Origin of the sequence: Saccharopolyspora shandongensis (assembly GCF_900106995.1) — a bacterium.
Lineage (GTDB): Bacteria > Actinomycetota > Actinomycetes > Mycobacteriales > Pseudonocardiaceae > Saccharopolyspora > Saccharopolyspora shandongensis.
Genome location: NZ_FNOK01000006.1, coordinates 164,856 through 273,563, shown reverse-complemented (window position 1 = coordinate 273,563; position 108,708 = coordinate 164,856). Strand labels below are relative to the sequence as shown.

99 protein-coding genes, 1 tRNA gene and 1 pseudogene (1 of these 101 cut by a window edge) are annotated in these 108,708 nt (G+C 71.7%); 50 read left to right on the top strand and 51 right to left on the bottom strand.

Annotated features, from left to right (window positions below; translation table 11 throughout):
- Nucleotides 1-147: 147 nt before the first annotated feature.
- Nucleotides 148-1,062, bottom strand: a complete 915-nt coding sequence (locus BLW84_RS09360; protein WP_177226371.1) for a LysR family transcriptional regulator — start codon at nucleotides 1,060-1,062, stop codon at nucleotides 148-150.
- On the opposite strand from BLW84_RS09360, the gene BLW84_RS09355 reads away from it, so the two are divergent.
- Nucleotides 1,061-1,825: a flavodoxin family protein gene (locus BLW84_RS09355; RefSeq protein ID WP_425441698.1), complete on the top strand. Its 765-nt coding sequence runs from the start codon at nucleotides 1,061-1,063 to the stop codon at nucleotides 1,823-1,825. The genes BLW84_RS09360 and BLW84_RS09355 overlap by 2 nt on opposite strands.
- Nucleotides 1,826-1,900: 75 nt before the next feature.
- On the top strand, nucleotides 1,901-2,320 hold the full coding sequence (locus BLW84_RS09350) for a DUF7144 family membrane protein (RefSeq protein ID WP_093263681.1): 420 nt from the start codon (nucleotides 1,901-1,903) through the stop codon (nucleotides 2,318-2,320).
- 5 nt (nucleotides 2,321-2,325) lie between these two features.
- Here the strand turns inward: BLW84_RS09350 and BLW84_RS09345 are convergent, their stop codons facing one another.
- Entirely contained in the window at nucleotides 2,326-2,667 is a 342-nt protein-coding gene (locus BLW84_RS09345) for a hypothetical protein (protein ID WP_143060900.1), read from the bottom strand.
- Between the two features lie 69 nt (nucleotides 2,668-2,736).
- On the opposite strand from BLW84_RS09345, the gene BLW84_RS09340 reads away from it, so the two are divergent.
- Nucleotides 2,737-3,480, top strand: a complete 744-nt coding sequence (locus BLW84_RS09340; protein ID WP_093263676.1) for an SDR family oxidoreductase — start codon at nucleotides 2,737-2,739, stop codon at nucleotides 3,478-3,480.
- A gap of 2 nt (nucleotides 3,481-3,482) precedes the next feature.
- Here the strand turns inward: BLW84_RS09340 and BLW84_RS09335 are convergent, their stop codons facing one another.
- The 5 genes from BLW84_RS09335 to BLW84_RS09315 all read right to left on the bottom strand — a co-directional run bounded on the left by BLW84_RS09335 (nucleotide 3,483) and on the right by BLW84_RS09315 (nucleotide 8,598).
- On the bottom strand, nucleotides 3,483-4,646 hold the full coding sequence (locus BLW84_RS09335; protein WP_093263674.1) for an MsnO8 family LLM class oxidoreductase: 1,164 nt from the start codon (nucleotides 4,644-4,646) through the stop codon (nucleotides 3,483-3,485).
- Nucleotides 4,643-6,010 carry an NtaA/DmoA family FMN-dependent monooxygenase gene (locus BLW84_RS09330; RefSeq protein WP_093263672.1) on the bottom strand — a complete coding sequence of 456 codons (1,368 nt, stop codon included), beginning with the start codon at nucleotides 6,008-6,010 and terminating at the stop codon, nucleotides 4,643-4,645. Before BLW84_RS09330 ends, BLW84_RS09335 begins: the two co-directional genes overlap by 4 nt.
- A complete protein-coding gene (locus tag BLW84_RS09325; RefSeq protein ID WP_093263670.1) occupies nucleotides 6,007-7,167 on the bottom strand; it encodes an LLM class flavin-dependent oxidoreductase in 1,161 nt (386 codons plus the stop codon). Before BLW84_RS09325 ends, BLW84_RS09330 begins: the two co-directional genes overlap by 4 nt.
- Before the next feature lie 300 nt (nucleotides 7,168-7,467).
- Complete coding sequence (selD, locus tag BLW84_RS09320) at nucleotides 7,468-8,469, bottom strand: selenide, water dikinase SelD (protein ID WP_093263668.1); 1,002 nt, start codon at nucleotides 8,467-8,469, stop codon at nucleotides 7,468-7,470.
- 36 nt (nucleotides 8,470-8,505) lie between these two features.
- A tRNA-Sec gene (locus BLW84_RS09315) sits at nucleotides 8,506-8,598 on the bottom strand.
- Between the two features lie 23 nt (nucleotides 8,599-8,621).
- On the opposite strand from BLW84_RS09315, the gene BLW84_RS09310 reads away from it, so the two are divergent.
- On the top strand, nucleotides 8,622-9,410 hold the full coding sequence (locus BLW84_RS09310) for an alpha/beta fold hydrolase (protein ID WP_093263664.1): 789 nt from the start codon (nucleotides 8,622-8,624) through the stop codon (nucleotides 9,408-9,410).
- 33 nt (nucleotides 9,411-9,443) lie between these two features.
- Here the strand turns inward: BLW84_RS09310 and BLW84_RS09305 are convergent, their stop codons facing one another.
- On the bottom strand, nucleotides 9,444-10,427 hold the full coding sequence (locus BLW84_RS09305) for a sigma-70 family RNA polymerase sigma factor (RefSeq protein ID WP_093263662.1): 984 nt from the start codon (nucleotides 10,425-10,427) through the stop codon (nucleotides 9,444-9,446).
- Nucleotides 10,428-10,509: 82 nt separating this feature from the next.
- A complete protein-coding gene (locus BLW84_RS09300) occupies nucleotides 10,510-11,448 on the bottom strand; it encodes a siderophore-interacting protein (protein ID WP_093263659.1) in 939 nt (312 codons plus the stop codon).
- Between the two features lie 61 nt (nucleotides 11,449-11,509).
- Between BLW84_RS09300 and BLW84_RS09295 the strand changes: the two genes are divergently transcribed.
- Entirely contained in the window at nucleotides 11,510-12,511 is a 1,002-nt protein-coding gene (locus tag BLW84_RS09295) for an ABC transporter substrate-binding protein (protein WP_093263657.1), read from the top strand.
- A 111-nt stretch (nucleotides 12,512-12,622) separates the two neighbouring features.
- On the opposite strand, the gene BLW84_RS09290 is transcribed toward BLW84_RS09295, so the two are convergent.
- The 3 genes from BLW84_RS09290 to BLW84_RS09280 are packed head-to-tail and all read right to left on the bottom strand — an operon-like array spanning nucleotide 12,623 to nucleotide 15,370.
- Nucleotides 12,623-13,258, bottom strand: a complete 636-nt coding sequence (locus BLW84_RS09290; protein WP_093263654.1) for an IclR family transcriptional regulator — start codon at nucleotides 13,256-13,258, stop codon at nucleotides 12,623-12,625.
- A 2-nt stretch (nucleotides 13,259-13,260) separates the two neighbouring features.
- Entirely contained in the window at nucleotides 13,261-14,157 is an 897-nt protein-coding gene (locus BLW84_RS09285) for a hydroxymethylglutaryl-CoA lyase (protein WP_093263652.1), read from the bottom strand.
- A 1-nt stretch (nucleotide 14,158) separates the two neighbouring features.
- A complete protein-coding gene (locus tag BLW84_RS09280; protein WP_093263649.1) occupies nucleotides 14,159-15,370 on the bottom strand; it encodes a CaiB/BaiF CoA transferase family protein in 1,212 nt (403 codons plus the stop codon).
- Between the two features lie 307 nt (nucleotides 15,371-15,677).
- Between BLW84_RS09280 and BLW84_RS09275 the strand changes: the two genes are divergently transcribed.
- Nucleotides 15,678-17,015 (top strand): GntP family permease, encoded by a 1,338-nt coding sequence (locus tag BLW84_RS09275; RefSeq protein WP_093263647.1) that lies wholly within the window; start codon nucleotides 15,678-15,680, stop codon nucleotides 17,013-17,015.
- Nucleotides 17,016-17,044: 29 nt separating this feature from the next.
- Here the strand turns inward: BLW84_RS09275 and BLW84_RS09270 are convergent, their stop codons facing one another.
- Genes BLW84_RS09270 through BLW84_RS09245 form a run of 6 tightly spaced genes read right to left on the bottom strand, consistent with a single transcriptional unit; the run spans nucleotide 17,045 to nucleotide 23,311 of the window.
- The gene (locus BLW84_RS09270) at nucleotides 17,045-17,854 is read right to left on the bottom strand and encodes an alpha/beta fold hydrolase (RefSeq protein ID WP_093263644.1); all 810 of its coding nucleotides are present in this window, start codon (nucleotides 17,852-17,854) and stop codon (nucleotides 17,045-17,047) included.
- The gene (locus BLW84_RS09265) at nucleotides 17,854-18,900 is read right to left on the bottom strand and encodes an ABC transporter ATP-binding protein (protein ID WP_093263641.1); all 1,047 of its coding nucleotides are present in this window, start codon (nucleotides 18,898-18,900) and stop codon (nucleotides 17,854-17,856) included. The genes BLW84_RS09270 and BLW84_RS09265 overlap by 1 nt, the downstream gene beginning before the upstream one ends.
- Nucleotides 18,897-19,880 (bottom strand): ABC transporter ATP-binding protein, encoded by a 984-nt coding sequence (locus BLW84_RS09260; protein WP_093263639.1) that lies wholly within the window; start codon nucleotides 19,878-19,880, stop codon nucleotides 18,897-18,899. The genes BLW84_RS09265 and BLW84_RS09260 overlap by 4 nt, the downstream gene beginning before the upstream one ends.
- Entirely contained in the window at nucleotides 19,877-20,824 is a 948-nt protein-coding gene (locus tag BLW84_RS09255) for an ABC transporter permease (protein ID WP_093263636.1), read from the bottom strand. The genes BLW84_RS09260 and BLW84_RS09255 overlap by 4 nt, the downstream gene beginning before the upstream one ends.
- Nucleotides 20,821-21,765, bottom strand: coding sequence for an ABC transporter permease (locus BLW84_RS09250; protein ID WP_093263634.1), 945 nt, complete (start codon nucleotides 21,763-21,765; stop codon nucleotides 20,821-20,823). The genes BLW84_RS09255 and BLW84_RS09250 overlap by 4 nt, the downstream gene beginning before the upstream one ends.
- Nucleotides 21,766-21,769: 4 nt before the next feature.
- On the bottom strand, nucleotides 21,770-23,311 hold the full coding sequence (locus BLW84_RS09245) for an ABC transporter substrate-binding protein (RefSeq protein ID WP_093263631.1): 1,542 nt from the start codon (nucleotides 23,309-23,311) through the stop codon (nucleotides 21,770-21,772).
- 321 nt (nucleotides 23,312-23,632) lie between these two features.
- Between BLW84_RS09245 and catC the strand changes: the two genes are divergently transcribed.
- Nucleotides 23,633-23,923 carry a muconolactone Delta-isomerase gene (gene catC / locus BLW84_RS09240; RefSeq protein WP_093263629.1) on the top strand — a complete coding sequence of 97 codons (291 nt, stop codon included), beginning with the start codon at nucleotides 23,633-23,635 and terminating at the stop codon, nucleotides 23,921-23,923.
- Between the two features lie 10 nt (nucleotides 23,924-23,933).
- Here catC and BLW84_RS09235 read toward each other — a convergent pair whose 3' ends face one another.
- Together BLW84_RS09235 and BLW84_RS09230 are read right to left on the bottom strand one after the other, a co-directional pair.
- Nucleotides 23,934-24,146 carry a DUF2277 domain-containing protein gene (locus tag BLW84_RS09235; RefSeq protein WP_093263626.1) on the bottom strand — a complete coding sequence of 71 codons (213 nt, stop codon included), beginning with the start codon at nucleotides 24,144-24,146 and terminating at the stop codon, nucleotides 23,934-23,936.
- A 6-nt stretch (nucleotides 24,147-24,152) separates the two neighbouring features.
- Nucleotides 24,153-24,755 carry a TetR/AcrR family transcriptional regulator gene (locus BLW84_RS09230; protein ID WP_093263623.1) on the bottom strand — a complete coding sequence of 201 codons (603 nt, stop codon included), beginning with the start codon at nucleotides 24,753-24,755 and terminating at the stop codon, nucleotides 24,153-24,155.
- A gap of 240 nt (nucleotides 24,756-24,995) precedes the next feature.
- Between BLW84_RS09230 and BLW84_RS09225 the strand changes: the two genes are divergently transcribed.
- The 8 genes from BLW84_RS09225 to BLW84_RS09190 all read left to right on the top strand — a co-directional run bounded on the left by BLW84_RS09225 (nucleotide 24,996) and on the right by BLW84_RS09190 (nucleotide 35,115).
- On the top strand, nucleotides 24,996-25,448 hold the full coding sequence (locus BLW84_RS09225) for a (2Fe-2S)-binding protein (RefSeq protein WP_093263621.1): 453 nt from the start codon (nucleotides 24,996-24,998) through the stop codon (nucleotides 25,446-25,448).
- Nucleotides 25,435-26,397, top strand: a complete 963-nt coding sequence (locus tag BLW84_RS09220) for an FAD binding domain-containing protein (RefSeq protein ID WP_093263618.1) — start codon at nucleotides 25,435-25,437, stop codon at nucleotides 26,395-26,397. The genes BLW84_RS09225 and BLW84_RS09220 overlap by 14 nt, the downstream gene beginning before the upstream one ends.
- A complete protein-coding gene (locus BLW84_RS09215) occupies nucleotides 26,394-28,556 on the top strand; it encodes a xanthine dehydrogenase family protein molybdopterin-binding subunit (protein ID WP_093263615.1) in 2,163 nt (720 codons plus the stop codon). The genes BLW84_RS09220 and BLW84_RS09215 overlap by 4 nt, the downstream gene beginning before the upstream one ends.
- 178 nt (nucleotides 28,557-28,734) lie before the next feature.
- Complete coding sequence (gene hutC, locus BLW84_RS09210; RefSeq protein ID WP_245761038.1) at nucleotides 28,735-29,490, top strand: histidine utilization transcriptional repressor HutC; 756 nt, start codon at nucleotides 28,735-28,737, stop codon at nucleotides 29,488-29,490.
- A gap of 190 nt (nucleotides 29,491-29,680) precedes the next feature.
- The gene (locus BLW84_RS09205; RefSeq protein WP_177226370.1) at nucleotides 29,681-31,099 is read left to right on the top strand and encodes an amino acid permease; all 1,419 of its coding nucleotides are present in this window, start codon (nucleotides 29,681-29,683) and stop codon (nucleotides 31,097-31,099) included.
- Between the two features lie 104 nt (nucleotides 31,100-31,203).
- A complete protein-coding gene (gene hutH / locus BLW84_RS09200; RefSeq protein ID WP_093263610.1) occupies nucleotides 31,204-32,778 on the top strand; it encodes a histidine ammonia-lyase in 1,575 nt (524 codons plus the stop codon).
- Nucleotides 32,779-32,939: 161 nt separating this feature from the next.
- The gene (locus BLW84_RS09195; protein WP_093263608.1) at nucleotides 32,940-34,328 is read left to right on the top strand and encodes a purine-cytosine permease family protein; all 1,389 of its coding nucleotides are present in this window, start codon (nucleotides 32,940-32,942) and stop codon (nucleotides 34,326-34,328) included.
- 1 nt (nucleotide 34,329) lies between these two features.
- Nucleotides 34,330-35,115 (top strand): IclR family transcriptional regulator, encoded by a 786-nt coding sequence (locus BLW84_RS09190; RefSeq protein WP_093263605.1) that lies wholly within the window; start codon nucleotides 34,330-34,332, stop codon nucleotides 35,113-35,115.
- A gap of 148 nt (nucleotides 35,116-35,263) precedes the next feature.
- Here BLW84_RS09190 and BLW84_RS09185 read toward each other — a convergent pair whose 3' ends face one another.
- Nucleotides 35,264-35,515 (bottom strand): zinc-binding dehydrogenase, encoded by a 252-nt coding sequence (locus BLW84_RS09185; RefSeq protein WP_093263602.1) that lies wholly within the window; start codon nucleotides 35,513-35,515, stop codon nucleotides 35,264-35,266.
- A gap of 101 nt (nucleotides 35,516-35,616) precedes the next feature.
- On the opposite strand from BLW84_RS09185, the gene hutU reads away from it, so the two are divergent.
- The 4 genes from hutU to BLW84_RS09170 all read left to right on the top strand — a co-directional run bounded on the left by hutU (nucleotide 35,617) and on the right by BLW84_RS09170 (nucleotide 40,420).
- On the top strand, nucleotides 35,617-37,272 hold the full coding sequence (gene hutU / locus BLW84_RS09180) for a urocanate hydratase (protein WP_093263600.1): 1,656 nt from the start codon (nucleotides 35,617-35,619) through the stop codon (nucleotides 37,270-37,272).
- Between the two features lie 221 nt (nucleotides 37,273-37,493).
- Nucleotides 37,494-38,444: a formimidoylglutamase gene (hutG, locus tag BLW84_RS09175; protein ID WP_245761037.1), complete on the top strand. Its 951-nt coding sequence runs from the start codon at nucleotides 37,494-37,496 to the stop codon at nucleotides 38,442-38,444.
- A 147-nt stretch (nucleotides 38,445-38,591) separates the two neighbouring features.
- The gene (locus tag BLW84_RS47355; protein WP_177226369.1) at nucleotides 38,592-38,765 is read left to right on the top strand and encodes a hypothetical protein; all 174 of its coding nucleotides are present in this window, start codon (nucleotides 38,592-38,594) and stop codon (nucleotides 38,763-38,765) included.
- A 179-nt stretch (nucleotides 38,766-38,944) separates the two neighbouring features.
- The gene (locus BLW84_RS09170; RefSeq protein ID WP_093263597.1) at nucleotides 38,945-40,420 is read left to right on the top strand and encodes an APC family permease; all 1,476 of its coding nucleotides are present in this window, start codon (nucleotides 38,945-38,947) and stop codon (nucleotides 40,418-40,420) included.
- Nucleotides 40,421-40,462: 42 nt separating this feature from the next.
- Here the strand turns inward: BLW84_RS09170 and BLW84_RS09165 are convergent, their stop codons facing one another.
- Together BLW84_RS09165 and BLW84_RS09160 are read right to left on the bottom strand one after the other, a co-directional pair.
- Nucleotides 40,463-42,082 (bottom strand): ATP-binding cassette domain-containing protein, encoded by a 1,620-nt coding sequence (locus tag BLW84_RS09165; RefSeq protein WP_093263595.1) that lies wholly within the window; start codon nucleotides 42,080-42,082, stop codon nucleotides 40,463-40,465.
- A gap of 347 nt (nucleotides 42,083-42,429) precedes the next feature.
- On the bottom strand, nucleotides 42,430-43,689 hold the full coding sequence (locus BLW84_RS09160; protein WP_093263592.1) for an amidohydrolase family protein: 1,260 nt from the start codon (nucleotides 43,687-43,689) through the stop codon (nucleotides 42,430-42,432).
- Nucleotides 43,690-43,931: 242 nt separating this feature from the next.
- On the opposite strand from BLW84_RS09160, the gene BLW84_RS09155 reads away from it, so the two are divergent.
- The gene (locus tag BLW84_RS09155) at nucleotides 43,932-44,849 is read left to right on the top strand and encodes an alpha/beta hydrolase (protein ID WP_093263590.1); all 918 of its coding nucleotides are present in this window, start codon (nucleotides 43,932-43,934) and stop codon (nucleotides 44,847-44,849) included.
- Nucleotides 44,850-45,224: 375 nt separating this feature from the next.
- On the opposite strand, the gene BLW84_RS09150 is transcribed toward BLW84_RS09155, so the two are convergent.
- Entirely contained in the window at nucleotides 45,225-45,929 is a 705-nt protein-coding gene (locus tag BLW84_RS09150; RefSeq protein ID WP_245761036.1) for a TetR/AcrR family transcriptional regulator, read from the bottom strand.
- A gap of 175 nt (nucleotides 45,930-46,104) precedes the next feature.
- On the opposite strand from BLW84_RS09150, the gene BLW84_RS09145 reads away from it, so the two are divergent.
- Together BLW84_RS09145 and BLW84_RS09140 are read left to right on the top strand one after the other, a co-directional pair.
- Nucleotides 46,105-48,807, top strand: a complete 2,703-nt coding sequence (locus tag BLW84_RS09145) for an MMPL family transporter (protein WP_093263587.1) — start codon at nucleotides 46,105-46,107, stop codon at nucleotides 48,805-48,807.
- Nucleotides 48,808-48,825: 18 nt separating this feature from the next.
- Nucleotides 48,826-50,781 carry a YhgE/Pip domain-containing protein gene (locus BLW84_RS09140; RefSeq protein ID WP_093263584.1) on the top strand — a complete coding sequence of 652 codons (1,956 nt, stop codon included), beginning with the start codon at nucleotides 48,826-48,828 and terminating at the stop codon, nucleotides 50,779-50,781.
- 88 nt (nucleotides 50,782-50,869) lie between these two features.
- Here BLW84_RS09140 and BLW84_RS09135 read toward each other — a convergent pair whose 3' ends face one another.
- Complete coding sequence (locus BLW84_RS09135; RefSeq protein WP_093263582.1) at nucleotides 50,870-51,316, bottom strand: universal stress protein; 447 nt, start codon at nucleotides 51,314-51,316, stop codon at nucleotides 50,870-50,872.
- A 60-nt stretch (nucleotides 51,317-51,376) separates the two neighbouring features.
- Complete coding sequence (locus BLW84_RS09130; protein ID WP_093263579.1) at nucleotides 51,377-52,837, bottom strand: bifunctional phosphatase PAP2/diacylglycerol kinase family protein; 1,461 nt, start codon at nucleotides 52,835-52,837, stop codon at nucleotides 51,377-51,379.
- 66 nt (nucleotides 52,838-52,903) lie between these two features.
- Between BLW84_RS09130 and BLW84_RS09125 the strand changes: the two genes are divergently transcribed.
- The gene (locus BLW84_RS09125; RefSeq protein WP_245761035.1) at nucleotides 52,904-56,014 is read left to right on the top strand and encodes an AfsR/SARP family transcriptional regulator; all 3,111 of its coding nucleotides are present in this window, start codon (nucleotides 52,904-52,906) and stop codon (nucleotides 56,012-56,014) included.
- On the opposite strand, the gene BLW84_RS09120 is transcribed toward BLW84_RS09125, so the two are convergent.
- Nucleotides 55,956-57,116, bottom strand: coding sequence for an FAD-dependent monooxygenase (locus BLW84_RS09120; RefSeq protein WP_093263574.1), 1,161 nt, complete (start codon nucleotides 57,114-57,116; stop codon nucleotides 55,956-55,958). The genes BLW84_RS09125 and BLW84_RS09120 overlap by 59 nt on opposite strands.
- 112 nt (nucleotides 57,117-57,228) lie before the next feature.
- Between BLW84_RS09120 and BLW84_RS09115 the strand changes: the two genes are divergently transcribed.
- Nucleotides 57,229-57,666 (top strand): MaoC/PaaZ C-terminal domain-containing protein, encoded by a 438-nt coding sequence (locus BLW84_RS09115; protein WP_218157251.1) that lies wholly within the window; start codon nucleotides 57,229-57,231, stop codon nucleotides 57,664-57,666.
- A 43-nt stretch (nucleotides 57,667-57,709) separates the two neighbouring features.
- Nucleotides 57,710-58,504 carry an MBL fold metallo-hydrolase gene (locus BLW84_RS09110; protein ID WP_093263569.1) on the top strand — a complete coding sequence of 265 codons (795 nt, stop codon included), beginning with the start codon at nucleotides 57,710-57,712 and terminating at the stop codon, nucleotides 58,502-58,504.
- Nucleotides 58,505-58,507: 3 nt separating this feature from the next.
- Here BLW84_RS09110 and BLW84_RS09105 read toward each other — a convergent pair whose 3' ends face one another.
- From BLW84_RS09105 to dctA, 3 genes are all read right to left on the bottom strand, one after another.
- The gene (locus BLW84_RS09105) at nucleotides 58,508-58,918 is read right to left on the bottom strand and encodes an archease (RefSeq protein ID WP_177226368.1); all 411 of its coding nucleotides are present in this window, start codon (nucleotides 58,916-58,918) and stop codon (nucleotides 58,508-58,510) included.
- Nucleotides 58,915-60,327 carry an RtcB family protein gene (locus tag BLW84_RS09100; RefSeq protein WP_093263564.1) on the bottom strand — a complete coding sequence of 471 codons (1,413 nt, stop codon included), beginning with the start codon at nucleotides 60,325-60,327 and terminating at the stop codon, nucleotides 58,915-58,917. The genes BLW84_RS09105 and BLW84_RS09100 overlap by 4 nt, the downstream gene beginning before the upstream one ends.
- A gap of 82 nt (nucleotides 60,328-60,409) precedes the next feature.
- A complete protein-coding gene (gene dctA / locus BLW84_RS09095) occupies nucleotides 60,410-61,747 on the bottom strand; it encodes a C4-dicarboxylate transporter DctA (RefSeq protein ID WP_093263561.1) in 1,338 nt (445 codons plus the stop codon).
- Between the two features lie 324 nt (nucleotides 61,748-62,071).
- Here dctA and BLW84_RS09090 point away from each other — a divergent pair, with 324 nt between their 5' ends.
- Nucleotides 62,072-62,560, top strand: coding sequence for a GtrA family protein (locus BLW84_RS09090; protein ID WP_093263559.1), 489 nt, complete (start codon nucleotides 62,072-62,074; stop codon nucleotides 62,558-62,560).
- Nucleotides 62,561-62,583: 23 nt separating this feature from the next.
- Here the strand turns inward: BLW84_RS09090 and BLW84_RS09085 are convergent, their stop codons facing one another.
- Both BLW84_RS09085 and BLW84_RS09080 read right to left on the bottom strand, forming a co-directional pair.
- Complete coding sequence (locus BLW84_RS09085; protein ID WP_093263556.1) at nucleotides 62,584-63,390, bottom strand: IclR family transcriptional regulator; 807 nt, start codon at nucleotides 63,388-63,390, stop codon at nucleotides 62,584-62,586.
- 247 nt (nucleotides 63,391-63,637) lie between these two features.
- Nucleotides 63,638-64,513, bottom strand: a complete 876-nt coding sequence (locus tag BLW84_RS09080) for a nuclease (protein WP_093263765.1) — start codon at nucleotides 64,511-64,513, stop codon at nucleotides 63,638-63,640.
- A gap of 224 nt (nucleotides 64,514-64,737) precedes the next feature.
- Here BLW84_RS09080 and BLW84_RS09075 point away from each other — a divergent pair, with 224 nt between their 5' ends.
- Together BLW84_RS09075 and BLW84_RS09070 are read left to right on the top strand one after the other, a co-directional pair.
- Nucleotides 64,738-67,914, top strand: a complete 3,177-nt coding sequence (locus BLW84_RS09075; RefSeq protein ID WP_245761034.1) for an arabinosyltransferase domain-containing protein — start codon at nucleotides 64,738-64,740, stop codon at nucleotides 67,912-67,914.
- Between the two features lie 187 nt (nucleotides 67,915-68,101).
- The gene (locus BLW84_RS09070; protein WP_093263554.1) at nucleotides 68,102-69,022 is read left to right on the top strand and encodes an AEC family transporter; all 921 of its coding nucleotides are present in this window, start codon (nucleotides 68,102-68,104) and stop codon (nucleotides 69,020-69,022) included.
- Nucleotides 69,023-69,074: 52 nt separating this feature from the next.
- On the opposite strand, the gene BLW84_RS09065 is transcribed toward BLW84_RS09070, so the two are convergent.
- Nucleotides 69,075-69,590 carry a lytic polysaccharide monooxygenase auxiliary activity family 9 protein gene (locus BLW84_RS09065; protein ID WP_093263551.1) on the bottom strand — a complete coding sequence of 172 codons (516 nt, stop codon included), beginning with the start codon at nucleotides 69,588-69,590 and terminating at the stop codon, nucleotides 69,075-69,077.
- A gap of 333 nt (nucleotides 69,591-69,923) precedes the next feature.
- Between BLW84_RS09065 and BLW84_RS09060 the strand changes: the two genes are divergently transcribed.
- Together BLW84_RS09060 and BLW84_RS09055 are read left to right on the top strand one after the other, a co-directional pair.
- A complete protein-coding gene (locus tag BLW84_RS09060) occupies nucleotides 69,924-70,277 on the top strand; it encodes a hypothetical protein (RefSeq protein WP_093263549.1) in 354 nt (117 codons plus the stop codon).
- Nucleotides 70,278-70,390: 113 nt separating this feature from the next.
- Nucleotides 70,391-70,822, top strand: coding sequence for a protein-tyrosine phosphatase family protein (locus BLW84_RS09055; RefSeq protein WP_093263546.1), 432 nt, complete (start codon nucleotides 70,391-70,393; stop codon nucleotides 70,820-70,822).
- A 9-nt stretch (nucleotides 70,823-70,831) separates the two neighbouring features.
- On the opposite strand, the gene BLW84_RS09050 is transcribed toward BLW84_RS09055, so the two are convergent.
- Nucleotides 70,832-71,494: a GDSL-type esterase/lipase family protein gene (locus BLW84_RS09050; RefSeq protein WP_093263544.1), complete on the bottom strand. Its 663-nt coding sequence runs from the start codon at nucleotides 71,492-71,494 to the stop codon at nucleotides 70,832-70,834.
- Between the two features lie 52 nt (nucleotides 71,495-71,546).
- Nucleotides 71,547-73,067 (bottom strand): FAD-dependent oxidoreductase, encoded by a 1,521-nt coding sequence (locus tag BLW84_RS09045; RefSeq protein WP_093263541.1) that lies wholly within the window; start codon nucleotides 73,065-73,067, stop codon nucleotides 71,547-71,549.
- 144 nt (nucleotides 73,068-73,211) lie between these two features.
- Here BLW84_RS09045 and BLW84_RS09040 point away from each other — a divergent pair, with 144 nt between their 5' ends.
- Entirely contained in the window at nucleotides 73,212-76,649 is a 3,438-nt protein-coding gene (locus BLW84_RS09040; protein WP_093263538.1) for an AfsR/SARP family transcriptional regulator, read from the top strand.
- A 253-nt stretch (nucleotides 76,650-76,902) separates the two neighbouring features.
- Here BLW84_RS09040 and BLW84_RS09030 read toward each other — a convergent pair whose 3' ends face one another.
- Nucleotides 76,903-77,748 carry an HTD2 family dehydratase gene (locus BLW84_RS09030; protein WP_093263534.1) on the bottom strand — a complete coding sequence of 282 codons (846 nt, stop codon included), beginning with the start codon at nucleotides 77,746-77,748 and terminating at the stop codon, nucleotides 76,903-76,905.
- Nucleotides 77,749-78,011: 263 nt separating this feature from the next.
- Here BLW84_RS09030 and BLW84_RS09025 point away from each other — a divergent pair, with 263 nt between their 5' ends.
- The 3 genes from BLW84_RS09025 to BLW84_RS09015 all read left to right on the top strand — a co-directional run bounded on the left by BLW84_RS09025 (nucleotide 78,012) and on the right by BLW84_RS09015 (nucleotide 81,262).
- The gene (locus BLW84_RS09025) at nucleotides 78,012-79,211 is read left to right on the top strand and encodes an MmgE/PrpD family protein (protein WP_093263531.1); all 1,200 of its coding nucleotides are present in this window, start codon (nucleotides 78,012-78,014) and stop codon (nucleotides 79,209-79,211) included.
- A gap of 28 nt (nucleotides 79,212-79,239) precedes the next feature.
- Nucleotides 79,240-80,409, top strand: a complete 1,170-nt coding sequence (locus BLW84_RS09020) for an acyl-CoA dehydrogenase family protein (protein WP_093263529.1) — start codon at nucleotides 79,240-79,242, stop codon at nucleotides 80,407-80,409.
- 103 nt (nucleotides 80,410-80,512) lie between these two features.
- Nucleotides 80,513-81,262 carry a GntR family transcriptional regulator gene (locus tag BLW84_RS09015; protein WP_218157250.1) on the top strand — a complete coding sequence of 250 codons (750 nt, stop codon included), beginning with the start codon at nucleotides 80,513-80,515 and terminating at the stop codon, nucleotides 81,260-81,262.
- 37 nt (nucleotides 81,263-81,299) lie between these two features.
- Here BLW84_RS09015 and BLW84_RS09010 read toward each other — a convergent pair whose 3' ends face one another.
- Nucleotides 81,300-82,988, bottom strand: coding sequence for a right-handed parallel beta-helix repeat-containing protein (locus BLW84_RS09010; protein ID WP_093263524.1), 1,689 nt, complete (start codon nucleotides 82,986-82,988; stop codon nucleotides 81,300-81,302).
- Nucleotides 82,989-83,051: 63 nt separating this feature from the next.
- Here BLW84_RS09010 and BLW84_RS09005 point away from each other — a divergent pair, with 63 nt between their 5' ends.
- A complete protein-coding gene (locus BLW84_RS09005) occupies nucleotides 83,052-83,870 on the top strand; it encodes a TetR/AcrR family transcriptional regulator (protein ID WP_093263521.1) in 819 nt (272 codons plus the stop codon).
- Between the two features lie 128 nt (nucleotides 83,871-83,998).
- Nucleotides 83,999-84,985 carry a zinc-binding dehydrogenase gene (locus tag BLW84_RS09000; RefSeq protein WP_093263519.1) on the top strand — a complete coding sequence of 329 codons (987 nt, stop codon included), beginning with the start codon at nucleotides 83,999-84,001 and terminating at the stop codon, nucleotides 84,983-84,985.
- Nucleotides 84,986-85,042: 57 nt separating this feature from the next.
- On the opposite strand, the gene BLW84_RS08995 is transcribed toward BLW84_RS09000, so the two are convergent.
- Together BLW84_RS08995 and BLW84_RS08990 are read right to left on the bottom strand one after the other, a co-directional pair.
- Nucleotides 85,043-85,837, bottom strand: coding sequence for a CoA-transferase subunit beta (locus BLW84_RS08995; RefSeq protein WP_093263516.1), 795 nt, complete (start codon nucleotides 85,835-85,837; stop codon nucleotides 85,043-85,045).
- Between the two features lie 26 nt (nucleotides 85,838-85,863).
- On the bottom strand, nucleotides 85,864-86,835 hold the full coding sequence (locus tag BLW84_RS08990; RefSeq protein WP_093263514.1) for a CoA transferase subunit A: 972 nt from the start codon (nucleotides 86,833-86,835) through the stop codon (nucleotides 85,864-85,866).
- A gap of 139 nt (nucleotides 86,836-86,974) precedes the next feature.
- On the opposite strand from BLW84_RS08990, the gene BLW84_RS08985 reads away from it, so the two are divergent.
- The 5 genes from BLW84_RS08985 (at nucleotide 86,975) to BLW84_RS08965 (ending at nucleotide 91,244) form a co-directional block, all read left to right on the top strand.
- On the top strand, nucleotides 86,975-87,889 hold the full coding sequence (locus BLW84_RS08985) for a LysR substrate-binding domain-containing protein (RefSeq protein WP_093263511.1): 915 nt from the start codon (nucleotides 86,975-86,977) through the stop codon (nucleotides 87,887-87,889).
- A gap of 177 nt (nucleotides 87,890-88,066) precedes the next feature.
- A complete protein-coding gene (locus BLW84_RS08980; RefSeq protein ID WP_093263509.1) occupies nucleotides 88,067-89,401 on the top strand; it encodes an MFS transporter in 1,335 nt (444 codons plus the stop codon).
- 101 nt (nucleotides 89,402-89,502) lie between these two features.
- Nucleotides 89,503-89,853, top strand: a complete 351-nt coding sequence (locus BLW84_RS08975; protein WP_218157248.1) for a hypothetical protein — start codon at nucleotides 89,503-89,505, stop codon at nucleotides 89,851-89,853.
- A gap of 55 nt (nucleotides 89,854-89,908) precedes the next feature.
- On the top strand, nucleotides 89,909-90,919 hold the full coding sequence (locus BLW84_RS08970) for a TIGR00366 family protein (protein WP_093263506.1): 1,011 nt from the start codon (nucleotides 89,909-89,911) through the stop codon (nucleotides 90,917-90,919).
- Nucleotides 90,920-90,947: 28 nt separating this feature from the next.
- A complete protein-coding gene (locus BLW84_RS08965; protein ID WP_093263504.1) occupies nucleotides 90,948-91,244 on the top strand; it encodes a YciI family protein in 297 nt (98 codons plus the stop codon).
- On the opposite strand, the gene BLW84_RS08960 is transcribed toward BLW84_RS08965, so the two are convergent.
- Together BLW84_RS08960 and BLW84_RS08955 are read right to left on the bottom strand one after the other, a co-directional pair.
- Nucleotides 91,235-92,158, bottom strand: coding sequence for a pseudouridine synthase (locus BLW84_RS08960; RefSeq protein WP_093263760.1), 924 nt, complete (start codon nucleotides 92,156-92,158; stop codon nucleotides 91,235-91,237). The genes BLW84_RS08965 and BLW84_RS08960 overlap by 10 nt on opposite strands.
- A 23-nt stretch (nucleotides 92,159-92,181) precedes the next feature.
- On the bottom strand, nucleotides 92,182-92,667 hold the full coding sequence (locus BLW84_RS08955; protein ID WP_245761033.1) for a GNAT family N-acetyltransferase: 486 nt from the start codon (nucleotides 92,665-92,667) through the stop codon (nucleotides 92,182-92,184).
- Nucleotides 92,668-92,805: 138 nt separating this feature from the next.
- Here BLW84_RS08955 and BLW84_RS08950 point away from each other — a divergent pair, with 138 nt between their 5' ends.
- The gene (locus tag BLW84_RS08950; protein WP_218157246.1) at nucleotides 92,806-94,008 is read left to right on the top strand and encodes an MFS transporter; all 1,203 of its coding nucleotides are present in this window, start codon (nucleotides 92,806-92,808) and stop codon (nucleotides 94,006-94,008) included.
- A gap of 67 nt (nucleotides 94,009-94,075) precedes the next feature.
- On the opposite strand, the gene BLW84_RS08945 is transcribed toward BLW84_RS08950, so the two are convergent.
- Nucleotides 94,076-94,528, bottom strand: coding sequence for an SDR family oxidoreductase (locus BLW84_RS08945; RefSeq protein WP_218157245.1), 453 nt, complete (start codon nucleotides 94,526-94,528; stop codon nucleotides 94,076-94,078).
- A gap of 80 nt (nucleotides 94,529-94,608) precedes the next feature.
- Here BLW84_RS08945 and BLW84_RS08940 point away from each other — a divergent pair, with 80 nt between their 5' ends.
- Genes BLW84_RS08940 through BLW84_RS08930 form a run of 3 tightly spaced genes read left to right on the top strand, consistent with a single transcriptional unit; the run spans nucleotide 94,609 to nucleotide 97,300 of the window.
- Nucleotides 94,609-95,307: a Bug family tripartite tricarboxylate transporter substrate binding protein gene (locus BLW84_RS08940; protein ID WP_093263499.1), complete on the top strand. Its 699-nt coding sequence runs from the start codon at nucleotides 94,609-94,611 to the stop codon at nucleotides 95,305-95,307.
- Complete coding sequence (locus tag BLW84_RS08935) at nucleotides 95,304-95,786, top strand: tripartite tricarboxylate transporter TctB family protein (protein ID WP_218157244.1); 483 nt, start codon at nucleotides 95,304-95,306, stop codon at nucleotides 95,784-95,786. Before BLW84_RS08940 ends, BLW84_RS08935 begins: the two co-directional genes overlap by 4 nt.
- Before the next feature lie 8 nt (nucleotides 95,787-95,794).
- The gene (locus BLW84_RS08930) at nucleotides 95,795-97,300 is read left to right on the top strand and encodes a tripartite tricarboxylate transporter permease (protein WP_093263494.1); all 1,506 of its coding nucleotides are present in this window, start codon (nucleotides 95,795-95,797) and stop codon (nucleotides 97,298-97,300) included.
- Nucleotides 97,301-97,311: 11 nt separating this feature from the next.
- Here the strand turns inward: BLW84_RS08930 and BLW84_RS08925 are convergent, their stop codons facing one another.
- Nucleotides 97,312-97,932 carry a LysR substrate-binding domain-containing protein gene (locus BLW84_RS08925; protein WP_342743132.1) on the bottom strand — a complete coding sequence of 207 codons (621 nt, stop codon included), beginning with the start codon at nucleotides 97,930-97,932 and terminating at the stop codon, nucleotides 97,312-97,314.
- Between the two features lie 124 nt (nucleotides 97,933-98,056).
- A pseudogene (locus tag BLW84_RS50130) lies at nucleotides 98,057-98,149 on the bottom strand (LysR family transcriptional regulator); the annotation flags it as partial.
- A 220-nt stretch (nucleotides 98,150-98,369) separates the two neighbouring features.
- Here BLW84_RS50130 and kdgD point away from each other — a divergent pair.
- Together kdgD and BLW84_RS08915 are read left to right on the top strand one after the other, a co-directional pair.
- Nucleotides 98,370-99,296: a 5-dehydro-4-deoxyglucarate dehydratase gene (gene kdgD / locus BLW84_RS08920; protein ID WP_093263492.1), complete on the top strand. Its 927-nt coding sequence runs from the start codon at nucleotides 98,370-98,372 to the stop codon at nucleotides 99,294-99,296.
- A 160-nt stretch (nucleotides 99,297-99,456) separates the two neighbouring features.
- Nucleotides 99,457-100,800 (top strand): enolase C-terminal domain-like protein, encoded by a 1,344-nt coding sequence (locus BLW84_RS08915; protein WP_093263755.1) that lies wholly within the window; start codon nucleotides 99,457-99,459, stop codon nucleotides 100,798-100,800.
- Nucleotides 100,801-100,873: 73 nt separating this feature from the next.
- Here BLW84_RS08915 and BLW84_RS47350 read toward each other — a convergent pair whose 3' ends face one another.
- Nucleotides 100,874-101,041 (bottom strand): hypothetical protein, encoded by a 168-nt coding sequence (locus BLW84_RS47350; protein WP_165968063.1) that lies wholly within the window; start codon nucleotides 101,039-101,041, stop codon nucleotides 100,874-100,876.
- Nucleotides 101,042-101,188: 147 nt separating this feature from the next.
- On the opposite strand from BLW84_RS47350, the gene BLW84_RS47345 reads away from it, so the two are divergent.
- On the top strand, nucleotides 101,189-101,359 hold the full coding sequence (locus BLW84_RS47345) for a hypothetical protein (RefSeq protein WP_177226367.1): 171 nt from the start codon (nucleotides 101,189-101,191) through the stop codon (nucleotides 101,357-101,359).
- 21 nt (nucleotides 101,360-101,380) lie between these two features.
- Here the strand turns inward: BLW84_RS47345 and BLW84_RS08910 are convergent, their stop codons facing one another.
- From BLW84_RS08910 to BLW84_RS08895, 4 genes are all read right to left on the bottom strand, one after another.
- Complete coding sequence (locus tag BLW84_RS08910; RefSeq protein WP_245761032.1) at nucleotides 101,381-101,803, bottom strand: MarR family winged helix-turn-helix transcriptional regulator; 423 nt, start codon at nucleotides 101,801-101,803, stop codon at nucleotides 101,381-101,383.
- Between the two features lie 85 nt (nucleotides 101,804-101,888).
- A complete protein-coding gene (locus tag BLW84_RS08905; protein ID WP_093263489.1) occupies nucleotides 101,889-103,352 on the bottom strand; it encodes an MFS transporter in 1,464 nt (487 codons plus the stop codon).
- Between the two features lie 39 nt (nucleotides 103,353-103,391).
- Nucleotides 103,392-104,654 carry a cytochrome P450 gene (locus BLW84_RS08900; protein WP_093263485.1) on the bottom strand — a complete coding sequence of 421 codons (1,263 nt, stop codon included), beginning with the start codon at nucleotides 104,652-104,654 and terminating at the stop codon, nucleotides 103,392-103,394.
- Between the two features lie 85 nt (nucleotides 104,655-104,739).
- The gene (locus BLW84_RS08895; RefSeq protein ID WP_093263483.1) at nucleotides 104,740-105,666 is read right to left on the bottom strand and encodes a U32 family peptidase; all 927 of its coding nucleotides are present in this window, start codon (nucleotides 105,664-105,666) and stop codon (nucleotides 104,740-104,742) included.
- Between the two features lie 156 nt (nucleotides 105,667-105,822).
- Between BLW84_RS08895 and BLW84_RS08890 the strand changes: the two genes are divergently transcribed.
- A complete protein-coding gene (locus BLW84_RS08890; RefSeq protein WP_093263480.1) occupies nucleotides 105,823-106,587 on the top strand; it encodes an IclR family transcriptional regulator in 765 nt (254 codons plus the stop codon).
- A gap of 39 nt (nucleotides 106,588-106,626) precedes the next feature.
- Here the strand turns inward: BLW84_RS08890 and BLW84_RS08885 are convergent, their stop codons facing one another.
- Complete coding sequence (locus tag BLW84_RS08885; RefSeq protein ID WP_093263478.1) at nucleotides 106,627-107,061, bottom strand: universal stress protein; 435 nt, start codon at nucleotides 107,059-107,061, stop codon at nucleotides 106,627-106,629.
- A gap of 38 nt (nucleotides 107,062-107,099) precedes the next feature.
- On the bottom strand, nucleotides 107,100-107,933 hold the full coding sequence (locus BLW84_RS08880) for an SDR family NAD(P)-dependent oxidoreductase (RefSeq protein WP_093263475.1): 834 nt from the start codon (nucleotides 107,931-107,933) through the stop codon (nucleotides 107,100-107,102).
- Nucleotides 107,934-108,193: 260 nt separating this feature from the next.
- Here BLW84_RS08880 and BLW84_RS08875 point away from each other — a divergent pair, with 260 nt between their 5' ends.
- On the top strand, nucleotides 108,194-108,708 hold the beginning of the coding sequence (locus tag BLW84_RS08875) for a S8 family serine peptidase (RefSeq protein WP_093263473.1). 652 nt of this gene lie beyond the right edge of the window; the window shows 515 of its 1,167 coding nt (coding positions 1-515); the start codon lies at nucleotides 108,194-108,196; its stop codon lies off the right edge, out of view.

The following is a 108,708-nucleotide window of genomic DNA, read 5'->3' as shown; positions in this document are numbered from 1 at the left end:
CAGACGAACACCAAGACCAGGCGGCAGAGCACTGCCTGCCCGGCACCGCGAGTACCTCCGGGAGCTCATCCCCGCGCCACGGGGCCCGGCGGGCGAATCGTGACGCCCTCTGATCGTTTGGCGTTGGCCTCTTGAATTCGTTCGCCGCTAGCCGGATGCGCGGTGCTGTGCGACGGCCGTCTTCAGGGTTGTGAGGTAGCGGGCCACCGCTGGCCGGGTTTCGGTGCCTCGGCGGATCGTTGCGTGGATTCGCCGTTGTACCGGGCCATCCTCGACGTCGATCGTGGTCAGCGCCGCCGTGGTCGGTAGGCGGGCGTGGCTTGGTACGAGGGCGATGCCGAGTCCAGCCTCGACGAGTGCGGCGATCGCGGCCCAGTCGCTGGCTCGGTGCCGGACGTTCGGGCGGAAGCCTGCTGCTGCGCACGTCGAGTGCAGCAGTTGGTCGCAGGCGTCTCCTGCGGCCGTGCTGATCCAGTCCTCGTCGGCCAGCCGCTTCAGGTCGGCCACCTGGTGGTCGGCGATCGGGTGGGTTGCCGGGACCACTAGGTGGCAGTCGTCGGTGCCGAGCTCGATGCGGGTGCACCTCGGGTCGTCGTCGGGGAGCGCCACGTCCGCCGTCACCGAGACGATCACGTCCAGGTCTCCGCTGCACAGCTGGTCCAGGCAGTCCGGCACCGTGATCTCGTGGATACCGACCCGCAGCCTCGGATGCTGTTCGCGGATGGCCTGCGCCGCCGGGATCAGCACCGTCGGGATCAGCGACGGGACACCGCCTACGCAGAGTTGTCCCAGGTCTCCCCGGGCCGCCGCTTGCACGTCGCCGAATGCGTGTTCCAGGTTGGCGAGCAGCGCGTATGCGTGGTCCACCAGGACTCGGCCGGCTTCGGTGAAGCGCAGGCGGCGGCCGTCGACCTCCGTCAGCGGTGTCCCTGCTTCCTTCGTGAGGGTCGCCAGCTGTTGTGAAGCTGCGGACGGTGACACGTGCAGCGCGGCCGCTGCGGCGTGCAACGTTCCTTGTTCGTGGAGGGCGACCAGGAGGCGCAGCCGGGTCGGGGCGAACATGCACAAAAGCTTATCAGTACCGGCCTTAATGTCCCGCTTGTCTTCATGGTTGTTCCTGGTGAGCATTGGGCTGCACGTACACCGCGATCAAACGGGGGTGTCTTACCCGGTGAAAGTTCTTGCCTTGAGCTCCAGTCCCCGCAAGGACGGAAATTCCCGCATGCTCGCCGAATCAGTGCTCGCCGGCGCCGCGCAGGCCGGCCACGACGTCGAGATCATCGATCTCTCCGACGTGGTCTCAGCACCGCTGCGCGACTGCCGGGTGTGCCGCAACGCCGCCGGGCGTTGCTCCATCGGTGACGACTACGAGGACCTCCTGGTGGGCAAGGTCCTCCCCGCCGATGCGCTCGTGCTCGCCACGCCCCTCTACTGGTACGGCATCTCCGGGCAGCTGAAGATCTTCATCGACCGGATCTTCTGCTACGAGGCCGCCGGCTACCCGGAACACGAGCACGTCAAGCGGCGGCTGGTGAACAAGCGGCTGGCCGCCGTCGTCAGCTCGGAGGAGACCTACCCCGGCTCGCTGGTCGGCGTCACCGCGCACCTGCAGGAGCTCGCGCGCTACCTCCACCACGACTTCGTCGGCGTCGTGCAGGGCTTCGGCAACTCGCGCGGCGAAGTCGCCCGGGATCCGGGCGATCCCCTCGGCAAGGCCTTCGACCTGGGCGCCCGGCTGTTCGCGGCGCGCGCCACGGACTACTGCATCGACACCCCGCGCTCCTCCACCGTTTGGGCCGACGCGTCGGCGGGCACACCGGATTAAAGGCAATTCGGCCCTGGATCGTCTCGGGGTGCCTCGTAACCCTTTGGCGGTGGAGTCCGCGGAGGGAGCCGAACCATGACGTCCCACAACGTGCCGCATCGCGGCCTACCCACTCGGTGGCTGGGGTGGGTGATCTTCGCCGGCATCGTCCTGCTGATCGTCGGCGTCGTTCAGGTGATCTACGGCATCGCGTCCTTCGCGCGTTCCGGGACCAGCCTCGTCACACCGGTCGGCACCCCTGCGGTCGTCCACGTCGGGTGGGCCTACGTCGTGCTCGGCGTCGTCCTCGCCGCCGCCGGCGTCGGGGTGATCTCTGGCTGGGTGTGGGCGCGCGTGGCCGCGATCGCCATCGCCGTGGTGAGCCTGCTCGCCAACATCGCGTTCTTCCTCGGTTCTCCGTTCTGGTCCAGCGTCGTCATCGTGCTGGACCTGATCGTCATCTACGCGCTCGCGCTGCACGGGAAGGAGGTCAAGAGCACCCGCTTACGCCGGTGACCGGCTCACGCGGTGTGCGCCTCCGAGACCACCAGCGGCGTGCCTTGCATGCAGGTCGTGACCATGTTCGGCTCGATCCTGCCGCGGACGACCGCGGTCACGTCCGGCCGCAGCGTGGACGGGGGATGCACCAGCAGGTACTCCCGGTCGGCGGTGCTGAGGACCAGGCACCCCTGCTCGACCCCGCTGCGCACGACGCCGCGCACCGTCACCTCCCCGCTCTGCACTTGCACGGGCACGACGGGGAGGTTCGTCGGTGCTTCGGCGCAGCCCACCGGTGCGGCGAACGCCGCGAGCAACGCCGGGCCGCACAGCGCCGCTCGCGCGCTTCGTGGACGCATGCTCATGGCGCCGGAGTACCCGTGCGCGGCCGTGGGGTATCAATGAGCCCGCTGGCAATGACGACGGGAGGGCTGATGAGCGACATGCGAGTCGCGGTGGTGACCGGGGCCGGATCGGGCGTGGGGCGGGAGATCGCGCGGGCGCTGCTCGGCGCGGGCTACCGGGTGGCCCTGGCCGGACGGCGGCCCGAGCCGCTGCGGGAGACCGCACAGGACTCGGACGCCGCCCTCGTGGTGCCGGCCGACGTCGGCGACCCGGAGTCGGTCGCCGCGTTGTTCGACGGCGTTCGCGACGCCTGGGGCCGGGTGGACCTGCTGGTCAACAACGCGGGCACCTTCGGCGCCGCCGGCTCGGTCGGCGAACTGTCCTATTCGGACTGGCAGGCCGTCGTGCAGGCCAACCTGACCGGCTCGTTCCTGTGCGCGCACCACGCCTTCCGCGTCATGCGGGAGCAGGACCCGCAGGGCGGCCGGATCATCAACAACGGCTCGATCTCCGCGCACAGCCCGCGGCCGCGCAGCGTCGCCTACACCGCCACCAAGCACGCCATCACCGGCCTGACCAAGTCGATCTCGCTGGACGGCCGGCCCTACGACATCGCCTGCGGGCAGATCGACATCGGCAACGCCGCCACCGAGATGACCGCGGGCATCGCCACCGGCGCGGTGCAGGCGGACGGCTCGGTGCGCCCCGAACCGACCTTCGACGCCCGGCACGTGGCCGACGCCGTGCTCTACATGGCGGGCCTGCCGCTGAACGCCAACGTGCAGTTCCTGACCGTCACCGCCACCGCGATGCCGTTCATCGGCCGCGGCTAGGCCTACTGCCAGGCCTTCGCGAGCAGTTCGTAGGAGCGGACCCGGTCGGCGTGGTCGTGCGTGACCGTGGTGATCACGAGTTCGTCGGCGCCGGTGGCGTCGCGCAGTGTCGCCAGTTTGCGCGCCACCGCCTCCGGCGTGCCGACGATCTGCGTGTCCACCCGGTCGGCGACGATCTCCCGCGCCTGGTCGGTCCACCGGAACTCGGCGGCCTCGGCCGGGCTGGGGAACGGGATCGCGCCCTCCCCGGCGCGGATGCTGTGCACCCACGGCCCGTACGGAGCGGCGAGTTCCCGGGCCCGCTCGTCGGTGTCGGCGACCACCACGTCCGCCGACACCACCACGTAGGGCCGGGGCAGCTTCGCGGAGGCGGCGAAACCTTCCCGGTAGGACGCGACCGCCTCCAGCACCGTGGACGGGCTGACGTGGTAGTTCGCCGCGAACGGCAGACCCAGCGACCCCGCCGCGGCCGAACTCTCGCCGGCGCTGGAGCCGAGGACCCAGACGTCGAGATCGGCACCCTCGACGGGCACGGCGTGCACCGCTTCGCCGGTGGACGACCGGAAGTCGCCGCCGGCGAACCGCAGGATGTGCTCGACCTGGGTGCGGTAGTCCAGTGGTGCTTCCGCGGGATCGCCGGTGCTCAGCAGCCGTTGCTGCTCCTCGATCCGGGCCAGGAACCGCTTCGACTTGGCAAGCGCCCGCGGCTTCGGCGGGATCAGCAGGCCGTCGACCACCTTTCCCTCGGGCGCCGGGCCGTCGGCCGGATCGGCGAACCGGCGCACGAAGTCCCGGCCGCGGACCAGGCCCGAGCGGCCCAGGCCGAGGTCGATGCGGCCCGGGTGCAGGTGCGCGACCGTGCCGAACTGCTCGGCGACCACCAGCGGGGCGTGGTGGCCCAGCAGCACCGCCGCCGAACCCACCCGGATGCGGCTGGTCACGCCCGCGATCAGCGCGATCAGCACCGCCGGCGCCGCCGAGGCGACGCCGGGCGTGAGGTGGTGCTCGGCGACCCAGTAGCGCCGGTAACCGAGATGTTCGGTGCGCTTCGCGAGGTCGATGGTGTTGTGCAGGGCGTCCGCCGGTCCCTGCCCGGACACGATGGGGGACAGGTCGAGGACGGAGAGGGCAGTGGACACCGGAGACCTCCGGGACGGCTCGGTCATGATGCGGTTTTCGCGCTCTGCCGGGGGTTTTCCAGCGGCGGCAGCCCGAGGTTCTCGCGCAGCGTCGCACCTGGGTACTCGGTGCGGTACACGCCGCGCTCCTGCAGCAGCGGCACCACGGTGTCGACGAACTCGTCCAGGCCGCCGGGGGTGAGGTGCGGGACGAGGATGAAACCGTCGGACGCCTCTTCCTGCACAGACCGGTTCATCGCCTCGGCCACGCTCGCCGCGGTGCCGATGAACGACTGCCGCGCGGTGACCTCGATGATCAGCTCGCGGATCGACAGCTGCTTGGCCTCCGCCAGCTCGCGCCACTGCCGGGCGATGGCGATCGGGTCGCGGTGCCGACGGGTGCTCGCCCTGCCCTTGGTGATCGCGTCGGTGCCGATCGCCGGATCGAACTCCGGCAGCGGTCCGTCCGGGTCCAGGTCGCTGAGGTCGGTGTTCCAGAGCTGTTCCAGGAAGCTGATGGCGGTCTGCCCGCTGACCTGCTGGCGCCGGATGTGCGCGGCGCGTTCGTGGGCCTCCGCGTCGGTGTCGCCGAGCACGACGGTCGTCGCCGGGAACACCAGGAGCTCCTCGTGGGACCGGCCGTGCCGGGCGAGCCTGCCCTTGACGTCCGCGTAGAACGCCTTGCCCGCCTCCAGGGTTGCGTGGCCGGTGAAGATCGCGTCGGCGGCCGAGGCGGCGAACTCGCGGCCCGCGTCGGAATCGCCGGCCTGGAAGATGACCGGCCGGCCCTGCGGGCTGCGGGGCACGTTGAAGCGGCCCGCGATGTCGAAGTGCGCGTCGCGGAGCGCGAAGGAACCGGCCAGCGGGTCCCCGATGAAGACCCCGGATTCCTTGTCGGCGACGATCTCGTCGCCGTGCCACGAGTCGAAGAGCTCCCACGCGGTGCGCAGGAACCGCTCGGCGCGTTCGTAGCGCTGGTCCTCCGGCAGGAAGCCGCCGCACCGGAAGTTCTGGCCGGTGAACGCATCCCACGACGTGACGACGTTCCAGGCCGCCCGGCCGCCCGAGAGGTGGTCGAGGCTGGCGAACTGCCGGGCCACCTCGTAGGGCTCGTTGAACGTCGAGTTGATCGTGCCCGCCAGCCCGAGGTGTTCGGTGACGGCGGCCAGCCCGGCCAGCACCGTGAAGGTGTCCGGCCGGCCCACCACGTCCAGGTCGTAGATCTTCCCGGCGTGCTCGCGCAGCCGCAGCCCTTCGGCGAGGAACAGGAAGTCGAACCTCCCGCGCTCGGCGGTGCGCGCCAGGTGCGCGAACGAGGAGAACTCGATCTGGCTCAGCGAAGCCGGATCGCTCCACACCGTCGTGTTGTTCACGCCCGGGAAGTGCGCTGCCAGGTGAATCTGCTTGCTCATTGGTGTCCTCCGGCGGTGGCGTAGCGGCTGGCGGGCCGGGGCAGGCCGAACAGGCCGCGCAGCGTGTCGGCCTCGTACGCGGTGCGGAACGCCCCGCGACGTTGCAGTTCCGGAACCAGGTCCCGAGTGATCGCGGTCAGGTCGTGCGGGATTGCGCCGGGCCGCAGCCGGAATCCGGAAAGCCCCGCCTCGCGCCAGGCGAGCAGCCGGTCGGCGAGTTCGGCCGCGGTGCCGGTGAACACCGGAGAGTCCGATGTGGACACCGAACCGTCCCGCTCGTCCAGCCGTGCCTTGCGATCGGCCGCGCCTTCGCCGAGGAACACGACCAGGTCGCCGAAGACGTGCAGGGCGTCGTGCGCCCGCCCGGCGTCGAGCTGTTCGGCGCGGATCCGCTCGACGACGATCCGCGCCTGCTCCGCGTCGTGCGGGGTGGTGAAGGCGATGTCCGCGGCACGGGCGGCGAACCGGTGCGTGGCCGCCTCCGTCGCGAGCGCCGTCACCAGCGGCTGGCCCTGCGGCGGGCGGGGCGTGATCGACGGTCCCTTGACGTTGAACCACTTCCCGGCGAAGTCGATGTAGTGCAGCTTGTCGCGGTCGATGAACCGGCCGGTCGCGACGTCGCGGATCTCCGCGCCGTCCTCCCAGCTGTCCCACAGCCGGCGGACCACCTCCACGTAGTCCGCGGCCTCGTCGAACAGCTCCACCGGGTCGACCTCGCGACGGCCGAAGTGCGCGGCGTCGCTGCGGCGCCCCGAAACCCGCGCCTGCCAGCCCGTGCGGCCGGCGCTGATGTAGTCCAGGCTCGCGACCGCCTTGGAGATGTGGAACGGCTCGGTGTGGGTGACGACCGCGCTGGGCACCAGGCCGATGTGCGTGGTGCGGGGCGCGACGCGGGCGGCGATCAGCCCGGCGTCGAGCCGGCCGCGCACCTGGTCGGTCCGGTCGTCCGGGCCCTCGTCGAGGGTGGTCTGCGGGCCGAGCGAGTCCTCGATCGTGACGAGGTCGAGCAGCCCGCGCTCCGCTTCCCGCACGATGTCGACCCAGTAGTCGGCGGTGAAGAGCTCGGCGGAGCGGGCGGATTCCTCCCGCCACGCGGCGGGATGCCAGCCGGCGCCGTCCAGCGCCACCGCGAGGTGCAGGTTCGGTCGTGGTGCCATCTGCAGGTCCTTGCTGCCGGGCGGAGTTGACTCCACAGTGGATTCAAGTGGGGAGCGCGCCGGAGGCGCGCGGGAACGGCGCCGGGGCTAAGCGGCGTGTGGGACCGGCGAACGATGCCGGGAGAAGCGCGGGACTGCGGGCGCTCAGCGCCGCGGACAGGCGGCGGAGCTCACCCGGAGGAGGTCGACGTGGTCCCTGGTGACCAACTGCACCGACTGAGCCATGCCTAGAACGCTAGAAGCGTCCCCGGGAAGCGTCAATGGATCACCGCGGCTGCCCACGATGTGGGCGGATGCGTTTCAGAGCAGCGAAATCGTCGCGGCGCCGGCAGGGCGGACCCGGCCGATCACCGCCGCGCCGGGCACCTCGCCGACCACGAGCAGCCCGCCGGAGGTCTGCGCGTCGGCGAGCAGCAGCAGGTCTTCTTCCGGCGCCGAACCAGGATCGAGATGCGGCCGCACCCAGTCGAGGTTCCGGCGGGTGCCGCCGCTGACGAACCCGGCCCGCACCGCGTCCCGCGCGCCGTCGAGGTACGGCACGGCGGTCACGTCGATCTCGGCGGAGGTGCCGGAGGCGCGCATCGTCTTGAACAGGTGGCCCAGCAAGCCGAATCCGGTGACGTCGGTCGCGCACACCGCCCCCGCCCGCGCCGCCGCGGCGGCGGCATCGCGGTTCAGCGTCGTCATCGCGTCGATCGCCTGCTCGAAGCGTTCGCCGGTGCTCTTGTGCCGGGTGTTGAGGACGCCGATGCCCAGTGGTTTCGTCAGCGACAGCGGCAGGCCGGGACGCGCGGTGTCGTTGCGCAGCAACCGATCCGGCTCGACCAGGCCGGTGACCGCCAGGCCGTACTTCGGCTCGGGATCGTCGACGCTGTGCCCGCCGCCGACGTGGCAGCCCGCCGCCCCGGCGGCGTCGCAACCGCCGCGCAGCACCTCCGCGGCCAGCTCGAACGGCAGGACGTCTCGCGGCCAGCCGAGCAGGTTGACCGCGACGATCGGCGTCCCGCCCATCGCGTAGACGTCGGAGAGCGCGTTCGTGGCGGCGATGCGGCCCCAGTCGTAGGGATCGTCCACGACGGGCGTGAAGAAGTCCGTGGTGACCACGATCGCCGGCCCGCCGTCGGCGCGCACCACGGCGGCGTCGTCGCCGGTGTCCAGGCCGACGACCAGTTCCGCGTTCGGCCGTTCGACGACGGGCGCCAGGCCGCCGACGACCGACTCCAGTTCGCCGGGCGGGATCTTGCAGGCGCAACCGCCGCCGTGCGCGTACTGGGTCAGGCGAATCGCCGCGGTCTCGGGCATGGCCCCATTGCAGCACGTCGGCGGCGGGTTTACCGGCGGAGACGGACGGGAATCGAACCCGCCGCACCGAGGTTCTCGGTGCCACCGGCTTTGAAGGCCGAGGGGGCCACCAGGCACCCAGACGTCTCCGCCGGCCACTCTAGGATGTTCGCGTGCCGTTCGCGACGACAGCTGACCAAGCGAAGATCTACTACCAGGTCCGGGGCTCCGGCGAACCGCTGGTGCTGCTGAGCGGGCAGGCGAACACCCACCACTGGTGGGACAACGTGCACGCCGACTTCGAGGACGATTACCTGACGATCGTGCTGGACTACCTCGGCACCGGGCAGAGCGACAAGCCCGCCGACGCGGAGTACAGCGTCCGCCGCTTCGCCGGTGACGTGATCGCCGTCCTCGACGACCTGGGCATCGCGCGAGCACACGTCTACGGCACCTCGATGGGAGGCAAGGTGGCGCAGTGGGTGGCGATCGACCACCCGGACCGGATCGGTGCGCTGGTGCTGGGCTGCACCTCGGTCGGCGGCACCCGCGGGCTGCGCGCCGACGCCGAGGTGACCCGGTCCCTGGCGCAGCCGTCGGCGGACGCGGCGCGCGAAGCCCTGATCGACCTGATGTACACGCCGGAATGGGTGCGGACCCATCCCGGCCCGTACGTCACGCTCGGCGGGCGGATGCCCCACCACGCCCGGCGCGGGCACCTCCGGGCCAGCAACGGCCACGACAGCTGGGCGGAGCTGGACCGGGTGACGGCGCCGACGCTGGTGCTGCACGGCGCCGACGACATCTTCAGCCCGGCGGAGAACGCCGCGATCCTCGCCGGGCGCATCGCCGGTGCCGAACTGTACTACCTCGAAGGTGCCCGCCACGCCTACTTCGAGGAGCAGCAGGCCGAATCCTCCGGCGCCGTGCTGCGGTTCCTCGCCGAGCACCCGCTGAGCTAGCCGCCCTGCCCGCCCCGGTTCCGGTGCGCCGGATCACGCCGGGCAGGTGTCGGGCAGGCCGAACTTGGGGAACAGGCCGACGTCGAAGAACGCGACGGTGTGCTTGACCTTCGCGCCGTCGAAGTCCAGCACCTGCAGGTGGAACGGCCGGAACACGCCGTCGGGCTCGAGCCGGTACACGCCGAAGGCGACCTGGCCGTTCGCCCGCGCCGGCAGCAGCCGCAACTCGCCCGGACCGGCCGGGCACTGGAGGTCGACCAGCTGGCCGATGTGCTCCGCGCCGCGCACCCAGGTCGCGATCGGCGGCATCTCCCAGACCGCGTCGTCGGTGAACATCTGCACGATGGCCGGGATGTCCTTGGCCTCGAACGCCGCCACATAACACTCAAGCAGTTGCCGCTGCTCGGCGGTCAGCGGCTGCGGGGCGTCGTCCTCGGACGGCTTGACCTGGTCGAGCTGGGCCCGGGCGCGCTGCAGGACGCTGTTGGCCGCGGCGGTGCTGATGCCGAGCGCGTCGGCGACCTCGGCGGCCTTCCACTTCAGCACGTCGCGCAGGATCAGCACCGCGCGCTGCCGGGCGGGCAGGTGCTGCAGGGCGGCGATGAACGCCAGCCGGGTGCTCTCCCGTGCGCCGACGATCGCCGCGGGATCGGTGTGCTCGTCGGTGATCATGCCGTCGGGGATGGGTTCCAGCCACGCCACCTCGGGCAGCTCGACCAGCTCGCCGCCGGGATCGTCGGTGGGGCCGCCCAAGCCGGTCGGCAGCGGCCGGCGCTTCCGGTTCTCCAGCGCGGTCAGGCAGGTGGTGGTGGCGATCCGGTAGAGCCAGGTGCGCAGCGACGAGCGGCCCTCGAACCGGTCGTAGGCGCGCCAGGCGCGCAGGTACGTCTCCTGCACCAGGTCCTCGGCGTCGTGCAGCGAGCCGAGCATCCGGTAGCAGTGCGCCAGCAGTTCCCGGCGGTACGGGTCGGCCTGCGCGACGAAATCGTCGGTGGCCATCGTGGTCGTGGCGGCCATTGCTGCGCCCCTTCGGCTACCTCTGCACTGGACTTTTGGTGTCGCAGAGCACAGTAACCGAAGGCACCGACAGATCAGGGGGTCAGCAGTGGCCCTCGCGCCAGTAGCCCATGAAGGCGACCGCCTGCTTCGGGATGCCGTAGTCGTTGACCAGCATTCGCCGCAGCCGCTTGATCACGCCCGCCTCGCCGGCCAGCCAGCCGTAGAAGGCGTCGGGCGAGGCCGCGTCGGCGGGGGTGTCGGGCACCTCCCACAGCGTCGTGGTGTCCACGTCGACGTCGTCCGGTTCGGCCGCGTCGCCGCGCGACGACGGGCGCAGCTCGTTCAGCGCCTCGGCGACGCCTTCCTCCAGCAGCGTGCCGTGCGGCGTCGCGGCGCATCGGGGGAACCAGCGCACCTCGACGCCGTCGGGCAGGTTCCAGTCCTGCCGGTCGTGCTCTTCCGGCACTTCGAGGCAGACGATGCCGCGAGCGCACGGCGGGAGCGATTCGACGATGGAGGCGACGGCGGGCACGGCGGTCTCGTCACCGGCGAGCACCAGGTGGCTGGCCGCCGCGGGCGGCGCCCACTCGCAGCCCCACATGCGGCCGGTGCCCGGCCGGTCGGGGCCGAGCAGGCCGATCTCGTCGCCGGGTCGCGCCTGCGCCGCCCAGTTCGAGGCGGGGCCGCCGTGGCCGGGTCCGCCGTGCAGCACGAAGTCGACGTCGAGCTCGGCGGATTCGCCGCGGTAGGCGCGGACCGTGTAGGTGCGCAGGTTCGGGCGGATCTCGTCGGGCATCGCCAGCCACCGCTGGTACCAGTCGGCGCCGCTCGGGAAGTCCGCGAGTGTGCGGCCGGGCTGCGGCAGCACCAGCTTGATCCGCTGGTCGTGCCCGCCGGCGCCGAAGGAGCGCAGGCACTCGGCGGTGAAGGTGATCCGGACGAAGCTCGGACCGAGCCGTTGCACCCTCGCTACCTCGACCGGGAACGTCCGGTAGACGGGCTTGTGCTCGGTCAACTGCGCGGTCCGCGTACCTGGCATCCGTAACCTCCCGAGATCGAATGCTAGGTTAGCCTAGCCTTACGAATTTGGGGAGGTTGGTTTGCGTCACAAGATCCGAGCCGCTACCGCGCTGCTCGTCGCCGTCGGTTCGCTGACGGCATGCGCTTCGCCAGGTCAGGACGACCAGGCGGGCACCGGATGGTCCTACACCGATGATCGCGGGATCACTCTGAACGCGGACAAGCGCCCGGAGCGGATCGTCGCGCAGGTCTCGTCGGCCGGGGCGCTGAAGGACTTCGGGGTGAACGTGGTCGGCACCTTCGGGCCGCTGGTGCGCGACGACGGCTCCACCGAGCCGGAGGCGGGCAGCATTGATCCCCGCCAGGTCACCGACGTCACCGGGCCGGGCTACGGCGAGGTGAACCTGGAGCGGCTGACCTCCCTCAAGCCGGAACTGCTGGTCAGCGGCAAGTACGCGGAATTCCCCGGTCTCTGGCACCTGGTCCAGGACCAGGAGGACGCGGTCAAGCGGATCGTGCCGACGGCCGGCGTCGTGCAGTCCGGGATCGCGCTGCCCGAGGCCATCCGCAAGTACAAGGAACTGGCTCGCGCGCTTGGCGGCGACGTCGACTCGGAGCGGGTGAAGGCCGACGAGGACCGGTTCAACGCGGCCGCCCAGCGCCTGCGCGACATCGGGGCGCGGATGCGCGCCGAGGGCAAGTCGATCCTCGCCGTGGGCGGTACCAAGGAGGAGTACTTCGTGGTGGTCCCGGCCCGCAACCCGGACCTGGACTACTACGTCAAGGAGCTGGGTCTGCCGATCACGACGCCGCAGAACCCGGACGTGGCCGGCGGCGGCTACTTCGAGCGGCTGTCCTGGGAGAAGGCCAACGCCTACCCCGGCGACGTCCTGCTGTGGGACGCCCGGCCCGCCTCGATGAAGCCGGAGCAGATGAAGGAGAACCCGGTGTTCGCCTCGCACCCGGCGGCCGCCGCGAACCGCTTCGTCGAATGGGACGCGGTCGCGCCGATGAGCTACGCCAGCTACGCCGGGATCATGAACAAGCTGGCCGACCAGCTGGAGACCCAGCTGGCCCGCTGAGCTCGCGCGAACCCCCGGCATCCCCGTCCGATGTGGACGGAGGTGCCGGGGTTCTGCGTTACCCGTCGGCCGGATCGCCGTCGAACCCGTTCGCCCAGCAGCGGCCGCGAACTAGCCGCCGAGGGCCGCTCCGATCCGTTCCGCGGCGGCGACGACCTGGGCGCCGAAGCGCTGCCCGGGGCTCGGCAGGAGTCGTTGCGTAGGCGCCGAAAGGCACACCGCCGCGACCGTGTCGCCGTGCAGGCGCACCGGAGCGCTGACCGAACCGACGCCCGGCGCGCGAGCCTGGACGCTCTCGACCCAGTCGTGGCCGTCCGGGTTCCTCTCGCCGAGTAGCACCTGACCGGACGATCCGTGCGGGAACGGGAGCAGGGTGCCCGCGGGCTGGCTGGCCCGCAGTTCCTCCGGCGACTCGACGCTCACGATGCACAGCCGGTGGTCTGCCCGCCGGACCCACAGCTGCACCGATTCTCCCGCCGCTACGCACAGTTCTTCCAGCACCGGCCGCGCGGTCTCGGCCAGCGCCGAGGTCGCGAAGCGCGGGCCGAGGTGGAAGCAGCCCGCCGCGTCGCGCCGCAGCAGGCCGTGGGCGACGAGAGCGGTGGCCAGCCGGTGCGCGGTGGACACCGTCAGGCCGAGCGTCCTGGCCAGTTCGCTGGTGCCCATCGGCTGGCTTTCCACGCAGTCCAGGATGGCCACCGAGCGGTCCAGGACGCCGACGCCGGTGGCGAACGGTTCCGCGGCCACGGCTAGCGCCGGACTTCCGCGGGAGCGGCCGGGATCTTCGCCAGCGCCGACGGCAGCGCGTGCCCGACCAGCCCGGCGAGGTGATCGCGCAGCGCGCCGAGCTTGGACACGTCGATCCCGGTGTCGATGCCTTCCCGGTGGAACAGGTGGATCAGGTCGTCGGCGGCGATGTTGCCGGTCGCGCCCGGCGCGAACGGGCAGCCGCCGAGCCCGCCGAGCGCGGCGTCGAAGCGCCGGATGCCGCAGCGGTAGGCCTCCCAGGCGTTGGCGTCGGCCATGCCGTAGGTGCTGTGCAGGTGAAGACCCGTTCGCTCCACGGGAAAGACGTCGCGCACCGCGGTGACGGCGCGGTTGATGTCGCCCGGCGATGCCGCGCCGATGGTGTCCGCGAGGTGCAGCACGTCGACGCCGATGTCCGCGTAGTGCCGCGCGACCCGGACGACGCGCTCCACCGGGGTGTCGCCGTCGAAGGGGCAGACGAACGCGGTCGCGATGCAGCCTTCGGTGCGGATTCCGGCGTCGTGCACGATCTCGGCGGCCCGCGCGATGCGCTGCATCGCTTCCTCCGTGCCGACACCGGCGTTCGACACGCTGTGGCCCTCGCTGGCCGAAAGCACCAGCCGCACGTTCTTCGCGCCCGCCTCGACGGCGCGCTGCGCGCCCCGCTCGTTGAGCACCAGCGTGTGGAAGGTCGCCGGCTGGTCGGCGAGGCCCGCGACGACCTCGGCGGTGTCGGCCATCGTCGCCACCCGCTTCGGGTTGACGAACGAACCGATCTCCAGGTGCTGGAAACCCGCGTCGACCAGCAGCTCGCCGAAGCGGACCTTGTCGGCGGTGGGCACGATCACCGGCTCGATCTGCAGCCCGTCGCGCAGCGACACCTCGGTGATGAGTACCAATTCAGATCACTCCTTCGGCCCGCAGCTCGGCGGTCTCGGTCGGGGAGAGCCCCAGCTCGGCCAGCACCTCGTCGGTGTGCTGGCCCAGCTCCGGGCCGAGCCAGCGGGTGCCGCCCGGTTCTTCGGTCAGCTTCGGGACGATGCCGGGGAACAGCACCTCGCGGGTCTCGTCGCCCTCGATCCGCACCGGGTGCCGCTCGTGCATCCCGCGGGCCGCGAAGTGCGGATCGGCCACGATGTCCGGCACGTCGTAGATGGGTCCACTGGGGACGGACGCCCCGGCGAGCAGCTCCAGCACCCGCGGGCTGTCCAGCCGCGCCGTCCAGGAGCCGATCGCGTCGTCGATCTCCGCGCCCCGCTCGACCCGGCCGACGTTCGTCTGCAGCGCGGGATCGCCGGCCAGGTCGGGGCGGTCGATCAGGTCCATCAGCCGGGCGTAGATGGCGTTGTTGTTGCCACCGACCACCACGTACTTGCCGTCGGCGCACCGGTAGGTGCTCGACGGAACGACCCCGGGGATCGTCGCCCCGGTGGCCTCCCTGGTGACGCCGAAGGCGTCGAAGTCCGGTACCGAGGACTCCATCAGCGAGTAGATCGCCTCGTACAGCGCGACGTCGACGGTTTCGCCGGGCTCGCCGGAGCGGCGGCGCAGTAGCCCCATCAACGCGCCGATGACCGCGTAGAGCCCGGCCACCGAGTCCGCCAGGCTGACGCCGGTGCGCACCGGCGGCATGCCTGGATAGCCGGTCAGGTGCCGCACGCCGCCGAAGGCCTCGGCGACGCCGCCGAAGCCCGGGCGCTCCCGGTACGGCCCGGTCTGCCCGAACCCGGAGATCCGCACCAGCACGGCTCCCGGGTTGGCCCGGCGGATCTCCGCCGGGCCGAGTCCCCACTTCTCCAGCGTGCCGGGCCGGAAGTTCTCCAGCACGATGTCCGCGCCGGAGATCAGCTTCCGCGCGACGCCCTGGCCCTGCGCGGAGCGCAGGTCGAGGGTCATCGAGCGCTTGTTGCGCGCCATGGTGCGGAACAGCAGCGACACGTCGCCGCCGTGCAGCCGCCAGTTGCGCAGCTCGTCGCCGGTCTTGGGGCGTTCGATCTTGATGACGTCGGCGCCGAACTCGGCGAGGATCCGGCCCGCGGTCGGGGCGGCGATGAAGTTGCCGAGCTCGACCACCCGGATCCCGGTGAGGGGCCCGTGTCCGTTGGGCGCCATCGGTCTTCTCCTGTTTCACGGTGTTGCGGCAAGGGCGATGTGAGCGCCCGGGGCGTGGAGTTGTCCGTCTCCGCAAGCCCCTGCTTTGTCAATATTTGGGAAACCAATGCCTTTATTCGGCAAGACAGGACGGTAATTACCCGGATGAGGATTAACAAGACCTTGATCACGCAACGATCATGTGTATGCTTCGCCGGTCCGTCTTCGTAGCCGCCGGGTGGGCAAAACCCGACCCGGCGGGAAAAGCGCTGCTCGCCGCAGAACTCAGGAGTCGGCTCGTGCCGACCCCGACGAATCGGACCCATAGATGTCGGACATCGTTGTCTTCGCCAACGCCGCGATAACCATCGTCGGCGTCGTCGTGCTCATCCTCCGCGCCAAGATCAGCCCAGCTATCGCGCTCGTCCTCGGCGCGATCTACCTGGGCCTCGTCTCCGGGCTAGGCCCCGAGCAGACCATCAAGTCCATCACCACCGGCTTCGGCGACCTGATGACCGAGGTCGGGCTGCTGATCGCGTTCGGCGTGCTGCTCGGCTCGCTGATGGCCTCGCTCGGCGCGATCGAGAAGCTCGTCGACCTGCTCGTGCGCACCTTCGGGCCGCGCAGCCTGCCCTACACCTTCGGCGCCACCGTCGGCACGGTCCTCCAGTCGATCTTCGCGGACGTGCTGCTGGTGATCACCGCGCCGCTGGCCAGCCGGCTGTCCCGGCAGATCGGGCCGTACGGCGCGGCCCGGATGTGCGCGGCGATGGCGCTGGGCATCGAGGTCGGCCTGGTGTTCGTGGTGCCCGGCGTCGGGGCCGTCGCGCTGGCCGGCGTGCTGGACCTGCCGTTCGGCAAGATGTTCCTCTTCGGCACCGTCACCGCGGTCTTCACCATCGTCGTCACGCTGGCGCTGTTCACCGCGCTGGCCAAGCGCGGCCTGTGGAACCCGAAGCTGGACGAGACCGAGGAGCTGCCGGTCGCCGAGGTCGCCGACGAGGAGCGGTCGCCGCGCGAACTCCCGCCGCTGCCGCTGCTGCTGGCCCCGCTGCTGCTCGCGCTGGCGCTGATCGCCTTCGGCGCCATCGCGGAGATGGCCGAGTTCTCCTCGCCGTGGGTCGACTTCCTCGGTGACCCGGTGATCGCCCTGCTCATCGGCCTGATCGGGGCGGTGCTCATCGCGCGCTGGAAGCTCCCGGCGGAGCAGACCGCGGCGGCGTTCAAGCGCGGCTTCCACGAGAGCGGCCAGATCCTCATCCTCACCGGCGTCGGCGGTTCGCTGGCGCAGACGGTGAAGGACGTCGGCCTGGGCGAGCTGCTGAAGGACTACTTCTCCACCAGCACGGTCGTGCCGCTGCTGCTGGTGTGGCTGGTGGCAGCGGTGCTGCACATCGCGATCGGCTCGGTGACGCTGGCGTCGATCACCGCCGCGGGCGTGCTGGGCCCGGTGATGCCGCTGCTGGGCATCGACCCGATCTTCGTCGCCCTGGCGGCGGGCGCGGGCTCGCTGTTCGTCATCCACGCGACCAGCAACACGTTCTGGCTGCTGCAGACCCTGCTGCCGCAGACGACGCGAGGAGCCCTGAAGTCGGTGACGCTGACGGTCTCGGCGGCGTCGATCATCGCCATGATCCCGATCCAGCTCATGGCCCTCCTGTTCTGATCCGGGCGGGCCGTGGGCCTTTCGGGTTGTTACGACGGCTCGAGAGGCCCGCGGCCCGCGGCCAGGGCGCTTCGCAGCGCGGCCGTGACGGCTTCCGGGTTGTCGACGTTCATCAGGTGGCCCGCGTCGGGGATTTCCTGATACGTGGCCTGGGGGAGTGCTTCGAGGAGGATGTCGGCCGCCTTGCGCGGGCAGAGGACGTCGTGCTCGCCGCCGATCACCGCCACCGGGCACTTGATCGCCGCCAGCTCCGGGGTCAGCGGGTTGCCGCGCAGGCCCGCCATCGCGGTCGCCGCGTTCGCGTAGCCGCGGCCGTCGCCGATGGATTCCGCGCGCCGCGCAACCACCTCATCGACGTCCACTGTGGAGTTCGAGACCATCATCGCGGTGTCCGCGCGCAGCGAGGCGAGCACGGCGTCGCCGGTCTCCGCGGCTCGCTGCAGGTTGATCTCGGCCGCCGCGCGCCCCACCACCGAGGACGTCCCCAGCACGATGACGCCGGTGACCAGATCCGGCCGGTGCGCCGCGGCGGAGAGCACCACCGTGCCGCCGAGGGAGAATCCCACGCACACCGCAGGCCCGGAGACCTCGTCGAGGAACGCGAGCAGATCGTCCCGCAGCTGGGCCAGGGTTCCGTTCGCGTCGCCGAGCGTGCTGGCGCCGTGCCCGCGCACGTCGTAGGCGTAGGTGCGGTGGTCGGCGAACTCCGCCTGCTGGCGCCGCCAACTGCGGTGGTCCTCGGCGAGGCCGTGCACGAACACCACGGCCGGGCCGGAACCGCTGGCGCAGTAGTGCGTCTGGACGTCGTTCAGCGCGGCCGTGGCGGTCTGCAAGCCCATCAACTCCCGGTGTCGGTTGCCGCCCCCGATTCTGCGGCACGCAGTTCCAGGACGGAACCGCCCGCCAGCACGGGCCCGCTGGTGTGCAGGTGGCAGCGCACCGTGCCGCCGCCGTCGACGGGCGTCGGCTCGGGGACGACCGAGCGGCAGACGTCCATCGCGTACGGGCAGCGCGGGTGGAAGGTGCAGCCGCCGGGCGGATCGGTCGGGTCCGGCGGATCGCCGGGGAGCACGATGCGCTCGCGCCGGCGCTGCACCCCCGGGTTGGGCACCGGGACCGCCGACAGCAGCGCCTCGGTGTACGGGTGGGCGGGGTGTGCGTAGAGGCGCTGCGACGGGCCTTCCTCCACGAGCCGCCCGAGGTACATCACCGCCACGCGCTGGGCGAGCTGCCGCACCACCGACAGGTCGTGCGAGATGAACAGGTACGAGGTGCCCAGTTCGGCGCGCAGTTCCTCCAGCAGGTTGATGATCTGGTTCTGCGTCGAAACGTCCAATGCGGACACCGCCTCGTCGCAGATCACGACGTCCGGGTCCACCGCCAGCGCGCGGGCGATGGCCAGCCGCTGCCGCTGCCCGCCGGAGAACTCGTACGGGTAGCGCTCCAGGTGGCGCGGCGACAGGCCGACCCGCACCAGCAGGTCCCGGACCCGCTCGTCCCGCACCTTCCCGCGCAGGCCCTCGTGCACCTCCAGCGGTTCGCCGACGCTCTCGGCGACCACCATCGACGGGTCCAGCGATGAGTAGGGGTCCTGGAACACCATCTGGATGTGCCTGCGGTGCCGCCGCAGCTCGCGGCCGCCGAGCGCGGTCAGCTCGGTGCCCCGCAGCCGGACCGCGCCGCTGTCGGGTTCGACCAGCCGCATCAGGGCCCGGCCGGTGGTCGACTTGCCGGAGCCGGACTCGCCGACCAGCCCGAGGATCTCCCCGGCGGCCACCTCGAACGACACCCCGTCCACCGCGCGCAGCCGCGCCCCGCGCCGGAACAGGCCGCGCTGCAACGGGAAGCTCACCGACAGGTCCTCGACTTCGAGCAGTGCGGTCATGCCGGGCCTCGCAGCAGGAGTTCGTCGGAGCGGACGCACCGCGTGGCGCGGTGCCGGTCGAACAGCCGCAGCTCCGGGGCGCCGGCGGCGCAGCGGTCGGCGGCGTACGGGCAGCGGGGGTGGAAGCGGCAGCCGTCGGGCACGGCGCCCGGCGTCGGGGCCTGGCCGGGGATGGTGGCCAGCCACTCCGCGCCGCCGACCTGCGGCATGGCGGCCAGCAGGCCCTCGGCGTAGGGGTGCGGCGGGTGGCTGAAGAGGTGGTCGACGTCGTCGGCCGCCACCACCTGCCCGGCGTACATCACCACCACCCGGTCGCAGATGTCGGCGACCACGCCCAGGTCGTGGGTGATGAACACCATCCCCATGCCGAGCTCGTCGCGCATCTGCCGCAGCAGGTCGAGCATCTGGGCCTGGATCGTCACGTCCAGCGCGGTCGTCGGCTCGTCGGCGACGAGCACCTTCGGCTCGCAGCAGATCGCCATCGCGATCATCGCCCGCTGCCGCATCCCGCCGGAGAACTCGTGCGGGTAGCTGCGCGCCCGACTCGCCGCGTTCGGGATGCCGACCTGGTCCAGCGCCGCGACGGCGCGTTCCATCGCCGCCTTGCGGGACACCTTCCGGTGCCGTCGCACGGTTTCCGCGATCTGGTCGCCGATGGTGAACGCCGGGTTCAGCGACGACATCGGCTCCTGGAAGATCATCGCGATGTCGTTGCCGCGGATGTCGGCCAGCCGCTTCTGCGGCATGCCGACGAGCTCGGTGCCGTCGAGCCGGATGCTGCCGCGGGGCACCCGGCTGGTCCGCGGCGGCAGCAGGCCCAGCATCGCCAGGCTGGTGACGGTCTTGCCGGAGCCGGATTCGCCGACCAGGCCCAGCGTCGACCCGGCTTCGACGGCGAACGACACACCTTCGACCACCGTCACCCAGCCGCGGTCGGTGGCGAACCGGACGTCGAGGTCGGACACCTGCAGCACGCTCATCGACCGCTCCTGATCTCCCGGCCCAGCGAGTCGCGCAGCCCATCGCCGAGGACGTTGAACGCCAGCACCGTCAGCGCGATGGCGACGCCGGGGAGGACCACCAGGTGCGGCGCCAGCGACACGAACCTCGCGCCCTCCTGCAACATCGAGCCCCAGCTCGCCTGCGGCGGCACCACACCGAGGCCGAGGAAGCTCAGCGTCGCCTCGGCGAGCATCGCGAACGCCGCGACCAGCGACAGCTGGACCAGCAGCGGCGACAGCACGTTGGGCAGCACGTGCCGGCGGATGATGCGGCCCGCCGGGGTGCCGATGCTGCGGGCCGCCTCGATGTAGGTCTCCTCCCGCACCGACAGCACCGAGCTGCGCACCAGGCGCAGCAGGCGCGGCGCGGTGACCAGGCCGACCGCGAACATCGCGTTGGTCAGGCCCGGGCCGCGCGCGGCGACGATCGCTACCGCCAGGATCAGCGGCGGGAAGCTCATGAACGCGTCCGCCAGCCGCACCACCCAGCGGTCGAACCGGCCGCCGAGGTACGCGCCGACGAGCCCGAGTGGCACCCCGAGCACCACCGCGACGCCGACGGCTTCCACCGCGGCGAGTAGCGAAATGCGGCTGGCCACCAGCATCCGGCTGAGCATGTCGCGGCCGAACTGGTCGGTGCCCAGCAGATATCCGTCGGCGCCGGGCGCGGCGAGCACGTTGCGCAGGTTCTGGTCGTCGGGATCGGCCGGGGCCAGCAGCGGCGCGAACGCCGCGATTGCGGTCAGCAGCAGGAGGAACAACAACGCGAGCACCGCCGGGCGCTGCCGCCGGAAGCGGCGCCAGAACCGCTGCCTCGGCGACTGCGGCGGGCCGAGGTCGTCCGCGGTGGTCTCCGCGACGACGTGCCGCGTCCACCGCTGCGTGGTGTCGGTCAACTCCGTTCCTCCCTCGCCGGTGCTCATTGCGCCCGCACCTTCGGGTTGAGGTAGCCGTAGGACAGGTCGACCGCCAGGTTGGCCAGCATCACCATCACGGCGGTGACCACGACGACGCCCTGCACCATCGGCAGATCCCGTTGCAGCACGGCGGTGATCGCCAGCTGGCCGAGGCCGGGGATGCCGAAGATCTGCTCGACGACCACTGTTCCGCCCAGCAGCACCGAGATCCGCATGCCCAGCACCGTGACCACCGGCGTGGCCGCGTTCTTCAGCGCGTGCTTCGCGATGACGCTGGTGGTGCGCAGGCCCTTGGCGCGGGCGGTGCGCAGGTAGTCCTGGTCGAAGACGTCGATCAGCGAGCTGCGCAGCTGGCGGGTGAGCTCGGCGGCGGCCGCCAGGCCCAGCGTGAAGCCGGGCAGCAGCAGGTGCGCCAGCCAGGCGACCGGATCGTCGTCCAGCGGCACGTACCCGGTGGCGGGCAGCAGCCGCAGGTTCAGCGCCAGCGCGGTGGCCAGCAGCAGCCCGAGCCAGAAGTTCGGCATGGCCACGCCCACCGAGGTGCCGACCGTGGCGAACCGGTCGAGCCAGCGGCCCCGGCTGGTGGCCGCGGCGACCGCGGCGGGCACGCTGATCAGCAGCGCCATCACGATGGCGACCGCGGTCAGCGACACGGTGGCCGGGAAGCGCTCCGCGATGGCGCCGGAAACGCTGCGGTTGCTGAACATCGACGTGCCGAGGTCGCCCTGGACGGCGTGGCTCGCCCAGCGCCAGTACTGCTCCAGCAGCGAGTCGTTGAGCCCGAGGCGTTCGCGGGTCGCCTCGATCTGGGCCTGGGTGGCGTTCTCCCCGGCGATGGTGATGGCCGGGTCGCCGGGCACCAGCAGCACCAGCCCGAACACGATCAGCGAGACGAGGAACAGCAGCGGAACCATCGCCGCCAGGCGGCGGACAACGAGCTGTAGCACCCGGTCACCTCCCCGTTCCGGCCGCGCCGACGCCGCGGAACTCGGGCTTGTTGGACAACCAGCTGCGCAGGTCGGTGACGCGCGCGGCGTGCCCGTAGTTGGTGTCGGCGAAGACCACCGGCACGTCCAGCGCCTGGTCCAGGACCATTCGGTCGATCTGGTGGAGAAGTTCGGTGCGCGCCGCCGGGTCGATGGTCCGCCGGGCCTGCCCGATCAGCTGCTCCAGCTCAGGCGCGGTGTGCCCGCCGGGATTGGAGAACCCCTTGCTGGTGTAGAGCAGTCCGAGGGTCTGGATCGGATCGGCGCGTCCGCCCCACGGCGCGACCATCGCGTCGCCCTGCTGCCTGCCGTAGAACAGGTCGGCCGCCTCGCCGGAGGAGACCTCGCGGATCTTCATCCGCACTCCGATGTCGGCCAGTTGTTCCTGCACGGCGACGGCGGTGCCGGGATCGGTGTTGGGCACGATCGCCTCGAACTCGAAACCGCCGGCCAGCCCGGCCTCGGCGAGCAGCTGCCGCGCCTTCGGCGGGTCGTACGAGTAGGGATCGGGAAGGTCCGGGTCGTGCGCGTAGTACCCGGGCGGGAAGGGCTGCGCGGCCGGTTTCCCGTTGCCGAACAGCACGCCGTGGATGATGGCGTCCCGGTCGATCGCGTGGTTGAGCGCGCGCCGCACCCGGATGTCGCCGAACTCGGCGCGGGTGCGGTTGAGCTGCAGGTGGTAGAAGGCGAGGGTCACGTCGCCGACGACGCCGAGGTCGTACTGCCGGGCCTCGGCGACCTGGTTCCCGGCCAGCAGCGCGGCGTCGACCTCGCCGGCGCGCAGCGCGTTCATCCGCGTCGTCGTGTCGGGCTGGATGACGATCGCCATCGTCTCGACCCGCTGGGCGGCGGGGTCCCAGTAGCCGGGGAAGCGGCGCAGCACGACGCGGTCGTTCGGGCTGTAGCTGACGATCTGGTACGGCCCGGCGCCGACCGGGCGCAGGTCCAGCTGCGGGTCGTCGAACGCCGCCGGGCTGACCATCATCCCAGCCCGGTCGGAGAACACGCCGATCAGCGAGCTGTCCGGCGCGGTGAGCGCCAGCGAGACGGTCATCGGGCCGAGCACGTCGACCCGTTCCACCGCTTTCAGCTCGGATGCGACGGTCGAGCCTTGCAGCGTGCGGGCGCGGTCCAGGTTCGCCTTCGCGGCGGCGGCGTCGAACGGGGTGCCGTCGTGGAACCGCACGCCCGGCCGCAGTTCGAACACCAGCCGCTTGCCGCCGTCGGTGTACTGCCAGCCGGTGGCCAGGCCGGGCACCGGCTCGGCGGCGGTGGTCAGGTGCACCAGGCGGTCGTAGACCGGGAACAGGGAGGCGTTGTCGAAGCTGGACGAGGCGCGGTGCGGGTCGTAGCGGCTGGGGCCGACGGAGTAGGCGAACCGGAAGGTGCTGCCGGCACCGCCGGAGGCCGATCCGGTCGCCTCGGTGTTGATGCCCCCGCACGCCGCGGTGAGCGCCAGCAGCGCGGAAATGGCTGCTGCGGCGAGGAAGTTGCGATGTGCGGGCACCCGGACCTCCGGCTCTTCATCGAGTACGGCGTCGGCGGTTGTCCTGCGCGAGCACGCTCGGTGGTGCGGCCCGAGTGGGAGATCTAGTGATCGGTCGCCCTATTCAAGGAGAGCTGGATCACAGAATCAAATAGCCCTCGACGAACGGACGAATAGGGCGAAACGATGGCCGCCGAACGGGTGTTGATCGGTGCAGACCCCGTGCGGCGGCCGGTTCGATGTGCCGGTCGGCAGGCAGCGGCGCTGATCGGCGTCGCGGCGCCGAGTAAGTTGGTCGGCGGTGCCCGTCGCCCGGGCGTGCAACGTCAGGAGGGAAGTGCCGTGCTGTTCGCGGTGAAGATGGACGTCGATCTGCCCGTCGACATGGATCCGGTAGTGAAGGCCGACACGCTCGCGCGGGAGAAGGCGTACTCGCAGAAGTTGCAGCAGGGCGGGGAGTGGGCGCACCTCTGGCGCTGCGTCGGGCAGTACTCGAACCTCAGCGTCTTCGACGTGGCCGACAACGAGCGGCTGCACGAGATCCTCTGGAACCTGCCGCTGTTCCCGTACATGACCATCGAGGTGACCCCGCTGGCCCAGCACCCGTCGGACATCGCCCTGCTCGGTTCCTGACCGGCGCGCGTCACCGGGAGCCGCGGACCTCCAGCGACGCCAGCAGCTTCGCGGTGGCCTGCTCGATCTCGTCCACCGCCTGTTCGAAGGCGGCCTCGTTGTGCGCGGCGGGCTTGCGGAACCCGGAGATCTTGCGGACGTACTGCAACGCGGCCGCCCGGATGTCCACTTCGGTGACGTCTTCGGCGTAGGGCGGGCGGAGCGTCTTGATGCTGCGGCACATGCCACGTCATGCTAGTCGGCCGTCGCCATCGGGGCGGCAATTTCCCGCGCACATGCCCCGCCACAGCAGGTCGACGAGCTTCTCGGTCGGGCCGCGCCAGTCGTCGCTGGGATTCAGGTAGAGCAGGCCGCCGAGCCCGCGCAGGACCGTTTCCGGGTCCAGGTCGGCGCGGACGGTCCCGGCCTCGACGTTGGCCGCCAGCAGCGTGGCGACCGCGCCGACCATGGCCTCGTGGGCCTTCGCGAACAGTTCGCCGTGCGACGACGTGGCCGCGCCGAGGGCTCCGGCCAGGCCTCGTTTGGTCATCATGTAATGCGTCAGGTGGTCGGTCGTCCAGATCCGGAACGCCTGTTTCGGCGGGTGTTGCCGGAGCAGGCTCGGGACGACGTCGACGAGGTGCTGCAGCTCGCGCTGGTACACGGCCAGGACGAGCGCCTCCGGGGTGGGGAAGTGCCGGTACACCGTGCCGACGCCCACGCCGGCCTGCTTCGCGATGGCGTTGAACGCGATTGCTCCCGAGCCGGCCAGCGCCTTCGCCGCCGCGGTGAGGATGCGCTCGTGGTTGCGCCGGGTGTCCGCGCGTCGGGAACCGACCGAGCCCGTCGTCATCGTCCCTCCCGGTTGGCTGCCGCGTCCTTCCCCGGAATGTAATGCACAATCGTCCGTCGACCTGCGGCTACCTTCGCGGGTGGTGTCGTCCTTGCAGAGCGGATAAGTATCCGCTAGCGTCGGTGAGGCGCCGAAGCGGATGAATATCCGGTTTCGGCGATGGTCTCAGCTCTGCTCCCACCACCACAAGCGACACCGCTGCGGTCGCCCTGCGCGGGCGGCCCGCGGGGAAGAGATCAAGTGGACATCTCACTCGAAGTCAACGGCAGGGCCGAACAGCTGAACGTCGATCCCGGCGTGACGCTGCTGGACGCATTGCGGGAGAACCTCGGCGTCACCGGCCCGAAGAAGGGCTGTGACCGCGGCCAGTGCGGTGCCTGCACCGTGCACGTCGACGGCAGGCCCGTGCTCTCGTGCCTCACCCTCGCCGCCACCGTGAAGCGACCGGTGACGACGGTGGAGGGCCTCTCCGACGGCGACGAACTGCACCCGGTCCAGCAGGCGTTCGTCGACCAGGACGCCCTGCAATGCGGGTTCTGCACGTCCGGTCAGGTCATGTCGGCCGTCGCCGCGGTCGAGCAGGGCGTCGAGGACGTCCGGGAGTTCATGTCCGGCAACATCTGCCGCTGCGCGGCCTACCCGAACATCGTCGCGGCGATCGAACAAGCGAGGCAGGCCGATGCGTCCCTTTGAACTCACGGCACCGACGACCGTCGAAGCCGCGCTCGCCTCGCCCGGCACGTTCCTGGCCGGCGGCACCACCCTCGTCGACCTGATGAAGCTCAACGTCCTCGCCCCGCAACAGGTCCAGGACATCAACGAGCTCCCGCTGCGGGGCATCGACACCGGCGACGGGCTGCGCATCGGCGCGCTGGAGCGGATGAGCGACGTCGCCGAGCACCCCGGCGTGTACCCGGCGATCTCCCGGGCCCTGCTGCAGAGCGCCTCCCAGCAGCTGCGCAACATGGCCAGCATCGGCGGGAACCTGATGCAGCGCACCAGGTGCACGTACTTCCGCGACGTCGCCACGCCCTGCAACCGGCGGGAACCGGGCAGCGGATGCCCCGCGATCTCGGGGGCGAACCGGACGCACGCGGTCCTGGGCGCCAGCGACTCGTGCGCAGCGGCGCACGCCAGCGACCTGGCCGTCGCGCTGGTCGCGCTCGATGCGGAGGTCCGGCTGCTCAGCGCCGCCGGGAGCCGCACCGCGAAGCTGGCCGATTTCTACCGCCTGCCGGGCGATTCGCCGGAGGTGGAGCACGATCTACGCCCCGGCGAGCTGATCGGCGAGATCGTGGTGCCGCGGCTGGACTGGGCGTCGCGCTCCACCTACGTCAAGGTGCGCGACCGGCAGTCCTACGAGTTCGCGCTCTGCTCCGCCGCCGTGGCGCTGGACGTCCAGGACTCGCGCATCGCCGACGCCCGGGTTGCGGTCGGCGGCGTGGCCACCGTGCCGTGGCGGCTGCCCGCGGTCGAGGAGGCCCTGCGCGGAGCGCCCGTGACGCCGGAGTCCTTCGAGGCCGCGGCGTCCCTGGCGGCCGACGGCGCTCGGCCGTTGTCCGGCAACGCTTTCAAGGTTTCCCTGCTGAAGCGGACCGTGGTCCGCGCACTGCTCGAACTGACCGAAGGGAGCCGCCTGTGACCAGTCGGCTGGACGGCCCGCTGAAAGTCACCGGGCAGGCGAAGTACGGCGCGGACAACAACTTCCCCGGCATGGCCTACGGGTACGTCGTGCTCAGCACGATCGCGCACGGCGAGGTCGAGGCCATGGACGTCACGGCGGCGAAGAGCGCGCCCGGTGTCGTCGGTGTGTACACGCCGTTCGACCCGTTGGACCTGCGCAAGCCGAGCTCTCCGTTCCTCGGCGAGATGTGGGTTCCGCTGCAGGACCGCGAGGTCACCTACTACGGCCAGCCGATCGGCTTCGTGGTGGCGGAGACCTTCGAGCAGGCGCGGGACGCGGCGATGCTGGTCGAGGTCTCCTACCGGACCCGGCCGGCCCTGACCTCGTTCGAGGACGGCCTCGCCGCGGCCGAGGACGCGCCGTCCAACGAGGACATCACGGTCCTCGCGGACGGCGTGGAGTCCATCGAGGACGCGCTGGGGTCGAGCCCGGTGCGGATCGAGGCGACCTACCGCACCGCCACCCAGAACCACGCCGCGATGGAGCCGCACTCCGCGGTCGCGGTGTGGGACGCCGACGGCCTGACCATCTACAGCGGGAACCAGGGCTCGGACCTGCAGGCCGCCGACATCGCCGGCGCGCTGGGCCTGGACCGCGCATCGGTCCGCGCGCTGAACCCCTTCGTGGGCGGCGCTTTCGGCGGCAAGGCCCGCACCTCCACCCCGGCGTTCCTGGCGGCGGCCGCGGCGAAGGCCCTCGGCCGGCCGGTCAAGGCCGCGCTCACCCGGGAACAGGTCTTCACCGCGACGGCGACCCGCGCGGCGACGCTGCAGAAGATCTCCCTCGGCGCGGACGCCGACGGCACGCTGATCGCGCTGCGCCACGAGTCGTGGTGCACCACGCCGACGGACCGGTCGTTCGTGGAGCCGACCTCGCACGGCACCTCGCGGGAGTGGTATGCGACCCAGAACCTGGCCATCAGCCAGAAGATCGTGCCGCTGAACATCCCGCCGACGACGTTCATGCGGGCGCCGGGGGAGGCGCCCGGGTCCTTCGCGCTGGAGAGCGCGATCGACGAGCTGGCGGTCGAGCTGGGCGTGGACCCGATCGAACTGCGCCTGCGGAACAACTCGATCGCGCCGCCCGGCAAGGACCTGCAATGGTCCAGCAAACACCTCGACGAGTGCTTCCAGGTCGGCGCGCAGCGGTTCGGCTGGGCGGACCGCTCGCCGGGCGGGCGTACCGACGGCGACTGGCTCGTGGGCATGGGCGTGGCCACCGCGATGTTCCCGGCGCTGCGATTCCCGGCCAGCGTCGAGGTCACCTTGCGGGCCGACGGCACGGCCGTGGTGGCGACCAGCGGCTCGGACCCGGGCACCGGCCTGCTGACCGTCCTGTCGTTGGTGGGCGCGGAATCGCTGGCGATCCCGGTCGAGCGGATCACGCCGCGGCTGGGCGACTCGGCGTTGCCGTCGGGCGGCATGTCCGGCGGCTCGACCGGCACGGCGAGCGCGGGTTCGGCCGTCATGATCGCCGCCACCGAGGTGATCGACGCGCTGCTCGCGCTGGCGTCGTCGCCGGGCGCGCCGTTCGAGGGCGCGGAGGTGTCCTACGAGGACGGTCGGGTGCTGGCCGACGACGGCCGCGCGATGGACTTCGGCGAACTGCTGCACTCGGTGGGCCGCTCGTCGGTCTCCGCGATCGGTTCCTCGGCGCCCGGCGAGGAGCTGACGAAGCACTCGTTCAGCTCGTTCGGCGCCCAGTTCTGCGAAGTCCGCGTGCACAAGTGGACTCGGGAGGCCCGCCTGTCGCGGATGCTCGGCGTGTTCGACTGCGGCCGGATCATCAACGAGAAGGCGGCCCGCAGCCAGGCGCTCGGCGGGATGATCTGGGGCGTGTCGGCGGCGCTGCACGAGGGCCTGGAGATCGAGGACAGCGGCCGCCTTGCCAACGGCGACTTCGCGGGCTACCTGGTCCCGGTGAACGCCGACATCCCGGACGCCGACGTCCACTTCGTCAGGTACCCGGATGCGTTGCACAACGCGGTCGGGGCGAAGGGCCTGGGCGAGATCGGCACGGTGGGCATGGCGGCGGCGGTGGCCAACGCGATCTACAACGCGACGGGAACCCGGGTCCGCCACATCCCGATCACGATCGAAGACCTCCTGGACGACTGAGGAGCCGAAGAGCCCGCCGACCGCCGCGAAAGCACCGGTCGGCGGGCTCTTCGGCGCTTCATGACCGGCGGTGTGGCTCGCAAGCCGTAGCGTCGCCGCGCCCGGGGCGTTTCCGGCAAGTCGTGCGGGATAAACTGGGCGCGGGCTGATGATTGATCTCCGAGGTGGGCGGTGACCGGTGGCCGTTGATGCGTTGGACGTGGCCGCGCTGTTCCGCGAGAGCCGCCGCGAGTCCGCGCCCGCCTACCGCCGCCTCAAGGACGTGATCATCGAGCAGATCGGCTCCGGGCGGTGGCCCGAGGGCGAGCTGCTGCCGTCCGAGAGCCAGCTGGTCAACGCGCTGGGCCTGTCGCGGATGACCATCAACCGGGCGCTGCGCGAGCTGAGCTCGGAGGGGCTGATCGTCCGGCTCGCCGGCGTGGGGACCTTCGTCGCCGAGCGCAAGAGCAGCTCCGCGCTGTACGAGGTGCGCAACATCGCCGACGAGGTCCAGCGGCGCGGGCACCGGCACCGGACCGACGTGGTGCTGCTGCGGGAGGAACCCGCCGACCTGCGGATGCACCGCCTGTTCGGGATCACCGAGGGGCGGCCGGTGTTCCACTCGCTCGTGGTGCACTTCGAGGACGACATCGCGATCCAGCTCGAGGACCGCCACGTCAATCCCGGGCTCGCCCCGGACTACCTCGACCAGGACTTTGCCACGCAGACGCCGAACAGCTACCTGTCGCGGATCGCGCCGCTGGGCAAGGGCGAACACGTCGTCGAGGCCGTGCTGGGCACCGCCGAGGACTGCGCGCTCCTGGGCATCGGGGAAGCCGAGCCGTGCCTGCTGATCCACCGGCGGACCTGGTCGGAGGGGCAGCTCGTGAGCACCGCCCGGCTGCTGCACCCCGGTTCGCGGTACCGGCTCGAAGGCACCTTCGACGCGACCTGATCCTCGGATCCTCCCTGTTCACCAGCGTTTGTCCGGTTTATCCGCGCGCTCCGCCCGGATTTCGGGCCGAACTCTTGACGAGCTGTATATACAGCACTATACATATCGCACCGCCTCGGATTGTGTTCGGCAGCACAGCCGGCGGTTCCGGTTGCAACGGAGGGAACAACGCTGTTCCCGCTGGGAGGAAATGGTGAGAAAAGGCGCGGCGGCACTGACCCGGGGCCTCACGGCACGGCACATCCGCTTCATCGCCCTGGGTTCGGCCATCGGTACCGGCCTCTTCTACGGCTCTTCCGAGGCGATCAGCCAGGCCGGCCCTTCGGTGCTGCTGGCCTACCTGATCGGCGGTGCCGTGGTCTTCGTGGTGCTGCGGGCGCTCGGCGAGATGGCCGTGGCCGACCCGGTGCCCGGGTCCTTCGGCGAGTACGCCAGTCGGCACCTGGGGCGCCTGCCGGGCTTCTTGACCGGTTGGACCTACACCTTCGAGATGATCATCGTCTGCATCGCGGACGTCACCGCGCTGGCCGTCTACATGGGATTCTGGTTCCCCGACGTGCCGCGATGGATCTGGGTGCTGGCTACGCTGTTCGTCATCGGCGCGGTGAACCTGCTCAGCGTCAAGGTCTTCGGCGAGCTCGAGTTCTGGTTCTCCGTGGTCAAGATCGTCGCGATCATCGCGATGATCCTCGGCGGCATCGCCGTCCTCGTCTTCGGCTTCAGCGGCGCCCACGCGGAGACCGGCGTGAGCAACCTGTGGTCGCACGGCGGGTTCTTCCCCAACGGCATCGAAGGCTTCCTGATGTCCTTCGCCGTGGTCATGTTCGCCTTCGGCGGCACCGAGATCATCGGCGTCACCGCGGGTGAGGCGGAGGAGCCGCACAAGACCATCCCGCGCGCGATGAACAGCGTTCCGGTGCGCGTGCTGCTGTTCTACGTGCTGACCATCGGCGTGATCATGTCGATCACCCCGTGGCAGTCGATCAGCTCCTCGGGCAGCCCGTTCGTGCAGATCTTCGAGGGCCTCGGCCTGACCTCGGCGGCGACCGTCCTCAACGTCGTGGTCATCACCGCCGCGCTCTCGGCGATCAACAGCGACATCTTCGGCGCGGGCCGCATGCTGTTCGGCATGGCCGAGCGCGGTCAGGCGCCGGCGATCATGGGCCGGGTCTCGCGCAACGGCGTGCCCTGGATGACCGTGGTCATCATGACCGGCGCGCTGCTGATCGGCGTGGTGCTCAACTACGTCGTCCCGGAGAACATCTTCACGATCATCGCCTCCATCGCGACCTTCGCCACGGTCTGGGTGTGGCTGATGATCATGCTGGCGCACTTCCAGGCTCGCCGGAAGATGAGCCCGGCCGAGGCGTCGGCGCTCAAGTTCCCGTCGCCGTTGTGGCCGTACGCGCAGATCGCGGCGATCGCCTTCCTGGTCTTCGTGTTCGTGCTGCTGGCGTTCTCCGCGGACACCCGCGTGGCGCTCGTCGTCGGTGCCGTGTGGCTCGCCGCTCTCACGATCTTCTACAAGTTCGGCGTCGGCCGCGGCAAGGGCACCGGCGGGAGCTCCGACGGCGACCGGCTCGCCGTGTCCGAGGCCGGCACCGGCTGACCACCGAATACGCAGCTGTATAGACAACCCTATGCTTTATCTGGCGCCACCAGCCGGATGAATCGCGCGAGACGCCCAACTCACGAGGAAGTAAGACATTGAGCATGCTCAGCAGCACCGAAGCCAACGCGGCCACCACCGCCCAGCCGGTGGTCGTGGGAATCGGCCCCGTCAGCCCCGCCGACGTCGTCCGCGTCGCCCGCGGCGGCGCGCGGGTCGAGCTCTCCGCTGAGGCCCGCCAGGCCCTCGCGGACACCCGCGGCCGGATCGAGCGCCTCGCCGAAGAACCGAAGCCGGTCTACGGGATCTCCACCGGGTTCGGCGCGCTCGCGACCCGCCACATCCCGGTGGAACTGCGCCGCCAGCTGCAGAAGAGCCTCGTCCGCTCGCACGCCGCCGGAAGCGGCCCGGAGGTCGAGCGGGAGGTCACCCGTGGGCTGATGCTGCTGCGCCTGTCCACCCTGGCCACCGGCCGCACCGGCGTCCGCCCCGAGGTCGCCGAGGCCTACGCCGCGATGCTGTCGGCCGGGATCACGCCGGTGGTCCACGAGTACGGCAGCCTGGGCTGCTCCGGCGACCTCGCGCCGCTCGCGCACGTCGCGCTGGCCCTCATGGGCGAAGGCACCGTGCGGGACGCCGACGGCCAGGCGCTGCCCGCCGCGGAAGCCCTCGCGGCCGCCGGGCTCGCCCCGGTCGAGCTCGCCGAGAAGGAAGGGCTCGCGCTGATCAACGGCACGGACGGCATGCTCGGCATGCTCGTGCTGGCCTGCCACGACCTGCGCAAGCTGGCGAAGCTGGCCGACATCACCGCCGCCATGAGCGTGGAGGCCCAGCTCGGCACGGACCGCGTCTTCGCCGCCGACCTGCAGGAGCTGCGCCCGCACCCCGGCCAGGCCGCCGCCGCGTCCAACATGCGGCGCGTGCTCGCCGGCTCGGGCACCATGGCCAGCCACGCCGGCCCCGACTGCAACCGCGTGCAGGACGCCTACTCGCTGCGCTGCGCGCCGCAGGTCGCAGGCGGCGTCCGCGACACCATCGCCCACGCCGAGTCGGTGGCGGCGGTCGAGCTCGCCAGCGCCGTGGACAACCCCGTGGTCACCCTCGACGGCCGCGTGGAGTCCAACGGCAACTTCCACGGCGCCCCCGTCGCCTACGTGCTGGACTTCCTCGCCATCGTCGCCGCGGACCTGGCCAGCATCAGCGAGCGCCGGACCGACCGGTTCCTGGACCCCGCCCGCAACCACGGCCTGACGCCGTTCCTCGCGGACGACCCCGGCGTCGACAGCGGCCACATGATCGCCCAGTACACCCAGGCCGCGATCGTCTCCGAGCTCAAGCGCCTCGCCGCCCCGGCCAGCGTCGACTCGATCCCGTCCTCGGCCATGCAGGAGGACCACGTCTCGATGGGCTGGTCCGCGGCCCGCAAGCTCCGCCGCGCCGTCGACGGCCTCACCCGCGTCCTGGCGATCGAGGCGCTCACCGCCGCGCGCGCCATGGACCTGCGGCAGCCGCTGACCCCGTCGCCCGCCACCGGAGCCGTGCGCGACCGCCTCCGGCAGGACGTCGCCGGGCCCGGCACCGACCGGCACCTCGCACCGGAGATGGAGGCCGCCGTCGAGCTGTGCCGGTCCGGCGCGCTGGTCGACGCCGTCGAGGAGGTCGTCGGCGCTCTCGACTGAGACACCGTTCGCAGTCAGGACTCCCGGGCGCGGGAGGGGCGTGACCCCTCCCGCGCCCGGACTGTCTGTCATCCTGGACAACTGCTCCCGGCCGGGGATTGCTCCGGGCACCCGCGCGGCGACTAATGGAACGAACGAATTCCGCGGTGCGAGGAGGGCGAATGGCCGGACCGTTGCAGGTCGAGCGCAGATCGATCGACCCGATCCCCGACGGCGAGCGGCACGGCAACCCGCGCAGCCTGTTCACGCTGTGGTTCGCCGGCAACATGCAGATCACCTCGGCCGTGACCGGCGCGCTGACCGTGCTCGTCGGCCTGCACCCGCTGTGGGCGCTGGTGGCCATCGCGCTGGGCAACGCCATCGGCGGCATCCCGATGGCGTTGCACGCCGCGCAGGGGCCGAAGCTCGGCATCCCGCAGATGATCCAGAGCCGGGCGCAGTTCGGCGTGTACGGCGCGGTGCTGCCGCTGGTCCTGGTCGTGCTGATGTACCTCGGCTACTTCGCCAGCGGCAACGTGCTGGGCGGCCAGGCGCTGGCCGCGATCACCGGGCTGCCGGTCGACGCCAGCATCCTGCTCTACGCGGCGCTGTCGGCGCTGATCGCGATCGTCGGATACCGGCTGATCCACCGCTTCGGCTGGCTGGCGTCGCTGGTGTCGGTCGTGGTGTTCGTGTACCTGACGTTCCGGCTGGTCACCACGCACGACCTCGGGCCGGTGCTGGCGAACGCGGAACTCGACCTGCCCGCGTTCCTGCTCGCGCTGTCGCTGACCGCGTCCTGGCAGCTCACCTTCGGCCCGTACGTCGCGGACACCTCCCGGTACCTGCCGGCGAGCACCTCGATCCGGGCGACGTTCTGGTGGACCTACGGCGGCACCGCGCTCGGCGCGACGTGGGCGATGTCCTTCGGCGCGCTCGCCTACGCGGTGGCGGGCAAGGAGTTCAAGGGCCACGAGGTCACCTACGTGGTGGGACTAGGCGGCGAGGCGCTGGTGCTGCCGCTGCTGCTGGCCATCGCGCTGGGCAAGTTCACCATCAACGTGCTCAACATCTACGGCGGCTACATGACGGTGGCCACCACCTTGACCGCGTTCACCCGCAGGGCGGTGCTCTCGCAAGGAGCCCGGGTCGGCTACATCGCGTTCGTCGGTGTCCTCGGGGGCGTGCTCGCGGTGCTGGGACGCGGTGACTTCCTGTCGAACTTCGTGCTGTTCCTGCACTTCCTGCTGTACTTCCTCACGCCGTGGAGCGCGATCAACCTGGTCGACTTCTACTTCCTGCGCAAGGAGAACTACGACCTCGACGCGATGTACGACCCGGACGGGAGATACGGCCGCTGGTGCGTTCCCGCGCTGGTCGCCTACTTCTTCGGCATCGTCGTGCAGATCCCGTTCTCCAACGTGGACAAGGTCTTCACCGGCTTCATGGTTCCGCTGCTCGGCGGCGCGGACATCGCGTGGCTGCTCGGGCTGGTCGTGCCCGGCGCGATCTACTGGGCGGCGATGCGCAACCGGATCCGCGAGAATCGTCCCGTCGCAGGAGGTGGATGAGGTGGCCGAGTCGAGCGCGTCACCGGCAGTCGGGCGGGCGCTGGACGTCCTGGTCCGGCTCGCCGAAGGCCCCGGGCCGGTGCGCGCGGCGAGTCTCGCCCGGGATCTCGGCATTCCCCGCTCTTCGCTGTACCACATCCTTTCCGTCCTGGTGGACAAGGGATTCGTGGTGTACCTGGAGGCGGAGCAGGCCTACGGGCTCGGGGTGGTGTCGTTCGAGATCGGCTCCGCCTACCTCCGGCACGAGCCGCTGGAGCGGCGGGCCGCGCCGATCCTGCGCCGGCTGGCCCGCAGCCTCGGGCAGACCGTGCACCTCGGCATCCTGCACGGCGCGGAAACGGTGTACCTGCTGAAGGAACAGCCGACCTCCGGCGCCGACGTCTCGCTGATCACCGACGTCGGGGTGCGGCTGCCCGCGCACCTGACCGCCAACGGCCGCGCGATCCTCGCCGGCGGCACCGACGCGCAGATCCGCGCCCTGTTCCCGCACCGCAGCGACTTCATCACCCGCACCGGCCGCGGCCCCCGGACGCTCGCGGAGCTGGGGGAGGGGCTGGCGGTCGACCGGGAGCGCGGCTGGTCGGAGGAGGTGGAGCTGGTCGCGCCCGGCCTGCGCTCCGTGGGCGCCGCGGTGTTCGACCACAGTGGACGGCCGGTGGCGGCGTTGAGCACCACGTGGAGCCGGTTCCACGAGCGCCACGAGCCGGCCGTGGTCGGCGAGGCGATACACGGCGGCGCCGCCAGGCTGACGGCGGCAATCTCCGGCCGCGACCCGCTAGCGACCTGAGCGGGCCGTCCGCGGAAGCGCAGGTGCTCCAACCCGCGGCTTTTCAGTCCTGTTGATCGGAAAGTGCCGCGCCGTGGTCAGTTCCCCGTTTCAAGCAAAACTGCGGGGAGCTAGAGCTGATGGCTCCTGACCGGGCCCTACGCAAAATTTACGCCTTCACCACGATCTTCCCTGCTGAACGGTTCGACTCCAGCTGCCGGTAGGCAGCCATCAAGTCCGCGAATTCAAAGACGCTATCGATCTTGGGCCGCAACCCTTTCGCCACAGCTTGCTGTACGAACGAGATGCCTTCCAGCCGGTCCTCGGCGCGAGCCATGTAGTTGAACAAGGAGAACGGCCGGAAGAGTGCTTCGGCGCGGCACATCTCCGCCATCGGGATCGACGGCGCCTGGCCACTCATCAGGTGTCTCGGATCCGAGAAAGAAGCGGCTCGGTTCTGTCCGCGGGGCGTGGCGCGGGATCTGATGGGACAAACGCAAAGAGGCGACCCTGGAGCAGCACATGACCAACGAAGACGCCCGCACCGTCCGCGCGCCGCGTGGCACCGACCTGAACTGCCGCGGCTGGCAGCAGGAAGGCGCCCTTCGGATGCTGATGAACAACCTCGACCCCGAGGTCGCCGAACGCCCCGACGACCTGGTCGTCTACGGCGGCACCGGCAAGGCGGCGCGGAGCTGGGCGGCCTTCGATGCGATCACCGAGACCCTCAAGACCCTCGAGAAGGACGAGACGCTGCTGGTGCAGTCCGGCAAGCCGGTCGGCGTCCTGCGCACCCACGAGTGGGCGCCGCGGGTCCTGATCGCCAACTCCAACCTGGTGGGCGACTGGGCGAACTGGGAGGAGTTCCGCCGCCTCGACTCGCTGGGCCTGACGATGTACGGCCAGATGACCGCCGGGTCGTGGATCTACATCGGCAGCCAGGGCATCCTGCAGGGCACCTACGAGACCTTCGGCGCGGTGGCCCGCAAGCGCTTCGGCGGCACCCTCGCCGGCACCATCACGCTGACCGCTGGGCTCGGCGGCATGGGCGGCGCGCAGCCGCTCGCGGTGACCATGAACGAGGGCGTGGCGATCTGCGTGGAGTGCGACCCCTCGCGCATCGAGCGCCGCATCGCCCACCGCTACCTCGACGTCCGCGCCGACGACATCGACGACGCGCTGCGGCTCGCGGTGGAGGCCCGGGACCAGCGCAAACCGCTGTCGATCGGGCTGGTGGGCAACGCCGCCGAGGTGTTCCCGAAGCTGCTGGAGATGGACGCGCCGATCGACATCGTCACCGACCAGACCTCCGCGCACGACCCGCTTTCCTACCTGCCCGTGGGCGTCGAGCTCGACGAGTGGGCGGCGCTGGCGGAGCAGGACCCGGCGGCGTTCACCGAGCGGTCCCGCAAGTCGATGGCCGCCCAGGTCGAAGCGATGGTGGGCTTCCTGGACAAGGGCATCGAGGTCTTCGACTACGGCAACTCCATCCGGGACGAGGCCCGCAAGGCCGGTTACGACCGCGCCTTCGCGTTCCCAGGGTTCGTGCCCGCGCACATCCGCCCGCTGTTCGAGGAGGGCCTCGGCCCGTTCCGGTGGGCGGCGCTGTCCGGTGACCCCGCGGACATCGCGGCCACCGACAAGGCGATCATGGAGCTGTTCCCGGAGAACGAGCACCTGCACCGGTGGCTGACGATGGCCGGCGAGCGGGTCTCCTTCGAGGGCCTGCCCGCCCGGATCTGCTGGCTGGGCTACGGCGAACGGCACCTCGCCGGCCTGAAGTTCAACGAGATGGTCGCCTCCGGCGAACTGTCCGCCCCGGTCGCCATCGGCCGCGACCACCTCGACTCCGGTTCGGTCGCCTCGCCCTACCGGGAGACCGAGTCGATGCTCGACGGCTCCGACGCGATCGCCGACTGGCCGCTGCTGAACGCGCTGGTCAACACCGCCTCGGGTGCCTCGTGGGTGTCGATCCACCACGGCGGCGGCGTCGGCATGGGGCGCTCGATCCACGCCGGGCAGGTCTGCATCGCCGACGGCACCGAGCTGGCCGCCGAGAAGCTGGCCCGGGTGCTCACCAACGACCCGGGCATGGGCGTGCTGCGCCACGTCGACGCCGGCTACCAGCACGCGACCGACGTCGCCAGGGAGCGCGGCGTGCGGATCCCGATGCTCTAACAGGGTCTCCGGGCTCGTTTTGCGTGGCGGTGTGGGTAGCGGAACCTCAGAGGCCGCCTCGGCTGTGGGATCCCCGACTTGTGTATGTCCAATACGCGGCGTCGGGGCTGTCCTCGCGAGGCGACCTCTGAGAACCCGCGGCTGCGCCGGTTGCCCGACGCCGGCCTGCGGCTTCGCTGAGTGCGACCTCTGGTACACATTGGACTTACAGGAGTGGGAAAGTGATCGTTGAGGCGGTGAACCGCGCGCCGCAGCGCTGGAGCGGCCGCGACGACGGCCCGGGGCCCGAACACCTCAGGTGGCACCACGTCGTCGGCGCCGAGGGCACGGCGGACATCGCGTTCCTCGGGTTCCGCAGTGATGAAGGCGTCCGCCGCAACAAGGGCCGCCCGGGCGCGGCGGACGGCCCGCGCGCCATCCGCGAGGCACTGGCCTCGATGGCGCTGCCCGCGCCGGTGGCCGCCGCGGACGCGGGCGACGTCGAGGTCACCGACGGTGCGCTGGAATCCGGGCAGGAACGGCTCGGCCGGGCCGTGACGGGCCTGCTCGACGACGGCCGGTTCGTCGTCGTCTTCGGCGGCGGCCACGAGATCGCCTACGGCAGCTACCTCGGGATCGCGGAATCGGCGCGGGTGCGCTCCGGCGCGAAGCTCGGCGTGCTCAACCTCGACGCGCACTTCGACCTCCGGGCCGACGAAACTCCCAGCTCCGGCACGCCGTTCCGGCAGATGGCCGACCGGGAGCGGCAGCGCGGCGAGGGCGTGCACTACGCGGTGCTGGGCATCAGCCAGCCGAGTAACACCAAAGCCCTGTTCGACACCGCCGACGAGCTGGGCGTGGACTACCTGCTCGACGACCACTGCGGCCCGGCGAACCTGGTCGTGGTGGACGAGTTCGTGGACCGGTTCCTGGCCGGCTGCGACGTCGTCTACCTGACGATCGACCTCGACGTGCTGCCCGCGGCGGTAGCGCCCGGCGTGAGCGCCCCGGCGGCCTACGGCGTCCCGTTGGAGACGATCCAGCACGTGTGCGAGCGGGTGGCGGCCAGCGGCAAGCTCGCGCTCTGCGATGTCGCGGAGCTCAATCCCGGGCTCGACATCGACAACCGCACCGCCCGGACCGCGGCCCGCCTGGTCCACCGGATCGCCACCACGCAACGCACGCACCGGTAGGGGGAGGAATGCCCGAGCACGAATCCACGGATCGCCGCGAACTCTCCGACGAGGCGTCCGCGACCATGCTCGAAGAAGAGCAGGGCACCGTCCAACGTGGACTGGAATAGCGGGCCCAGGGCACCGGGGCGGTGTCTCGGTAGGGTGGTGCAGACCAGCGGTGACCGGACGCTCGGCCAGCTGATCGTCGACACCCGCCCCTTGTCGACCGAGTCCGTCACCGCCACGGCCGCCACGGTCGCCTCGGTCGAGGTCTTCCGCGAGGTGCTGCGCGACGCGTTCGGCAACACGGTGCGTGACCTGCGGGGTTCGACTAGCTAGACGCCGGGCGGCGGAGGACTATTTCCGGTATCCGCGTTCACGAAGGTGGTCCGGGTGCCCGACTGGTTCGTGAGCGAACGGGCCCGGTTCGCGAGGCGTCGCCCGGCGTTCGGCCACCCGTTCGAGCGCGAGCGCGAACCCACGGCCGACCCGGTCCGAATCCGACCGAGGGGGCCGCGATGTCCACTTCGGACAGCAAAGCCGGCAGCGACGACGCGCGGCTGAGCGAGCTCGGTTACACCACGGAATTCCGCCGGGACATGAGCCTGTGGGCGAACTTCGCCCTCGGGTTCACCTACCTGTCGCCGGTGGTCAGCACCTACACGCTGTTCGGGGTCGCGCTGGCCGCCGGCGGGCCGCCGATGATCTGGAGCTTCCTGCTCGCCGGCGCCGGGCAGTTCCTGGTCGCCCTGGTGTTCGGGGAGGTCGTCGCGCAGTACCCGCTGGCCGGCGGGATCTACCCGTGGTCCCGGCGGCTGTGGGGAAAGCGCTGGGCGTGGATGTCCGGCTGGGTCTACCTGATGGCGTTGCTGGTGACGATCACGAGCGTCGCCTACGGCGCCGGGCCCTACATCGCCCTGCTGTTCGGCTTCCATCCGACGGTGATCAACAATGTGCTGTGCACGATCGCGCTGATCGTGGTGGCCACCCTGATCAACTACGGCGGCACGAAGGTGCTGTCGATGGCCGCGATCATCGGGTTCACCGCCGAACTGCTGGGCGCGCTGTTCGTGGGCGTCTGGCTGCTGACGACGCACCGCTTCCACGGCCTGGGGGTGCTGTTCGACAACTTCGGCGCCGGCGGTTCCGGCCCCTACCTGCCGGTATTCCTCGCGGCCGCGATCATCGGCTTCTACCAGTACTACGGTTTCGAGGCGTGCGGCGACACCGCCGAGGAAGTCCCGCACCCGGGCCGCAACGTGCCGAAGGCGATGCGGCGCACCATCTACATCGGCGGCGCCGCGGCGACGTTCGCCTGCCTGACCCTGCTGCTGGCGGTGCCCGACTACGGCAAGGTCATCTCCGGCGAGGACGCCGATCCGCTGATCAACGTGCTCAACAGCGCCTTCGGCACGACGGGCGCGCGGGGGGTGATGGGTGTCGTGCTGATCTCGTTCCTGTCCTGCACGATCAGCCTGCAGGCGGCGGCCGGGCGGCTGACCTACTCCTACGCCCGCGACGAGATGATCATCGGGTACAAGCTGCTGCGCCGCTTCTCCCACGCCCGCCACGTGCCGCCGTACGCGCTCCTGCTGGCCGGCGTGGTGCCGGTGGTCATCGCTGTAGGGTCGCTGATCTCCACCGACGCGCTCACCAAGATCGTCTCGTTCGCGATCCTGGGGATCTACCTGGCGTTCCAGATGGTCGTGTTCGCCGCCCTGCGCGCGCGGCTGAAGGGCTGGCGGCCGACGGGCGAGTTCACCCTCGGCCGGTGGGGGCTCCTGGTCAACGTCGTGGCGCTGGCCTACGGGATCGGCGCGATGGTGAACATCTCGTGGCCGCGAACACCGCAGGCCGCCTGGTACGACAACTACATCGTGCTGCTCTCCGGTGGAATCGTGGTCGCCATCGGCGTGATCTACATGTTCACCACGCACCACTATGGCCGCAGCAACGCCCCGGCCGGGGACGCCGTGCCCGCGGACAAGCGGTGAGGCGCGGCTCCACCCTGGTGCGGGTGGAGCCGCGCGAGGCGGTCAGAGCGGCAGCCGCGGCCAGTTCGCGGTGTCGCGCAGCAGCTGCCTGTCGTGCGTGGCGACAACGATCGCCGCTGTGGTCGTGGCCAGCGCATCCGTGAGCTCTTCGACCAGCGTCATCGACAGGTGGTTCGTCGGCTCGTCGAGCAGCAGCACGTGCGGCCGCGCGGCCAGCGCGATCGCGAGCTGCAGCCGGCGTTGCTGGCCGATCGACAACTCGGCGACCGGTCGGCCGGCCGCGGCGTCGGGCAGCAGCCCGAGCTCCGGCAACGGGATCGCGTCGCCGTCGATCAGCCCGGACACGGCGAGTTCGTCGACGGCCCACTGGTACGCCTCACCGGCGGTCAGCCGTGCCGCAGCCGGCGATTCCTGCGCGAGCCACGAGACCCGCGCCGCGGCGTTGCGCACCACAGCACCCGACGTCGGCTGGAGCTCACCGGACAGCAGCGAAAGCAGACTCGACTTCCCGGCACCGTTGCGGCCGGTGATGACGAGGCGATCGCCGGATCGCAGCAGCAGCGACCGGGGTTGCTCCAACCGCCCGCGCAGGGTCACCTCGTCGGCGTGCAGGAGCGGAACCCCTGGCATGTCGCCGAGTTCCGGCGCCTGGAAGCGCAGCGGCGGCGCGGGCACGTCTACGCGGTGCGCGTCGAGGTCTTCCTGCCGCCGGTGGACCGCCCGCACGAGCGCGGGCGCCCGCGTGGCGCGGGTGTGCTTGCCGGTGCCCTTCTCCGGTCGCCACCCGGTGGACAGGCGGTCCTGCGCAGCCGAGAGGTCGTCGGCGAGCCGCTGGTGTTCGCGTTGCTGTGCGCGGTATTCGTTCTCCCAGCGCTCGCGTTCGGCCCGCTTCCCCTGCTGGTAACCGGCGTACCCGCCGCCGTAGGTCCGCGGGCGTCCGTCCCTGGTCGGGTCGAGGTCGAGCACCGAGGTGACGACGTCGGCGAGCAGCGCGCGGTCGTGGCTGACGAGCACGACGCCGCCCGGGTGTTCCCGCAGCCTCGTAGTCAGGTGTTCGAGGCCGACCGCGTCGAGGTGGTTCGTCGGCTCGTCGAGTAGCAGCAGGTCGTGCCCGGCGCCGAGGAGGCAGGCCAACCGCACCCGGTAGCGCTGGCCGACCGACAGCGCGGCCAGCGGCCGGGCGCGGTCGGCGACGGCGCCGAGTGCGGCCAGCGAAATGTCGACCCGGCGGTCGGCATCCCAGGCGTTCAGCGCCTCCGCGGCGGCCAGCGCTTCGGCGTACTGCTCGTCGGCGCCGGGGCGCTCCTCGACCAGCGCCGCGGTCGCCGCTTCGAACTCCTGCAGGGCTCGCCGCGCGTCGGCGAGCTCGATGTCGATGAGGTCGCCGACGGTGCGCCCGTCGTCGACCGGGATCTCTTGGTCCGCGACGCCGAAGGTGCCGACCCGGTGCACGGTGCCGCTGTCGGGAACGAGGTTCCCCGCGAGCACCTGCAGCAAGGTGGTCTTGCCTGCGCCGTTGCCGCCCACCACGCCGAGCCGGTCACCCGGCGAAACCGCCAGGTCGACGCCGGTGAGCACGGCGCGACCGCCGCGGGCGAGGTGGATTTCGGCTGCGCCGAGGTGGGTTCGGGCGCGGGCCGGTAGGACGATGCGAGTGGACACGGTTCCTCCGAGACGGATCCCGCGCGCCCCGGGCACGGTCCAGCGCCGGGCGATGGGGGATCCGGAAAAGTAGTGCGTTCAACGACCGATGCGCTCAGCGCGGACCGGCCGAAGGCCGTCCGCCGCCTAGGTCGGCGCTCTCAGAGGAAGTAGTGGAATCGCACGAGACGACTCTAGCAGGACCACGTCGCGGTTCGCCCGTGATTTCCGGCTCGCGGGTCATGTCGAAGGACCGGCGGCCGCCCTGCGTGCACGTGCCGGAACCGTCCACAAGAGACGAAATGCTGCCGGAACGCCGTGGCGGGCCGGGGAATCGACCACGGCCCGCCACGGTGGAAGCGGCGGGACTAGACGACCAGCCCCGAGCGGACGACGTGCACCGGCGCCATCAGGACGGACAGGTCGCGCTGCGGGTCGCCCGAGACGACGACTGCGTTGCCCTGGAAGCCTGCGGTGAGCCGCCCCGCTTCGCGTTCCACGCCGAGCAGCCTCGCGGCGGAGGTCGTCGCGGTGCGGATGGCGTCGAGCGCGGGCAGGCCGGCCTCGTGCATCAGCTGCACCTCGCGGCCGATCGGATCGACGGTGCCGCCGGAGGAGTCGGTTCCGGCGGCGAGCGGCACGCCCATCTCGTGGGCGGCGCGGACGGCGTCCTTGAGGATGGGCAGGTAGGTGCGCCCGCGTTCGGCCAGGACCGGGTTGGTGGACTCGGCGAGGCCGGCCATCGCGGTGAGCGTCGGGGTGAAGTAGGTGTCCCGGCGGCGCATTTCGTGCAGGGTCCGCTCGCCGACGAAGACGCCGTGCTCCAGCGAGCGGATGCCCGCGGTCACCGCGTCGTGGCAGCCCTTCTCGCTGTAGCTGTGGCACAGGACGCCCTTGCCGCGCTTCCGGGCCGCGGCCACCACCTCGGCGAGCTGCTCGTAGGAGTAGACCTGGGTCTGCGGATCCTGCTCGGGCAGCCCGGCCCGCTCGTTGACCCGCGTCTTGATCACGTCGGCGCCCCGGGCGAGGTTCACCTCGACGACGCGGCGCAGCGCCTCCGGCGAGCGGACGCCCTCCTTGAGCCGCGCCAGCGACGTGAGGTCGGGGTCGGCGAGGACGGTGTCGCCGAGGTCCGGGGTAACGAAGACGCCCGCGGCCTTCAGGTGCGGGGCCTGCTGCGGTGCCTGCCACGCCAGCTCGCGCACGGCGATGTCCTGGTAGAAGTTCGTGGAACCACTGCGCGCGCTGGTCGCGCCCTTGCGGACCGCGTCGGCGGCCTCGGCCGCGGTGTTGAGGTGGATGTGCGCGTCGACGAGGCCGGGCAGGACCCACTTGCCGCGCGCGTCCAGGCGCGGGGCGTCGGTGGGTGCCTGGACGCGGTCGCGGGAACCGGCCGCGCGGACGATGCCGTCACGGATCACGACGACGCTGTCCTCGATGACCTCACCGGTCGCCGGATCGAGCAGCGTGCCGCCCTCGATGACCAGGTCACCGCCGTTCGAGCCGGGTCGCGGAGCGGCCTCGGCCGAGGTGGTCAGGGCGGCGGTTCCGGCCAGCACGGCGGCTGCGGCGAGCACCCCGCGACGGGTGACGCTGCTGGGCGGCGGCGGGGTTGGGTCGAGGCACATCACGAGCTCCTAGAAGTCCAAGCTTGGAATGTTCTATATACCAAATCATCCCGCAGGTTCGGAACATACAAGAAAAGGGCCATGCGCACTTGATCGGATTAGCATTTGGTATACCTATGGCTCCTGCTGCAATGCGCCGCGATGGTGGCGAGCGCGAGCGCGGTGCCCACGGGCAGGCGCTGAGTGGCCCGGGTGGCCGCGCCGGCCGGACAATGCGGTGACGTCGGCGAGGGGGTGACGACGTGCGCCTGGATCCCGAGCTCGCGGCAGCCCTGCCCGCGCTGCCCGACCTGCACATCCAGGACCTCGCCGGGGCTCGCGCCCGGATGCGGCAGCTCGCCGCGGGCGCGGCGGCCGGCGGGGTCGACATGACCGACCACGCGGTGCCCGGTCCGGACGGCTCCGTGCGGGTCGGGGTCTGCCGGCCGCCCGATGTCACCGGCCCGCTTCCCGCCTTGTTGTTGTTGCACGGCGGGGGATTCGTGATGGGCGGTCTGGAGACGGTCGCCGCACAAGCCGCGGACCTCTGCGCTCAGGTGCCCGCGGTCGTCGTGGCCGTCGACTACCGACTGGCTCCGGAGCACCCGTACCCGGCCGCCCTGCGGGACTGCGAGGCGGCGCTGCGCTGGATCGCATCCGAAAGCCGGGAGTTGGGCGTCGATGCGGGGCGGATCGGGGTGTACGGGATGAGCGCCGGGGGCGGTCTCGCCGCCGCACTCACGCTGCTCGTCCGCGACCGCGGCGGGCCGCCGCTGTGCTTCCAGCTGCTCGACGCGCCCGAGGTCGACGACCGGCTGGAGACCGCCTCGATGCGGGCGTTCGACGACACTCCACTGTGGAACCGGGCCGACGCGGTGCTGAGCTGGCGGTACTACCTGGCGGACTGCGGCGGGGTCGTTCCGCCTTACGCCGCACCGGCTCGCGCCGGTGATCTCTCCGGCCTCCCGCCTGCGTACGTGTCGGTCTACGAGAACGATCCGCTGCGCGATGAGGGCTTGGCCTACGCCTCCGGCCTGCTGTGCGGCGGCTCATCGGTCGAGCTGCACCTGTTTCCCGGCACGTTCCACCGGTCGGCCGTGATCACGAGCGCGGCCGTATCCCGTCGTCAGATCGCCGAAACCCTCGCCGCGCTCCGCCGTGGATTGATCCGGTTCGAGTAGAACTGTAACGAGACAGACGGCCACGAGTACGAACGCCAGGCCGCGGAGCACGCGGGCCTCGTCGAGGCCCTGGCCGACCGCGATCCCGGCCGGGCGGCCGCCCTGGCGCTGGCCCACATCCGGACCAGCCGGACCCACGCCCTGGCGCAGTACGACGCCGCGCACGCCCAGGAGGGCTCGGCCTGGCTCGAGGCGCTTCACCTGCCGGTCGATTCGTCGTCCGACGCCGATCTCGTGCGGCACGGTGGGCGCGAGTTCCTCTGCGTCATCGTCCACGAGGCGAAATGACGCGCTCCTCGGCGAAGTTCAAGCATTTCGCAGAGTTCGGCTCACGGCGCCGTCTCTCCACTTGCGACGGTCGCGTTCGGTGGCGGGTCACGGCTTCGCGGGTTCGCGGACCTCGGCGAGGGCGTGCACCAGGCGTGGCAGGGTGAGCATGATGTAGTCGCGGACCGTTCGCACCGGGTCGTCGTCGCCGGAGAGGATCGCGTCCTGCATCGCCGACTCGAACTGGGCGAGCAGCAGTCGCGTCAGGTGCATCGAGTCGATCGCGAAGCGCAGTCCCACCGATTCCAGCGCGGCGTCGATCATGTCGGACAGCTGCTGCTGGAAGGCGCGCGTGGACTCCAGGAAGCGCGGCGCGATCTGCGGTTCGCGCATCGCGAGCAGCCGGAACTCGCTGTTGAGCAGGCACCACTGCCGCTCCTCCGGCAGGAATGCCAGCAGGTCCGCGAGCGCTTCCTCGATCAGCTCCGGGCCGGGCTTGCCCTCGGTGCGGCCGAGCGGGGCGACCGCGACGTCGAACCGCTCCCGCAGCGCCTCCAGCCGCAGCCGGTTCTCCCGCTCGGCCAGCGCCACGAACAGCTCTTCCTTGCTGGCGAAGTTGGAGTGGAAGGCGCCGCGCGTGAACCCGGCCGCGTCCGCGATGGCCTCGATGGAGATGCCGTTGATGCCGTGCTCGCAGAACTGCTCGTACGCGGCGTCCATCAGCCGTTCCCGGGTCTTGGCCCGCCGGGCCGTCTCCCGATTGCCGGGCCCGGTTGCGCCGCCCGCCGTCGCGGCCGACCTGGTCTTGCTCACGCGAACTTTCCCTCCCCGCAAATGGTTCCGTGATCTTTCGCACTCGCCCGGAACCTACCCCATCGTAGTCGATACGGTCCGGTATCGGATACCGTGACGTATCCGATACGGCGCGGTATCGGTTCTCGTCCGGTGACATCGACATCGTCCGGCCAGGCCGGCGACAGGAGTCTGCGTGTCCTCCTTTCTCTACTCCGTCGGCCGCAGAGCGTTCGCGGCCCGCAAGGCAGTGCTGGCGCTGTGGCTGCTGGTCCTAGCCGTCGCAGGTGGTGCGGCGGGCCTGTTGAACAAGGGCCTGGACAACTCCATCAGCATTCCCGGCACCGAGTCGCAGGAGGCGCTCGACCGGCTGTCCGTGACGTTCCCGCAGACCAGCGGCGCCTCCGCGCAGATCGTGGTGGTGGCGCCGGGCGGCATGCGGGATCCGGCCGTGCAGCGCGAGGTCGAGCGGGCGGTCGACGAGCTGGATGCCGTGCCGCAGCGGTCCCAGGTCGTCTCGCCCTACCAGACGGAGTTCGGCGGGGCGATCAGCGACAACGGCCAGGCCGGGCTGATCATGGTCCAGCTCGACGGCGAGATCTTCGCGATCGGCGAGCCCGCCAAGGACCGCATCGTCCAGATCACCCACGAGCTGCAGGAACGCCTGCCCGCGGGATCGCAGGCCTCCTACGGCGGCCAGCTGTTCTCGCAGAAGCTCCCCGGCGTGACCGTCACCGAGGCGCTCGGCCTGGTGATCGCGATCGTGGTCCTGATGGTCACCCTGGGTTCGTTCCTCGCGGCCGGGATGCCGCTGATCAACGCGCTGGTGGGCGTCGGCATCTCCATGACGCTGATCTTCATCGCGACCGCGTTCGGGCCGATCACCGCGACGACGCCGCTGCTCTCGCTGATGCTGGGCCTCGCGGTCGGCATCGACTACGCCTTGTTCATCGTGTCGCGCCACCAGCAGGAACTCGCCGGGGGAGCGTCGGCGCAGGAGGCCGCCGCGCGCGCCAACGCGACCGCCGGCTCGGCGGTGATCTTCGCCGGGCTGACGGTGATGATCGCGCTGGTCGGGCTCGGCGTCGCGGGCATCCCGTTCCTGACCACGATGGGCGTCGCGGCGGCCATCGGCGTCGGCGTCGCGGTGCTCGTCTCGGTCACCCTGATGCCCGCGCTGCTGGGCTTCGCCGGCGACCGGCTTCGCCCGCGCCCGCGCAAGCGGCGCACCAAGCCCGCCTTCGGAGAGCGGTTCTTCGGCGGCTGGGTGCGCGCGGTGACCCGCTTCCCGGTCGTCACCGTGCTCGCCGTGATCGCGGTGCTCGGCCTCGCCGCGGTGCCCGCCGCCGGGCTGCGGCTCGCGCTGCCCGACGCCGGGGCGCTGCCGAAGGACGAGCCCGCCCGCGTGACCTACGACCTGATCGACGAGCACTTCCCGAAGGGCTTCAACGGCCCGCTGATCGTGACCGCCAACATCGTCACCAGCACCGACCCGCTCGGGCTGATGGCCGACCTCAAGGCGGAGATCGAGCGGCTGCCCGGCGTGGCCGACGTGCCGCTGGCCACCCCGAACCCCACCGCCGACACCGGGATCGTGCAGGTGGTCCCGGAAGGCGAGCCGGACTCGCCGGAGACGAAGCAGCTGGTGGACGACATCCGGTCGCTGCGCGGGCACTTCAAGGACGCCTACGGCATCGACATCGCCGTCACCGGCTTCACCGCGGTGGGCATCGACGTGTCGGCCAAGCTGGGCTCGGCGCTGCTGCCGTTCGGCGTGGTCGTCGTCGGGCTCTCGCTGGTGCTGCTGACGATGGTGTTCCGATCCATCGCGGTGCCGATCAAGGCGACGCTGGGCTACCTGCTGAGCATCGGCGCCTCCCTGGGCGTGGTGAAGCTGGTGTTCCAGGACGGCTGGCTGGCCGGCGCGTTCAACGTCGAGAACACCGGCCCGGTGATCAGCTTCATGCCGATCGTGCTGATGGGTGTCCTGTTCGGACTGGCCATGGACTACGAGGTGTTCCTGGTCGCCCGGATGCGCGAGGAGTTCGTGCACACCGGTGACGCGCGCGGCGCGATCAACTCCGGTTTCGTCTCCTCGGCGCGGGTCGTGACGGCCGCGGCGATGATCATGTTCGCGGTGTTCATCGCGTTCGTCCCGGAGGGCGATGCGAACATCAAGCCCATCGCGCTCGGGCTCGCGGTCGGCGTGTTCGTCGACGCCTTCATCGTGCGCATGACGCTGGTGCCCGCCGTGCTCGCGCTGATGGGCGACAAGGCGTGGTGGATGCCGCGGCGGCTGAACCGCGTGCTGCCGTCCTTCGACGTGGAAGGCGAGAACCTCCGCGCGGAGCTGGCGCTGGCGGACTGGCCGCGGCCGGGCGCCGACGACGCGATCGCCTGCGACGGGCTGCGGCTGGCCGACCCGTCCTCGGGCCGCCAGATCTACGCGGGCGTCGGATTCTTCCTGCCACGTCGAGGAGTGCACGTCGTCCGCGGCGGTGCGGAGCCTGCGGTGACGGCGCTGCTGCTCACCCTGTCCGGACGGCTGAAGCCGGACGCGGGCAAGTTGAAGGTGCTCGGCCGCGTCCTGCCCGCGCGGGCCTCGGCGGTGCGCTCGCAGGTCGCCTACGTCGACGCGGGCGAGGGCGGCTCGGAAGCGGTTCGGCTGGCGCTCCGCGAAGAACCTGTCGTGCTCGTCCTCGACCGCACCGACCGGGTTTCCGACCCCGGCGAGCGGCGGGCGATCCGGGGCCTGCTCGCCGGAACCGGCATCACCGTGGTCGCGGGCACCACCGGCCTGGCCGAGGTGGGCGACGTCCTGCCGGAGTCGCCGTGGGCCACCGCCACCGATCTCCGCGCGGCCGGGCAACCCCGCACCCTCTCCGGCGCGATCCGCTAGAAAGCAGAGGTAATCGCAGTGCGTTCGTGGAACAAGGCCCGGTCCCGCTTCCGGCTCCCGGTGCTGGCCGTGGTCGGCCTGCTGCTGGTGCCGCTGGCCGTCGCGGGGCTGCTGACGTGGTCGCTGGGCCAGCCCGAGGACCGGCTGAGCGGCGTCAAGGCCGCCATCGTCAACGAGGACGAGCCGGTGGAGATCAACGGGCAGCTCACCCCGCTGGGGCGGCAGTTGTCGGCGAAGCTCGTCGGCGACGAGATCGAGAGCAACTACACCTGGGAGTTCGCCACCGAGCAGACCGCGGCCGACGGCCTGCGGGATGGCACCTACGCGGCCGTGGTGACCATCCCGAAGAACTTCTCCGCGGCCGCCACCTCTTTCTCCGGCGACCCGGCGAACGCCACGCGGGCGACGATCGACGTCACCACCGGCGACCGCGGCCGCCTCGTGGACGAGACGATCAGCCGCGCGGTGACCACCACCGCGGCGAACCTGCTCGGGCAGCAGCTGACCACGACCTACCTGGACAACGTCTACGTCGGGTTCAACACGCTGGGCGACAAGCTCGGCGAGGCCGCGGACGGCGCGACGTCGCTGGCCGACGGCGCCAAGCAGCTCGCCGGCGGGACCGACCAGCTCGCCGGCGGCGCCGACCAGCTGGCGCGCGGTTCGAAATCGCTCGCCGACGGCCTCGGCAAGCTCGACGACGGTGCGGCGCAACTGACCCAGGGCACCGGCGGCCTGTCCGACGGCCTCGCCGCGATGCGCGACCAGACCGCGAACCTCCCGCAGCAGGCCGCGACCCTGGCGGACGTCTCGGCGAAGGAGGCGCAGGGCGTGCAGCAGCTCAATACCGGCTTGGACGGCCTCGCGCAGAGTCTGGAGGAGTCGGCGAAGGAATGCGGTGTCGCCGTGCTGCCGAGTTGCCAGAAGCTCGCGGGGCAGGCCGCGGCGGCGCGGGCGCTCAGCGACGGGGCCGGGCAGCTGCAGCAGGCCAGCCAGGGCGTGGCCGGCGGCCTCGACGCGCTCGCCGGGCGCACGCCGGGATCCGGCGGCGGACTTCCCGCGCTGTCCCAGGGCATCGACCAGCTGGCGGGCGGCGCGGCCCAGCTCGACGACGGCGCGACGCAGCTCGCGGACGGCCTTTCGCAGACCCGCGGTGGCGCCGACCAGCTCGCCACCGGTGCCGAGCAGCTCGCCGGCGGGGTGCGGCAGCTCGGCGACGGCGCCCGGCAGCTCGGCGACGGCTCCGGGCAGCTGTCGTCGGGCCTGGGCCAGGCCGTGGACCAGTTGCCCAGCTACCCGGACGGCGACCGGGACAAGCTCGCGCAGGCGGTCGCGAACCCGGTCACGACCGCGAACGGCACGACCCTCGGCTTCGGCTCCTCGGGGCCGTCGCTGTACGCGGTGCTGGCGCTGTGGATCGGCGCGATGGCGACGTTCCTGGTGCTGCGGCCCTTGCCCGAGCGGGTGCTGGGCTCGACCCGGTCGTCCGTGCGGCTCACGGCGCGGCAGTTCGCCCTCCCCGCCGGGATCGCGGCGGTGCAGGGCCTGCTGGTGACCGCGGTGTTCGGGATCGCGCAGGACCTGTCGGCCGGGCAGTGGTTCGGCGCCGCCGCGCTGCTGGTGCTGATCGCGGTGTCCTTCGCCGCGATCAACCACGCGCTCGCGGCGTTCGGCGGAATCGGGCGGTTCGGCGCGATGCTGGTGGCCGTGCTGATGCTGGCCGCTGGATTCGTCGCCGCCGTACCGGAAGCACTGCGCGTGGTCTCGGGGGTGCTGCCGACGGCGACCGCGCAGGACGCGTTGCGCGCGGTCGTGGAAGGGGCCGCCCCGAGCGGCGGGCTGATCGCGGCGCTGGTGGCCTGGGCGCTGTGCGGCCTCGTGGTGACCTTCCTGGCCATCGAGCGCGGGCGCACGGCCCGGGCAACCCGGCTGCGCCCGGCCCACGCGTTGCGGGGCGACTTCGGGACCGCGTGATCCCGGGGCCGGCCGTGAACAGTCCGGTCGGCCCCTTTTCACGCCGATCAGCGCGGATTGCCCCACCGCAGCGGCCGGGTAGCGGGCATCAGGACTTCTTCTCCGCGGGCTGCCGGACGACGACCACGGGGCAGCTCGCGTGGTGCACGACGTGCTGGGTCACCGAGCCGAGCAGCGCCCCGGTGAATCCGCCGTACCCGCGATTGCCGACGACGATCAGATCGGCGGCGGCGTCCTTGGCGGCGTCCAGGAGGGCGCCCGCGGGATGCCCTTGCGCCACCTCCATGTGCACTGCGGCCGCCGCGTCGCCGAGGGCCTCGTTGATCACGCGGTGCAATTCCGTTGCGGTCTGGCGCGCGAAGTTCTGGTCACCTGGCGGTTCCCAGTTGTAGATCATCGGCATGTCCCAGACCATGACCGCGGTGACGCTCCCGCCGACCAGGCCAGCGTGCCAGACGGCCCAGCGCAACGCGGCATCCGCGGACGGCGACCCGTCCACCCCGACGACGACTGCGTACTGGTGTTCGCTGTTCATGACGGCCTCCCCAGCTGTGCCCGCCCCCCAGGATGTGCCGCGCCCGGACGGCGCGCACGGTCAGTCGGCGGCAGGCGCTTCCGCGGGGCGGTAGACGTGCAGGGCCGCGTCGTGCACGGCGAAGTCGAAGCTGCGCCCGGTGGCCATGATCTCGCCGTCGCAGGCGAGCGCCAGCGGCTCGCTGAGCACTTCGAGGTGCAGCGAGGCCCGCTCCTCCTGGACGTAGGTGCGGCTGTTGAACAGCGCCCCGGACAGCGCCGCGAAGGCGAACCGGGTGCGGGACAGCGGCACGTCGGCCCGGACGTAGCGGACGTCCAGCACGCCGTCGTGCAGGCACGGGCGCCACGCCGGCGCGAAGCCCTTCGGCTGGTAGCCGCTGTTGCCGACGAACAGCAGCCAGATCTTGCGGGTCCGGCCGTCGATGCGGACCGTGATCGGCTCGGCCTCGGTCAGGACCCGGATAAGCGCGGCGGCGGCCGCGGGCCACTTTCCCCAGCGGTGCTCCCACTTCTCGCGCAGCCGGACCATGTCGGGATAGCCGCCGAGGCTGGCGGTGTTGATGAACCACCGGACCGGTCGGCCGTCGAAGCGCACCGCGCCGAGACCGACCTGGACCGCGGACCCGTCCGCCACCGCCCGCGCGGTGTCCTGCGGGTCCTCCACCCCGAGATCGCGGGCGAAGTGGTTCAGCGTGCCGGTGGGGACGACGGCGAGCGGGAGCTCGCGGACGGCGGCCACGGATGCCGCGGCGGCGACCGTGCCGTCGCCGCCCGCGACGGCCAGCGCGTGCACCCCGTCGGCCGCGTCGAGTTCGCGGTGGAGCTCCGCGACCAGATCGCCTTCCGGATCCGGATGCAGGAGCTTCGCTGCCGGCCACAGCGCGGTCAGCTCGGCGGACGGGTCGTGGTCGGGCTCGCCGGACGCGGAGTTGACCAGCAGCGCCAAGCCGTCTCCCGCGGTCATCTCGGCGACGTGCTCGCTCGGCCGCGCCAGCGCCGGGGTGGCCGGGCGCACCGGCCACCACCGCCGGGTGGCCAGGCCGACGCCGACGCCGATGGCCGCTCCGACGGCGACGTCGGTCGGCCAGTGCACCCCGGTGTGGACGCGGGAGTAGGCGACCGCCGCGGCGACGGGGGCGATGACCGCGCCGACCGCGGGGGATTCCATGCAGACGGCGGTGGTGAACGCCGCGGCCGAGGCGGCGTGCCCCGACGGGAACGACGAGGAATCCGGTGGCGCCGCGAGGCGCCGGTGCCTCGGCAGGAGATCCGTTGCCGGGCGGCGGCGCGGCAGCAGCGGCTTGGCGACGGCGTTCGTGATGGCGCTCGACGCGGCGATGGCCACGACGCCGCGCAGCGCCGCCCGGCGGGTCGGGCCCTTCTTCGCCGCCAGCACCGCCGCGACCGCGAACCACAGCTTGCCGTGGTCGGCGAGCATGGTGAGCGCCTTCAGCGCGGGATCCGCGGCCGTCCGGGGAAACCCGGCGGACCACTTGACGAACTTCCGATCAGCGTCCTTCATGCCCCTGCCTTCGCGTGTGCTGCCCCGGATTGTCCACGACCGCCCGTTCGAACGCCGCGATTCCGGGTGAGCGAGAATCTTCGCGTGCTGTTCGGCATCCTGGGTTCGGTCGAGATGCGCGGTCCGGACGGGGTGACCCGGGGCGTGGACGCGCCGCGAACGCGCGCCCTGCTGACGTTGCTGCTGCTCGACGCGGGCCGGATCGTCCCGTCGGAACGGCTGGTCGGCGGCCTCTACGGGCAGCGGCCGCCGAACGACGCGGGCAACGCGCTGCAGGCGCAGGTGTCGCGGCTGCGCCGCAAGCTCCGGGAGACCGGCTCGGCGGCGGCGGTCGAGTTCCACCCGGCGGGATACCGGCTGGTGGTCGACCCCGACGAAGTCGACGCGCACCGCTTCGCCCGCCTCACCGACGCCGCCAGGCAGGCCGCCGCGCCCGGCGAGCGGGTGGCGCTGCTGGACGAAGCCCTCGCGCTCTGGCGCGGCCCGGCGCTGGCGGACGTCGCCGAGGAGCCGTTCGCCGCGCAGCAGATCACGCGGCTGGACGAAGCGCGGCTCACCGCGATCGAGGACCGGGCCGAAGCGCGGCTGGAGCTCGGCACCACCGACGTGGCGGAGCTGCGCGCCGAGGCGAACGCGCATCCGCTGCGCGAGCGGCTGCGCGGGCTGCTGATGCGCGCGTTGCACGCGGAGGGCCGCAACGCCGAGGCGTTGGCGGAGTTCGCCGCTGTCCGGCAGGTCCTCGCGGACGAACTCGGCGCCGACCCTTCTTCGGAACTGTCCGAGCTGCACCTCGCGCTGTTGCGCGCCGACGAACCGCCGGCGGCGCGGGTTCCGGTGCCGTTGACCGGTTTCGTCGGCCGCGGTCTGGAACTCGCCCGGATCGGCGAGCTGCTCGCGTCGGCCAGGCTGGTGACCGTGCTCGGGCCGGGCGGTGCGGGCAAGACCCGGATCGCGCTGGAGGCCGCCGCCCGGCATGCCGGCGAGGTCGCGTTCGCCGACCTGAGCCAGCTGCGCGACGGCAGCCAGCTGCCGCGGGCGGTGCTGACCTCCCTCGGCTTGCGCGAGACGCTGCCGGTGGCGCCGGTGCAGCGGCTGCTCGAAGCGCTCGCGGACCGCGATGTGCTGCTGCTCTTGGACAACTGCGAACACCTCGTCGCCGATGTCATCGACCTGGTGCACCGGCTGCTGGCCGGTTGCCCCGGCCTGCGGGTCCTGGCGACGAGCCGGGAGGCGCTGGGCATCACCGGCGAAGCGCTGTGCCCGCTGGGCCCGCTGCCGGTCCCGGAACCGGCCGCCGCGCCGGGCGAGGCGTTGGCGTTCCCCGCGGTGCGCTTGTTCGTCGACCGCGCGACGGCGGTCGACGCCGAGTTCCGGCTTACCGAGGACACCGCCGGCCAGGTGATCCGCGTCTGCGCCGCGCTGGACGGGTTGCCGCTGGCGATCGAGCTCGCCGCCGCCCGGCTGCGCTCGTTGCGCCTCGACGACATCGAGGCACGGCTGTCCGACACCGGATTCTCCTTGCTGTCACGCGGAAATCGCGCCGGCGCCCCGAGGCACCGGAGCCTGCGGGCGGTCGTGCAGTGGAGCTGGGACCTCCTCGACGCGGACGAGCAACGCCTGGCCCGCCGCCTGACGGTGTTCGCCGGTGGCGCGTCCGCGCGGTCCGCGGCGGAGGTCTGCGGGCTCCCACCGGACGCCGCCGACGAGCTGCTGGCCGGTCTGGTCGACAAGTCGCTGGTCACCGGGCGCGGGCGCTACCGCATGCTGGACACGATCCGCGCGTTCGGCGCCGAGCGGCTCGATGAGGCCGGGGAGCGCGCCCGGATCTCCCGCGCCCACGCGGAATACTTCCTCGAGCTGGCCCGCGCCGCCGACCCGCACCTGCGGCGCGGCGAGCAGCTCGAATGGCTGGAGGCGCTGCGCGGCGAGCACGCCAACACGACCGCTGCGCTGCAGTGGGCGGTCCGCGACGATCCCGAGCTGGCCCTGCGGCTGATCGGCGCGCTGTCCGGCTACTGGTACCTGCACGGGGTGCGCAGCGACATCGCCCCGCTGACCGCGGAACTGCTGGAGCTGATCGGCACCGATCCGCCGCAGCTCGCCGAGGAATACGTCCTCTGCGTGCTGCACGCCGTGTCCACCGGCGCCGCACCGCGGCTGGAGCGCCACGTCCGGCGCGCGGAGGAGATCATGAACGGCCTGGACGCACCGGTGCGGCAGCCGTTCGTGCTGTCGGCCTGGGCGGTGTTCGCCGGGCCACCGGGACGGGGTGCGCCGAGCCATCCGGGGGAGGAGCAGATCCGCGCGGCCGCCGACCCGTGGGTGCGGGCGATCATCGGGTTCGGCGACGGCTTCTCCCGCTGGCTGGTGCACGGCGACCTGGCCGCGGCCGAACGCGAGGTCGCCAGGTCGCTCGCGACGTTCCGCGAGCTGGGCGAGCGGTGGGGGATGGCGCAGGCGCTCGACGGGCTGGCGATGCTGGCGGACGCGCGCGGAGCGTCGGCCGAAGCGCTGTCGCTGACCGACGAGGCACTGGAACTCGTCGACCAGCTCGGCGCTCGCGAGGACTCGGCCGATCTCCGCTGCCGGCGGGCCGATCGCCTGCTGGGCACCGGTGACCTCGCGGCGGCGGAAGCCGACTACGGGCGGGCGATGGCGCTGGCCCGCGTAACCGGACTCCCGTCGGTGCTGGCGGCGGCGCGGCTCGGCCTCGGCGAGATCGCCCGGCTGCGCGGCGAGTTCGCCACGGCCCGGGAGTGGTGCGACCAGGCGTTGGAGGCCTGCACGCGGGACTGGACCAACGCCGCCGTCCGCGCGACCGTGCACACCGCGCTGGGCAGGCTCGCCGAGGTCGACGGCGACCTGGCGCGGGCGGCGGAGCACCACCGCACCGCCGTGGCGGCGGCGCTGGCCAACCGGACGATGCCGGTCTTGGCAACGGCGGTGGAGGGACTCGCCGGTCTGGCAGCGCTCGACGGCGATGGCGAGAGCGCCGCGCTGCTGATGGGCATCGCGACGTCCCTCCAAGGCCGCACCCTGGAGCGCGCCCCGGGCGAGGAGTTCGGCGCGGCCTTCGACCGGGGCGCTGCGCTCGGCTACGAGCGGGCGATCGAGCTGCTCACCGAAGAAACCGCGAGTAGTCGGCGAGGCGGATCGCATTCGCGGCCTTCGTGGTGATCTTGTTCATCGGCTTCGCCATGGCCGGCAGCGACAACAGCCGGTACATGAGGTTGCGCTGCCGGATCTTCGCCGGCGTGGCAGGTGCCATGAACGGCCCGGCATTGCCCGAGATCTTCTGGCACCCCCGCGCGTAGTCCTTGATCTGGTGCTCGTAGCGGGCGAATGCGGCGCGGTGGTCGCCGCCCGCCGCGGCCAGCTCGCCCGCCAGCACGTAGGCCGTGACCAGGGCCTGGCCCGCGCCCAGCCCGCCGAGGGTGGCGCCGTAGCCGGCGTCGCCGAGCAGCGCGACGCGGCCCGTGGTGAAGCGGTCGATGTGGATCTGGGCGATCGGGTCGAAGTAGAAGTCGGGCGCCGCCCACATCGCCTCGAGGATCTCCGGTGCCCGCCAGCCCATCCCGTGGCAGGCGTCGGCGACCAGCTTCTTCTGCTGCGCGGTGTCGTGGCGGTCGTAGTTCAGCTCGGCGGAGGCGAACACGGCCAGCCCGGGGCTGATCATCCGTCCCGGCTCGCTGTACATCCGGACCTCGCCCGGCGTCTGCAGCCGTTCGGGGACGCCGAACCCGGCGATGTAGTAGCCCAGGAACCGCCGGAACCGCTCCTCGGGGCCGAAGGCCAGCGCCCGCACGCCGGAGTGCAGGCCGTCGGCGCCCACGACGAGGTCGAAGGTGCGCGGCGGCGCCTTGTCGAACGTCACCCGCACCCCGTCGGCGGTCTCGGTCAGCGAGGTGATCCAGTCGCCGAAGACGTATTCGGTGTCGTCGCGGGTCAGGTCGTGGAGGAGGGCGGCGAGGTCGCCGCGCAGGATCTCGACCTCGCCGCCGGCGAACTCCGCGGGCAGCGTCGCCCGCGGGCGCCCGGCGGCGTCGATCGCCACCATCTTGGTGCGCTCGGTCTGCCTGCGGCGCACCTCGTCGAGGATGCCCATGCGGCGCAGGACGGTCAGGTGCGCGGTGCCGCGGAAGTCGACGGCCTGCCCGCCTTCGCGCAGCGCCGGGGCGCGTTCGACGATGGTCGGCCGGAAACCGTAGCGGCGCAGCCAGTGCGCCAGCGCCGGCCCGGCGATTCCCGCCCCGGAGATGAGGATGTTCTCGTTGTGCATCGCTGCTCCCTGCTCTGTCGTCCGGTTGATGGAGCAGAGCTTCGGGCGCGGCGCTGACCGCACGCTGACCGGAGGCTGACGGCCCGGTGCGCGGTGGCGGATGATGGGCGGCATGGCCGAGGAAACGACCGTCGAGCTGCCGCCCCTGAGCCTGCCGCCCATCAGCCGCGCCGCGCTCGCGCTGTTCGCGGGGGCCTCCGGCGACCACAACCCGATCCACATCGACCTGGACAACGCGCGCAGCGCGGGCTTCGACGACGTCTTCGCCCACGGCATGCTGTCGATGGCCTACCTCGGGAGGCTGCTGACCGGGTGGATGCCTCAGTCGGCGCTGCGGTCGTTCTCGGTGCGCTTCGTCGCGATCACCCCGGTGCACGGCCGGCCGACCTGCACCGGCGAGGTCACCGGGATCGAGGACGTCGACGGCGAGCGCCGCGCGCACCTGGACCTGGCGGTCGTGCTAGCCGACGGGACGGTGACCCTGCGGGGCGACGCGGTGGTGGCGGTGCCGCCGGATTTTCCGGCCCGCGCGGCGGATACCGCGGGGTAACCTGACTGCTCGCACGTCAGAGGACGAAGGGACCGCCACGACCATGACCGCGATGCCGATCTGCGCCACCTGCGGCACGCAGTACGCCCAGCCCCGGCCGGACTGCCCGATCTGCGAGGACGAACGCCAGTACGTGCCGCCGGGCGGTCAGCAGTGGACGGACCTCGCGGGTGTGCGCGCGGACGGGCGCACCGCGCTGATCCGCGAGCAGGGCGAGGTGCTCGGGATCGGCAGTGAGCCGAGGTTCGCCATCGGCCAGCGGGCGCTGCTGCTGCGCACCGAAGCGGGCAACGTGCTCTGGGACTGCGTGTCCTATTTGGACGACGAGATCATCGGCACCATCAACGACCTCGGCGGCCTGATCGGCATCGCGATCAGCCACCCGCACTACTACACCACGATGGTCGAGTGGGCCCGCACCTTCGACGTGCCGGTGCACCTGCACGCGAACGACCAGCAGTGGATCGGCCGCCCGGACCCGTCGATCCGGTTGTGGGAGGGCACCACCAGCGAGCTCGCGCCCGGGCTCACCCTGATCAACCTCGGCGTGCACTTCGCCGGCGGCACGGTGCTGCACTGGGACCACGGCGACGGGAAGCTGTTCACCGGCGACATCGTGCAGGTCATCCCGGACCGCGAGCACGTGGCCTTCATGTACAGCTACCCGAACCTGATCCCGGAACGCCCCAGCGTCGTCCGCCGCGCCGCGGAGATCCTCGAGCCCTACCGCTTCGACGCGCTCTACGGCGCGTGGTGGGACACGGTGATCCCCACCGGCGCGCACGAGATCCTCCAGCGCTCCGCCGCCCGCTACCTCCGCTTCGCCTCCGCGGACTGAGGCTCAGACGTCGACCGTCGCGGCGCAACGCCAGCCCCGGTCGTCGTGGCCGATGTGCAGGCCGTGCAGCGCAACGGCTTTGGGCGTCGCGCCGACGATCTCCGCCCGCGCCACGGCGACAACGCCCAGTTCCAGCGCGATTCCGGTGGGCGTCGGCGCGACGCCGATGTCCACCGGCAGCACGCCCTCGGCGTCGAGCAGGTAGATGATCTCGTCGAGCACCGAGAGCAGGAGCTGCTCGTCGGTGCCGGCGAGGTCGGCGGTTCTGGTGCTTTCCGGTGCGCCCGCCGGAAATTCGGCGAAGGACGACACCAGAGCACGGGCCGCCGCGGTGAGGCAGTCGTCCCGCGTCGGGCCCCACGCCTCGAACCGGATGTCGGCGGTGTGCGGCAGGAAGCGGAAGCCGCCGGTCACCCCTTCACCACGCCCAGCGGCACGAGCCGGGCGATCCGGCGGCACAACCCGGCTCCTTCGGCGACGGCGACGACCGCGTCGACGTCCTTGTAGGCGGTCGGCGCCTCCTCGGCCAGCCCGCGAGCGGAGCTGCCGCGCACGACGATGCCGTCGTGCTCCAGGTCGCGGCGCAGCCGGTGGGCATCGATGGTGCGGACCGCCTGGTGGCGGCTCAGCGTGCGCCCCGCGCCGTGGCACGTCGAGAAGAACGCGTCGCCGGTCGGCACTCCCGCGAGCACGTAGGACGCGGTGCCCATCGAGCCGGGGATCAGCACCGGCTGCCCCGCTTCCCGCAGGCCCGGCGGCAGTTCCGGGTGTCCGGGCGGCAGCGCCCGCGTGGCGCCCTTGCGGTGGACGCACAGCGTTCGCCGCCGGCCCGCAACCTCGTGCGCCTCGATCTTGGCGAGGTTGTGCGAGATGTCGTAGACGAGGTCGAGACCGCAGCCGGTCACCTTTTCCAGCACGTCGCCGGCGGCCACGCCGAGCACGTGGCGGTTCGCGCGGGCGTAGTTCGCCGCGGCCGCCATCGCGCCGAGGTAGGCGCGGCCGGCCGGCGAATCGACCGGCGTGCAGGCCAGCTGCCGATCGGGCACGACCAGGCCGTGGTCGGCCATGCTCTCGTCCATGCTCCGCAGGTGGTCGGTGCAGATCTGGTGGCCCAGCCCGCGCGACCCGCAGTGGATCATCACGCACAGCTGGTCGAGGCGGAGCCCGAACACCCCGGCGATGCCCTCGTCGTAGATCTCGGCGACGGCCTGGACCTCCAGGAAGTGGTTGCCGGAACCCAGGCTGCCGAGCTGCCCCAGGCCGCGGTCCCGCGCCCGCGCGCTCACCCGCCCCGGCTCCGCGTCGGCCATCACGCCGCCGTCCTCGCAGCGCTCCAGGTCGCGCGGCGTGCCGCGCCCCCGCGCGACGGCGTAGTGCGCCCCCTCTTCCAGCACTCGTTCAAGACCTTCGCGGGGCAGTTCCCACACCGCGCCGCGACCCGCCCCGCGAGGCGTCGCCCGGCTGAGCCCGTTCATGATCCGCTCCGCCGCGCGGCGGAAGTCCGACCGGTCCAGCTCGGCGGCCAGCAGCCGCACCCCGCAGGAGATGTCGAAGCCGACACCGCCGGGCGAGACGACGCCGCCGGCGAGCACATCGGTGGCCGCGACGCCGCCGATCGGGAACCCGTAGCCCCAGTGCATGTCCGGCATCGCGTAGGACGCGCCGACGATGCCGGGCAGCGTCGCCACGTTCACGACCTGGTCGAGCGCGCCATCGCCCTTCGGCGGCAGCAACCGCTGCGAGGCGAAGACGACCCCCGGCACGCGCATCTCGCCGTGCCGTTCGATCCGGAACCGGTACGGCGTCTCCTCGACGAGTTCCACCCGGACCTCCCGCGTCGCTCGACCCGGCAATACCCACCGGAGCCCGCGCCGACACGCGTCCGGCGCGGGCGACGACGGCGGGTCAGGCCTTGGCGGGTTCGTCCTCCTCGCGGCGGAGCGGGGGAGCGGACGCCGGGTCGGCGAGGGTGGCGACGGCCCGGTCGCGATCGAGCGCTCCGTCCCACTTGGACACGATGAACGTCGCCACGCAGTTGCCCAGCAGGTTGGTCACCACCCGCATGGTGTCCATGATCCGGTCCGCGCCGAGCATCAGGGCGACCGCGGCCACCGGGATGACGCCGACCGCCGAGGCCGTCGCGGACAGCGCGATGAACGCCGAGCCGGGGATGCCTGCCATGCCCTTGGAGGTGAGGATCAGCACCAGCACCACGGTGATCTGCTGCCCGATGGTGAGGTCCACGCCGACGGCCTGCGCCATGAACAGCGTCGCCAGCGACAGGTAGATGGACGCGCCGTCGAGGTTGAACGAGTACCCGGTCGGGATGACCAGGCCGACCGCTTCCCGGCGGCAGCCCGCGCGTTCGAGCTTCTCCATGATCCGCGGCATCACGACCTCGCTGGACGCGGTGCCCACGGCCAGCGCGAATTCCTCCCGCGTGTAGCGCAGGAACTTCAGGATGCTCAAGCCGGTGAACGCCTTGAGCAGCACGCCGAGCACGACGCAGAACAGCAGTGCCGCGCCGTAGCAGGCGCCGATCAGGGTGGCGTAGGTGCTCAGCGACGACAGCCCGTACTGGCCGATGAGGTAGGCCATCGAACCGAACACGGCGATCGGGGCCAGCCGCATCACGTAGCCGATGATCTTGAAGATGATCTCGCCGGTCTGCTCGATGAAGGCGAACACCTGCGGTGCGCGCCCGATCCCGATGTGCAGCAGCCCGGCGGCGAACAGCACCGCCAGCAGCAGCACCTGCAGCAGCTCGTTGTCGGCGAAGGCCGCCACCGCGCTCTCCGGGATCATGTGCAGCACGAACTCGGCCGGGCCGGGCATCTGCTCGCCGTGCGTCTTGGCGGTGACGCCGGAGGCGTCCAGCGTCGCCGGGTCGATGTTCAGCCCCGCGCCGGGCTGGACGAGGTTCCCGGCGACGAGGCCGAGGGCGAGGGCGGCGGTGGTGACCACCTCGAAGTAGATCAGCGCCTTGAGCCCGATCCGCCCGACCGACCGCATGTCGCCGGCCTTGGCGATGCCGACCACGACCACGCAGAAGATCAGCGGCGCGATCACCATCTTGATCAGCCGGATGAACCCGTCGCCGATCGGTTTGAGGGCGCCGCCGAACTCGGGCCAGAAGTGGCCGACGGCGATGCCGATGACGGCTGCGATGAGCACCTGGACGAACAGCGAGGAAAGCACCCTAGACACGCGGCCGCGCTGGACCGGCGACGTTGGCTGAGCCACGTCGTCCTCCCGATTCCTCAATGTGGAAGTATACTTCGAAAAAGTTCCAAAATTTCTGGGAGTGTGCGTGCCCGGTCGCCTGGAGTCAAGGGGGCCGGATCGCGGTCGGCGTCGATCTGCCGGCGTCTTCGCTCGTCGGCCCCAAGATCACCAGTTCGGTCGAATCCTGATCGGTGACGGGTCGAACACAATGGGTCACATGCTCCGGTGGGCCCGGGAGGGCGGCCGTCGTTCCCAGCGCTCTCCCAGGTAGTTCACGCGGCCCTCCCGCACGGCCGAACTAGCTTGATCGCAGATCCGAACCGTCGCGTTGGAGTGGGGTCGATGAAGGGCGTGGCTGCGCGCGAACCGAAGGCGATCGCCCCCGGTGCGGTCGATCGGGTTCGCCCGGCCGAGCGGGACGACGTCGTCGGCCAGGCGGTGCTGTTCACCGTCGTCGGCGCGCTCGCCACTGCGGCGAACGCGGTGCTTTACATGCTGCTGCGGGGCATCTTCCCGGTCGGCGCCTCGAACTTCTGCTCGCTGCTGATCACCACAGCGGCCAGCAGCGCGGCGCACCGGCACTTCGCGTTCGCCGCCCGCGACGAGCACCGGGGCCGGATGCACCTGCAGACCCTCGCGGTGTTCGCCTTCTACTGCGTGTCGAACAACATCGCGCTGGGCCTGCTGGGGCTGACCGTCGAAGATCCCTCCAGCGTCGCGGAGGCCGCTGCTGTCGCCGCGCTGAGCGTCATCGGCGGCACCACCCGCTTCGTCGTGATGCGACTGTGGGTGTTCAGCCGCTCAGCCCGTCACCGCGCCAGCTGGGAGTAGTGCGAGGCGTTCTCCCGGGCCGCTCACGGCCCCGAGCGTTCGTGGTGGGCCGTCGGCGGTAGGGCCGCGGCCTTCGGGGAACCGAGGGCTCGGGAGAGGCCGCGGGCGGCCGCCCGGACCGCCGGGACCAGCGCCATGAGGTCGCTGGTCTCGGCCGGGACCACGAGGGACAGCGCGGCGATCACGTTGTCCGCATCGCCGCGGACCGGGGCCGCCACCGAGAGGGTGGACAGCTCGATCTGGCGGTCGCTGATCGCGAAGCCGTTCTTGCGGACGTCGGCGAGCACCCCGCGCAGCCGTCGCGGGTCGGCGAGCGTCAGGTTCGTGAACCGCTTCAGCGGCCCGTCCAAGACCGCCTCCTGCAGCTCGCGATCGGCGTGCGCGAGCAGGACGAGGCCGACGCCGGTGGCGTGCAGCGGCAGCCTGCCGCCCGGCCGGGACATCACCGGCACGGCATCCCGGCCGGAAATGCGCTCTAGGTAGACGACCTCGTGGCCGTCGAGGACGCCGAGCTGCGCGTTCTGCCGGGTGGCCTCGTAGAGGTCGCCGAGGAACGGCATGGCGACCTCGCGCAGGAACGTGCCGCGCGGCGTCAACGCGGCGAGCTCGTAGATCCGCAGCCCGATGCGGTAGCAACCGTAGTCGTCGCGTTCCAGCGCGCCCCACCCGGCGAGCTCGCCGACCAGGCGGTGCGTCGTGGTCAGCGACAGGCCGCTCTGACGGCTGATCGCCGACAGCGTCAGGGACGGCCGCTCCGGGGAGAAGGTCTCCAGGATCCGGAACAGCCGGGACGCCACGCTCGGCGCTCCCGCCCCGCTGCGCTCGTCCACGACATCCCTCCCGGTGCTCCGACCGGCCCATTCTCACCCGGCGGGAGAAACGGGGCGAAACCCCCTACCGGGCGATGCGCCGCACGTCGCGCTCCGGATTCACCAGCAGCGCGAAGCACAGTCCGCCGAAGGTGACGAGGGCGCCGAACACCAGGAACGCGAGCGTGTAACCCGCCTGCGGGGTGCCACCTGGCTGGCGCGACCGGTGAACACCCGCACCGTCGTGTTGATCGGGATGGGCCGGTGCTCAGGCCTCGGTGAAGACGATCCGCTCCGGCTCGACCGTCAGGCGGATGTTCTGGCGGCGGACCTCGACGAGGGTTTCCAGCTCGGTGGCGTGGCCGTCCGGGACGGTGAACAGCCGGTCGTCGCGGGTGTCGAGGTACTCGGCGAACCCGCCCAGCGACGCCCCGCCGGACTCCTCCAGCTCGAAGTAGTCGGCCAGCCGCCGGAACAGCTTCGGCAGCAGCACCGCCTCTTCCTGGAGCTGCTCGCGGGAACGCACCCGCAGCCCTTCCAGCGTCGCGTCCGTCGCCCACACGCCCTGCTTCGCGTTCCGGGCGGCGATCGCGGCCTCCGCCATGCTCTGGCGCAGGTCGGGAAACAGCTTGGAGTAGAAGGTCGGGTACACCAGGCCCGCGGTCAGCAGCGCCTGATTCGCCGACGCCTGCAGGGCTTTCGGGTCCAGGTGGACGTCGCCGCCGTCGGTGGAGCGGCCCGGTCGCCGGCCGGGGAAGGCGAAGGCCACCGCCCGGCCGTACTTGTCCGCGAACCGGGTCAGGATGTGGCCGGGCGCCTCTTCCGGGGTGCTCGCCGTGACCGCGCCGTTGTCGTTGCGCTCGAAAGCGGTGAAACCCAGGTGCCGCAGCAGCGCTTCCGAAGCGGCGTTGGCCAGTTCGGCCGGCTGGTGCCACATCTCGCTGCCGCGCGCTTGCGGCCGGTAGTGCGTCTCCAGCGCGTCGATGCCCTCTAATCGGAGCTGGGCGCCGCCGCGCGAGTTCAGCCGCACGGACAGGCCCGCCTTGGCGAACGCCTTCGGGTCGGTGGGGTAGAAGCGGATCGAGTCGCCGTCGGGCGAGGCGCCGATGATCCGGAAAGTGCCTTTGATCAACGTGAAAGTCATTCTGATCACGGTAGTGAAGGCGCCGTCCGCAGTGGACCGCTTCCACCCGGACAGCCCAGCCCGCGCGCCGAGAGCCGCCTCGCCAACCACCGCGGCCGGGAAGATCGCGCTGCGTGCCGGTCCGGCTGCGCTGCGCGATGACGTTCCGCCGGTTGTCGCCTCGTCGGCGCGGCTCTCTAAGCTCTTCGGGTTGGGACTTTTCGGGAAGCAGAGGTGGCGGTCGCGTGACTGAGCGGTCCGTGCAGGTCACGCGTCGTGGACCGGCGTTGAAATCGGCGCGCCGCTGGGCGGCCGTGCTGGGCCTGTTCTCCGCGCTGCTGGCGCTCGCGGTGCCGTTCCTTCCCGTCGAGCACGAAATCACGACGCTGCGGTGGCCGACCGCGCGGGGCACCGAATCGGTGTCGGCGCCGCTGGTCGGGCACGCGCCGCTGTGGCTCGCGGCGGAGGTGCCGTGCGCGGCGGCGCGCAGCCTGGACGCGCGCATCGACGGCCCCGGCGTGCTGGTCGCCACGAACGCGCCGTCCTCGGAGTACGGCGGGCTGACCGGCCTCACGCTGCAGATCGACGGCGGGCAGGTCGCGCTGTGGTCCAAGGGGCACCAGGCCGGCACCGCCGCGCTGCCCGCGGGCGACTGCTCGATCTCGGTGCGCTCGGACGCCGACGGGACGGAGGCCGCGATGGGCGGTGTCGCGCTGGCCGCCGTGCCCGGCGACAACCGGCCCCAGCTGACTGGCATCTACTCGCAGCTCGACGCGGCGGTCGACGACGTTCGCGGCCTGTCCTTCGAGGCGCGGGTGGACAACCGCTTCGCGACCCAGGCGACGCCGCTGAAGGTCGCCGTGATGGTGCTGGCCGTCCTGGCGTTCCTCGGCTCGATGGTGGCGTTGCGGCGCATGGAGGTCCGCCGCGCGCCGCGCTGGGCGCCCGAGCGGTGGTGGCGGCCGAAGATCCGCGACGTGGTCGTCCTCGGCGCGCTGGGCGTGTGGTGGTTGATCGGCGCGATGACCGCCGACGACGGCTACATCCTGACCATGCTGCGCGCCTCCGACAGTGCCGGGTACGTCACCAACTACTTCCGCTGGTTCGGCAATCCGGAATCGCCGTTCGGGTGGTTCTACGAGCTCTACGCGCTGTGGGTGCAGATCTCGCCAGCGACGCCGTGGGTGCGGTTGCCCGCGCTGTTCCTCGGCGTCATCAGCTGGCTGCTCGTCAGCCGCGGCGTGCTGCCGCGGCTCGGGCAGCAGGTGCGCCGCAGCGAGTCCGCGGGCTGGGCCGCCGCAGCGGTGTTCCTGGCCTTCTGGCTGCCGTACAACAACGGCCTCCGCCCGGAACCCGTCGTCGTGGCGTTCTTCCTGCTCGCGTTGTGCGCGGTCGAACGCGCCGTGGCCACCCGGCGGCTGACGCCCGCCGCGCTCGGGCTGCTCGCGGCGGCGCTGGGCCTGGGCGCGAATCCGCACGGCATGGTCGCGATCCTGCCGTTCGTGGTGGCCGCCAAGCCGCTGCTCCGGCTGCTGTGGCAGCGGGTGCGGGAACGCGGCGCGCTGCCGGTGCTGGCTCCCGTCGCGGCGGCGGGGCTGGTGATCCTGGTCGGCGTCTTCTTCGACCAGACGCTGCAGTCCGTGCTGGATTCGGTGGCGCTGAAGACCAAGTTCGGGCCGAACGAGCAGTGGTTCGAGGAGCTCAGCCGCTACGACCGGCTGTTCGGGCCGTGGCCGGACGGGTCGCTGACGCGTCGATTCCCCGTGCTGCTGCTCATCTTGTGCATCGTGGCCAGCGGCGTGGTGCTGCTGCGCCGGGGCAAGATCCGGGGTGCCGCGCTCGGCCCGAGCCGCCGCGTGCTGGCGGTCGCCGCGCTGAGCTTCGTGGTGCTGGCGATGACCCCGACGAAGCACACGCACCACTTCGGGATGCTCGCCGGGATCGGCGCGGTGGTCGCCGCGCTGACGGCGCTGGCGACGAGCGCGGCGGTACTGCGGTCCCGGCGCAACAGGGCCGGGTTCTTCGCCGGGCTCATGGTGATCTGCGCGTTCTCGGTCACCGGCACGAACTCGTGGTGGTACGTCTCCGGTTGGGGTGTGCCGTGGTTCGACCGGGCGCCGAGCCTCGACGGGCGCAGCGCGAGCACGTACTTCCTGGCGGCCGCGGCGATCGCCGGCATCGTCGCCATGGTCGAGCACCTGCGGCACGACGAACTGCCGGTGATCACGCCGGAGGCGCGGCGGCGGGTGCTCAGCCTCGGCGCCGCCCCGCTGACGTTCACCTGCGCGGTCCTGCTGGTCGGCGAGGTGGCGCTGTTCGCCGCGGGCATGCAGCGGCAGCGCGACGGCTACAGCCTCGGCGCGGACAACGTCAAGCAGCTCGCCGGTTCCAGCTGCGGGCTCTCCGACTACGTCGGCGTCGAGACCGATCCGCGCAGCGGCGTGCTGGCGCAGTCGCACATCCAGCCGCGGGCCGAGAGCGCGGCGTCGGCGAGCCGCCGCACCGAGCAGAAGCCCGGCGACTACCTCGTGGCCGCCGCGACGGGTTTCCACCGCTTCGGCTACCCGGAGGGCAAGCACTGGACCCCGCCGTTCGGGTTCGGCGGCGACGACGCGCCGGTGTGGGGCACCTACGCCGCCGACGGGCCGCTCACCGGCGAGCTGCGCACCCCGTGGTTCGACCTGCCCCCGCAGGCCACCAGCGGCGAAGCCCCGGTGGTGCTGTCGTTCGGCGGCGACGCGACGGGCGTGAACGCGCTCGGCGTCGAATGGGGCCGGGACACCCCGGAGGGCTTCGAGATCCTGGGCCGCGTCGACGTCGCCCAGCTCAGCGGGATGTGGTTCGACCGCAGGTTCGTCGTGCGCGACGCGACCAAGGTCCGGGTGGTGGCCGTGGACCGCAAGATCGACTCCGGCGGCTGGATCGCCGTCAGCGCGCCGCGCGTCCCGCGGCTGACCAGCATGACGCAGGTGATCGGCGACGCGCCGACCTTCGTGGAGTGGACCGCCGCGCTGGTGCACCCCTGCCTGAACCTGGCGCGCCTGCACAACGGGGTCGCCGAGCTGCCGCGGTTCCGGGTGGCCGGCGGCGGGATCATGCGCGACATGGGCCAGAGCTGGTCTGCGCCGGGCGCCGGTGGCCCGTTCGGCTGGCTCAACGTGGCGGGCAGCGTGCGGACGATGCCGACCTACCTCAAGGGCGACCTGCACCGCGACTGGGGCACGCTGTACCTGGTGGACGCCTACGAGGCGGACGCGCTGCCTGCGGAGGCCGCGATGGAGGTCCACCGCGAAACGCATTGGGGGCTGTGGAGTCCGGGCCCGCTGACGAAGGCGGTGAAGCTGCCCGGCGGCGCGCCCAGCTCGACCGGTCGCACCGACATCCGCCCGCTCGAGGAGATTCCGGCCGGCGACGCCACGTGATCGGCTGTGAGCATCGCCATTCCGGCGAGGTAGCGGCGACCTAGATCGCTTAGGATCGCTAACCAACCAGTTGGAACCAGCCCGGAAGACGAAGCATGCCTCGCGCCCGAGAGCGGGTGGCCCGGCGCCGCCCGGCCGCCATCATCGTCCACTGTGGAATGCGTGCGAACCGGGGAGCGGAGGCGTCGTGTCCGGCGTGATCCAGGGCTTCGGCGTCATCGCCGCCATCGTGCTGATCGGCTACCTGCTGGGACGCGGCGAGCTGCTCGGCGAGAACGCGCGCGAGACGCTGACCCGGTTGTCGTTCTACGTCGGAACTCCCGCGCTGCTGCTGCAGATGCTCTCGGAATCCAACGTCTCGATCCTCTTCTCCACCCCGCTGCTGGTCAGCGCGTTGAGCACGTTCGCCGCAGCGGGCCTGTTCGTGCTGGTCGGCCTGCTGCGCAGGTGGAACATCCGGCGCACGACCATCGGCGCGCTGTGCTCCAGCTACGTCAACGCCGGCAACCTCGGCATCCCGATCGCCGTCTACGTGCTCGGCGACGCGAGCCTGATCGCGCCGGTGATGCTGTTCCAGCTGCTGGTCATGACGCCGATCGGGCTGACCGTGATCGACTTCTCGCAGGGCGGGGAGCGTTCCTCGGCATGGCTGCGGATCCTCGCGCCGTTCCGCAACCCGATCGTCATCTGCTCGCTGATCGGCGTCGGGATCTCGTTGAGCGGCTGGCGGATTCCGGCTCCGGTGCTGGAGCCGATCACCCTGCTCGGGCACCTGTCCGTGCCGACGGTGCTGCTGGCGTTCGGCATCTCGTTGCGCGGCAGCGCGTTGCCCGCGGCCGGCGCGGAGCGGTGGCCGGTTCTGCTGTCGGTGGGCCTGAAATCGGTGGTGCACCCGGTGATCGCCTGGGCGATCGGCGCGGGCCTGTTCGGACTGGAGGGCGCGACGCTGTTCGCGGCGGTGGTGATCTCCGCGCTCCCGGCGGCGCAGAACCTCTTCGTCTACGCCTCGCGCTACAACGTGGGCGTGCGGCTGGCGCGCGAATCGATCCTGCTGTCCACGATCCTCTCGGTGCCGGTGCTTTTCGCCGTCACGGCATTGTTGGGCTGACGTGCCCGTGCGTCTCCGGGTGGCACCCCGGAGACGCACGGCCCCTCGCCGGTCAGCCCACGTTGAGGTCGACGCAGGCGTAGAAGGCGTTGGCGGTGTCGGCGATGTTCCAGACGGCCAGCAGCTTCTGCTTGCCGCTCACGCCGCCGAGGTCGACGGTGTGGGAGAGGTGGTCCGGCGGCTGGGCGCCGTGGTCGTCGAACACCGCGACCCGGTTGCCGCCGATGAAGTACTCCCACGTCGTGGTGGAGTGGTTGGCGGTGATCGTCCAGTTGAAGTTCACCGTGTTGCCGACCTGCGTGGCCTTCCAGTCCTTGCTGTCGTCGTCGAGGTCGGCGAACCGGCCGTTCCCGCCGCTGCAGCTGGTCAGGCCCTTCGGGCCCTCGACGCTCTGCGGCTCCCACTTGATCTCGCCGCAGGGCACCGTCCCGGCGGCGCACTGGGCCTGGCGGCTCGGCGGCGAGTCGATGTAGCCGTGCGCGCCGGCGGTGCTGGCGGGTATCGCCACCAGGAAGGGCGCGATCGCCGCGCCGACGGCAGCGGCGGCGAGCTTTCGCTTCGAGTCCATCTCGGCTCCTTGTCGATGCGGCCGGTGTTCCCGGCCGTCAGACCCCCCGAAATCCGGGTCGGCGGTCGGCGAGCACGGCGCGCGGCGCCGGAGGAGCGGGAGGAAACCGGCCTGTCGACGACCGCCCATCGACCGGGCCTTCCCCAGGAGAACAGTGTGGTCTGGACCATACTGAAGGCGTCGGAATCCGGTCAACACCTGCGAAAACAGTCACCGCGATGGACCAGGACCACTCCGAGAAGTGGTCCGCCGTCGGGAATCGCGAAAATTGTCGGGGGTGCGCGGGAACATTCGGGTGTTCGCCGAAGTCGGGCCGTCGAGGGGGCGACCGGCATGAACCCGCAGCAGCACATCGCCGACGCTCGCGCCGCGCTGGGCGCGGCCGATCTCGGCGAGGCCGGTGATCCGGTCGTCGTCCTCGCCGACCTGGCGGCGATCGCCGAACTCCTCGGAGACCTGGCCGAACAGGCCCGCCGGGACCTGGCGAGCTGGGCGACCGTCGGCCCGCACCTGGCGCAGGCCGGCGATCACGCCGCCGCGCTGACGCGCAGCCTGCAACACGCCGGCGGCACGCTCGCCTACAACTACGGTGCCGCCGCGCGCGACGGCTCTCCTGCGGCCATGGGAGGCGTGACAACCTCTGCCGCCACCGGTTCCAGTCCACGACGTTCCGAAACGCGGCTCTGATCCCGCCGCCGCGACGGGAATCCTCGTGTTGTCCACTATGGATATAGGCGGGTCTGTGCGGCGCATGTGGACGGCTCACCGCGGGTAGTTCGCCCGCCGCGTAGGGTGGCCGGGTGGGTGACTTGTGGGATCCTGCCGGGCCTGGAGTGCTCCGGTTGCCGTCCGGCCGCCTCGTCCGGGGGCGCGGCCTGCGAAAGCCGCTGCCGTCCGGGGCGGCGCCGTCCTTCGGCGTCTACCTGCTCGGCAAGCCGCCGCCGGAGGTCGACTGGGAGAGCCGCTGGCTGCGCTGGCCGGACTTCCGCCTGCCCGGCGACCGGGCGCAGGCGCGCGAGGTCCTGCGCGAAGCGTGGGAACGCGCTGGGGCCGAGCGGGTGGAGCTCGCGTGTGCCGGCGGGCGAGGCAGGACCGGCACGGCGCTGGCCTGCCTCGCCGTCATCGACGGGGTCCCGGCGGGCGAGGCGGTCGCCTACGTCCGGGAACACTACGACTCCCACGCGGTCGAGACGCCCTGGCAGAAGCGCTACGTCGCCCGCTTCTCCGCCTGATCGATCGGGTCACGCGACCAGGCGCAGCCAGGCCGCCGCGAGCGCGGCGTGACCGGCCGGCGTCGGGTGCACGCCGTCCGCGGCCCAGTGCTCCGGCTTGGTCGTCGCGGCGAGCTCGGCGAACATGCCGTCGGCGGCGAGCAGGTGCGCGCCGTACTTGCGGGCAAGCTCGCGCACGACCTGGATCTTCGGGTCCAGGTCGGCGCGCCATTCCTTTCGCTCGTCCTCTCCGATGAGTGCGGCACCGGCCTCGACGACGCCGTGGATCGGCAGGAGGAACGGTTCGATGAGGATCAGCTTCGTGCCAGCCTCGGCGAGGGGCGCGAGCAGGCGGTCATAGCCCGCTTCGAACTCCTCCACGGGGATCACGTACCCCTTCGGGTCGATCGTGTGCCAGCCCATGTCGTTGACCCCGACGAGGATCGACACCAGGTCCGGGCGCGCGTCGAGCACGTCTGCCTGCCAGCGGGCTTCGAGGTCCATCACCTTGTCGCCACCGTTCGCGGTGTTCAGCCAGGTCACGGGCCGGTCCGGGTGCCGGAAGCCCCACTCGCCCGCGACGCGCAGCGGGTAGCCGAACCCGAGGCCCTCCTCGCTCGCCAGCCGTTGGCAGTCGGTGATCGAATCGCCGGTGAACAGCACGGTGCTTCCCGGTCGGAGGGTGATCGTCATGTGCGCTCCTTGAACTCGGTTGCGGAAAAGAAAGGGAACGGGGGCGGCTGCACTAGATTTCCGGGCTGCCGAACCACTGGCGGGCGGCTTGCTCGAACGCTTCCCGATCAGGGGCGCGATCACCGGCCCAGGCGACGACGCCGTCAGGCCGGACGAGCACGGCACCCAGCCCGAGGTCGTTCTTCGCCGTCCCGCCCGCATAACGCAGCCGGTTCTCCCAGCCCGTCGCCGAACCGTGCAGGCGGCGGTCGGCGCTGAAATCGAGGGCGACGCCGCGTCCGTCCTGCATCAGGTCGCCGAGGCGAGTGCCGTCCTCGAGGCGGAGGTCCGGGGCATTACGGCCGACCAGCGACCGCTCTCCGCCGAGCTCGTAGCGGATCGCCGAGCCCGACAGCTTTTCGAACACGTAGGTCGTTCCGTCACGGGTCCCGATCAGGTCGCGGATCAATCCTTGGACCGCCTGGCCATGCGGGTCCGGTCGCATGGCCATCGTCTGGGCGCGCGTCCAGTCGAGCACCCAAGTGCCGATCGGATGGCGCTCGCGGGTGTAGGTGTCGAGAAGCCCGTCCGGCGCGTGCCCGTGCACGGTCGCCGCGAGCTTCCAGCCCAGGTTCATGGCGTCGCCGATACCGGTGTTGAGTCCCTGCCCGCCGAGGGGGGAGTGGATGTGCGCGGCGTCGCCCGCGAGCAGGACGCGCCCAAGCCGGTAGGTCGTCGTCTGCATGGCCCGGTCGGTGAAGCTCGAGGCGAGGTGGACTTCGCTCAGCGTCACGTCGGTGCCGGACACGCGGCGCAGAACCGCCTGGAGGTGCTCGCGAGTCGGCTGCTGCGAGCGATCGAACGCGCCGCCGTCGAAGTCCATCATGCCGATGTGCCCTTCCGCGGGCATCTGGACGTACATGCCCGTCGGCGTCAGGTTGAACCCCGGGCTCAGCTTCTCGGGATCGGCGATGGTGGCGAGCACTACGTAGCCGGTGAACTGCGGCTCGGTGCCGACGAATTCGAAGCCCGCGAGCCCGCGCACCGCGCTGCGACCGCCATCGCAGCCGACGACCCAGCGCGCCGCGTACTCGTGCTCGCCGGCGTGCACGACCACGCTCTCGTCGCCCTGCGTGATGGCCGAGACCGCGACGCCGCGCCTGATCTCCACGCCGAGCTTGACGGCCCGCTCGGACAGCACCGCCTCGACCGCTTCGAGGCTTGTCATCACGCCCTCCGGCGTCGGGCTGGGCAGCCGGAGCGGCAGGGCGGCGACGTCGACCTTGGCCGGATCGAGCACCATGCCGGCGAAGTGGCCCACGCTGCGAGGAGGTGACGGTTCGTCCGCGTCGGGCTGCACGCCGGGATCGTCGTGGACGCCCGACGCCGTCAGCAGCGGGTGCAGCATCCCGCGCCGGTAGAACGCCTCGACCGAGGTGGCGGACAGGCCCCGCATCCCGAGCGGGTCCGCCCTCCACGGCGAGCGGGATTCCGGCTCCCGCTCGAGCACCAGTACGGAGCAGCCCGCGAGGCCGAGCTCGCAGGCGAGGAACAGACCAACCGGGCCGGCGCCCACGATCACCACGTCTTGCACGAGAATTTCCCTTCCGAAGCTGTCGTCCAGTTCTCTTCGGACGCAAGGCTGAAACGGGCCGCTCACACGGGGCACACACGGCGCTGGCATGGGGGCACGCCGCCCTGATTCGGGGACTCGGGATGTGTGCGCGAAGATCGGGGAATGGACGGGGGTGCGCGGCTTCGCGTTACGCTGCTCGGCGCCTTTCAGGCGTCCAGAGGTGAGGCCGCCCTGCCCGTTCCGGGTGCGCGGTTGCAGGGACTGGTCGTACGGCTGGCGCTCGCCGGCGGCCGGGCGGTCGAGCAGGGCGTTCTCGTCGATGCGATCTGGGCCGAGGATCCGCCGGCCGGCCCCGCCCACGCCCTGCAGTCCCTCGTCTCGCGGCTGCGCCGGGCCCTGGGTTCGGCCGGCGACGTCGCCCAGCTCGCGGGGGGCTACCGGCTGGCGGTGGACGCCGCGGACGTGGACGCGCTGCTGTTCGAGCAGCTCGCCGCCGCCGGTCGTGACCGCCTGCGTGCCGGCGACCCGAATGCCGCAGCGGCCGTGCTCGGCGAGGCAGTGGCGCTGTGGGGCGACCGTCCCGGCACCGAGCCCGCGGTCGTCGCCGCGGTAGCGCCCGCCGCCGCGACCCGGCTGGCCCACGCCTCGATCGAGGCCGTCGCCGACCTCGCCGACGCCGAGCTGGCGCTGGGCCGTGCCGACGCGGCGGCCGCCCGCCTGGCGGCCCTGCTCGCCGAGCACCCCGTCCACGAGCGCGCCGCCGCGCTGCTCATGGACGCGCTCGCCGCCCAGGGCCGCCAGGCCGAGGCCCTCGCCTGGTACGAGCGGGTCCGCGAAACCCTGTCCGACGTCCTCGGCACCGACCCGGGCGCCGCGCTGCGCGAGCGCCACCTGCGCCTGCTGCGCGCCGAGCGGCCCGCTCCCGCCGCTGCGCAGACCCGGCCGCGCGACCTGCCTGTGCCGCTGACCAGCTTCATTGGGCGCGACGATGATCTCGCCCGGATCGAAGCGCTGCTCTCCGCCGGGCGCCTGGTCACCGTGCTCGGTCCCGGCGGCGCCGGCAAGACCCGCCTCGCCGTCGAGGCCGCCCGCCGCCACCGGCACGAGTACCGCGACGGCGCCTGGCTGATCGACCTCGCCTCGGTCACCGAGCCCGCCAAGGTCGGCGCGGCACTGCTGGCCGCGATCGGGCTGCGCGGCTCGGCGCTGTTCGAGGCTTCGGCCAAGCTGCGCGGCGACCTGGTCGGCGAGCTGGACGTGCTGGCCGACCAGCTGGACGGCCGGGAGAGCCTGCTCGTGGTGGACAACTGCGAGCACCTGATCGACGCCGTAGCGCACCTGGTCTCGGCGCTGCTGGCCCGCTGCGCCGGGCTGCGGGTGCTGGCCACCAGCCGGGAGCCGCTGGCGATCGACGGCGAGGCGCTGGTCCCGCTCGGCCCGCTCACCCTGCCCGAGCCGGACGCGGACGTCGAGCAGGCCCGCCGCATGGCGTCGGTGCGCCTGTTCGCCGAGCGGGCGGCAGCGGTGCGGCCGGGCTTCGACGTCGACGAGCGCAACCTCGGTGAGGTGCTGCGCATCGTCCGCAGTCTGGACGGCTTGCCGCTCGCGCTCGAGCTGGCCGCGGCCCGCTTGCGCACGCTCTCGCTGGCAGACCTCGCCGCCGGGCTGTCCGACCGGTTCCGCCTGCTCGCCACCGGCAGCCGGACCGCCTTCCCGCGGCACCGCACGCTGCGGGCGGTCATCGCGTGGAGCTGGGACCTGCTCGGCGCGGACGCGCGGACGGTCGCGGAGCGGATCTCGGTCCTGCCCGGCGGCGTCACGCCGGCCTCGGCCTCGGCCGCCTGCGCCGGCGCCGAGGTGCCGGCCGGTGAGATCCGGGAGCTGCTCGCGGGCCTGGTCGACCGGTCGTTGCTACAGCTCGCGCCGGACACTGGCCGGCACCGGATGCTGGAGACGATCCGCGAGTACGGCCTGGAGAGCCTGGCCGAGCAGGGCACCCTGACCGGCGTGCGGGACCTGACCGCCCGTTACTTCGCCGAGCTGGTCGCCCGTTACGACCCGCAGCTGCGCGGCCCCGAGCAGCGCGACGCACTCCACGTGCTGCGCGCCGAGTACGACAACGTGCTGGCCGCCCTGCGCCACCTCTGCGACACCGGCGACGCCGACGGCGCGATCGGGCTAGCGGTGAACCTGACCTGGTACTGGCAGATGCTCGGCCGGCACCCCGACGCGGCGTACTGGCTCGGCGAGGCGGTCGCGTTACCGGCCGAGCGGCCGAGCGTGGAGCGCGACATCGCCGAGGGGATGCTGCTGCTCAACAGAACCGCCACCCAGAGCGTGCTGCACCACGACTCGATCGAGGAGCGGCGCGAGGACCTGCGGGCGCTCACCGACCGGCTGCTGAGCTATCCGGAGTTGCCGGGCTTCGGCGGCGCGCTGACCGCGATCAGGCTGGCCTCCCTGGCGGAGACCGAGGCGTCGTCGGCGATCGTCCAGCGGCTGGTCGACGGGCCGGACGTGTGGTTGGCCGGGCTGGCCCGCATGTTCCGGGCCCAGTCCGCCGAGAACGAGGGCCGCCTCGACCAGGTCCGCAGCGACGTGACCGCCGCCCTGGAATGCTTCACCCGGGCGGGCGACCGCTGGGGCCTGGCCACGGCGCTGCCGCTGCGCGCGCTGCTGCGGCAGTACGACGGCGATCTCGACGGCGCGCTGGCCGACCTCACCGAGGCCAAACGGCTGGCCCGCGAGTTCGGGTCGCTCAGCCTCAGCGACGAGATCTTCATCGACCTGCGCTGGACGGATCTGCACGTGCGGCTCGGCGAGACCGCGCGGGCGACCGAGATGATCGCCGCGACCCGGGAGCGCGCGCTGCGCTCGTCGTCGCCCGAGATGGCGATTCTGCTCGATGTGCGGGAGGCCGACCTGTCGGTGCGGAGCGGTGACCTGGACCGGGCGCGCGAACTGATCGAGTCGGCCGAGGCCGGGCTGTCCGGGCAGCTCTCGTTCAGCGGCGACCACGGGCAGGCGCTGGTCGGCGCGGTGCGGGGCGCGCTCTGCCTCGAGCTCGGCGACGGGCCGGGCGCCGAGAAGGCGCTGATCCGCGCGTACGCGTCGGCGGTCGACAGCAACGACATGCCGATCGTGGCGACGGTGGCGGTGACCGTGGCCGGTCTCGCCGCGCTGTACGGGCGGGACCGTGACGTGGCCGTCCTGCTCGGCGCGGCGGCCCGCCTGCGGGGCGCCCACGACCGCACCGATCCGCAGGTCCGCGGGCTGAGCAGTCGCGGCCGGGCCGCGCTCGGCGACGAGCATTTCGCCGAGGCGTACGAGATCGGTTGGCAGCTGGCCGTTCCGGCGGCCCGGACCCAGGCCGATCCGGCGCGGCTGCGCCATGCGGCGCTGCCCGCGGCGGACAGCGCCGCGCCTCCCGAGCCGAGCGGCGCGCAGCCGCCGGGGAGGCGGACTTCGCCGTCCGGCTACGCGCGGCCTTCCTTGAGGATCTTCTCGGCGAGTTCGACCGCGACGCGCCGCACGCCGTCCGGCAACTCGCCCCGCCCCGCCGCCAACGACAACTCGTCGAGCAGTCCCACCACGACGTAACGCTCGTACGGCACGATCAGCGCCCGCCCGACGGCCGCTTCGGCCTGCTCCCGGCGGGCTTCACCGCGCAGCTTCTCCGCCGCTGCCCGCAGCAACTCCCGTTCCTGCCGGCGCCGCCAATCCCGAGGCCCGGTCATCGCCTTCGGCCCCGCCCGGGAGAAGGTGATTGCGCAAGCAAGTACTCGAACACGCGTTCTAGTCTGGCAGGGTCGCCCCTTGATCGCATCTCGCCGCTGACCTGCGGCGAAGCCGGTCAGCGAAAGGTCACCGACGCCTCGGCCATCACCTGGTCCGGCTCGGTCCGCACGGTCATGCTCCCGTCCGGCCCGCCGCAGACCAGCACCGGATCGCCGGCGAACACCGGGCGCCGCAGCCGGTAGGCGATGCTCGCGATCTCGCGCTCCGGTTCCCGCTGCCGGGCCAGCTCGCTCATCAGCAGCACCAGGATCGGGCCGTGCACGACCAGCCCCGGGTACGCCTCGACCTCGCGCGCGTACGGCGCGTCGTAGTGGATGCGGTGCGAGTTCGCGGTCAGCGCGCTGAACCGGAACAGCCGCACCGGGTCGCCGGTGAAGGGCTGCTGCCACGCCGCGTCCGAGGCGGGCAGCGCGGTGGGGCGCGGCGCGTCCGGGCTCTTGGCGGCGCCTTCGCCGCTGCGGTAGACGAAATCCTGCTCCTCGACGAACCGGACCTCGCCGTCCTGCCGGTACTCGCCGCGCACCGTCACGAACGCCATCTCGCCGGAACGGCCCTGCTTGACCACCACGTCGGCCAGCGACGACGTGCGCTCGGCCGGGACGCCCAGTCGCAGCGGGCCGGAGATCGTCAGGCGGCCGCCGGCGAACATCCGGCGCCGGTCGGGGATGGGCGGCAGGAAGTGGCCGCGGGCCGGATGCCCGTCCTGGCCGAGCTCGCCGTGCCGCGGCCAGCTCAGGAAGTGCACCCAATGCCAGAACGGCGGCAGCGCCTCGCCGGCGGAGAACTCCGCCGGCGTCTCCAGCACCGCGGCCAGCGCCCGCGACGGCTCGGGGGACAGCGCGTCCGCCTCGGCCAGCGGCTCGGGTCGCCAGCCCTGCAGGTAGGTGTCGAGACCGGGCACGGGTCCTCCTTCCGGTCCGGGCCCGCGCCGGCCCGGCCGCTGCGCTGATTGGGCCGTACAAACTGTGGGCAAGTCTGTGCCCGCCGCCGCGCGGCGTCAACGACGGGGTTGTGGAGTCGGCGGTGATTCCGCCAACAGGTCGCGTTTTCCGGCGAACGGCGACGGGCCTTGACCGGGCGATGTATTTGGCCGTACAAAGGTTAGCGTCCGGCTGATCGACGTGGCGACGCCGCGGGGCGTGGCGCGCTGGCGGAAAGGTCCCCATGGCATCCATCGCTGAGTCCCTCGCGCAGTGGGCCTCCGAGCTCGAACCGAGTGCGGAAGATCTCGCGCTCGCCCAGCGCTCCCTCGTCGACACCGCCGCGGTCACCCTGGCCGCCCGGAACCACCCGCTGACCGAGATCGCGGCCGGGCTGCCGGACGCGGCGCGCTGGGCGGCCATCGGCCACGTGCTGGACTTCGACGACCTGCACATCGAGTCGACCACGCACATCAGCGTCGTGACCGTCCCGGTCGTGCTCGCCACCGGCGGCGACGCCCGGGCGTACCTGGCGGGGGCGGGCGTGATGGCGCGCCTCGGCGGCGCGCTGGGCTGGTCGCACTACTCGGCCGGCTGGCACGCCACCTGCACGGCCGGCGCGCCGGCCGCCGCGGTCGCGGCCGGAATCGCGCTGGGCCTGTCCACCGAGCAGCTGGCGACCGCGATGGCGCTGGCCGTCCCGGCCGCGGGCGGCGTGCAGAACGCCTTCGGCACCCACGGGAAGTCGCTGCAGGTCGGGTTCGCCGCGCAGGCCGGGGTCCGCGCCGCCGAGCTCGCGCGGGCGGGCGCGACGGCGGACCCGAGCGCGCTGGACGCCTGGCTGGAGCTGGTCGGCGGCACCGGCCGGCTGGACCTGGCGGGCCCGGCGGTGCCCGGCGGCCTGGCCATCAAGGTCTACCCCTGCTGCTACGCGATGCAGCGGCCGATCGCCGCGCTGCGCGACATCCGCCACGACATCCGGGGAGCGGTGCGCGGGGTGCGCGTCAGCACGCCGGAACCGACGGTGAAACCGCTGATCCACGACCGGCCCGGCACCGGCCTGGAGGGCAAGTTCAGCCTGCCCTACGCGGTGGCCACCGCCCTGCTCGACTGCTACCCGGACTTCGCCGCGTTCACCGACGACGCCGTCAACCGGGAGAGCGCCCAGCGCCTGCTGCGGCAGGTCGAGGTGTCCTACACGCCGGGGGAGGAGGGCCTGCTCACCGGCGAGGTGGACATCGAACTCGAACACGACGGACCTGCCCTGCGGGTGAGCCTGGCGCAGCCACCGGGCGCGCCGTCGAGGCCGCCGACCGAAGCGGAACTGCGGGAGAAGTTCACCGCCTGCGGCGAGGACGTGCCGGGGCTGCTGGCGGCGGCGGACTGGAAGTCGGTCCGCGAGCTGCTGCGACAGTTCTTCCCGCGCACGGGCGACGTCGAGTGAGGATTGAGCACCACAAGGGAGCGATGCATTGAGCACATTGGACATCCTCAGCGCCGACGAGAAGCTCGCCGTGGAAACGGTGCGCGACTTCGTCGACAAGTCCGTCAAGCCAGTGGTGCAGGAGCTGGAGCACTCCAACACCTACCCGGAGGCCCTCATCGAGCAGATGAAGGCACTGGGCATCTTCGGGCTGGCGATCCCAGAGGAGTACGGCGGCACACCGGTTTCCACGCCCTGCTACGTGCTGATCGTCGAGGAGCTGGCCCGCGGCTGGATGAGCCTGGCCGGCGCGATGGGCGGCCACAGCGTGGTGTCCAAGCTGCTGCTGCACTTCGGCACCGAGGAGCAGAAGCGCAGGTACCTGCCGAAGATGGCCACCGGCGAGATCCGCGCGACGATGGCGCTGACCGAGCCCGGCGGCGGCTCCGACCTGCAGGCGATGACCACCAACGCCCGCAAGGAAGGTGGGGGAGAGTACGTCGTCAACGGCGCCAAGACCTGGATCACCAACTCCCGCCGGTCCGGGCTGATCGCGCTGATGTGCAAGACCGACCCGGCCGCGAACCCCGGCCACAAGGGCATTTCCATCCTGCTCGTCGAGCACGGCCCGGGCCTGACCGTCTCCCGCGACCTGCCCAAGCTCGGCTACAAGGGCGTGGAGAGCTGCGAACTGTCCTTCGAGGACTACCGAGCCCCGGCCTCGGCGCTGCTGGGCACCGAGGAGGGCCGGGGCTTCGCGCAGATGATGAAGGGCCTGGAGACCGGCCGCATCCAGGTCGCCTCCCGCGCGCTGGGCGTGGGCAAGGCGGCCCTGGAGGACGCGCTGCGCTACGCCCAGGAGCGGGAGAGCTTCGGCAAGCCGATCTGGCAGCACCAGTCGGTGGGCAACTACCTGGCGGACATGGCCACCAAGCTCACCGCCGCCCGCCAGCTCACCCTGCACGCAGCCCGGGAGTACGACGCGGGCCGCCGGGTGGACATGGAGGCGGGCATGGCCAAGCTGTTCGCCTCGGAGGCGGCCATGGAGATCGCGCTGAACGCGGTGCGCATCCACGGCGGCTACGGCTATTCCACGGAGTTCGACGTGGAGCGCTACTTCCGCGACGCGCCGCTGATGATCGTCGGCGAGGGCACCAACGAGATCCAGCGCAACGTCATCGCGGCCCAGCTGGTCAAACGCGGCGGCCTCGACGCCTGACGCCGGTGCCGGCGATTTCGGCGGTGCGGCCCGCCGAAATCGCCCCCGGCGGCGCGGCGGCGCGGGTCCGCTACGGTCGGGGGCGACAAGCCGGGAGGTGACGGTGGCACAGCGGACCGATGGCCGGGAGAGCGCGTACCTGCGCCTGGCGCGGGAGCTGCGGGCGGCGATCCTGCAGCACGACTACCCCGAGGGCAAACGGCTGCCCACCGAGGCGGAGCTCGCCGAGACTCACCGCGTCAGCAGGCAGACGGTCCGCCGCGCCTTCCAGGACCTCGTCGCCGAGGGCATGGTCTACCGGATCCCGGGGCGCGGCACCTTCGCGGCGCTGCGGGAAGAGCAGTACCTGCGCCAGTTCGGCTCCATCGACGACCTGATGGGCCTGTCGATCGACACCACGATGGAGCTGATCACCCCGCTGCGCCAGCAGGTCGACCTGGACGCCGCGGGCCGCCTGCGGCTGCAGTCCGACCGGGTGCACACCCTGGAGTTCCGGCGGCTGCACGACGACGTGCCGTTCTGCCTGACGACGGTGTTCCTGCCGCCTGCGGTGGGCAAGCTCGTCGAATCGGTGCCGGAGCTGACCGAGCCCGGCGCGCGCAGCGGCGTGACGATCATCGGGCTGCTCGACGACCGGCTGACCGACCCGATCGCGGAGGCGGAGCAGAGCATCACGGTGGGCTTGGCGACCCCGGAGATCGCCGAACACCTCGGCTGCGAGCCGCAGCGGCCGCTGCTGCGGATCGACCGCATGTACCAGTCGACGACGGGTCAGCCCGTCGAGCTGGCGGTCAGCTACTTCCTGCCGGAGCACTACTCCTACCGGGTCCGCCTCCGCCGCAACGTCCGCTGAGCGCCCGGGCGCACCCAGCGGACGGTGCGCACCGGGTTCAGCCGCGCGGCGTGCGGCCTGCGGCCGTCATGATCCGGGCGACCGACGGATCATCGCCGAAGGCGTCGGCCGGCAACGTCGTGTTGTCGGCCAGCGTCACGCCTTCCGGCGGTTCGCCGGGGTCGGCGTCCCAGAAGTTGCCGATGAACGCGACGTGCTCCAGCGGCGGCGACACCTCCAGCGCGACCGGGCTGTCGGCCCGGTGGACGACGTTGCCCTGCACGGTGACCCAGGCGGCGCCGTAGTCGGTGTAGAGGCCGAAGTTGTAGGACGTGATCGTGTCGCGGACGACGTTGCCGCGGATCAGCGCCCCGTCGGCGTGCGAGGTGCCCTGGCTTCCCGACAGGTAGATGCCGCCGCCGTCGGCCAGCACCTGCATCGTGTCGTGCACCAGGTTGTTCAGCACCTGCGTGCCATGCCCCTCGTAGACCACGATGCCCGCGTGCGGTGCGTCGTTGACCTGGTTGTGCGCGATGACCGCGTCCCGGGTGCCCGACAGCAGAACGGCCGGCGAACCGCTGTAGTCCTGTCCGATGTGGTGGATGTGGTTGTTCTCGATCCGGTGGCCGCGGGCGCCCTCGCCGATCACCAGGCCACCGCCGGACACGTCGTCGATCACGCTGTCCCGCAACGCGTTTCGGTCGCCGGCACCGCGGAATTCCAGCGCGACCGCGCCCAACCTCGTGAACCGGCAGCCCTCCAGCACGACCCGCGAGGAATTCTCGAAGACCACGTTGCCGGGCATGGCCGAGGCATCGCCGGGGACGACGACCTGCCCTTGACCGTCGGCGAAGACGATCGTGTGGAGCGGACCGCCGTCGTGGTAGCCGTTGCCGTGGTAGTGCAGGAAGCCCTCCGGCGAGCCCGGGCGCAGCCACGTCGCATCGGCGAAGGTGATGCCGCGGAAGGCGATGTCGTGCACGTCTCGGGCGTGCAGCAGGGTTTCCAGCACCGGGGCCACCACGGCGTCGTCGAGTTCCTCGCCGGGCCGCGGCAGGTAGTGCAGGACCCCATCGGCGAGCGCGAAGGCGCCCTCGGTCAGGAACGCGGGGCTGTTCTCGGCCGAGGTCGGGTTGTCGAGCCCGTTCTGCTCGCCGGCGTTCGGGTCGTCCCAGGTGATGACCGAGCGGTACAGCTGCGCCGCCCAAGCGAAAGCGGGCTGCGCCATGGTGATCGTGGTCGATTGCTCGTCGCCCGAGATCCGCGACGCCTGGCAGCGGGCTTCGGACCAGGGGTAGGCGCCCCGGTAGACGAACTCGACCTGGCCCTCCCAGGACCGGTGCGCGGGGTCTGCGCTGACGTAGCCGGTCTCGGTCCTGACCAGCCCCTGGTCGAGCGCGATGGCCGCCCGCGGCGCGCGGCGTCCGGCCACGTAGAGCTGGCGGGTCGCCAGTCCGGGCACCGATGCCCGGCATACCCCGTCATCGTCTTGTCGCCAGCCGTTGATCTGCCGGCCGCCGCTGATCACGACCTCTTCCTGCGCTTCGGTGCCGTATCCGAATGCCTGGTAGACGACCCCGGAATCGGCGGCCGAGAGCGAGAACGTTCCGGTGAGGCGGTAGGTGCCCGCCCGGAGGTTGACCACGGAGCCCGCGCTCGCCGCGGCGCGGGCCCGGTCCAGTGTGGCGAACGGCCGCTCGATCGTGCCCGGGCCGGAGTCGTCACCAGAAGGATCAACGAAAATCATCAAGATGCCTCTCTTGTGTATGGCATACACTTCGGTTTGTACCACGAATGGCGAGGAGGAGTGGTGGCAGATCCGGAACGCAGCACCGACCTGCTGTGGCAGGGAGAGTCGCGGCGAGGGCTCAACCTGGCGCGGATCGTGCGGGCCGCGATCGAGCTGGCCGACGAGGAGGGGCTGGCCGCGGTGTCCATGCGGCGGGTCGCCGAGCGGCTCGGCTTCACCACGATGGCGCTCTACCGGCACGTGCCGGGCAAGGCGGAGCTGGTCGATCTCATGCGCGACGAGGCGATGGCGGTGCAGGCGGCTGCCGGAGCGGGACCTGAGGCGGGCTGGCGGGCGGAGCTCGAAGCGTGGGCGCGCGACGGATTGGTGCTCTACCAGCGACATCCGTGGCTGGTAGAGGCGGAGGGGCTCAGGCAGGTGCCCGGGCCGAACGCGGTGGCGAGCTTCGAGCGGGCGTTGGGTGCGGCGGCGCGCAGCGGACTGCCGCCTGCGCGGGTAGTGGCGGTGGTGACGCTCGTCGGCGGGTTCGTGGAGAGCGCGGCCCGGCAGCTGGTGGAGGCGGCGCGCCTGGAGCGGAGCTCCGGTGTCGGACACGAGGAGTGGTGGGCGGGGCGCACTTCGCTGTTCGACCACCTCGACCGGTACCCGACGTTGAGCCGCCTCTACCGGGACGGCGGTTTCGACGACCCGCTGGACCCGTTCGAGTTCGGCCTGCGGCGGGTGCTCGACGGTATTGAGACGCTCGTTCGTGATGAAATTCGTGATGAAAATAGGTGCTCCGTGTGCGGAAAGGTGATCGAGCCCGCCGCTAAGGGGCGGCCACGGGACTACTGCTCCCGCGCCTGCCAGCAACGCGCCTACCGGATGCGCAAGGCCTGACGGCGTCGGCGGGTCGCCATGGCTGCGCCCGGAGCGTCGCCGCTGAGATGTCGATCACAACCGGATGATCTTCAGTGCGGTTGAAGTTGGAGATTGGTGTGCAGTCGACGGAGTTCTGAGGAGCGGCCATGAGGGTTGTGCGGGTGAGCGAGTTCGGTGGGCCTGAGGTGCTCGTCGCGGGGGAGGCGCCCGATCCGGTCGCCGGGGCCGGGCAGGTCGTGATCGGCGTCGAGATCGCCGCCATCGACTTCGTCCAAACCCAACTGCGCCAAGGCTTCTCGCCGGGACCGCCGCTGCCGGAGCTGCCCTACGTGCCCGGCGCGACGGTGGCCGGAACGGTGCTCTCGGCCGGCGACGGCGTCGACGCGAGCTGGCTCGGCCGCCGGGTGGTCGCCCACACCGCCGACGGGCTCGGCGGGAACGCCGAGAAGGCGGTCGCCGACGCGGACGCGCTGTTCCCGGTCCCCGACGGACTGGGGCTGCCGGAGGCGGCGGCGCTGTTCGACGACGGCTCCACGGCGATCGGCCTGGTCGAGAACGCGCCGATCAAGTCAGGGGAGTGGGTACTCGTCGAGGCGGCCGGTGGCGGCGTCGGCAGCCTGCTGGTGCAGCTGGCACGCGCCGCCGGCGCGCGCGTCATCGGCGCGGCGAGGGGCGAGCGCAAGCGCGAGCTGGTGCTCTCGCTGGGCGCCGAGCTGGTGGTCGACTACTCGGAATCCGGTTGGCGCGAACAGATCCTGGCGGCGACGGACGGCCGGGGACCGGACCTGGTCTTCGACGGCATCGGCGGAACCATCGGCCGGGAGGCGTTCGAGCTGACCGCGCGCGGCGGGCGGTTCTCGATGCACGGCGCCTCCAGCGGCGCGCCGAGCGAGATCGACCGGGCGGAGGCCGAGCGTCGCGAGGTCACCGTGATCGGCGTCGATCAGCTCTTCAGCTTCCGGGCGGCCGCGCCTCCGCGCCGGGAACGAGCGCTTTCCCAAGCGGCGGCGGGATTGCTGAATCCGACCATCGGCCAGACCTTCCCGCTGGAGCGCGCCGCCGACGCTCACACGGCGATGCAGAACCGCCAGGTGATCGGCAAGACCCTGCTCCAGGTGCAGACGGGAGCATGATCGGGGCTCGTGAGCACTTTGGGCTGTAACAGCAGTCCAAAGTGCTCACGAGTCGGGTCAGCGGAGGTAGACGCGGTCCGGGTCGACGTCCTCGCGGAGCAGGCGGAGCTCCGCCGCCGTGGGCGGCTCGATGGTGGTCAGCTCGTCGGCCGCCTGGAGGTCCCAGCCGGTCGCCGCGCGGACCTGGTCCACGGTGACGCCGGGGTGCGTCGCCACCAGCCGCAGCTCCTCGCCGACCCCGCCGCGCGCCAGGATGCCGAGGTCGGTGATCACCCGCGTGACGCCCGCGCCCAGCGGCCGGATCCCGTCCCGCAGCGCCCGGTCCGGGCCCGGCGAGGTGCAGAAGTCCAGTTCGGACATGAAGGAACGCGGGTCGTGGCGGCGCATCACCACGAACACCTCGCCGGAGTTGGCCATCACCTCCATGGCCCCGCCCGAGCCGGGCAGCCGCACCTTCGGCGCGTGCCAGTCGCCGATGACCGACGAGTTCAGGTTGCCCCACCGGTCGATCTGCGCAGCGCCGAGGAACCCGACGTCGATCCGGCCGCCCTGCAGGACGTAGCCGAACAGCGCCGTCATCGGCAGCACCGCCTCGGAGTCGGTGATCAGCACCGCGTCCGCGATCGTCTCCGGCAGCTGCGACGGGTGCGCCCCGCACACCCCGGACTCGTAGACGATCTCGATGCCGGGCGCGACGGTCAGCTGCGCCAGCGACACCGCCAGCGTCGGCAGCCCGATCCCGGCGAAGACGGTGTTCTTGCCGGCCAGCTCCCGCGACGCGACGGCGGCGAGCAGCTCGGAGGAGGTAACGGCCACAGCGGACCCGGTCGGACTGGTGGACACAGCGTTCATCACGACAAATCCTTTCGTTCTGCCCGTCAGAGCCGGCGTCCGTAGTTGACCGGTTCGCTCCACGCCTCGCCGACCGCCAGGCCCGACCAGTGCTCGTCGCCGAGCTTCTCGAGGTAATCGGCGTGGTCGCGGGTGCCGCGGATCCACTCGTCCAGCCAGGCCTGCAGCCGCTCGGGATCCTTGCTGATGTGCGACCAGCTGCGGTAGAAGTCGCCGTCCCGGTCGTAGTAGCCCTGCGCGAAGGCCGGGTGCGCGCCGCGCGGGCACGCCACCACCGCGTCCACCGCGTGCGCCGGGATGACCGTGCGGTTGGGGTCGGAGCGGATCACCTCGTCGGCCACCACTTCCTCGACCACGATGATCGCCCGCTTCGCGGCGTAGACGGCCTCGGCCTGGATGCCGGTCAGGCCCCAGATCTGGGTGTTGCCGGCCCGGTCGGCGCGCTGCGCGTGCACGATCGTGACGTCCGGGTTCAGCGGCGGCACCACGTAGATCTGCTCCGCTTCGCCGTCCGGGCCCGGGAACGGCGAGGTCACCTTGCGGATGCCGGGGTTCACGGCAGGCACGTCGCTGCCGCCGTAGGAGCGCAGCGGGTAGAACGGCAGCCGCTGGGCGCCGGCGAGGTACCGGCAGATCATCCCGTAGTGGCTGTACTCCTCGAATTCCAGCGGCGCGGGCCGCCCGGTCTCGATGCGGCGGCGCAGCTCGCCGAGCGAGCCGGCGGTGGAGTTGCCGACGAACGACGAGACGAGCTTGCGCACGCAGCCGCCGGCGATGAGCTGATCGGTCACGATGTCGGCGGTCATCCGCGCGACGGTGAGGTCCTTGCGGCCCTGCCGGATGATCTCGTGCCCGGCGGCGGTGGGGATCAGGTGCGTGAAGCCCTCCAGCGCCACCGTCGCCCCGTCCGGGACGAACGCGGCGATCGCGTCCCGCATCGTCATGGTCTTGTCGGGCCGGGGGACCGGCGTCGTCGACTCGGCGACCGGGTTCTGCATCGTCGGGGCTCCTCGGTGTGCGCTTCGAATGCACAGCACATTGCCAGGCGGCATTGATAGCTGTCTAATACTGAATTAGTGTCGGATCAAGAGTCATTTCTTATGGATTCCCCGGGCTCGGGGTGAACAGAGGTCGACCGTGGAGCTGCGCTATCTCACCGCATTCGTCGCCGTCGCCGAGGAACTCCACTTCGGCCGCGCCGCCAAGCGGCTGCAGATGGCGCAGCCGCCGCTGAGCCAGCAGATCCGCCAGCTGGAGAAGGAACTCGGCGTCCAGCTCTTCGAGCGCAACACCCGCTCGGTCCGGCTCACCAGCGCCGGCGAGTCGTTCCTGGAGCCTGCCCGCACGGCGCTCGACGACGTCGACATCGCGGTGCGCGCCGCGAAGGCCGCCGGCCGCGGCGAGTACGGGCGGGTCACCGTCGGCTTCGCCGGCGCCTCCAGCCACGAGTCGCTGCCCCGGCTGACCCGCGCGGTGCGCGCCGCGCATCCCGGCCTGGAGTTGGTGATGCGCGGCCAGACCTACGCGAACGTGGCGCTGGCGAAGGTCGCCGACGGCTCGCTGGACCTGGGTTTCGTGCGGCTGCCGGTCAACCAGGTCGGCTCGCCGACCCCGGGCGTGCAGACCCGGGTGATCGAGGTGGAGGAGCTGATCTGCGCGCTGCCACAGGATCACCCGCTGGCCGGGCGGGAGCGGATCGCGATCGGGGACCTCGCCGACGAGCCGTTCGTCAGCTTCCCGTCCAACGCCGGGTCCACGGTGCGCGACGCGCTGGTCAAGGCGTGCGTGTCCACCGGGTTCAACCCGCGCGTGGTTCAAGAGGCGCCGGATTCCTACACCATCCTCGCGCTGGTGGCCGCGGGCGTCGGCGTCACGCTGACGCTGACGTCCTGCCAGCACATCCAGCAGACCGGCACGGTCTACCGGCCGCTGGCGGGCGCGCCGATGCTGCTGCACGCGGCGCTGGCCTGGCGCACCGACAACACCTCCGCGGCCCTGCGCACCGTGCTCGGCATCGCCGAGGAAGCCCTGCCCACGCCCGCGGGCGGCTGATCGCCCGCCGGGCCGCTCACCTGGGGCGTTCCGCCGAATTAATAAGCCTGACGTCTCACTGTTGCACTGATTCTGTATTGGACACGTCTAGGTTTGGGTGGCACCGTTACCGCCATCACATCGGGACGCGGGCGCCGTTCGAGGCGCCCGCTTGCACCGAGCTTCAAGGGAGAATGCATGGGTGCGGCCAACGCGCGCGAACAGAGCCGAACGGCCAACCGCGCCGGGATCGGGGCCTTCATCGGCTCGACCATCGAGTGGTTCGACTTCTACATCTACGGCACGGCCTCGGCCCTGGTCTTCGACAAGGTCTTCTTCCCTGAGCTCGAAGGCGCGCTCGGCACGCTGGTCGCGTTCGCGACCTTCTGGGTCGGCTTCCTGGCCCGCCCGATCGGCGGCATCATCTTCGGCCACATCGGCGACCGGCTGGGCCGCAAGAAGACCCTGGTCATCACGTTGCTGCTGATGGGCATTTCGACGACCCTGATCGGCGTGCTGCCCGGCTACGCCCAGATCGGCGTGTGGGCGCCGATCCTGCTGGTGACCATCCGCATGGTGCAGGGCATCGGCCTCGGCGGCGAGTGGGGCGGCTCGGTGCTGATCGCCTCGGAGCACGCGCCCAAGGGCAAGTCCATCCTCTACGGCGCGTTCGCGCAGCAGGGCTCGCCGGTCGGCAACACCCTGAGCACCGTCAGCTTCCTGGCCATCAGCCAGCTCCCGGACGAGGCGTTCCTGGGCTGGGGCTGGCGAGTCCCGTTCCTGGCCTCGGCGCTGCTGGTGCTGGTCGGCCTGTTCATCCGGATGCGCGTCACCGAGTCGCCGGCGATGGCGAACCTCATCGAGCACAAGAAGGTCGCCAAGCTGCCGGTGTGGGAGGTCGTCCGCTCGCACCCGTCGCTGCTGGCGCTGGGCATCGGGGCCTGCACGATCGGCCTGTCGGCGACCTACTTCAAGTCGACCTTCGCGCTGTCCTGGGCCACCAGCCACCTCGGCTTCGACAAGAGCTCGTTCCTGACGATCATCCTGGTCGCCAACATCACCCAGATCATCGTGCAGCCCTTCGGCGCCGTCATCGCCACCAAGATGCGCAGCTGGTCCCGCGCGGTGACCGTGATGCTGCTGCCCGAGGTGGTGCTGCTGCCGCTGATGTTCGTGCTGATCAGCACCGAGAACTACGGGCTGGCGATGTTCGGCGTGGCGATCGCGACGATCCCGCACTGCCTGTACTACGCGGCCCTGGCGGGCATGCTCGCCAGCAGGTTCCCGGCGCACGTGCGCTACACCGGAATCTCGCTGTGCTACCAGATGTGCGGCACGCTGCTCGGCGGCACGACGCCGATCGTCGGCCAGTTCCTGCTGAACCTGTCCGGTTCGATCACCGCGGTGATCGCCTACGCGATCTTCCAGGTGGTGCTGACCCTCGGCTGCATGTTGTTGCTGCTGCGCCGCCCGAACTACGACGAGCGGGCCGGGGCCGGCCAGGCGCCGCGCGCCGAGGCGGTTCCCGCGTAACCGGGCGCGACCGGGTGCGGCTTCCCCGCCCGGCGGGGAAGCCGCGCGTCCCGTTCTTTTGGAGGCACCTGCACACCGGCTTCGCCGAGAAGGTGCTGTCGATGCGCGGGAATCCCGATCCGGACGTGCTGCACGGGTTCGGCGCGGTCCTCAACGGACGCGACCCGGAGCTGCTGCGCTGGATCACCGAATCGGGGCTGGCCGCGCTGGTGGCCGACAACTACGCGGTGGAGGCGTTCCCCGCCCCGGCGGCGCCGGGCCCCAACGCCGTGCTGCCGCTGCACGAGCACTGCCTGTTCAAGCTGGGCGTGCACCTCGGCGAGCTGTGGCGGCTCACGCCACTCGCCGGACACCTGCGGGCCAGCGGCCGCAGCCGCTTCCTGCTCACCGCCCCGCCGCTGAACCTGCCGGGCGCGGTCGGCTCGCTGGTCACGCCGGTGGCCACGCTCTGACGCACATCGCACCGGGAAGTCCCCGGCGCGCAAGGGAAAGCACAGAGGCTCCTACCTGAACTGGGGCTTAGGCCTGGTCATCGGCGGGATCGTGGCGAAGAAGCTGGCGCTGAAGGTGCCCGGCGTGCACTACCCGCTGATCATCGCCGCCGCCTACAGCGGTTTCACCATGTACGGCCTGGGGTTGTCGGCGACGATCCCGCTGACCATCTCCACGAGCGGGCACTCGCTGGCGAGCAAGATGGGCGTCATCGCCCTGGGGCAGACGATCTTCTCGCTGCCGATGCTGCTGACCGCGCTCGCCGTGCTGATCACGCTGCCGGTCCTCAACGCGATGCTGCACCCCAAGGCCGGTCAGCCGGTCAAGGAGATCGACCCGGCGCTGCACGTCGAGAGCAAGACCGCGGCCGTCGAGTCCGCGGACTTCGGCGGGGCCACCGTCGCGTCGCGGCTGAACAACAGCCGCGTCCTGAGCCTGCTGATCGGCGCGCTCGGCATGGTCTACGTGGTCGTCTACTTCGTCAAGGGTGGCGCGGCGGACCTGAACCTGGTGAACTTCTTCATCCTGTTCCTGGGCATCCTGCTGCTGGGCACGCCGCAGGCCTACGTCGCCAAGCTCGGCGAGGGCATCAAGACGATCTCCGGCATCGTCCTGCAGTACCCGTTCTACGCGGGCATCATGGCGATCATGGCCGCCTCCGGGCTGGTCGGCACGATCTCGCAGGTGTTCGTGGACATCTCCACCCCGGAGACGCTCGGGTTCTGGGGCCTGATCAGCTCGTTCGTCATCAACTTCTTCGCGCCCTCCGGCGGCGGCCACTGGGTCATCCAGGGCCCGTTCATGGTCGACGCGGCCAACGTGATCGGCGCGCCGATGCCCGACGTGGCGATGTCGGTCATGCTCGGCAACGCCTGGAACGACCTGGTGCAGCCGTTCTGGATCCTGCCCGCGCTGGCGCTGTCGCGGCTGCGCCTCAAGGACGTCATGGGCTACACGGTGATCATGATGTTCTGGGTCGGGCTGATCTACATCGCCGCGATCCTGCTCTGGGGCTTCCTCGGCTGACCGGGGACCGTCCGAATAGGAGTGTGAGATGCCGTACTTCATCGAAACGTTCGACAAGCCAGACCACCAGCAGGTGCGGCTGGACAACCGCCCCGCGCACCTGGCGTTCCTCGAGGAGCACAAGGAGCTGCTGCTGGCCTGCGGGGCGAAACTGGCCGACGACGGCGATGCGGCCACCGGCGGCGTCTACCTGCTCGACGTCGAAACCCGGGCGGCGGCCGAGGAGTTCATCGCCGCGGACCCCTTCGCGAAGGTCGGCCTGTTCGCCGACATCAAGGTCCTCCGCTGGCGCAAGGCGTACCTCGACGGCACGGGCTACCTCTGAGCGTCGGCCGGCCAGGTTTCGAGGCTCCGCCGGGTCTCGAAGCGGCGCCGCCTGCCGCTGACCGGATCGGTGAACTCCAGCGTCCGGGATAGGAGCTGGAGGGGCGCGGTGAAGTCGTCGGCGGCGCGGTCGCGGACGACGGGGTAGAGGTCGTCGCCGAGGATCGGGATGCCGAGGCCGTTGAGGTGCACCCGCAGCTGGTGGGTCCGGCCGGTGCGCGGCAGCAGCCGGTACCGGCCGAGGCCGTCGCGGTGCTCGATCAGCTCGACGCGCGTTTCGCTGTTCGGCTCACCGGGTTCTTCCTGGGCTGCCAGCACGCCGCGGTGCTTGACGATCCGGCTGCGCACCGTGCGCGGCATCGTCAGCCGGGGCTCGAAGCGGGCGACGGCCTCGTACTCCTTGTGCACCAGGCGGTCGTGGAACAGGGTCTGGTAGGCGCCGCGCAGCTCGGGCTCGAGCACGAACATGACCAGCCCCGCGGTCAGGCGGTCCAGCCGGTGCGCCGGGCTGAGCTGCGGCAGGTCCAGGTCGCGCCGCAGCCGCACCAGCGCGGTCTCCGCGACGTGCCCGCCGCGCGGCGTGGTGGCCAGGAAGTGCGGCTTGTCCACGACCAGCAGGGCGTCGTCGCGGTGCACGACGTCCAGGGCGAACGGCACCGGCGTCTCGTCGGGCAGGTCGCGGTGGAACCAGATGAACCCGCCCGGCGCGTACGGCGCACCGGGCGCGAGCGGGCCGTCGACGCCGACGATCCGGCCCTCGCGGAGCATGGCGTCGATGCGTTCCGGGGCGAGCTTCGGTATCCGGTCGACGAGGTGGTCCCGGACGGTGGCCCAGCGGCCGTCGGCGGGCAGTCGCAACCGGATGGGGTCCAGGCCGTGCCGCTGGGGCAGCGGCGATCTGAGCTTGCGTCGCATCGCCCCGCCAGCGTAACCGGTGGTCACAGCCGGAGCTTGTAGCCCACGTGCGAGGCCTCGAACCCGAGCCGGTCGTAGAAGCGGTGCGCGTCGGAGCGCTGCCGGTCGGTGGTCAGCTGGACGAGGGCGCAGCCGCGTCGGCGGGACTCGGCGATTGCCCAGTCGAACATCACGCGCCCGAGGCCGCGGCTGCGGTGCCGCTCGTGGACGCGGACCGCTTCGATCTGCGCGCGCAGCGCGCCCCGCCGGGCCAGCCCGGGGATGAACGTCAGCTGCATGGTCGCCACGACCTCGCCGCCCGGCGTCGCGGCCACCAGCAGCAGCTGCGCGGGATCGGCCTCGATCGCCTCGAAAGCCCGCTGGTAGGGAGCCAGTTCGGCGGCGGACTCCCGGGTCGAGCCGAGCTGGTCGGTGGCCAGCAACCCGACGATCGGCCCGAGGTCGTCGCCGGTCGCCCGGCGCAGCAGGTACGTCCCGGACCCGGTGGACAGCTCGACCGGCACGCTCAACTGATCCTCCACTGTGGACTCGATTTGGGGATTCGCCTCACCGGACCCTAGCGCGGCGGCGCGGGGGAGCGCGAAAACCGGCGGCGCGCGCCTGCGGGTCTTGGCATGATCGGCGGGGACGCCGGAGGAAGGACGGGTATGCCCGAGGTCGCGACGGATCGGCGGCCGGTGGCGGCGCGGTTGGCGGTGGCCACGCTGTTCCTGGTCAACGGGGCGAGCTTCGCCAGCGTCGTGCCCCGCTACCCGGAGCTCAAGGACGCCCTGGCCCTGTCCAACGCCGCGCTGGGCACCGCGATCGCGGCGCTGCCGCTGGGCTCGCTGGTCGCCGGCCTGCTGGCCGGGCCGATCCTGGCCCGCTGGCGGTCGTCGGTCGTCGCGGTCGGCTGCTCGGTGCTGCTGGCGGCGGATCTCGTGGTGATCGGGCTGGTGGGGCGCTGGTGGCAGCTGGCGGCGGCGTTCTTCCTCGCGGGTGCGATGGACGCGATCGTGGACGTGGCGATGAACGCGCACGGGCTGCGGGTGCAGCGGCGCTACGGGCGGTCGATCGTCAACTCCTTCCACGGGATGTGGAGCGTCGGCGCGATCATCGGCGGCGCGGCGGGCTCGCTGGCCGCCGGGGCGGCGCTGCCGCTGCCCGCGCACCTCGCGGCGGCCGCCGTCGTCCTGGCCGCCGCAGCGGTCGTCTGCGCCCGATTCCTGCTTCCCGGCCGGGATGACGCAGAGCGCACGAGCGGACACCGGGGAAGACCGCGCTTCAAGCTGCTGCTCGCGTTGCTGGCGCTGGGCGCGCTGTGCGCCGCGGCGGCGCTGGTCGAGGACACCGCGGCGTCCTGGGGCGCGGTGTACCTGCGCGATTCGCTGGATGCCGCGCCGGTGCTCGCGGGCATGGCGTTCGTCGCGTTGCAAGCGGCGCAGACGGTCGGCCGGCTCACCGGCGATCGCCTGGTGGACCGGTTCGGCAACCGGGCGGTGGCGCGCATCGGTGGTGTCGCGGTGCTTCTCGGCGTCGGCTCGGCACTCGTGTGGCCGTCCGTCCCGAGCACGCTGGCCGGATTCGCGCTGGCCGGCTGGGGTGTCGCCACGATCATCCCGGCCGGTTTCCACGCGGCCGACGAGCTCCCCGGGCTGCCGGGCGGCACCGGGATCGCGGTCGTCGGCTGGGTCTACCGGCTCGGCATCCTGGCCGGCCCGCCGGTCGTCGGGCTGCTCGCGGACGCGATCAGCCTGCGCCTCGGCCTGGTGGTGGTCCCCTTCGCGGGGGTGCTGATCGTGCTGCTGGCGTCGCGCCTGCCGAGCCGCGCTGCAGCCCCGAACGGCTGCAGCGCGGCGGAACCCCGCTAGGGCCTGTTTGGTCGTGGTCAACCGGTGAAACGGGCCCTAGCGCGGGGTGACCGCTGTCTCCGGCCCATCACCAGGTCCCGTCGCCGCGCAGGACCGCGTCGGCGCCGCCGTCGACGAACACCACCTGGCCGGTGATGTGCGAGTTCTCGGGGGAGGTGAGCCAAGCGAGCAGCGGCGCGATCTGCTCGGGTCGGGCGTGGCCGTGCAGTGGAATGGGGACGCTGCCGTCGATGGCCCGGCGACCCGCTTCGGTATCGAGCATGTCCTGGATCATCGGCGTGACGATGGTGCCGGGGGCGATGGCGTTGAGCGGTATTCCGGCGCCCGCCCATTCCGGCGTGATCGCGGTTCGGCGCGTCCATCGCGCGATCGCGGCCTTCGAGGACGCGTATACCTGCGCGCCGTCGCCGCGCTCCACCGCGGCGCGGGCGGCAGCCACCGCGGCGTCCTCGTCGCCGGCGAGTGCGGCATCGACGATGCCGGGATCGGTCGGGTGCAGCGACGCGACCGACGAGATCACGACCGCGCGCGGATCGGTGCCGCGGGCGAGGAGCGGCCGCAGGCCTTCGAGGGTGGCGACCGCGCCGAAGTGGTTGCGTCATGGTCATCAACGCCTCGCTGACCGCGATCACGCCGCTGGCGGCCGCGCCGCAGGAAGCCGTCGCGATCGACGATTTCGAGGTGGTCACCGGGATTTCGCAGGACGACTACGTGCTGGTCGCCAACGCCGCCTCCGGCCTGAAGTCGGTGCGGGGCCTCGTCGACGCGCACCGGAACCTCAAGTTCGGCACCACCGGCGTCGGCACCGGCAGCCAGCTCTCCCAGGAACTGCTGTTCAAGCAGGCCGGGATCGCCGGCACCGCGGTCCCGTTCGACGGCGGGTCGCCCGCGATGACCGCGGTGCTCGGCGACCAGGTGGACGTCGCCTCCGTCCAGCTCGGCGAGGCGATCGGCCAGATCCGGGCGGGCGAGCTGGTCCCGCTGGTCACCTTCGCCGCGCAGCGCAACCGGTACCTCCCGGACACCCCGACGGCCGTGGAAGAGGGTTACGACGTAAGGGTTTCGCAGTTCCGCGCGGTCGTCGCCCCGAAGGGCACGCCCCCGGAGGTCGTGGACCGGCTGCGCCAGGCGTTCCGGGCGACGTTCGCCACCGAGCGGTACCGGAAGTTCAACGAGGACAACCTGCTCACCCCGCACGAGGTCGACGGCGCGCAGATCGCGCAGGAGTGGACGGGCTCGCTGAAGAGCTACCGAACCATGATCCAGCGGTACGGCATCGACCTCGGCGGGCCGAAGTGAGCGATGCCCGGCGCGACGGCGAACCGGCCGGCGCGGTCGCGAATCTGGTGGTAGCGCTGGTGATCGTCGGCATCGTCGGCATCGTCGGCATCGGCGGCGCCGGGATGGCCGGTTCCTGGGCGCTGGGCCTGGGCAGCGCGGCCGCGCCGTCCGCCGGAACCTGGCCGTTCCTGGTCAGCACCGCGATCGCGGTCCTCGGCGTGGCGCTCGCGCTGCTGTCGCGGCGCACGAACGACGCGGAAGGGCTGTCCTCGTCCTGCCTGCCGGTGCTCGGCGCGGTGGCCGGCATGGCCGGGTTCGCCGCCCTGGTCGGCGTGATCGGGTTCGAGATCCCGGGCGCGCTGCTGGTCTTCGCGTGGCTGCGCTTCCTCGGCCGCGAGTCGTGGCGGCTGTCCGTCCTCGGCGCCGTCGGCATCGTGGCGGTCTTCTACCTGATCTTCGTCGGCGCCCTGAACGTGCCGATTCCCCACCTGTTCTAGGAGCGGCGATGGACCTGACTCCGGTGCTCGACGGGTTCGGCGTCGTCCTCGAACCCACCAACCTGCTCTACTGCCTGATCGGCGTCGTGATCGGGATGCTGGTCGGGGTGCTGCCCGGGCTCGGCCCGGCCGCGACGATCGCGATCCTGCTGCCGCTGACCTTCGACGTCGAACCGGTGACGGCGATCATCATGCTGGCCGGCATCTTCTACGGCGCCCAGTACGGCGGCACCATCACGTCGGTGCTGCTGCGGCTGCCCGGCGAAGCGTCCTCCGTGGTCACGGTCTTCGACGGCCACGCCCTGGCCCGGCAGGGCAAGGCCGGCACCGCGCTGGGGATCGCGGCGATCGGGTCGTTCGTCGGCGGCACCGCCTCGATCGTGGTGCTTTCGGTGCTGGCGCCGCTGATCGCCGGGTTCGCGCTCGACTTCGGCCCGCCGGAGTACACCGCCCTCGCCCTGCTCGGCATCCTGCTGGTCGCCGCCGTGAGCAGCGGCGGCCGGCTGAAGGCGGTCGTGGCCGCCTGCATCGGGCTGCTGCTGGCGGTGGTCGGCCGGGACGCGTTCACCGGCGCCGAGCGGTTCACCTTCGGCCTGCTGCCGCTGTCGGACGGGCTCGACTTCGTCCCGATCGCGATGGGCCTCTTCGGGCTCGGCGAGATCCTGCACGGCCTGGAGGAACGGCGGCAGGGCGCCGCGGCGGTCACCAGGGTGGCCAACGCGTGGCCGTCCCGCGCGGATCTCCGGCGCTCGGCGGGGGCGATCGGCCGGGGCTCGGTGCTCGGGTTCGTGCTGGGGGTGCTCCCGGGCGGCGGCGCCTCGCTCTCGTCGCTCGCGGCGTACGCGTTGGAGAAGCGCCGGTCGAAGACACCGGAGCGGTTCGGCAACGGCGCGGTCGAGGGTGTGGCCGCACCGGAGACGGCGAACAACGCGGCCGCGACGTCGTCGTTCATCCCGCTGCTGACGCTGGGCATCCCGGCGAACGCGACGATGGCGATGATCTTCGGCGCGCTGCTGATCCAGGGCGTGACCCCGGGGCCCCAGCTCGTGGCCGAGCGGCCGGAGCTGTTCTGGGGCGTGGTGAACTCGATGTACGTCGGGAACATCCTGCTGCTGGTCATGAGCATCCCGCTGGTCGGGCTGTTCGTGAAGATCCTCCGCGTGCGCGCCGGCGTCCTCGCCCCGATCACCGTGCTGATCACGCTGGTGGGCGCGTACACCGTCCGCAACAGCGTCTTCGACATCGGGCTGGTGATCGCCTTCGGCCTCCTCGGCTACCTGATGAAGAAGTTCGGCTTCGAACCAGGGCCGCTGGTACTGGCCTTCGTGCTCGGTGCGCTGCTCGAAACCTCGCTGCGCCGGTCGCTGCTGCTCTTCGACGGCGACCCGGCCGGCTTCGTCACGAGGCCGATCTCCGCCACCCTACTAGCGCTGCTGGCCCTGGTCGTCCTGCTTCCGCTGCTGCGGAAGCTGATCCGGCGCCGACCACGACAACCGGCCGACGCAGACGCATGAGCAAGGCTCGATCACAGCATGCCGAGCAGTGCGTGCAGGGCCGGATTGTCGTTCGTTCGACGCCAGACCAGTTGCAGTTCAACGGGATTCGGCTCGGGGAGCCGGACATCGCGGAACGTCACGCCTTCGAAGTGCAGCCGGGCCGCGGTGGCGGGCACCAGCGCGGTGCCGAGGCCGACCTGGACCAGCGCCAGCGCCGTGTGGATCTGGCTGACGTGCTGAACGTAGATCGGCTGCACGTCGGCGTTGCCGAAGGTGGTGACGAGCAGCTCGTGGAAGTACCGGGCCTCGGTCGGGGAGTACATCACCATGTCGGTGCCGTGGAATTCGGCGAGTTCCAGGGGGTTCGCGTCGTCAGTGAGCGGATGCCCGGCGGGCAGGGCCGCCAGCAGCGGTTCCGCGCGGAACCGGCGCGATTCCAGCTCGGGCCGCGCGGCGGGCGGCCGGGCCAGCCCGAGATCCAGGGCGTTGCCGGACAGGCGGTCGATCTGGTCGCGGGTGACCAGCTCGTGCAGCACGACGTCCACCTGCGGCAGGTGTTCGCGGACGGTCGCCAGCAAGCCGCCCAGCACCCCGTACGCCGAGGTCGCTGTGAAGCCGATCCGGATGATGCCCGCCTGGCCCGAGGTCACCCGCCGCACCGACAGCGCGGCGTTCTCGGCCTCGTGCAGCAGGCGCCGCGCGTCCTGCAGGAACCCGCCCGGCCGGGGTCAGCCGCACCGTGCGGCTGGTGTGGTCGAAGAGCTGGACCTTGAGTTCCTTCTCCAGTTGCTGGATCTGCCGCGTCAGCGGCGGCTGGGTCATGCGCAGGCGCTGCGCGGCGCGGCCGAAGTGCTGTTCCTCGGCCACCGCGACGAATCCGGTGAGCTGGTTCAGGGTGAACAATGATGCCGTCCCGGTATCGGTGAATGCATTGTTGGACTTGGACGTGCATTGATGGCTCACCTTACTGTCGTCCGCAGTCGGTTCCCCGGGGCGCGGCGCTCAAGCCGGGGCAGCGACCGCCGGTGCTCACCGCCGCCAGGGCCGGCGCAGTCAGATGAATCCGCCCGATGAAGGAGATCCGCCGATGTCCGCGTATTCGCCCACCGATGTGGCCCGGCAGCTGGCCGGCGGGCTGTTGTCGTTCCCGGTGACGCACTTCCGGCCCGACCACGGCTTCGACGAGGCCGCCTACCGGGAGAACATCGGCCGGCTGGGCGGATTCGGGGCCGCCGGGCTCTTCGCGGCCGGCGGCACCGGCGAGTTCTTCTCGCTGACCCCCGCCGAAGTCGAGTCGGTGGTCACCGCGGCCGCGCAGGAGGCGCCGGCGGGTGTGCCGGTGATCGCCCCGGCCGGCTACGGCACCGCGATGGCCGTCGAGATGGCCCGCTCCGCCGAACGCGCGGGGGCCGACGGCCTGCTCCTGCTGCCGCCGTACCTGACCGAGGCGGACCAGGACGGGCTCGCCGCCCACGTCCGCGCGGTCTGCGCGGCCACCGGGCTCGGCGTGATCCTCTACAGCCGCGCCAACGCGGTCTTCGACGAGACGACCGTCGCCGCGCTCGCCGAGGACTGCCCGAACCTGGTCGGGTTCAAGGACGGCGTCGGCAACATCGAGAAGATGACCCGCCTGTACGCGCGGCTGGGCGACCGGCTCACCTACATCGGCGGCCTGCCGACCGCGGAGACCTTCGCCCTGCCGTACCTGGAGCTGGGCGTCACCACGTACTCGTCGGCGATGTTCAACTTCGTGCCCGAGTTCGCGATGCGCTTCTACCGGGCGGTGCGCGACCACGACCGCGCCGCCGTGTACCGGTACCTCGACGACTTCGTGCTGCCGTACTGCGACATCCGCAACCGGCGAGCGGGTTACGCGGTGAGCATCGTGAAGGCGGGCATGAAGGTCATCGGCCGCCCGGCCGGGCCCGTGCGCCCGCCGCTGGTCGACCTCGACGAGTCCGAGCTCGCGCAGCTGGCCGACCTCGTCGAGCGCCTGCCCGAGCAGCCGCGATGACCGCCCCGGCCGCCGGAGCCGAGTCGGAGTTCGGCCACGCGATGGTCCACGGTGGACGGTTTGCGTCCACATCGGCATGCCGGCCGACGAAAATCCCGACGGCTCGTGGCGCCGCATCGACGGCGCGTTCGGCGAGCACCGACCGCGGAGGATGCCGATCATGACCGCTCAGCACGGCCCGCTGGTGACCGGAATGCAGGTCGTTCCCGTCGCGGGGCACGACAGCATGCTGCTCAACCTCAGCGGGGCGCACGCCCCCTACTTCACCCGAAACCTGGTGATCCTCACCGACTCCGAAGGCCGCACCGGGGTCGGCGAGGTGCCCGGCGGGGAACCCATCCGCACCACCCTGGAGGAATCCCGGGACCTGGTGGTCGGGCAGCCGGTCGCGCGCTACCACGCCGTGCTGGCCGCCGTGCGCGATCGCTTCGGCGACCGGGATTCCGGCGGCCGCGGCACGCAGACCTTCGACCTGCGCGTCGCGGTGCACGCCGTGACGGCGCTGGAATCCGCGCTGCTCGACCTGCTCGGCAAGCACCTCGGCGTGCCGGTCGCGGAGCTGCTCGGCGACGGCAAGCAGCGCGACGAGGTGCCGGTGCTGGGATACCTGTTCTTCGTCGGCGACCGCACCAGGACCGACCTGGCCTACCGGGCCCCGGCCGACGAGCCGGCCGGCGCCGACGACTGGTCGCGGCTGCGCCACGAGGAGGCGCTGACCCCGGATTCGGTCGTGCGGCTGGCCGAAGCGGCGCAGGCCCGCTACGGGTTCCGCGACTTCAAGCTCAAGGGCGGCGTGCTGCCTGGGCCCGCCGAGATCGAGGTCGCCACCGCGCTGGCCGAACGGTTCCCGGAAGCCCGCATCACGCTCGACCCCAACGGCGGATGGCCGCTGTCCGAGGCGATCGACCTGTGCCGGGGCCTGCGCGACGTGCTCGCCTACGCCGAGGACCCGTGCGGCGCGGAGCGCGGGTACTCGGGACGGGAGGTGATGGCGGAGTTCCGGCGGGCCACCGGGCTGCCCACGGCGACGAACATGATCGCCACCGACTGGCGCGAGCTCGGCCACGCGATCCGCGCCGACGCCGTCGACATCCCGCTGGCCGACCCGCACTTCTGGACGATGAGCGGCTCGGTGCGCGTCGCGCAGCTCTGCGACGCGTGGGGCCTGACGTGGGGTTCGCACTCGAACAACCACTTCGACGTGTCGCTGGCGATGTTCACCCACGTCGCCGCGGCCGCGCCCGGCGAGATCACGGCCATCGACACGCACTGGATCTGGCAGGACGGCCAGCGGCTCACCCGGCAACCGCTGGTCATCGCGGACGGACGACTACCGGTGCCGACGGCTCCGGGGCTCGGCGTGGAGCTCGACATGGCCCGGGTGGCCGAGGCGAACGAGCTCTACCGCCAGGAAGGCCTCGGCGCCCGCGACGACGCGCTGGCGATGCGGTACCTCGTCCCGGGCTGGACCTTCGACGCCAAGCGCCCCGCCCTCGACCGGTGACAGCCGAAATTCCCGCAGGGGGCCGCTACCCGCACCGCTGCGCAAGGCGAGCCTGGAATAGGTAAAAGACCGGTCAGCCCAGCAGTTTTGCGAGGAACCAGCCGACCCGGCTCACCTTGCGGATCCTCGGGTTGTCGGCCACGCCGTGGATCTCCCACTGCTGGCCGCAGACGTCGCACCGCCACAGGCCGATCCGGCTGGTGTCGGGTTCGCAGGGGTGGCCTCGACGCCCTCTTCTCATGCACCGATGAGATCACAACGGGTGCCCGGGATGGTCCCGATCGGTTCCGGAAGATCGGGTGAAACCGTGACTTTCGGCCTTACCGAGCGTGCACGGAAACGCCGTAGCGTCATCGGCGGTGTTGCACGTCGGGGAGAGGAGCACCAGGTGACGCTGCGGGATCTGGTCGAGCAGATGGAACGGCGCTGGGAGGAGCTGAACACCCTGCGCGCGAGCCCGGACATGTACGGCAGCGAGAGCCTGGACGGCCAGCTCTCCGAACTGGAGCTGTGGCTGCTGCGGATGCACCGCCTGACCGCGGCGGGCTCCGCCGCATGACGGGCGTGCCCGGGGTGCGGATCAGTTGACCAGCCGGTCGCGAGGGGCGAGCTTGTCGAGCAGCCGGAGCAGCTCGGCGCGCTCGTCCGAGGTGAGCCGGTCGAGCAGTTCGATGTCGACCCGGTCCGCGATCGGCTCGACGGCGCGCAGTTCGGCCTCGCCGATCGGGGTGAGCCGCAGGAGCCGGCGGCGCCGGTCGGCGTCGTCGACGGTCCGGTGCACCAACCCGCGCTGCTCCATCCGGACCAGCAGGGATGCGAGGGTCGCCTTGTCGATCGCCGCCCGGTGGCCGAGCTGAGCCTGCTCTATGCCGGGGTTGGCTCGGATCGCGTTGAGCACCGCGTACTGCGGCTTCGTGAGGTGCGGCAGGCGGGACTGCCAGCTCGACGTGTGTTCCTGCATGGCGCGGCGCATGAGGTGGAAGACGGCGTTGTCCAGCTCCACGTGGGCGTCACTTCCGTCAGGGTTGGCGAACGGGGTGTGCGAATCCTAGTCCAAACGGCCCAACTCGCGATCGATATCCGGAACTTCACCGGTCTGGATTACGGTCGAGGTCGCAGGTGCACGGGTCCTGGCAGGCGTGGTTCAAGCCCGGCAACGGGTAGGTCTCGACACGCCGGGCGCGGTCGATGGTCAGCCACGCCAGCACGCCGCCCGCCGCGCACATCACCGCGGAGACCAGCATGGCCTGCCCGAAACCAGGGCCGAGCGGCTCGCCCGCGCCGGTGTGCGACAACCCGGCGATCACCGGGAGCACCGCGACCGCCAGGAGACCCGCCAGCCGGGACACCGCGTTGTTCACGCCGGAGGCGACACCGGCGTTGTCCGGGCTGACGGAGGCGAGCACCGCCGAGGTCAGCGGCGCCACGGTGATGGACAGGCCGGCGCCGAACACCAGGACGCCGGGCAGCACGCCGCTCAGGTAGGTGCTGCCGGGCACCGCCCAGGTCAGCAGCGCCAGGCCGACCCCGCAGACGACCGGGCCGATGCTCATCGGCAGGCGCGGCCCGGTGCGCTGCGCGAGCGCGCCGACGCGCCCGGACACCAGCAGCATGATGATCGTGATCGGCAGCGTCGCGATCCCCGCGGCGAGCGCGGTGTAGCCCATCGACTGCTGCAACTGCAGCGACAGCAGGAACAACGCGCCGCTGAGGGCCGCGTAAACGGTGAAGGTCGTCAGGTTCGCGCCGGTGAACTGCGCGGAGCGGAACAGCGACAGCGGCAGCAGCGGGTCCGGGTGGCGCGACTCGATCAGCGGGAACGCGATGAGCGCGGCGACGCCCACCACGGCCGCCGCCGCGCTGGCGGCGTTCCACCCGTTCGTCGGGATCTCGATCAGGGCGTACACGGCACCGGCCAGCCCGACGGTCACGGTGATCGCGCCGAAGACGTCCAGCCGGCCGGCGGCGGCCGGGCCGCGGGATTCCGGCACGTGCCGCAGCGCCAGCAGCGCGGCCGCCGCGATGGGCACGTTGATGAAGAACACCCACCGCCAGGACGCCGCGTCCACCAGCCACCCGCCCACGAACGGGCCGATCGCCGAGGCCACGCCGGTCAGCCCGGCCCAGCGGCCGACCGCCTCGCCGCGGTCGTCGTGCCGGATCGTGGAGTTGATCAGCGCCAGGCTGCCGGGCACCAGCAGCGCGCCGCCGACGCCCTGCAGCAGGCGGGCGGTGATCAGGGCCGCGCCGTTCGGCGCCAGGCCGCAGCCCAGCGACGCCAGCGTGAACAGCACCAGCCCTAGCGTGTAGACACGGCGGCGGCCGTAGCGGTCACCGAGCGCGCCGCCGAGGAGCAGCAACGCGCTGAGCGTGAGCAGGTAGGCGTCCAGCACCCACTGCAGGACGCTGAGGTCGCCGCCCACGTCCCGGCCGATCGCCGGCAGCGCGACGTTGACGACGGAGCCGTCCAGGAACGCCACCCCGGAGCCGAGGATCGTGGCGATGAGGATCCAGCGGCCGGACCGGGAGCGGAGGGCTGTGGCGGCGGTCACCGCCCGACCATAGTGGGCGCACCTGGAAGCCGCCGTCGGTCACCTGGTGCCCGGCGTGAACGCCACCGGCAGGTGCTTGATCCCGTTGATGAAGTTCGACACCAGGCGCTCGACCGGCCCGGCCACCCGCAGGTCGCGCATCCGCCACAGCGCCTCGCGGTAGAACGCCCGCAGCTGCAGCCGGGCGAAGTGCGCGCCCAGGCAGACGTGCGGGCCGTTGCCGAAGGCGACGTGGTCGTTGGGCGCGCGCCGGATGTCGAAGCGGTGCGGGTCGGGGAACTGCCGGTCGTCGAAGTGCGCCGAGCAGTGGAAGACCACGACCTTGTCCCCGGCGGCGATGCGCCGGCCGCCGAGTTCGGTGTCGGCGGTCGCGGTGCGGCGGAAGCTGAGCACCGGCGGGTGGTAGCGCAGCGTCTCCTCCACGGCGGAGTCCAGCAGCCCCGGATCCGCCAGCAGCAGCCGCAGCTGATCAGGGTTCTCGGCGAAGGCGAGCATCCCGCCCGGCAGCGCGCTGCGCACGGTGTCGTTGCCCGCGACCGAAAGCAGGAAGAAGAACATCTCCAGCTCGGCGTCGGCCAGGCCGCGCCCGTCCGGCTCGGCGGTGGCGAGCGCGGTCATCACGTCGTCGGCCGGGTTGCGGCGCTTGAACGCCGCGAGGTCCTGGGCGAAGGCGAACATGTCCGCCAGCATCGCCGGGGAACGCGGGTTGACCGGCTTGCCGTCCGCGTCGCGGACCACCTCGGAGTGCTCCGGGTCCTGGTAGCCGATCACCCGGTTGGTCCACTCCAGCAGCATCCGCCGGTCCGACTCCGGCACGCCGAGCAGGTCGGCGAGGTTGCGCAGCGGGTAGTCGTCGGTGACCTCGGCGGGCAGGTCGCACTCGCCGCGCTCGACGACGCCGTCGACCAGCAGGCGGGCCCGCTCCGCGACCTCGTGCCGGAACCGGTCGATCCGCCGGGGCGTGAACGCGCGGCTGACCAGGCGGCGCAGCCTGCCGTGCTCCGGTGGGTCGAGGTTGAGCATCATGCTGCGGATGAACGGCAGGTCCGCCGGGTCGGGATCGCGGATCTGGGTGGCGCCCAGCCAGGACGAGTACGTCGCGGCGGACTTCAGCACCGCGACGACGTCGGAATACCTGGTGACGGCCCAGAATCCGGGTCCGGCGGGCCAGTCGCCGATCTCGTGCTCCTCCTGGCGGCTCACCGGCGCGTGCCGCCGCAGCCAGGCGAAGTCGTCGTGCGGCACGCCGTCGGCGTACCTGCGCGGGTCGAACACGTCCGGAACGTGGGCGGGCGCTGCCATCGAGACTCCTTCACCGCAGCCGTTGCAGGCCTACTCTGGCCGCGGCGCGCAACCCCGTCAACGCCCGCCTGCGGTCCGAAGTGGACTATCCGGCTACCGGCACCGCCAGTCCGGGGGCGGGCAGCTGCGAGCCTTCGGCGTCCGGGGCGTAGCGGCGCAGCAGGTCCAGGCCGATCTGCGCGCGGCGCACCCGCTCCCGGCCGAGCGCGACCGCCGTCGGCGTCAGGTGGGTGCCGCTGGGGTAGATGTTCGGCGCGTTGCGCAGCCCGAACTTGACGTGCACCGGGGCCGCGACGCGCACGATCTCGGCGATCTCGAAGTGCCGGACGAAGCCGCCCATGTCGTCGGGCGCCTCGACGTAGACGTCCAGCGGCAGGTCGGTGGCGGCGCGGATGGCGGCCAGCTGCCCGATGCTGAGATCGGTCGGCACGTTGTAGGTGTCGGCGCCCAGGTCCTCGGCGATGCGCACCGAGGCGGGGTTCGCCAGTCCCATCTGGACGCTGATCTTGAACTGCAGGTCCGGCGGCAGGTCGCCGGCCGCGCGCATCGTCGCGGCCACCTTGAGCACGCCGAGGTCGGTGATCAGCACGCTGCGGATGCCCGCGTCGGCGGTGCGGCGGATGTCCTCCAGCACGTGTACCAGCTGCTCGGTGCCGCGCGCCTGGGCGGCAACCGGTCCGCCGGCCGGGGCGGTGGCCATCGGGCTGGTGTCCCACCCGGCGACCGGCCGGGCGAACAGGCTCAGCTCCACCGATCGCCCGGCGGCTGTGGCGGCCATCGTGCGCAGCTCGTCGTCGGTGAGCAGCATGCCGCCGCTGCCCTGGGAGATGCGGTGCACCGGCACGTGCCGAGCGTCCGCCTCGGCGAGCACCGCGTCGAGCACCTCGGGGCCTTCGGTGCTGGGGATCTCCACCCGGTACTGCGCGCCGTCCGGGAACCGCTTGGTGCTGGTGGCGGGGGAGTCGTCGGTGGGCAGTCCCTGGGACCGCAGGAATTCACGTGTCTGGCGCACCGGTAGCTCCGTCCGAAATGTCGAACAATGTTCGCCAAATCGTATGGTCGGCCGGAGCGGGTGGTCAAGCACCCCGGGTCCGCCGTGGTCGATATCGGATACGATGTTCGAAATATCGGTCAACGGGCCGAGGAGTTCCGACAGGGGGAAGTACGCGTGGCACGAGCGGTACCTGCCGTGGAACGGGCCTTCGACGTCCTGGAGCTGTTCCTGGACGCCCACGAGCTGAGCGCGCCGGAGATCACCGCGCAGCTGGGCCTGCCGCGGACCACGGTGCACGAGCTGGTCGGCACGCTCAGCGAGCGCGGCTACCTGATGCCCGCCGGTCGCGGCAGCAACCGGTTCCGGCTGGGCGTGCGCGGCTTCCAGCTCGGCGCCGCCTACGCCGAGCGCCTGGACCTCGCCCGCGAGGGCCAGCTCGTCGCGGAGGAGATCGCCGAGCGCTGCCAGGAAACGGTGCACGTCGGGGTGCGCGACGGCACGGACGTGCTGTACGTGGCCAAGGTCGACAGCAGCCACCCGGTCCGGATGGTCTCGGCCGTGGGCCGGCGGCTACCCGCGCACTGCACCGCGCTCGGCAAGGCGCTGCTGGCGGCGCTGCCGCGCGCCGAGGTCGACGAGCTCTACGGCAGCCGCCGCCTGGAGGCGATGACCGAGCACAGCATCACCACCCGCAAGGCGCTGCGCCAGGAACTCGACGCCATCGCCGAGAGCGGCGTGGCGGGGGAGTACTGCGAGTCCAACGAGTCGGTGGCCTGCGTCGCCGCGCCGGTGCGCGACCAGTCCGGCGCGGTGGTGGCCGCGATGAGCATCTCGGCGCCGATCCTGCGCTGGAACGACGAGACCGAGGCGGCGCTGCGCGAGCTCGTCGCGGAAGGCGCGTCGGCCCTCTCCGAACGCCTGGGCCACACCGGTTCCTGATCCCGCGGCCGGGAAGGCCGCGATCCACCGGGTCGTCCGTCAGTGCCGGACGATCACGACCGGGCACTTGGCGTGCTGGGCGCAGCGCTGGCTCACCGACCCGAGCAGCGCGCCGTAGAAGCTGCCGTGGCCGCGGCTGCCGACCACCAGCAGGTCGGCGCCTTCGGAAGCGTCGAGCAGCGTCTGCGCCGCGTGCCCGTGGGTGAGCTCGCGCTGCACCGGAACGGCCGGGCTGACCTCGTGCTCGATCTCGTCGACGGTGTCCGCCAGGCTCTTGCGCGCGGCCTCCTCGAAGTCGTCCGGCGGCATCGGGCCGCCTTCCCAGCTGTAGAAGGCCGGGAACTCCCACGAGGTGATCGCGTGCACTGCGGCCCCGGAAAGCGCTGCCTGGTGCAGCGCCCACCGTAAGGCGCACTTGGACGAATCCGAGCCGTCGACCCCGACGACGATCCGGTGCTGGGTTCCGCTGTTCATGGCGCTGGCCTCCGGTTCCGCGATCCGCTGTGGTGGGCTCAGCCGCCGGTCTGCTCGACGAGCTCGTCGGACAGTTTCCGCAGCCGCGCCCTGGCCTGCCCGTCGTAGGCCTGTTCGAGCGCGCGGCAGGCGCGGGTTCCATGGAAGTACTCCCCGGTGACCTCGTCCAGTCCCGGATCCGCGACCAGTCGCATCGTCGCTGCGACGCCCTCGGCCACCGTGGCCACCGGGCTCACCCCGGCCTCGCGGACCATCGCGGTGTTCATGTAGGTCGCCGGGTGCAGCGCGTTGACCGTGACGCCGGTGCCGCGCAGGCGCTCGGCCAGGTCGAAGGTGAACATGATCTGCGCGAGCTTGCTCTGCGCGTACGCCCGGTAGCCGAGGTAATTGCGGACCAGCATGGGGTCGTCGAAGTCGATCGGGTGCTGCCCGGCCGAGGCGACGTTGACCACCCGGGACGGCGCCGAGAAGATCAGCAGCGACTGCAGCAGCCGCGTCAGGTGGTATCCGGCCAGGTAGTTCACCGCGAACCGCAGCTCGACGCCGTCCGCGCTCTCCTCCCGGACGCTCTCCGGCGGACCGGAGCCGACGCCCGCGTTGTTCACCAGCACGTCCAGCCGGTCGCAGCGCAGCCGGACGTCGTTGGCCAGCCGTTCGACCTGGTGGAGGTCGGCGAGGTCGGCGACCAGCACGCCGAGGCGGTGCGAGCCGGTGGCCGCCGCGATCTCCGCGCGCACCGCTTCGGCGCGCTCCGCGCTGCGCCCGTGGATCAGGACCCGCGAGCCGGTCTCGGCGAGCCGGTGGGCCAGGGCCCGGCCGAGCCCGCCGGTCGCGCCGGTGACCAAGATGCAACGCTGGCTGGGATCGCGCACGGCTCGCTCCGAACTGTCGGCGGTGATTACGACCAGTGTGCGGACGCGCGCCGGGAAATGTCATCTGCGCGTGCCGGAGATCCCCGGCGGGGGTAACGCGAAAGTGTTGTGTCGCAAGCCATTCACTGAGGACGCCGAGACCGACGGTACGGATAGTGCGGTCCTTACCCGAGTGGGTGCTTGTCACTGTACGTAACGCGCGATACACCTGGGGACGGTGTGGCGTTTTGCCGCATCCGGAACTCGCCGAGGGAGCGGCCATGACCACCAACGAGGAGAGCTCCACCGGACGCTATCTGGTGCTGCTGGAAGACAACTCGACGATCATCGGAACTCGCGAACTGACGCGGCTGACGGGCATTCGCTGCGCCAACACGGCCGACGCGGCGGGCGCGGCGCCAGGCGAGCTCTTCCGCGGCGCGGGCGGGATCGTGCTGCATCAGCTCGGCATCGCGTTGGTCAGCGCCGACGCGGAGCAGGCGGCGGCCCTGACGAGCGCGGCCCGGGAGACCGGCCCGATCGCGGCGTTCGAACCCGAGCGCCGGGTGTTCGCCATCGGCGCGGAACCGGCCGTCGCGGACGGCGAATTCACCTGGGGACTGCAGACCGTGCGCGCCGACCGCGCGCAGCCCACCGGCAAGGGCGTGCGGGTCGCCGTGCTCGACACCGGCCTGGACCTCAAGCACCCGGACTTCGCCGGCCGGGACATCGTCACGGGCTCGTTCGTGGAGGGCCAGGACGTGCAGGACGGCCACGGGCACGGCACGCACGTGAT

What these genes read in the sequence shown, in the direction of transcription:
- BLW84_RS09355 (WP_425441698.1), top strand. Translation starts at nt 1,061, where the DNA reads ATGCACAAAAGCTTATCAGTACCGGCCTTAATGTCCCGCTTGTCTTCA.
- BLW84_RS09360 (WP_177226371.1), bottom strand. Translation starts at nt 1,062, where the DNA reads ATGTTCGCCCCGACCCGGCTGCGCCTCCTGGTCGCCCTCCACGAACAA.
- BLW84_RS09350 (WP_093263681.1), top strand. Translation starts at nt 1,901, where the DNA reads ATGACGTCCCACAACGTGCCGCATCGCGGCCTACCCACTCGGTGGCTG.
- BLW84_RS09345 (WP_143060900.1), bottom strand. Translation starts at nt 2,667, where the DNA reads ATGAGCATGCGTCCACGAAGCGCGCGAGCGGCGCTGTGCGGCCCGGCG.
- BLW84_RS09340 (WP_093263676.1), top strand. Translation starts at nt 2,737, where the DNA reads ATGAGCGACATGCGAGTCGCGGTGGTGACCGGGGCCGGATCGGGCGTG.
- BLW84_RS09335 (WP_093263674.1), bottom strand. Translation starts at nt 4,646, where the DNA reads ATGACCGAGCCGTCCCGGAGGTCTCCGGTGTCCACTGCCCTCTCCGTC.
- BLW84_RS09330 (WP_093263672.1), bottom strand. Translation starts at nt 6,010, where the DNA reads ATGAGCAAGCAGATTCACCTGGCAGCGCACTTCCCGGGCGTGAACAAC.
- BLW84_RS09325 (WP_093263670.1), bottom strand. Translation starts at nt 7,167, where the DNA reads ATGGCACCACGACCGAACCTGCACCTCGCGGTGGCGCTGGACGGCGCC.
- selD (WP_093263668.1), bottom strand. Translation starts at nt 8,469, where the DNA reads ATGCCCGAGACCGCGGCGATTCGCCTGACCCAGTACGCGCACGGCGGC.
- BLW84_RS09305 (WP_093263662.1), bottom strand. Translation starts at nt 10,427, where the DNA reads ATGGCCGCCACGACCACGATGGCCACCGACGATTTCGTCGCGCAGGCC.
- BLW84_RS09300 (WP_093263659.1), bottom strand. Translation starts at nt 11,448, where the DNA reads ATGCCAGGTACGCGGACCGCGCAGTTGACCGAGCACAAGCCCGTCTAC.
- BLW84_RS09280 (WP_093263649.1), bottom strand. Translation starts at nt 15,370, where the DNA reads ATGGCGCCCAACGGACACGGGCCCCTCACCGGGATCCGGGTGGTCGAG.
- BLW84_RS09275 (WP_093263647.1), top strand. Translation starts at nt 15,678, where the DNA reads ATGTCGGACATCGTTGTCTTCGCCAACGCCGCGATAACCATCGTCGGC.
- BLW84_RS09270 (WP_093263644.1), bottom strand. Translation starts at nt 17,854, where the DNA reads ATGGGCTTGCAGACCGCCACGGCCGCGCTGAACGACGTCCAGACGCAC.
- BLW84_RS09265 (WP_093263641.1), bottom strand. Translation starts at nt 18,900, where the DNA reads ATGACCGCACTGCTCGAAGTCGAGGACCTGTCGGTGAGCTTCCCGTTG.
- BLW84_RS09260 (WP_093263639.1), bottom strand. Translation starts at nt 19,880, where the DNA reads ATGAGCGTGCTGCAGGTGTCCGACCTCGACGTCCGGTTCGCCACCGAC.
- BLW84_RS09255 (WP_093263636.1), bottom strand. Translation starts at nt 20,824, where the DNA reads ATGAGCACCGGCGAGGGAGGAACGGAGTTGACCGACACCACGCAGCGG.
- BLW84_RS09235 (WP_093263626.1), bottom strand. Translation starts at nt 24,146, where the DNA reads ATGTGCCGCAGCATCAAGACGCTCCGCCCGCCCTACGCCGAAGACGTC.
- BLW84_RS09230 (WP_093263623.1), bottom strand. Translation starts at nt 24,755, where the DNA reads ATGACGACGGGCTCGGTCGGTTCCCGACGCGCGGACACCCGGCGCAAC.
- BLW84_RS09220 (WP_093263618.1), top strand. Translation starts at nt 25,435, where the DNA reads ATGCGTCCCTTTGAACTCACGGCACCGACGACCGTCGAAGCCGCGCTC.
- BLW84_RS09205 (WP_177226370.1), top strand. Translation starts at nt 29,681, where the DNA reads ATGGTGAGAAAAGGCGCGGCGGCACTGACCCGGGGCCTCACGGCACGG.
- hutH (WP_093263610.1), top strand. Translation starts at nt 31,204, where the DNA reads ATGCTCAGCAGCACCGAAGCCAACGCGGCCACCACCGCCCAGCCGGTG.
- BLW84_RS09195 (WP_093263608.1), top strand. Translation starts at nt 32,940, where the DNA reads ATGGCCGGACCGTTGCAGGTCGAGCGCAGATCGATCGACCCGATCCCC.
- BLW84_RS09185 (WP_093263602.1), bottom strand. Translation starts at nt 35,515, where the DNA reads ATGAGTGGCCAGGCGCCGTCGATCCCGATGGCGGAGATGTGCCGCGCC.
- hutU (WP_093263600.1), top strand. Translation starts at nt 35,617, where the DNA reads ATGACCAACGAAGACGCCCGCACCGTCCGCGCGCCGCGTGGCACCGAC.
- BLW84_RS09170 (WP_093263597.1), top strand. Translation starts at nt 38,945, where the DNA reads ATGTCCACTTCGGACAGCAAAGCCGGCAGCGACGACGCGCGGCTGAGC.
- BLW84_RS09160 (WP_093263592.1), bottom strand. Translation starts at nt 43,689, where the DNA reads ATGTGCCTCGACCCAACCCCGCCGCCGCCCAGCAGCGTCACCCGTCGC.
- BLW84_RS09135 (WP_093263582.1), bottom strand. Translation starts at nt 51,316, where the DNA reads ATGAACAGCGAACACCAGTACGCAGTCGTCGTCGGGGTGGACGGGTCG.
- BLW84_RS09130 (WP_093263579.1), bottom strand. Translation starts at nt 52,837, where the DNA reads ATGAAGGACGCTGATCGGAAGTTCGTCAAGTGGTCCGCCGGGTTTCCC.
- BLW84_RS09120 (WP_093263574.1), bottom strand. Translation starts at nt 57,116, where the DNA reads ATGCACAACGAGAACATCCTCATCTCCGGGGCGGGAATCGCCGGGCCG.
- BLW84_RS09115 (WP_218157251.1), top strand. Translation starts at nt 57,229, where the DNA reads ATGGCCGAGGAAACGACCGTCGAGCTGCCGCCCCTGAGCCTGCCGCCC.
- BLW84_RS09110 (WP_093263569.1), top strand. Translation starts at nt 57,710, where the DNA reads ATGACCGCGATGCCGATCTGCGCCACCTGCGGCACGCAGTACGCCCAG.
- BLW84_RS09090 (WP_093263559.1), top strand. Translation starts at nt 62,072, where the DNA reads ATGAAGGGCGTGGCTGCGCGCGAACCGAAGGCGATCGCCCCCGGTGCG.
- BLW84_RS09080 (WP_093263765.1), bottom strand. Translation starts at nt 64,513, where the DNA reads ATGACTTTCACGTTGATCAAAGGCACTTTCCGGATCATCGGCGCCTCG.
- BLW84_RS09065 (WP_093263551.1), bottom strand. Translation starts at nt 69,590, where the DNA reads ATGGACTCGAAGCGAAAGCTCGCCGCCGCTGCCGTCGGCGCGGCGATC.
- BLW84_RS09060 (WP_093263549.1), top strand. Translation starts at nt 69,924, where the DNA reads ATGAACCCGCAGCAGCACATCGCCGACGCTCGCGCCGCGCTGGGCGCG.
- BLW84_RS09050 (WP_093263544.1), bottom strand. Translation starts at nt 71,494, where the DNA reads ATGACGATCACCCTCCGACCGGGAAGCACCGTGCTGTTCACCGGCGAT.
- BLW84_RS09040 (WP_093263538.1), top strand. Translation starts at nt 73,212, where the DNA reads ATGGACGGGGGTGCGCGGCTTCGCGTTACGCTGCTCGGCGCCTTTCAG.
- BLW84_RS09025 (WP_093263531.1), top strand. Translation starts at nt 78,012, where the DNA reads ATGGCATCCATCGCTGAGTCCCTCGCGCAGTGGGCCTCCGAGCTCGAA.
- BLW84_RS09010 (WP_093263524.1), bottom strand. Translation starts at nt 82,988, where the DNA reads ATGATTTTCGTTGATCCTTCTGGTGACGACTCCGGCCCGGGCACGATC.
- BLW84_RS09000 (WP_093263519.1), top strand. Translation starts at nt 83,999, where the DNA reads ATGAGGGTTGTGCGGGTGAGCGAGTTCGGTGGGCCTGAGGTGCTCGTC.
- BLW84_RS08995 (WP_093263516.1), bottom strand. Translation starts at nt 85,837, where the DNA reads ATGAACGCTGTGTCCACCAGTCCGACCGGGTCCGCTGTGGCCGTTACC.
- BLW84_RS08990 (WP_093263514.1), bottom strand. Translation starts at nt 86,835, where the DNA reads ATGCAGAACCCGGTCGCCGAGTCGACGACGCCGGTCCCCCGGCCCGAC.
- BLW84_RS08980 (WP_093263509.1), top strand. Translation starts at nt 88,067, where the DNA reads ATGGGTGCGGCCAACGCGCGCGAACAGAGCCGAACGGCCAACCGCGCC.
- BLW84_RS08975 (WP_218157248.1), top strand. Translation starts at nt 89,503, where the DNA reads ATGCGCGGGAATCCCGATCCGGACGTGCTGCACGGGTTCGGCGCGGTC.
- BLW84_RS08965 (WP_093263504.1), top strand. Translation starts at nt 90,948, where the DNA reads ATGCCGTACTTCATCGAAACGTTCGACAAGCCAGACCACCAGCAGGTG.
- BLW84_RS08960 (WP_093263760.1), bottom strand. Translation starts at nt 92,158, where the DNA reads ATGCGACGCAAGCTCAGATCGCCGCTGCCCCAGCGGCACGGCCTGGAC.
- BLW84_RS08950 (WP_218157246.1), top strand. Translation starts at nt 92,806, where the DNA reads ATGCCCGAGGTCGCGACGGATCGGCGGCCGGTGGCGGCGCGGTTGGCG.
- BLW84_RS08940 (WP_093263499.1), top strand. Translation starts at nt 94,609, where the DNA reads ATGGTCATCAACGCCTCGCTGACCGCGATCACGCCGCTGGCGGCCGCG.
- BLW84_RS08930 (WP_093263494.1), top strand. Translation starts at nt 95,795, where the DNA reads ATGGACCTGACTCCGGTGCTCGACGGGTTCGGCGTCGTCCTCGAACCC.
- kdgD (WP_093263492.1), top strand. Translation starts at nt 98,370, where the DNA reads ATGTCCGCGTATTCGCCCACCGATGTGGCCCGGCAGCTGGCCGGCGGG.
- BLW84_RS08915 (WP_093263755.1), top strand. Translation starts at nt 99,457, where the DNA reads ATGACCGCTCAGCACGGCCCGCTGGTGACCGGAATGCAGGTCGTTCCC.
- BLW84_RS47350 (WP_165968063.1), bottom strand. Translation starts at nt 101,041, where the DNA reads ATGAGAAGAGGGCGTCGAGGCCACCCCTGCGAACCCGACACCAGCCGG.
- BLW84_RS08900 (WP_093263485.1), bottom strand. Translation starts at nt 104,654, where the DNA reads ATGGCAGCGCCCGCCCACGTTCCGGACGTGTTCGACCCGCGCAGGTAC.
- BLW84_RS08885 (WP_093263478.1), bottom strand. Translation starts at nt 107,061, where the DNA reads ATGAACAGCGGAACCCAGCACCGGATCGTCGTCGGGGTCGACGGCTCG.